Raw genomic sequence first — 115343 nt, 5'->3', positions numbered from 1 at the left:
ATATCGGATGAGCGGCTTCTGGGATACGCCTCTTGATAGTATTCTGCGTAACCTAGGCCGGACTACGCTGTTTTTTGCAGGAGTTAACGCTGACCAGTGCGTAATGGCAACTCTGCAAGATGCTAATTTTCTTGGCTACGACTGCTTGCTACTTAGCGATTGCACAGCAACAACTTCGCCAGAGTTCTGTATGCAAGCAACGCTCTATAACGTGAAGCAGTGCTTCGGTTTTGTGACTGACTCCTGCGAGATTCTGGCTGCACTTACCTCTGTGGAAGGCAAATCCTAATGGTTCCTCAATGTGTCATTCCAACTGTAAAGTCTCCTGAGTCTTATCAAGCCTTTCGAATCAGTCCACACGATACCAATCGTCTGGCGATCGTCTTTGATCCCATGACCGATAATGTGTCGTTTACCTGCTGCGTCGAGATTTACGATATTGGTGGCCGAACACCTCCTAATCGACACCAGTATGCCGTTGAAATGTTCTTCATCCTTAAAGGTGAAGGGCTAGCGATGTGTGATGGCAAAGTGATGCCGATTCGCGCTGGCGATAGTGTGCTTGTGCCCCCAACTGGCACTCACATTATTGAAAATACTGGCTCAGATCGTTTGTATGCGCTCTGCACAATGGTTCCCAACGAGGATTTTGCAGAGCTGATTCGGGGTGGCACACCGGTGGAACTGGATGAAGAAGATCTATTGGTTCTGAGACGATAAGCTCACTGGCCTAACAGGTTTAATAGTCTCCTGAGTGTTGCTTGCAATACCATGCCCCCAAGCAACCCAGCTTATCCTGCATCCAAATCTTGACTTATCAGGTGTATGGCGACGACCTCAGAACAACAGCCAGCCGAGCACTCCTTGGCTGGCGAAGATTATCCCTTGAGTGCGGTACCTCCAGAAGCTCGAAAATCAATCTGGTCTCTCGCACCCTTACTGATGGGGTTCACTCTTTACTCAGGTACGCTTTTTGCCGGTGGCCTAGTCGGACCCGAGTTTCGATTTTGGCCCGATCTCATCAGCTTAATTGTCATTGGAAATCTGATCCTGGGTGGCTACTCCTCAGCCCTGGGCTACATTGCCGCCCGGACAGGGTTGAGCACGGTGTTAATGGCTCGCTTTAGTTTTGGCAGCTATGGTTCGCGCTGGGTCGATTTCCTCTTAGGCTTTACCCAGATTGGTTGGTACGCCTGGGGTTCTGCCTTGATTGCTGATTTGCTCAACAAGCTGGCGGGAGTACCCACTTCGTTCAATTGGCTAACCATTCTGTTTTTTACTTATTTCTTTTGCTCAACGGCTTACATTGGCTATCGAGCCATGGATTGGCTCAGCCGCATTGCTGTGCCTGCAATGTTGATCCTGATGATTTGGAGCCTATCAATTGCCTCTGCAGAAGTCGGTGGCTTTGAGGGATTGCAGGCCATTATTCCCAAGGGCGAAATGGGGACCGGTGCAGCCCTGACAATCATTGTCGGCACCTTTATCTCGGGAGGAACTCAGGCGACCAACTGGAGCCGCTTCGCCAATTCGGGTCGCACGGCGGCGGTCAGCACTCTCAGCGCCTTCTTTTTTGCTAATGGCTTTTTGATCTTTACTGGTGCCTTTTGCGCTCTCGTCTACTCGGGAGTATCAGAAGTTGCAGACAGCTCAGATATTGTGCAGGTAATGGCCTACCAAGGTCTCCTCTTCTGGGGTTTGGTTCTACTGTTTTTGAACATGTGGACGACTCAGGACAACACCATCTATGCCTTCTCGGTTGCCGGTGCTCACATGTTCCGTACCAACAAGCGCACGGCTTTCGTGTTGGGCGGCGCAACTATGGCTTTAGTGCTGGCTTGGGGGGGCATTTACAAGCTTCTGGTGCCCTATCTCATCCTGCTCGGCACCTTTATTCCACCTATTGGTGGCGTGATTATGGCCGACTACTGGCTACGGCACAAAGGACAATTTCCCGCCCTTGATGAGCCGCAACCTGCCTTCAACTGGGCAGGAATCATTGCCTACATTGTCGCCTCGGCCATCGCTTATTATGCACCTGGCATCAAACCGATCAACGGTATTGTTGCTGCGGTGGTGCTCTACTTTATTCTGTCAAAGCTGATGCTCCCGGCCTCGTCTAAAGCCTCAGCTGATTAATTTGGCCCGAATAGTTCGGGCTGCTTAACCTGGCTGGGTTAACTCGGTGGCATAGCTAATGCCGACCTGAGGAATACAGGAAGCATTAAAACAGCTAGAAGTACAGCTAGAAATTGGGTTAGCCCTACGCTTGGGCTGATCCAATGGTGCTGTGAAAGTCCTCCTGGATCTTCTGGGTTAAGCGGCGGGAGATGCGCTTGACCACTTGATAGAGCACCTGATTGCCGGTGCGCTCAATCAAGTTGCCCGGCATAGCTTGGACGAAGCGCGGCAACTGGACCGTCACCCCTAGGTCAAGCTGCCACTCAATGCAGGTGAGGCAGTCTGTACTGTCGGGCTGGATTTGAAAGCAAGACTTGAAATCGACTTCGTAACCCTGATCAACGAGTTCACCGCTCTCGCAACCCGTATGGTGACAGCCAGTTAAAGGGACCGAGAGGATTCGGTAGAGACCATTAACTTCAGGCAACAGCTCCAAACCTACCTTCGGCTCTAACTCGTAGCCAAGAGCTCCGATCCGCCCAATGCTGACACAGTAGGCGTTTGCACTCATCCGCTCGGTAGCGAGCGGCTTAGCACAACGCTGGAACCAGTCACCGTGGGCACTCAGATAGGAGGCCACCGTTCTCGGGTCCGAGCGCAGCTTCATGGAGCCGGTACTGCAATTGAAAAATCGGGAGGGCGTGACAGGGCTTAGTTCAGCAGCAGGGTTAGCAACCACGTTGACTCTCGTCCAGAGTTAGTGAAGTGGACCTTGCGACAGGGATTTCAGTTAACTTCATCTTCAACTAAGTTAATCTATCTTCTACCAGATCTGGCCCGGTAGGTTCCCCCTGGCATTCTATTCTTAGAGTTCCCAACTGGCTGGGTGCAGCTGACACCCTTTGCTATCCCTTGTTTATTGGAGCCAATTCTGTCTTAATATTGCCATCGGAGCGAAGCCGAGGACCCGCTACAGCCTTGCTTTTCTTCATAGTTCTTAGTAATGAAACCGCCCCAATAAGTTGCGCAGGTAAACCTCCAATGCCTCTCGTTGGTAGAGCTCCTGAACTGTTTGGTCCGATATGCTTAGGCGCCAGCCTCGCCAGACTGAGCCCTTCCGACTTCGGGCAAATCCGTAGCGGCCCATCATGCTTCTCAGAGACTCTGGTGGCTTGTCCATCTCAGCAGAACCATCAGCGTTTGGGTGACGATTAAGCGGGTGATGGGACTCGAACCCACGACATTCAGCTTGGGAAGCTGACGTTCTACCACTGAACTACACCCGCACTGAGCCACCGCCCGACGCGTCTCCGTAAGATAGCACAGGCAACTTAAGCCTGTCAGTCGAGGACTTCCAGCCCGATGACAGTAGAACTACAAAAGTGAGGGGTGTAGGTGTGGCCCAGCCAAGTGCTATGCTGAAGAAGACCTGGACCCACGCGATTTCAACGCCCAAACCGTGTCAGGACCGGAAGGTAGCAGCACTACGGGATGCTTGGAATAGGCGTGGTCTCCGGGTCACTCTTTTTTTAGCCGCGTTGTCAGGTCTCCTGAGGGGTCCGTAGGTCTCTGCCCGGACCTTCCTAGAACCTGAGAGGCGTGCAGGTTTTCCGGCCCAAGCTTATGCTGGAGAAAGCTCTTCAACTCCAACTGCTATGGGTTTCGGTGACATTTTACAGAAGGCCCTCTATCTGGGAGTCGGTTTAGCCTCAGTCGCCAGTGAGACGGCAACAACGAAGCTAGCAGACCTGCGCGTCCAGGCGAAAAAGGTGACCGATGATCTCGTTGCTCGTGGTGAGATTACTACCGAGCAAGCACAGAAGTTGATTGACGAGTTGATCCAGCAAGCGCAGGACGCTCCCACCCGAAACTCTGACCCTAATCCTCAAACCGGCCCCCGTCGTATTGAGATTTTAGAAGATGAGCCTGAGCCCAAGGGTAGCGATGTTGGCGACTTACGGGATCAGGTTTTGAACCTACAGGCTGAACTTCAACGCTTGCGGCGTGAGAGTTAGGGTCTGTTATGGTTATGAGCTAGGGTCTAGGGGCTTGTAATTTGAGCGATGTCTGTTGGCCTGAAGATTCGACTGCCAGGCCAAATGCGCTGCCATTGGTTCATGCTCATCGTGGCTCCCCGATAACCTTGACGCGTGGAGTTGTGCACGATCGTGTTGGCATTCAGCACAATCCCTGTATGCCCTCTACCAATGACAATGTCTCCAGCTTGAGCCTCAGTTGCTTGGATTGAGCGGGCTCCCTGTTGCATCAGCAGGTGGGCTAAGTGCGGCACATAGCGAGTTGGGCTTTGCCCCTGGAAAGCCAGAGTGGGTAAGCCCATACGTCGTCTGACCTCCTGCACTAAGTCAACACAACCGAATCGGTTGAAGCGTTGGCCGACTACGCTTTGAATTGCTTCTAAGACGCGAGGGCTGAGCTCGCGGGCCGAACTATTCATCGCCAGGGTAACCGGAACAGGAGGCCTTTTGATTTGGACCGAGATTTCGGCCGAACCTGTTGAGGCGAGACCTGGTACTGTTCCCCGGTTTAGGTGAGCCGCTAAGTTGTGCCGAGTTCTGACCTGACGCTGGGCTGAGCTATCTCCGCTAACAGCTCGGTTGAGCAACCCTGTTAGCCGTTGCTGTTCGGCCACCAACCGTTCTGGAGTGGTAACTGCTAGCGATTCAGCAGGGGTATCGCTTGCCTTGGAGGGCTGCTTTTGTGCGATGAGAAGCTTTAGGGCTTGGCCTAGCCGTTGGCGCTCAACCGCGATCAATTCTGGACCTGCTAGCCCTAAAGGTATCTGCTCACTTGCCGCTGCACTTGGTTGCGGAGGGGCTGGTGTGATGGGGAGCGGTGCAACTAGATCTGATTTAGGAGCAATAAATATCGGTGCATTCGCTATCTCCACTGCTGAAGGGACTGGAGACTCTGGAACAGTACGTGTGGAAAGATCGGACGGCTCTGAATTGGAAATTAGGATGCGCGTTGGAGATTCGGGTGTATTAACCGTCTCTGCGGGGGGAGCTAAAATAATCGGATCTAGGGCAGGGGGTAGATCAGCCGGGGTCGGCTCTGTAAAACTATTAAGGGTTGCATCTGCAAAGACCGGACCCGTCTGCATCAAAACTGTACCCAAACCCGCACTTAGACACAGGTGATGTGTCCACTTGGTCATGACCTGACTTCCTTGCCTTCTCACGTGTCGCCAAACTACTCATCTCGATTGCCCAGTTTGCCTAGCTAAGACAATCACACCCCTTGTATTGATCAACACGCCACACTAAGGCGTAGCTTGCATAGACTCAATGAACTGACAGTATCTACATTCCAGAATCTACCCATCAGGATGGTTGACAATTCCGGATGCCTTTGAGTAATTCCTTTAAGCATTAACAGTCAGGATTTTCTGAACTGTTAAAACTCCAGCTTTAGGCCGCTAATGTCAGGGTTCTGGTGCTTAATTCAGGTCTGTCTGACCCGTCCAGTTCGAAATAGCTTTACAATCCTGTGGAAAACGTAAAGACAATGCTCGGCTCTTTTATGCCTGCTTGTTCCATAAGGTGAACTGCGACACAATCAAGCCAGCCTAATGTTCAGGGACCGGTTCAACCACAAACTAGCGAATTCTGCCGGGCCTGTTCGGGTTGGTGTTGACTCAGATAAACCAACCCCCAGTCCTTATTGCTTCAGGCCGTACTTCTACAAGTCGACCTTGAAGGAAGGAAGTCCTGAGCCAGGACGGTAACGACTGCCAGCTTCAGAGTGTGTTGACCCTCTCGGATGTTCCCCGTATGATGACCAAATCTTCCTCGCCGCCCCGTCAGGATCCCTACCTGGGTAGCTCTCTTGCCAACCGCTATCGTTTGAAGCACCTCATTGGTAGAGGGGCAATGGGACGGGTCTATGCGGCTGAGGATGGCTTGCTCGGCGATGTACCTGTTGCTGTCAAACTGCTAGCCCATGCAGCGCTTGATGACGTCTCACGGGCCCGCTTTGAGCGGGAGGCAATGGCCTGTGCGCAATTAAGCCAGCGCAGCTTGAATATTGTCCGCGTGATGGACTACGGCATCACAGCCCAGGATGTGCCGTTCTACGTCATGGAGCTACTGACTGGAGAGAGCCTCCGTGACCTCACCGCTGCCCAGCCGCTGCCATTAGCTCGATTCTTCAATCTGGCCCGCCAGATTTGCCTGGGGCTCAGTCATGCGCACGAAGGCATTCTAGTCGACGGTCAGTTGCAGCCGATCATCCACCGAGACTTAAAGCCCAGCAATATTCTGGTGGTTCGCAATGATGGCTTAGGAGAACTGGTTAAAATCCTAGACTTTGGAATTGCCAAGTTTCTCACTGATAAGAGCACAAACTTGCAGACCCAGTCCTATATTGGCACCCTCGCTTACTCTGCACCTGAACAGATGGAGAGCGAGGAGCTTTCAGTGCAGTCCGATCTCTACAGCCTGGGCGTGATCTTCTACACGATGCTGTCTGGGCGAATGCCCTTTCGAGTCAAGACGCACTCCTTTGCTGGCTGGTACCGTGCTCACTGCCAGCAACCTCCCCGCAGTTTCGCCAGTCTCAAGAACAAAGTAGTGGTTCCAGCAGCCCTAGAAGCCCTGGTTATGCGCTGCTTGGCTAAGGTTCCTGGAGATCGACCGCGCAGTGCTGCTGAGGTCTATGAAGCTCTCCTCGACTGTGAGCGGTTCTGTACTCCTCCGCAAGAGGTCGGGCAGTTAACTGGTTGGCAGACCCAACGCGATCGGCGACCGGACAACCTTGCTGAAGACTCAGCAGACTGGCTAGCTCAACCTTTTGCCCCAAGCACAGTAAGCCTCAATCCGTTCACAGTCCGTCAGGGTGAGGCAGACGAAGAGATAGATGACGGCTCAGACTCACTCCCTGGCAACCTGCACTCAACTCCCCTGCTCAGTCAGATGACGGGTGAGCGGTACGACGCCCAAGACAGCTCAGCTTCGCCGTCATTCTCCTCAAGGCCTCACTCCAGGGGTGATTCTGACTCCACTTTAATCAGTGAGATCAGTCATCCGAGCCTGAGCAGTTATCCTCGAAGGCCACAGGTTGATGACTCCGTAGCTCCAGCACCGTATGCTCAAACCTTGAGCGATCAAGGTCGGGACGGACTGCGTTGGGGGCTGCGTCAGGTTACTTACCTTCGACCCCGTCTCTGGCATCTCTGGCAACAATTACCGGAGCCTGTGCGCTTACGGGCCGTGCCTAGTGCGGTAGTTGTGGGAGTGAGTTTGGTCGCTTTGGCTGTCGGTCGGGCTCTGAACCCGAATACACCTCTGGTCGAACGGCTGGCCGCAGATCCTCTGATCCTCAACCCGTCCCTGCCAACGACAACCCAACCAGCTAGTCAACCCGCTCACGCTGCGTTGTTCTTGCCTTTATTGGAGCCTAGCCCTGCTGCCCTGGCTCAATCTCCAGCGACTCCTGCGGCTCCACCATTGCCAACCCAATCGCAAAATCTCTCCCCTTACATCCTGGCTCGATTGGCTCAGGATGATTTGGCTAGCGCCACGACAGCCTGCCAAATGCAGATCTCTCTGGGGGGAACGGTCAACCCATCGGTGAAGGCGGGTATTCTGGCCGCTCAAAGTTGTCAGAGCTATCTACAGTGGCGTTCTGGTGATGCTGGGCAGGCACAAACAACTGCCAGTACGCTGATCGCAACCGATCCACGCCAGCCTGTTCCTTATCTCTACCGAGGGCTGGCTCAGGCTTCTTTGGAGCAGTGGCAGCAGGCACAGGCTGATTTCAGCCAGGTAATTGCGCTCAAACCTGGCTATGGCCCGGCCTACCAAGGCCGAGCTTTGGCTCTCCTACGCCAGGGTCTAGTGGACCAGGCTCTAGCAGATTGCCAGAAGGCTGTTCAGTTTGCGCCTCAGATGACGAGTGCCTACAATACTTGCGGCAATATCAAAGTGGCAAAGGGCAACTTGGTCGGAGCCGTCGCTGACTATTCAGCAGCAATCGGACGTGACAGTCGACAAAGTGTGTTCTTAGTGAATCGGGGCTTAACCTATCTCCGCCAACAGAATTTTCCCCTAGCTATGGCCGATTTAGAACGGGCTTTGGCCCTGAGTCCTGACGGTGATGTAGCCGCTGCCGCTTACTATGGACGGGCTCAGGGGAAGCTAGCTCAGCAAGATTTTGCAGGAGCTCGTTCTGATTTGGAACAGGCCCAGACATCTCTCAGTCTGCAAGAGGGAGTGCTGGCGTCTAAGATCGCAGAAATGCTAGAGATGCTAGACCAGTTCTAGGTCGATGCTGCCCCTTCTGACTGTCTGATGTCTCCTACTCCCCCTAACCGCGCCCCTAAGCCTAGCCCAGCCCCTGCTGGTCGGGGTAACTTGGGCCAAACTTTGCTAGGCACTATCACTCAGGTTGCGCACAAGGCGAGGGTCAACTTCTCCAAGCTGCAACTGCGAGCCAATGCTCGTGTGCCGGAATTGTGGGTTGAGCAACCCGGTGATCCCTCGCCTCAGGTCTATCCTCTGCTGGGAGAGCGATACCTGTTGGGCCGTAGCTCACGGACTTGCGACATTGTGGTGCGTAGTCCGGTCGTGAGTCAGTCGCACCTGCTCCTAGAGCGTAAACCAGGTCGCAAACGAGCCCGATTCGCAGCCCGGGATCAAAATTCTACTAACGGCCTGTACCAAGGTAAGCAACGCCTGAGCCAGGTCGATCTCTATCACGGCGCGACCTTCTCGTTGGGACCGCCAGAGCTAGCGAATGCCGTCACTCTACGCTACAATGACCCGCCGCCCTGGTACATTCAGGCTTTGCGCTACGGCCTAATGGGGGGCGGCGGTGCCTTTGCGCTGCTAGTGTTGGGTGTGCTTGTAGGCTGGCAGGGGTTCTCAGTCAATCCTTTGCCCGCTAGCAAACAGGGACCCGTGATTGTGGTGGCTCGCGATGGACAGACTCCTTTGCGGCAGCGCATTCAAGAGGTTCATGCTGAGAACAAACGAGTCCAGGATTTTGGCAGAGTTCCTGATGCTGTGATCGCCTCAGAAGATAGCCGCTACTACTGGCATCTGGGCGTGGATCCCATTGGTACGACCAGAGCCCTGGTGACGAATATTCGAGGTGGCGGTATCCGTGAGGGTGGCAGTACTCTGACGCAACAGTTAGCCCGTAACGTGCTCGGTAGCTATGTTGGTAAGGAAGATTCGGCAGGGCGCAAGTTCCGCGAGGCGCTAGTAGCCTTGAAGCTAGAGGCAGTCTACAGCAAGCAGTATTTGTTACTGCTCTATCTGAACCGAGTCTATCTAGGCAATGGTGTCTATGGGTTTGAGGATGCTGCTCGCTTCTACTTCAATAAGCCTGCGTCTCAGCTAGATATCTCAGAGGCTGCAACTCTAGCAGGGATTTTACCTGCGCCCAATAGTTACAACCCAGTGGATGACTACAATAAAGCCCTTGAACTGCGCGATGGTGTCCTCTGGCGCATGCGACGGCTGGGCATGATCACTCCCGATGAGTACAACCGTGCTCGCCGTTCGCGCCTGAACATTAACCCAGCAGCGAAGCAGGCAGTTCAGGGTACGTTGGCGCCCTACTTTTACAGCTATGTCTTCGACGAGCTAGCCACTCTACTGGGGGACGAACTGGCGCAGGAAGGCAACTTTATTGTTGAAACTACTGTAGACATCCAAAAGCAGAAAGTAGCTGAAACCATAGTTCGCGATACAGTTGCCGATGAAGGATCTGCTTCTGGCTTCTCCCAAGGAGCCCTAGTCAGTTTAGAGGCGAAAACTGGTGCCATTGCAGCTCTAGTCGGTGGCGTAGACTATCAAGCCAGCCAGTTTAACCGAGCTAACCAAGCCCAACGTCAGCCTGGTTCAACCTTTAAAGTTTTTGCTTACACAGCCGCTTTGGAGCAAGGAATCTCTGCGAACACAACCTTTTCCTGTGCACCCACTGCTGGAGTTGCGGGCTGTCATCACAGCGGTGGTAGTACAGACATGTATCAGGGCCTAGCCTACTCAGAGAATGTAGTGGCGATCCGAATTGCGCAAGCTGCAGGTTTGGATAACGTCGTGAATGTTGCCAAACGGCTGGGGATTGAATCCCCTCTGGAGGCAACACCCCTACTCTCTTTAGGCGTCAAAGAAGTCAACTTACTGGAACTGGTCGGGGCTTTCGACACCTATGCCAATAATGGCGTGCACAGCCGCCCTTTTGGCATCAGCCGCATCCTTGACAGTAGTGATTGTCAAAACCCTCAAGATATCAAGACTTGTCGGGTGATCTATGACCGGGCAGCCGATGCTGGAGCCCAACAACAGGTTCTCGAACCCAGCATTGTCAACACGATGACCGAGCTAATGCGCGGGGTGGTAGCTTATGGAACAGCCAGACGAGCTGGTTTGGGAGCGGTTGGGAAGACGGGAACCACCGATGACAACCGAGATCTATGGTTTGTCGGTTTCATTCCTAGTGGCGAATTGGTGACTGGGGTGTGGCTCGGTAACGACGATAACTCGCCCACCTCAGGTAGCAGCGGTCAGGCTGCCCAGCTCTGGGGAGAATATACGGGACAGGTCAGCCGTTGAGTTGCTCTCCTGACTAGAGACAGAGACGCAAAATCGACTCCGAATGCATTTCAAAACAACTAGCACAGTAATAGTAGGGATGCCCTTTGATTAGGCAGCCTCACTATTGCTGTGCTGTTACTGGGCTAGCTCGTGAGTTTAGTGCACCAACCAACCCTTAAGCCGTTCGGCAATTTGCGGACGACGGAGCTTGCGAATTGCCTTCGCTTGAATCTGCCGCACCCGCTCTCGTGAAAGGTTGAAGATGCCGCTGACTTCCTCAAGCGTGAAGGGCTCACTGTGCGTGAGGCCGTAGCGTAGGGAGATGATGTCCTGTTCGCGCTTCGTGAGCACGTCTCCTAGAACATCCCAAACCTCCTGGCGCATCATGACCTCAGCGGTCTGCTCCTCAGGAGACTGGGACACATCATCTTCTAGGAGGTCCATCAGCTCGGTTTCTTCTTCTTTACCCACCCGGTGATTCAGAGACAAGGCTCGACGACGCACCTGCTGCAACATGCGCAGTTTACGGGGGCTAACCTCAATCGCCTTGGCCAGTTCTGCCTCTGTCGGGTTGCGGCCCAAATCTCGCCGCAGGTCACGGTTTGCCTTCTTGAGTTTGTTTAGCTTCTCAACAATATGGACCGGCAGCCGGATTGTACGCGAGTCATTAGCAATGGCTCGGGTAATTCCTTGCCGAATCCACCAGTACGCATAAGTCGAAAATTTATAACCCTTTTCGGGATCAAACTTCTCCGCGGCCCGATTAAGCCCTAGTGCTCCTTCTTGGATCAAATCCAGAAAAGGCACACCACGATTGAGGTACTTTTTAGCAATAGAAACCACCAAGCGCAGATTGGAGCGAATCATCTTGCGCTTAGCAACCCGCCCTTGATACAGGTTGTATTCGAGTTTGCGCTCAGTCATATCGAACTTCTTGGCCAATTCAGCCCGCGTGGCTGTCCGGCCAAGCTCAACGCTGAGCTGTTCCTGTTGCTCCTCAACTTCGACTAGGAAGCGAACACGCCGAGCCAACTCAACTTCTTCCTCCGCTTTTAGGAGAGGGTAGCGAGCCATCTCTTTAAAGAAGGCTCCAACAGAGTCATCAGACGGGCTCTTGCGATAACCCGTAGGCAATGCCGCTGCAATATCTTCGTGGGGATCAATTTCATCAAGATCGATATCCTCTCCGCCAGCGAAGGTGTCTGGCAAATCTGAGGCATCATCATCGAGCTTAAGTGTATCTTCGATCACACTAAGCTCTTCATCGGATACTTCCAGGTCCGAAGGCTCTACGATGGCTAGGTCGTCAAGAGCACCATCCAGAACATCAGGAAACCTAGGCTCGTCTGGAGGGGCAGGGAAAGTAGGCGTGGAGATGTGCATATTGAACAAGCCAGCCTGGTTCGAGGCTTTCAAGGGACTTTTTGAGTAAGAAGAGTTTCGTAAAAAGGCGTGTAACCAAAGTCTCACAGTCCTTCTTGAAGGCTCTCTACCGAGCGATGGAAATCGCCCTCTGTAAATAGCTGTAGTCGTTGCGCTGCCTGCTAAATCGGCCTCTGTTATGGGAACCCTAAATAGTGGGTCATTGTCGCTTTCGGTTGCGTTTCCCTCTATTCGTAGTCTCTTGAAAACTCCTCAACTTCCCCTATCCCCTGACTGTGCCTTGTTGCTCTTTAGTGGCAAAGGGGGTGTTGGTAAAACTACGCTGGCCTGTGGTTTGGCTCGCCAACTTGCAGCGACCTATTCAAATCAGCGTTATCTGTTGATTTCTACTGATCCCGCCCATTCTTTAGGAGACGTTTTAGGGCTTAGTGTCACCGATCAGCCTCAACCGTTAGCAGATTTGCCTAATCTTCAAGTGCGTTCCTTAGATGCACAAGCTTTGCTGCAAACCTTTCGAGCCACCTATGGCGAGGCACTTGAACTAATTGCAGAGCGGGGCAGTTGGTTTGACCGCGAGGACCTTTTGCCTGTGTGGGACTTAGACTGGCCTGGCTTGGATGAGCTAATGGCTGTGTTGGAGGTCAACCGGCTCTTGGCTGCAGGGGAAGCGGATACCGTCATTCTTGATACTGCCCCTACTGGTCATACACTCCGTCTTCTAGATCTGCCAGATTTCCTCGACAACTTGCTGGGTTCACTGGCTCTGTTTCAAGGCAAGCACCAAGAATTGAGCATGGCCCTTACTGGTAGCTACCACGCTGACCAGGCGGATGCTTTTCTAGAGAAGATGACGTCTCAACTAAGCTCCGGACGCGATCGCTTAAGTGATTCAGACAAGAGTGCTGTTTGGCTAGTGCTAACCCCTGAGCAACTCAGCTTGATGGAGACGCGCCGCTTTTGCAACGCTTTAGAGGGACGGCGAGTGCCGATAGGCGGCTTGATTGTCAACCAGGTGATTCAGACAGGTCGTTCAACTTTTCACTCCTCTTCCCTGCTTCAAGCCCGTCACAAGCGGCAACAGGAAATTTTGCAGATTCTAGCCACAGAGCTCAGCCGCTACCCGGTCTGGCAGGTTCCCTTACAAGCGGCTGAGCCCTTGAGAGAAGCTGCCTTGGATGCGCTAATTGCTCAAATCCAACCTCTTAAAGTACAACTACCTGCCGTCTCGACTGCACCCCTACCACCCCTAAATAAACCGGATGGGCGGGATCAAGTTCATAACCAAGCCCCGTTGCTACTGAGCTCTATCACTGCTGAAACTACAGTTGGCATTACTGCTGGACCAAGGTTGCCCAACTTTTTAAAGGAAGGGAAGCGTCTCATTGTGGTGGGCGGCAAAGGTGGAGTTGGTAAGACAACTACCGCTGCTACTATCGCTTTTCATTTAGCCCGGTCTCTGCCACAAGCACGGGTATTGGTTGCCTCGATTGACCCAGCCCACTCTTTAGGCGATGCCTTTCAAGAGGCTGGCTTACTATCTGTAGATCAGGCTTTGGGCCAAGAGCCTTATCCAGTTCTGCCCAATCTCTGGGCACAGGAAGTAGAGGCTGAGCAGATCCTAGAAGAATTTCGCCGGGACTACTTGCGCTCAATTGCGGCTATGCTCTCAGGCGAAATTGCAACTGAACAAGAGGCAGATGCCGGAGTTTCTCTTCAATATGATCCCCAAGCCTGGCAAAAGCTTCTAGACTTACCGCCACCAGGTCTAGATGAAGTAATGGCCTTGCTATCGATCCTGAAGCAGGTCAACCAGGCAACTTCTGAGCCAACATCAGCCTACTCCTACGACCTGGTTGTGCTCGATACAGCCCCTACCGGTCACCTCCTGCGCTTTCTGCAAATGCCCCACGCTCTAGAAGGTTGGATCAGAATGGCCTTGCGCCTGTGGTTGAAGTATCGCGAGGTCGTTGCTCAAGCTGACTTGGCCCAACGTCTTCGTGGTCTGCTGCAGCAAGTGCGCCAGTTGCAGCAGCAATTGCAGTCTCCTAATGACACTGAGTTCATCAGTGTCATGACACCAGAGCAAGCCGTGTTAGCTGAAACCCAGCGCCTGCTCATCGAACTCGATCACCTCAAGATTTGTCATCGCTTTCTAGTGCTCAACCGCTTGTGGGAGGACTGCACAGATCCACTGGGGCAAGCTTTAAGTGAGCGTCATCAAAAAATGGCTGAGCAGCTACGCCAGCACTCTAGCCAGCAGATCATCTCTGTCCCGTTCTTGGAGCGAACGACGCTAGCAGCGATGGCCGAGCATCTATTCTAAGAACTGTTCTAGGAACTGCGTCTCACTGTAAGCTAGGTCAGTTCAAGGACATAGTTTGATGGCTTACAGCGCAATACTCTAGTCTGAGTTGCGCAAAGGTTTTGATAGGAATGAGGGGGCAAAAGGTTTCTGCCACCATTTCTGTTTACCATTTCTATTAGAACGTTCGAATCAAGCGTTTGAGACAGGTAGTTGGCTGACTAGTGTTGACTTATGAGCGCAGAAATTGAGCAGCAAATTATCGAGCGGTTCCAGGAGATGGACCAACGAACTCAAGCATTTGCTGAGAGCACAGGCATTCGATGTCCGGCCGGCTGTGGGCGCTGTTGTACAAGCCCAACTGTGGAAGCAACGCCCTTAGAACTGCAACCAATGGCGCGAGAAATAGTGCGTCGGGGGGAGCTTTTGCAAAGGCTGGAGGCTTTGGCTCAAGCCGAAACGTCAGTCTGCGTACTTTACCAAACAGATCCCTCAGTCAGTGGTAACGGGCGCTGTGGTCTGTATGCTTGGCGACCCACAGTCTGTCGATTGTTTGGTTTTGCCGCAGTACGAACTAAGCACGGACAGGCCGAACTAGCGGCTTGCTACCATCACACTGAGATTCAATTAGAAGTCGTTACAACAGCCAAGCAATCCGTCCGCCAAGGACTGGACACGCCGATTTTGTCAGAAGAGGCTGCCAAGATTGAGAGCTTAGACCCAACCTGGGGAACTGAGCGTCTGCCTATCAATAAAGCTCTAAAAGTTGCGCTAGAGCGTGAAGCGCTACGAGTTCAGTTCTCCCAAGCATGAGGTGAATTAGCTAGTGCGGCTTGTGGGGATACCACTTTGCAACGCTTGAGGCGGCTGATTGCTTTTTTGTGGCGTGCGCCTGCCTATCAGGCAATTCTCTTTGATTAATCGGTTGTAAGTTCTATAAGGAAGATACAGAAGAGGGTCGTAGCCATGGAAACGGAGCATTAGAACGCAGGCCCAGGAATACTTGCCTGCCATGACGGCGGTAATCACTTGATCGAGTTGCTCAGAAGTCATAATCCTGTCCTTTTCTAATAGAGCCGCTACCTTGCTTTAGTCTTCCTCTGGTAGCCATTACTTGAACATTGAGCTAACTAATTGGAATTGAGAAAACCTATAGGTTATAGCTAGTAGCTTTTTCTAGCCTTATCAATGTAGAGCGTGAATCTTGAGCTGTGACGGAACTTTTAGTCTCGAACTGGTGCTTGCTCAAAGCAGTTCACGGAGGTCAAATCTTCGAGTAAAGTCATGAATTCTCAATCACTTCTAGTATTCGGAGCTAGAGATCGCTCCAGAAGCGGTTGTGAATAGTACGCAGAAGTTAAGCCATAAGGAAGTTATTAGGGTCTGAATACATGATCAGTAGCTAATGAATCGATAGTCTGAAGCTGCAATATTGCTCCATTCAAGTTTCTCCTGAGATGCAACTGCCTTAAATTCCCCCAACACAGCTCATAGAAGTTTTTTATTTTAGTTAACTGACTGTTTGCCTTCCTAAACTCTTACCTTTTTAGCTTTGAAGTGGAAACAGCAATTATTCGGAGAAAGGTTGCAGTCTTACTATTTACACCGCAGTAGGTGCTTCGCAGGAGCCTGATAGCCTGTGAGACGATTGTAAGCTATCAGATAAAGACTGTAACTCCATATTCCATTGATGCACAGAAAATTCAGCCTTTACGCTGAGAGATTAGATACCTTACATCGGTGGGTGTCGCTGAGCCTTGTCCCAACTCAGGCTGGTACAGCCTTTTTATTTTGTAAAGGCTGCGATAGAGCTGGGTGTCGGGTGGTAGGATGACCGACAAGCTAGGGGTGCCTGGGTCAAACCAGGCTGAGATTACACCCTTAGAACCTGAGACCGGGTCATACCGGCGGAGGGAAGCTGTTTATTGAGGACAACTCATATGCGAACTGAATGGATTGCCCGGCGTGCAGGTCAGAGCAATGTGACTCAGATGCACTATGCGCGTCAGGGCATAATCACTGAGGAAATAGCCTATGTTGCTCAACGGGAGCAACTGTCACCAGAACTGATCCGCTCCGAGGTGGCCAGGGGACGGCTGATTATTCCAGCCAATATCAATCACCTCAACCTAGAGCCGATGGGCATCGGCATCGCCTCTCGCTGTAAGGTCAATGCCAATATTGGCGCTTCCCCCAACGCCTCTGACTTGGAAGAAGAAGTGGCCAAACTGCGGCTAGCTGTGAAATATGGTGCCGACACGGTGATGGACTTGTCCACAGGCGGTGGCAACCTGGACGAAATTCGCACCGCGATCATCAACGCTTCGCCTGTTCCTATCGGCACCGTGCCGGTCTACCAGACCTTAGAGAGCGTTCACGGCAAGGTGGAGAATTTAACGCCTGATGATTTTCTGCATGTGATTGAGAAGCATGCGCAGCAGGGCGTAGATTATCAAACTATTCATGCCGGCATTCTGATTGAGCATCTGCCCCTTGTGAGAGGCCGGATTACAGGCATTGTCTCGCGTGGCGGTGGTATTCTGGCTCGTTGGATGCTGCATCACCACAAGCAGAATCCGCTCTACACTCACTTCAACGACATCATTGAGATTTTCAAGAAATATGATGTCTCATTCAGCCTAGGCGATTCATTACGTCCGGGCTGTACCCATGACGCTTCTGATGCAGCTCAGCTGGCTGAACTCAAGACACTTGGTCAACTCACCCGTCGGGCTTGGGAACATGACGTGCAGGTAATGGTGGAGGGCCCGGGCCACGTCCCGATGGATCAGATTGAGTTTAATGTGCGCAAGCAAATGGAAGAGTGTTCAGAAGCTCCCTTCTATGTGCTGGGTCCCCTGGTCACTGATATTGCGCCTGGTTACGACCACATCACCAGCGCAATTGGCGCAGCCATGGCAGGCTGGTACGGTACGGCTATGCTCTGCTATGTAACTCCTAAAGAGCACTTGGGCTTGCCGGGGCCAGAAGATGTGCGCAATGGCCTGATTGCCTACAAGATTGCGGCTCATGCAGCCGACATTGCTCGCAATCGGCCAGGAGCTCGCGATCGAGATGATGAACTGTCGCGTGCCCGCTACAACTTTGACTGGAACCGTCAATTTGAGCTGTCGCTGGATCCTGAGCGTGCCCGTGAATATCATGACGAAACGCTACCAGCAGATATCTACAAAACCGCCGAGTTCTGCTCGATGTGTGGTCCTAAATTCTGTCCAATGCAGACCAAGCTTGACGAAGCGGAACTGACTGAATTGGAAAAGGCGTTAAGCACTCAAAAACCAGCCACGGTTTGAACGACAGCAGTCGCCTTTCATCTCCTTTGAGCGCTAGGATGAAGGGCGACTGTTTTTATGTATAACCATGGCTCAACTTAGAATTATCGAGAATTTTGATAGCAACTTTAGCCTTGATCCGCAGCTTAAAGAAACACTGTTTAATCTTCTCAAGGGTGAGACTTTTTTGCAGCAAGTTGCAGCTCAGGCGCAGTGTGAGCGAGTTGAATTTACTGAGCTGATCTTTCAACCTGTTCCTTACAGTACGGCCACACCCAAGGGTATGCCATCTGAGTACGAACCTTATTATTTATCAAGTGATTACACAGTCATTAATGTGCCGCCCAATTTTATGTTTACAGCTAAGATTTTTAAGCCCAGCCGCTTGTGTGCTATCTATCGCAAAGTCTCTACTTGAGCTGCTTCTCTCTGTCCTTCAAGCTCTAGCCTTCAAAGCTAAAACAAAGCCCACTCTGAGCTTTGATGATCTGCTGACGGATGCCAACGCTGAGCGTGACCAATTACCCCGAGCCTTTTCCAGTAGCTCAGTTGGCCTGCGGTCGAAGGGGTTATTGGTGTAAGGCGTTCAATGAGCGTATTCGACACAGTGGGCTGGAGCCTTCGCAGTAGACCAGTTTCTTTCACCCTCTCTGAACTTTTGTCCCTGGTGTCTGGTCAGTTCGCCCATTAGGATCAGCTTAAAGACCCTTTGTATTGAATTTGTAGGAACAAGAGCCATGGAGCCTGCCCTGACCCGCTTTGGTACCCAGATGTCCCAGCTCACGGGTGTACGCGCGATCATGAAGGACATCATCGAAACGCTACGGGCTGGGGCAGGTCGCTCTTTTATCGATTTGAGCGCGGGCAACCCAGTGATTTTGCCAGAGGTCGAACAACTCTGGCGCGACTGCACCCAAGATCTGTTGGCTAGCTCGGAATATGGCGAGGTGGTCTGCCGCTACGGCTCTAGCCAGGGCTATCGCCCCTTTATTGATGCGGTGGTCAATGACTTCAACCGACGCTATAACTTGAGCCTAACCGAGCGCAATATCCTGATTACGCCAGGTAGCCAGTCCCTCTACTTCTTTGCGGCCAACGCCTTTGGTGGCTACACCCGCGAAGGTTCTCTCAAGCAGATCGTGCTGCCCCTCAGCCCGGACTACACCGGCTATGGAGGCGTCAGTCTGTATCCTGAGGCTGTTGTTTCCTATCGTCCAACCTTAGAGGTTCAGGAGAGCACTCACCGCTTCAAGTACCGCCCTGACTTCTCGCGTTTGGTCATTGATCAGTCAACCGGTTGTGTCATTTTCTCGCGCCCCTGCAATCCCACCGGTAATGTCCTCAGTGACGAAGAAGTGGACAAAATTGCTGCGCTGGCAGCCCCCCATGATGTGCCGGTCCTAGTTGACTCTGCCTATGGGCCTCCTTTCCCAGCCCTGAACTTTACCGAGCTAACGCCACGTTTTGGTGGTAACTTAGTTCACTGCCTCAGTCTTTCTAAGGCAGGGTTGCCAGGTGAACGGCTGGGAGTAGCAATTGGTCATCCAACAGTGATTGAAACGCTTGAAGCCTTTCAAACTAATGCCTGTATCCACGCCTCGCGCTATGGCCAAGCGATCGCCGCACGAGCAATTAAGTCTGGAGCCTTAGCCGAAATAGCTGAGCGAATCATTCGACCCCACTATCAGCACAAGTTTGAGGTGCTCGAAGCGGCTCTAGACAAAGCAATGCCAACAGATCTGCCCTGGTTCCTACATCGCGGCGAGGGGGCAATCTTTGCCTGGCTGTGGCTGCGGGATCTGCCGATCAGCGACTGGGAGTTTTATCAAGCCCTGAAGGCCGCTGGCGTGATTGTGGTGCCGGGTAGCTCTTTCTTCCCAGGCTTGCGGGAAGACTGGAAACACATGCGCGAATGTGTCCGCATTAGTTTGACTGCCCCAGTTGAAGAGATCGCAACTGGTATGGCGAGACTAGCGGGGATTGTAGAGCAGATTTACGCTCAGACCCAAGTCTCTGTTTAATGAGCTGGCCTGTCCGCTGGCTGGTCCTCCTGTGAAATTCCTGTAAAAAAAACAGCTGTGTATTGCTCGCTACCGGAGGCATGCTTAGCATGGCCGTATCTAGGGCTATGACTGAGCCCTGGAGTAACTTGCTCCAGGCTCCTGCCTTAGGGCTGGTCTCAGTCAGGCAGCATTTTGGGTGATTTCTACCGACAACTCTTGCCCTAGTACTGGCTAGGGCAGCCTTGGCACGGCTTGATATGGGCGTAAGGGGAATCTTCTGCTGCGCTGCTGCTCGGCGTGCCTGAAGTTGTCTGTTTCAGTTTGGGCTAGTTGATAACCCTTTCAGGCCAAATACACCCACAGAGCAAATTCAAATCATGAAGTTTAAGGTTATCTGCGGCAAAGTTACTGTTGCGGCCTTTGCCATCACCGGAACAACGCTGATCACGACATCGGCCCAGGCCGGAACTCTGGGAGCTGCGTCCGAATTTAACGCCTTTATCTTTGGTGATGCTGACCTATACAACTCAGATGTTGAAGGACGGTTAGCCACTGGTGGCAACGCCAAATTGGATAATTATTCAGTAGGACTAAAACTAGCCAACTCTCACGGAACTCGCGATGATTTGGTTGTGGGCGGTAGCCTAGAATTTAGTAATGGTCGTGTAGAGACCGGTAATGCCCGCAGTAGGGGCTCCGCCCAATTGCAGAACGTCGGTTTTTACACTGGCGGCGATACTAGCAACGTCAATGGTAGCTATCAAGCTGGTAACCCAATTGACTTTGGGAAAGCTGCACAAGAACTGCAACAATCTTCAAAATTCTGGGCTGGGCTTGAAGCAAATGGCATCACAAACATCGAGCAGTATCAGCATGACTCGCACCTTGATACCTTAGTCACCTTGGCAGGCAATAATTCCAACCTCAATGTTTTCAACCTTTCGGGCGACCTTTTAAGTAGCACTCGCAAGTTCAGCCTTAGTGCGCCTCAAGGTTCTACTGTGTTGGTCAATATCAGTGGCAAAGCCAACCAGTTGCAGAACTTTGGCTTCTTCATGAATGGTTGTTTCTTTGCTAGTGGCACTTGCACTGATAATGAAGTTGAGGCCTCTAATAATGGTAGTGATGGCAAAGTTAGCTACCGTATCCTCTACAATTTCTTTGAGGCGACAGATTTGCTGGTTCAGGGAATTGGAGTGAAGGGGAGTATTTTGGCTCCCTTCGCTAATATCAACTTCAATAATGCTCACATTGATGGAAACCTGATTGCCGCTTCGCTGACTGGCTCCGGTCAATCCAATAATGTGCTTTTCAACGGTAACTTGCCACAACCCTCCCAGCCTAGAGATACAGTTATCCCCCCGCAATCGAAGCCAGAACCTGAACCAGAACCGAAATCGGTGCCTGAACCAACTGCAGTTTTTGGCTTGTTAGCTATTGGTGCTAGTGCAGGGTTACGGCTGAAGCGTCGTGCTGAGGTTGCTGCTTGAAAGGCTAAGGTTTAACCATGAACCTAACCTAATCAGTTATCTCAATTCTCTAGGCAAAAAGAAGAGCTAGAACTGACCTCTCGCCTGTGTACTGAGAAGTAACCAGGGAGAGGTTTTTAATTTTGCTAATCTCTTGATCTACTGATTTCATTCATCTCGCTGAAGCTGAACCCCCAGTTGGGATCATTATTGAGCATAGTGCTAGAGAAAACCAATAAAAAACCAGTGCAGAAATCCTGCACTGGTTCTTGATCACAATACTCAGACTTTACTTCCTACTCGACTAGGACAAACCTGAGAGCAGAAATCAAAAAGTGAGAGGCCGTTAGTAACGGTTGGTACTTGGCTTGTGAACGATAAAGCTAGCGATTTGGCACTGCTTCACGTTGTCAAAACCCACTACACGGATGTAGCAATTGGGGTAGGAACTGCGGCAAGCCTGAACTTCGTTCAGCACTTCCTGAGTTGTCTTTGCTGCAAACAGAGGCAACTTCCACAGAGTCCAGTAGTATACAGTCGGTTCAGAAGTTTCATTGAACTCGACCGCTGGGAAATAACCCTGGTCAAGAATGTATTGAATCTGCTTGCTGATCTGCGCATCGGTTAGAGGCGGCAGATAGGACAGAGTCTCGTAACGCCTTTCCTTGGGTAGGGTCTGCATGGATTCCTCGTGTACGTCTTAAAGCGAATGAGCAAAAGCACTGAATTCACTCAGCTGCCTGATCAGTTGACTCTTCCGAGCTGGGTTCAGAAAACGAAAGCTGAGTAATGCGTTCCAGGTGTTTGCGACGGTGTTCAACATTGGCTTGGGCAATGCCCATTCGAGCCATCTCTGGTAGAAAATCAACAATTTCGCCAGCGATATATTCGCGAACAGTCATGATCCGAAGCGCTAGCTCCTGTCGTTCCTGTAGCAATTCCCCTAAATAGGCTTCGCCATCCTGAAGTTTGCCCGTTGAAGAGAAACTGGCTAGCCAGTGAGCTGTAGGTGGATCCGTTTCTCTTAGCTGGTCAACCACAGTTCGCATCGCCTGATAGGTTAAATAACTCATCAAGGTTTTGGCCGTAGCCTTCGTGATGCTCTTCAGATCCATCGATGACTTCAGAACTTGGGCTGACCGAGCTGAGGTTCAGGAAGCCAGATTGGAGGCTGGCTTCCTGATGAATGGCTGACCGATCAAACGGTATCCATTGCCTCGAATTCGAACTTGATTTCCTTCCAAACTTCGCAAGCAACAGCCAATTCCGGAGACCACTTAGCAGCCTCACGAATAATGTCATTGCCTTCGCGAGCTAGGGAGCGACCTTCGTTACGCGCCTGGATGCAAGCTTCCAGTGCCACCCGGTTAGCAGTTGCACCCGGTGCGTTGCCCCAGGGGTGACCCAGCGTACCACCACCGAATTGCAGCACAGAGTCGTCGCCGAAGATTTCTACCAACGCGGGCATATGCCATACGTGGATACCACCAGACGCTACTGCCATCACGCCAGGCAAAGAAGCCCAGTCTTGGGTGAAGTAGATACCCCGAGACTTGTCTTGCTCAACGTAGTTCTCCCGCAGCAGATCTACGAAGCCCATGGTGATGCCGCGCTCGCCTTCGAGCTTACCGACCACAGTGCCTGTGTGGATGTGGTCACCACCGGACAGACGCAGAGCCTTAGCCAGTACGCGGAAGTGAATCCCGTGGTTCTTCTGGCGGTCGATTACTGCGTGCATGGCACGGTGGATGTGCAGCAAAATTCCGTTATCACGGCACCACCGAGCCAGGGTGGTGTTGGCAGTGAAACCTGCGGTCAGGTAGTCATGCATGATGATGGGCATTTTGAGTTCTTTGGCGTACTCAGCCCGCTTCAGCATCTCCTCGCAGGTAGGAGCGGTCACATTGAGGTAGTGACCCTTGATTTCACCTGTTTCTGCTTGTGCTTTGTGAATAGCATCAGCGACGAACAGGAAGCGATCGCGCCAGCGCTGGAAAGGAGCCGAGTTGATGTTCTCGTCATCCTTAGTGAAGTCCAGACCGCCGCGGAGACACTCATACACGGCACGACCGTAGTTCTTCGCGGATAGACCCAGCTTGGGTTTGATCGTGCAACCCAGCAAGGGACGACCATATTTGTTGAGCTTGTCACGCTCGACCTGAATCCCGTGGGGAGGTCCTTGGAAGGTCTTGATCAGAGCAACTGGAATGCGCAGGTCTTCCAAACGCAGCGCACGCAATGCCTTAAAGCCGAACACGTTACCGACAATCGAGGTCAGGATGTTCGTGACTGAGCCTTCTTCAAACAGGTCCAGAGGATAGGCAACATAGCATATGAACTGGTTGTCTTCGCCTGCAACCGGCTCGATGTCGTAGCAGCGACCTTTGTAACGGTCTAGGTCAGTTAGTAGGTCTGTCCACACTGTGGTCCAGGTACCTGTGGAAGATTCAGCAGCAACCGCAGCTCCAGCCTCTTCAGGAGGAACGCCTGGCTGAGGAGTCACGCGGAAGGCGGCTAGAAGATCAGTATCTTTCGGGGTGTAGTCAGGGGTGTAATAGGTTAGCCGATAGTCTTTAACACCAGCCTGAAACCCAGCTTTTGTCTGAGTCTTGGTTTGAGAATAAGACACGTCCTTCTCCCTGTGAACTATTGTGGGGTATACACTGATGCCAGCCAGGTCCGAGCAAGTTCAGACAACCTGGTGCATGCAGATAAGCACTTCTTTTCGCTTGCAAAGTATAGATCAAGCCACCCCAACAGGGGTTGAGAGAACCCTTCACCGATTTAGGCGTTTTAGCCGTTCGAAGTGCCGTCTTGGCGAGCGGTGTTCCTAATGTACCAGGGAATGGCATGGGTTAAAATTCATATATTCTGTAGTCTGTCATAAGATTCATTTATGGCAATGGACCTTTGTGATGCTTTGTTGCATTTTGCAAAGCAAAACGGACTCTGGTTGCTATTGATGCAATGTCTGTAATCGCATCAATACAGTTGAATGAATACAAGTTGAATAAACACGATGAGTATCCGCTGCCGCCATGACTGAAGCCTCTCAGGGTTCGAGTACACCTAACTTTCAACCGCCTGCTGGGGTTGAAGATATTGATGCCGATGCACTTTTGCTCTCTTTGCGTCGGAAAGAAGGAAGTTGGGTAGAGTGGGGACAAGCTTGTCAAAGTTTGCAAAAAGCAGGCTATAATCCCCAGAAAATTTTTGAAGAAACTGGTTTTGAACCCATTCAACAAAATCAAATTATCGTTGCGGCCCAAGTGTACGCAGGCTTGATTAAGCTTCAAGCACCGGCTGCTGTTTTGGACTATTTTGAGCGCAGAGGTAGCGATATTTTGTACGAATTTCGGGTTTTGACCCAACCCGAACGCGTGACAGCAGCTGAACTTGCCTGTGACAGAAAATTAGATGTTGATGGTGCCCACGAAGTAGCGAAAGCCGTAAAAGATCTCGCACGTTTAAGTGAAGTTCCCGAGGGCTTTTCCAGACATCCTGGTGATGCTACTGCTTATCAATTTTGGAAGGCTGCTCGGCAGAAATCGGAACTTCAAGACCGAGCCCGCTTGATCGCGCGAGGTTTGATGTTTGCCCACAGCAGCAGTGCCAGAACCAAGCTTGAGCAATTGCTAACTGACCTTACCGTGGTGAAGGCCCAGCCAGCGCCGCGTTTGCCCCTTTATCGGGTGGAATCAGATGAAGACCTACCCCGTGTGTTGCCTGTGGTAGGCAAACTGCCCTTAAGTAAGGCCGATCTTAGAGCGGTACCGGTGCTTGAGACCATTGAGCCGTTTGAATTAGTAAAAACTTCAGGCACTTGTGCTTGGGTTGCAGTTCCAGGATGGCAAGTGGTTCGTAATGCCGAAGATCCAGTGGGTCTGCTCTGCGATAGTACTCAACTGCCAGCTGAGCTACCCGGTAAGCCGGAGGAGGTTTTGGTTGTTGTCGATCGATCACAGACAACCTGGGCAGTCGATGGCTATTTTGTTGTAGAGCAAGAGGAGCAGTTATCTTTGCAGTGGTTTGACTCAGCACCTGCCGCTCCACTCCTCGGTCGTATCCTCTTGGTCATGCGTCCCAAGAAAATTTTTGATGCTGAGGTTGCTAAGGACCCCTGGCAAATTGATGAGTAACACCCTTCCTGAGGTCAAGATCTAAGGAACTTCAGTAATGCCCTGGTTTGTCAAAATCGAGCGAGGTCGCGTTGACAAAGTGACCTTTGATAAAAGTGTCCCCGCTCACAAAGCCTATGTACAAGATTTGATTGCCAAAGGCCATCATGCTCAGACTGGCTATTGGGCTGAACGGGGAGGTGGCATGTTGCTGTTTGAAGCTGCTTCCCTAGATGAGGCCAAGGCAATTGTGCTGCAAGACCCATTTGTTCAAAATGGGTGTGTTGATTACGAATTGCACGAATGGAAAATCGTTGTGCAGTAACTCTAAGATCAAGTTTCACTCCTGAGTAACTTGACCTTCTAGAGCCCGTAGTAGCCGAGGCTGTAAGGCTTCCATATAGGGTCGCCAACCGACCAAAATGGTTTGATGATGAGCTAAGGTAATTGGATCAACAGCATCAGGTGTAAAACGTAAGGGTCGGCCCCACAGGTCACAGCACATAAGACCCGCAGCGCGGGCCAAGGCAATAGGACCTGTGGTGTCCCACAATTTAACGCGTCCGTTTAAATATAGGTACAGCCCTACTTTGCCCCGGATAACTTCAATCACCTTCAAGCCAAAACTGCCCAGTGAGTAGAATTGGGCTTCAGGAATAGCCTCTGTAATTGCAGCGCCATGCTGTCGCTGATCGCGGTAGCCAATCATAATTGGACAACAATCTGCTGAAAGCTGAGGTGGCAACATCGTTGGCACTGGCTTTGGGGCTGCATCTCCCTGCATAGAATACAGACCCCAACCCGGACCGCCGAAATGTAAGATGTCGGCACTTGGAGAGTAGACCCAACCACCGACTGGCAAATTCTGCCGAAGCAAGCCAACCATAACTGCGTAATCGCCAGTGCCCTGGATAAAACTATCGGTACCGTCCAGCGGATCGATAAACCAGGTGCGGTCGTAACCACTAGCGTAAGCCGCTCGTGAATCTGGATTTTCTTCAGTAACTAGCCCGTCATCTGGAAACCATTGCCGAAACCGCTGGGTTAGTTCTCGATCTAAGGCTCGATCAATATCCGTGACATAGTCCTCTGGCCCTTTCTGTATAACCTGAAACGAGGCTCTGGTCATAGATTCTGCTTGCTGTCCCATCGAGCGAATGAGAGCACGCAACTTACCGTCCTGTTCAGGTGAAAAATAGTCCATACATCACAAACAAAGCCCAAAAAAACGGGTTAACCGTGATCAGGTTAACCCGTCTAGATTGGGAACGCGCAGAGAGTGGGCTACTGGACCACCAGCTTGACGTTGGCGGTTTGCAGACCAGGGCGCTTGACTTCGGCTAGAGTCTTGTTAACAGCGTACTTCTGGTTGATCGAGTTGATCAGCTCGGTTTGGTTGTGCTTCTTAGCAACGCCCCACAGGTCAGCGATCAGGTCGAAAGAACCATCGGTGTTGCGGGACCAGCCCAGATCGTATTCGCCGTCTAGAACTGCAACGATGTCAGAGCGAACACGCTGCCCATTGTAGCCACGCACATCAGCTTCGGTCTTAACCGAGATACCCAGATCCCGCAAAGAAGCCTTCAGGATTTCGGCATCAGTGATTTTGGTGCGCAGAGTGCTAAAGTGAGACATTGTGGATTTCCTCCAATGGAATAGTTTAGAGAGACAACACCGGTTGAACGAAGACCGGCTTATGGACGAAGCAAGAACGAACGTTGAACTAACGAATGAAGGATCAGCGTACGAGAATTAGCTGCTGCGGAACCACCTCCTCAGGGTCAATCTAGGAAAGCTGTTAGAACTCCATGCGCTGATATTCAGCGACGGAAGTAGCTGCCGGACGCGCTCTCTGTCTGGCCCAATCGCGCAGAGCCGTTACTTGTTCTGTCATCGTCTTAGACAGAGGCGTAGTCGACTTAATGGCAGCGATAATATCTAGGTGCGTAAACTCTCTACCTTCCTGTGAGAAGGCTTGGTACATCGCTGCAACGATAGCTTGCTCAATTTCCGCACCAGAATATTCATTGCAAGCCTTGGATAAATCATCCAAATCGAAGCGGCTGATGTCTTTGCGGCGCTTAGAAAGATGAATCTTGAAGATTTCTTTGCGTTCTTCCAAAGTTGGTAGGTCTACAAAGAACAATTCATCAAAGCGGCCCTTGCGTAAGAACTCCCCAGGGAGTCGCTCAACCCGGTTAGCGGTTGCCATGACGAATACAGGTGACTTTTTCTCCTGCATCCAAGTCAGGAAGGTACCAAAAATTCGACTAGAGGTACCACCGTCAGAATCAGCGCTACCTGTGCCGCCTGCAAATGCTTTGTCTAACTCATCAATAAACAGGATAGCGGGTGAGATAGATTCAGCAGTGCGCAGAGCGTTCCGCAAGTTGGACTCTGAGCGTCCAACCATAGAGCCGTCGTAAACGCGACCCATATCTAACTTGATCAGGGGAAGACCCCACAACCGGGAAGTTGTTTTGGCAATTAACGATTTGCCGCAGCCAGGAACTCCCAGGATTAGCATGCCCTTAGGTTGGGGCAGACCATATTCACGAGCTCGCTCAGTGAAGGCGTTAGAACGCTGCTTGAGCCACCGCTTCAATTCGTCTAGACCACCAACGGCTTCAATGGTTTCGTCTTCTTCAACGTACTCTAAGATACCGTTGCGACGAATGAGTTGTTTCTTCTCCGAGAGGACGATATTAACTTCATCCTCTGTTAGTTTGCCAGCCGTGACATGTGCTTTTCGGTAGACTTTTTGAGCTTCATCTAAAGTCAAACCAAGAGCAGCTTTTAAAAGCTTTTCACGGGTTTCCGTACTGATGCGACGGTTCCGTGTCTGAGACAGTTGCTGGTTGAGAACCTCATCCAACTCTCCCATGATTGGCAAAGGAAAGTCGAGAACGACTACCTCTTTTTCCAATTCAATTGGCACATTCTGAACGGGCGACATCAGAACAATTGTCTTCTGAGTGCCTTTGAAACTAGCGATGGCATCTCGCAGCCAACGAGTTACTTCCGGATTCTCAATGAAAGGATGGATATCCTTAAATATGAAGATGCCAGACTCTCGTTGACGGACAACCCATTCCACAGCTGCCTGAGGTGACACTGTGTTGTGTTGAGTCAAGGTTCGAGGTTGACCGTACTCCACGATGCCGTGGGTAACCGTCCAGATAAAGACTCGTCGCTGCGGTTTTACTTGCGCAATGGTTGCGATTGCCTGCTCAGCTCTCTCTTCTTCCGGTGTTTGGAGGTAGATCAGAGGGTACTGAGCTTGAACCAGAATGCTGAGCTCTTCTTGCATGGCAACGATACATCGACGAGACAACAGCTACAAATACGGTCGAATGGAATCTAAAGCCCTACTTAGCAGGGAACTAGCTCCTCATCCTGGCTCTTGCTGGCATCGGAGAGTTCAGCACCCTCTTCTACCATCACACCTGGCTGTTCACCTAGGGGAGCCAACTCACCTTCTTTGAAAACCACAGAGTGCTTGCAATCGGGACAAGAGTAAACTCGATGGGTTTGTCCAACTCGAGATGCTTCCGTCTCGTAAACCACATCTGCATGACTGAGGAAAAACGAAATGGCTCGCTTAGCCATCTCGGACATTGATTTACCCTCAACCGCCGCCTGAATTTTCAGGTGCTGGTGCAGCTCCGACGTGAGGTACAACGTTACCTTATGCCTTTCCTGGTCTTGCATATACTCTTGACTACTGCTTACCCGGGCGTACAACTCACGATAGTAGGACCTCTTCTTGCTGTCAAGCTGTCAAGCCAGCATGACAGCAATTTTGTTACATTGCTTAATAAAGCGGCAATGTAGGGGTTAGTTAGGCTTCTCCGTCTCTATCTCAGGGCGGATGGCTTCTAGTAGGCAAGAGAAATAAAAGCGGGTGCTAATCATTGTCCGTCGTCGGACTTTAAATCCCAGCTGTTCTAAAACAGCTACGATTTCGCGCTCGCGATGCTGATAGGCACGGGTCGTTTTGCTGGGGCCCGGAAAAAATTCGCCAATCCGCTTTAACAAAGTTAGGAGCAGGGTCTTAGGAGCGAAGCTCAAAACCAGGCGAGACTGGGCTAGACTCGCGAGGTGCTGAATCATCTCCGCTGCTTTGGCCTCTGGATAGTGAATCAGAACATCTAGACAGATTACGGTGGGGTATTGACCACTCAGGGTTTCTAGATCCTGAACCGCAAAACTGGGGTTGTTTTGAAGACCTAAAGCGGCAGCTCTCTGCTGAGCCTCACTGACCATGCTCTGTGAAATATCACTGGCAAAAACCTTGGCCCCAGCTTGGGCCAAAGGGATACTTAGGCTGCCTACACCGCAGCCAGCATCACAAATTTTGAGGGAGTCGAGACTACCACCAGACTGGCTTGCATCCGAGCGTAACCATTCGAGTAGGGTATCGACTGTCCGTTGGTGGCCAACCCGAATGTCCCGCTGGACCGAGCTGACCTCACCATCGCCGTAAATGCGTCGCCAGCGTTCAAAACCGGTGGCGTTGAAATAATCCCGAACAATTACCTTGTCATCCATGGGGTCATTGTAAAACGGGAACAGGCACCGCTAGGCCTAACCAAGCTCATTCACCGACTACAGGACAATCCAATACCCTATGTCTGCCAAGCTCTACTCCGCCCGTTCCTGGTTTTGCCTCTGGGGAGCCATGAGTGCTGCGCTGCTGGCAACCCCCGCGCTGGCGCTCAGGCCTGATTCCTCCGCAGGCCCTAATGGCATTGACGCGTTACGGTTGCAGTTACCGCCCTACAATCTCACAGGTCGTAAAATCGCGATCGGTCAGGTTGAGCCTGGTCGGCCAGGGCAACGCAATACTGACAAAGTTTCTGGCCAGAATTTGGATATTGTGCCAGCCCGGTTGTTTTATCGAGATCGTCCGACTGGACGCAATGAAAACATTGAGGAACACGCTGAGAGCGTGGCGGGTGTGATGATCAGCATTGACAAGCTATTTCGAGGGGTAGCCCCTCAAGCTCGACTTTATTCTTCAGCTTTTGGGTTGGGTTCAGGGCGTCGTGAGAGTATCCAACCTCAAGCTTGTCTATCAGCGCAGCAGGTTGCCCTTCAGAACGGCAATGATGTGAGGGCAATTAATTTCAGCTTTGGTGAAACCTTAGAGCGCGACCCGAGACCCAACGCTAGCCTGGATGGCAATTCACTGTTAACCCAATGTGTTGACTGGTCCGCCCGAGTTCACAATGTGCTCTATGCGATCGCTGGCAATCAGGGTGATGGCGGTATCCCCCTGCCTACAGATAACTACAACGGCGTTGATATTGCTTTCACAGAAGCGGTTGGTGGCTTGTTTAAGCGTTTGCACCGGGCCAATTTGGTGGGCCGTGAGGATGCTGTTGGCCCACGGCGTAGCGTTGATTTAGTGGCCCCCGGTGCAGGCATTACCCTGACGACTCTCAATGGTTCGCGCACAGTCAGCAGTGGCACCAGTTTTGCGGCTCCCCACGTCACTAGCACCGTAGCCCTGCTGCAACAGTATGGCGATGCTCAAATTTCTGCGGGTGCCAACCACTGGAGCTTGGCAGCTCGGCGCCATGAGCTGATGAAAGTGGTGCTCATGAACTCGGCGGAAAAGGAAAAGGATCCGGGAGATGGGTCTTTATTAGGTATGAGCCGCACGATTCTCGATAAAGGGGGACAGGACTGGCTCAGCTCTGATGCTTACCGCGATCCAGCCATTCCTTTAGATATGGAGTTAGGTACCGGTCAACTCAATGCCTATCGGGCATTTGAACAGTTTAAACCGGGTCAGTATGGGCCAAGTGCAGCTGTGCCAGCAATCGGTTGGGATTACAACTTGGTAGACAACAACACGAAATCTCAAGACTACGTAATCGAGCAGCCCTTGAAAGCTGGGACTTTTGTCTCCGCCAGCCTAGCCTGGGACCGTTTGGTTACCCTAAATGACAAAAATGGCAATGGCGAGTACGATGTCGGCGAAAACTTCCAAAATGAGGGTCTTAATAACCTGGATCTCTACTTGATGCCTGCCGATGCTACCGATTCCGCCGGTAGCGTTGCTGCCTCGATCAGTCCAGAAGACAGTGTTGAACACATCTTTTTCAAGGTGCCTCAAAACGGTCGGTACAAGCTGAGGGTGGTGCTGCGCCAAACTGTGAACCAGCCGAAGCAATCCTACGCGTTGGCTTGGTGGGGGCTACCCGCAACCTCACCCTAAACTTGGCTTGGCAACTGATCCCAAGCCTTGAGCGAGACCCGGTAGTAAACGAGCAATTTGTGATAGTCTCCATAATTGGAGTCTGTAGCAATACTTTACTTTTCTTAGGAGCTGGTTGATATGACACCGTCTCTAGCCAATTTCTTGCTTAGCCTGCTTGCAGGGGCTGTTGTTGTTTTGATCCCCGCAACTGTTGGTTTGATTTTTATTAGCCAAAAGGACAAAGTTAAAAGAAGCAGCCGCATCTAAGCCGTTAGGCGATGCAGCTTTAAACTCAGGAGCCTCGGCCTTGGTCGGGGTTCCTGTTTTGAATGGCCCAGGGGCCCTTCCGAATTTGGTTAGAATGGGCCTTACGTAGGAGGCGGGAAATGGTTAACGTTCAGTTCAACTACCAGTTCATTTTGGGACTGGCTGTACTGCTGGCTAGCATTGGCTTTTATTTCGTGCGGACTTTTAAGCCAGACGTCTCGCGCGATTACGACATTGTGTTTTCGGCGGCTAGTGGCCTCTCAGGTCTAATTCTGATGTGGCAAGGTTGGCGATTGGATCCAATCCTCTGGTTCGGTCAAGTTTTGATGGCTGGCACAGCCGGCTTTTTTATTTTTGAGACTCTACGGCTACGTCAGATTGCAACCGTTCAGGCGCGACGCAGTGAACCGATCATTGAGGATGATCCGCCAATCCGCCGCAGTTACAAGGTGGATTTAGACGATACCCGTCGCTTTGATGAACCGACCCGCCGTCGTTCTCCTCGTCCGATCCGCAGTGCGGACGAAGATGATGTTGACCGCTACAGCCGTCCTGCTCAGTTAGCCGGTGACACGCCTCCCCGTCGCCGTCGTCCTCGTCCGGTAGAAGGGGAAGTAACCGATGCACCACCCCGCCGCCGTCCTCGCCCCGTTGATGGGGAGGTGTCTGATGTGCCGACCTCTCGTCGCCCCGCTGGTAGTGGCAGAAGGCCACCGACTGGCGATGGTGGCTCCCCCGGCCCCACTCGACCCCGCCGTCCGCGTCCTGTCGAGCCAGAACTAACTGATATTGATGTCGAGATTAACGAGCCTCCTACGCCACCTATCTCAGAAGACCGAGATGACAGACGAGATGAGTGGGACCAACGAGATGACCTACCGCCTCAACGTCCTCGCAATAGTCGCCCTCGTCCCAATCGCGAAGTAGAACCAACCCGTCCGATCGATATTGACGTGGATGAAGACTTTGGCGGTGAACAAGACTTTGAGGAAGATAGGCCGCGCCGCCCCCACTACGATGAGGACGACGAATAGACCTTACTGGCAACTGGGTTACTCAGCCGTCGTAGCTCTCCTCCTGCTAACTAGCTGCGGCGGCAACCCAGTAACTGGCCCACGCTCTTCTCTTAACAGTCGCTATGCCGACACACAGCCAACTCTCAGTGCAGACGGCCGTTTCCTGGCTCTGATTTCAGAACGAAACCAGCGTCAGGAAATTTTGCTGTATGACCTGCAAGCTCAGCAGTTCGTCAATTTGCCCCATCTGCGCGAACTGAGCTTGATGCCCGAGAGTCCAAGTCTGAGTGCAAGTGCCCGCTATTTGGTGTACACCAGCATTATTCGAGGTCGGCCCGAGGTTTATCTCTACGATCGGCAAATCCAGAGAGCTGTTAGCCTGACCGCAACTTATGACGGCTGGGTTCGCCATCCCTCAATCAGCCCTGAAGGTCGTTACATTACCTTTGAAACTAGCCGTCGTGGTCAGTGGGATATTGAGGTGATCGACCGGGGCCCTGATATTGAACTGGATACCCCTGCTCGCTCCCCCAGCTAACGCCGTGATCCGCGCTTCTCAATTTTGGTTACTGTTGCCACTCCTACTAGCAGGTTGCTCGGGTTACCCCCGCTTTTTGGGTCCTAACGTTGACCCTTCAGGCAGTGGTCTCAACAGCACCTATGCTGACGAAAATCCTCAGATAGGTCCTGAAGGGCGTTTTGTTCTATTCACATCCGATCGCAAGGGCAGCCGTGATGTGTTTCTCTACGACAACCAGAATCAACGCTTGTTGGAAATGCCAGGATTGAATGGTTTAGATAGCCTAACCTCGCATCCAGTCGCCTCTGCTGATGCTAAGTGGTTAGTTTTTGCTGCCAACCGGCAGGGACGGGCTGGCATTTATCTCTACAATCGTGAGACTCAGCAACTCCAGAATTTGACTCAAGGCCTTAACAGCGATGTGCGCAACCCGACGATCAGTGCTGATGGCAGTACCATCGCCTTTGAGTCTAGTGTTGGTGGGCAGTGGGATATTCTGGTCTACAACCGCGCCACAGGGCAACCTCTTGAGAACCTGCCATTGGCTCCCCGCTAAATTGCTGTTGTTAGCCTCACTGCTGAGTAGCTGTGAGCCCTTTCGCGTGTTCACGCCGCCGCCTGAAATCGGGGGTGCTGGCATTAATAGCCAAGCTCCAGATGAGTCCCCGTCTTACAGTGCCAATGGCCAATATTTAGCTTTTGCCTCTGACCGTAATGCCAGCCGCGATGTGTTTCTCTACGACGTAAGCAATCGCCGGATGCTGCCTCTGGCTGACCTCAATCGTTTGGATTCCTCGCAGGACCAACCAAGCATTAGTGCTACTGCTCGCTATATTGCTTACGTCACTGATGAGCGAGGCCGTTCTGATATTTGGGTCTACGACCGACAGCAGCGCACACTGGACAACTTAACTCTTTACTTAACTGGTTCAGTTCGCCATCCCACTATCAGTGCTGATGGGCGCTATGTCGCTTTCGAATCCAACCGATTGGGGCAATGGCACATCGAACTCGTGGACCGGGGCCCTGATATTGAACTGGATCAGCTACCAGCTCCAAGCACTTCACCATAACGCTATTTAAATTTGCCTTAAGGGAACTGCGTTACGGAGACGTGACAACGTATCAAGCTACTCCATTAAGACACCGTGAGGATGCTGAGTTGGTAGGCCTTGGCCTAACGACCGGTGCTATGAATAGATGACTGTACGAATGTAGCTGCACCTTTGATTACAATCGTCTTTACTGTGGGTCTGGCATGAGATTTAGCCGTCAACTGCTCGCCGAAATTGTTCGTCAAGGTTTTGATTCTGTTGATCGTGGTATTTTCCTTGTCTTTCATCGCGAAAGTGAACTCACTTACATTGCGATATCACCCGATCGGATTTTGTATCCCTACGAGTGGAACCACGATACAGCCTTGGTGGTGAAATACCAGGCAGACGTCATCCGGGCTTTAGCAGAACGCAATTACCCAGTCCCTCGTTCTTTTCTGCTGTCGCGCTTGCGCGTGCTCTGTCAGATTTTCGAAACTCATATGTGGGCGATGCACAGTGATGGTATGCTGCCCCACATTGTATTTTTTCAGGATTTGCCTGATGAGTGGGTCACCTACTTTCCAGGGCCTGACTACTGGCACCCTGCTCAGTCCCGCATTGGCATCCGCACTAGTTCCATCAATCAGCCGCCCCATCACGGTGAAACTTTGTGTGCATTGGATCGCGCTCACCGGGCTCTACATGATGGTGAACGCACTCTGGCCTTTAGCCAATGGCTCAACCAACGCCTGCTAGAAGTTGTGCAGGCCTTGGGTTATTTCCACCGCGCTCCAGGCAAACGCTACAACGGCCTATTTGTGCAGACCCATCCTTGGGCTAATGGTTGGGACAACTCGCCACCGGTTCTGCGTCTACTGGAAGAGCGAATCACCCCCGATCTTTGGGATGAGACAGCAGAGGAGCAGCGTAAAGATGTAACAGTTCTGCGCACTGAAGAGGGCGGCTATAACGTCTTGGCTGGACGAGCTAATCCTCGTGTCCGGCCTGAGCCGCCTTTCTACAACCAGGCCATGGGCATCGTACGCCAAATGCAACGGGTGGATACGCTCTACAACCGAGCCCGTTTAGGGGAAGTGAGCCGTGAAGAGGTGATGAGCCAGCTTAAGGCTTGGCCAACCTTCAGCCTCAACAGCGAGAGTATCACTGATAATGTTTGGTCCTACTTGTCGCAACGGGACCATGAGGGCTATCTCCCCGAGACATCTTGGCAGTTACTTCAGGCCAACCTGCGAGAGTTCGGTTATCCCATTTGGGTTGTGGATCCTCAGGCGACGGGGATTCTGCAGCGTAGCCAACGGCAGGCTTTAGAAATTGCCAAGGCGCTTCACAACCTGGAGATGGTTGATCGGCTCAACCAGTACGTCACTGAAACCCAGAAAAATGCAATGCATATCTGGACCCGCGGCGATGGTCATCAGCCTTGGCTTGCATTCGACTGGCATCAGCAGAATTTCTTAGAAGGCTTAACGCCTCAGGTACTTGGCCCCCTGTACGGACAATTCATTACTGGCTTAGAGGCAGTTGATCGCCTGATCGACATCCTAGACGGACCTCTGTTCCAGCATGGAGAGCAAATTTGCTTTGAATCGCTAATTTTGAGTGCCGATCCAGCTGATCCCCTCTACGACCCTTTACGCTACTGGCGGGGCCCTAAAGGTTGGGTGTTTCAGCAGCAGCAGCTCTACCAGATCGTGCGAGACTTTATTGCTCAGCCTCCACGCGGGTTAGAAGCTTGGAAACTGCAACGGCTGAAAGAAGCCTTTGAGAGCATGCGGGTTGACTTGCTGCGAGTAGCTCAGTGCTACGGTGCTCCAGAAAATATCTTCTCGCTGCCCGGCCTAGAGATTCCCAACACGTTCTACAGTGCTCGTGAATATATTCCTGAAGATGCGCCTGGCCTCACTCGCCAAGGAGGCTGCCCAGCAATGGATATAGACCGCCGTCCGTCTTTCCTACCCCAAGCTGTTTTCAATCAGTTAGTAGCCGTGGAGTGTTACTAGCTGTTTAGTTGCATAGGGGGTTGCTTGGACGGCGTGTTTGCGTAAGCTCTGCCTCTGTGGAGAACTAGGGCGCTTTGGTCACCCTTTCTGGGAGAGGCACTCCCAGGGGTAAACCTGATACCGCTTCTATGCCGTTGACCACTGGGTTCTGCAGGCTGCTTACCAGTTCCAAACGGGGGACATGCAGCAAATAAATTAGCCGGTCGCTCGGTTCCCAAGCTAAGTCTGCAGGCACGATTTGTAGGTTTCCAGACCGTAGCAGGAGTAGGGGCAAAAGTTCACCTGCTGCTGTCATAGCTTGTAAATCTGCCTGCTGGTTTTCAAATTCAGCTTCACGCAGAATGGTCTCCCCCAAGCGAGCTTCGCCTGTGCTGAGGTATTGGTTCCAGGCTTTGACATGTACCTGAGGCAAAAAGGCCTGAGCAATCTCAGAAGTGGTTGAAGCACCTTTCGAGATTGTCTCCTCACGGGGGTAAGCAGCCAGTACCCGAGGCGGTCGGAACTCTTCTGCGGCTCGCTCAGCAACCATCAGATTGACTTCCGCGTTGCTTGTGATCGCTACAAAGGTTCCCACTGAAGCTAAGCCTGCCTTCTCCAGAGCTGCAACATCTAAACCACTGCTGAGAATCACGCGCAGGTTCTCAGCTTGAGCCTGACGGCAGTACTCGGGATTGGTGTCTAGTAGCACGACTGACTCGCCTCGGTCCTGAAATAGATGGGCTACCAGCCGCCCCAAGGCATGACTGCCAACAATGACTGCTCCCCGCGCTTCACTGACATCAAGACGTAGCCACCTCGCCACCCACTTCGCTGTCAAGCCTTGGAGAACTACGGTCATGGCAATGGTGAGAAAGACCAGAGCTTTGATAGCATCTCCACCATTGATGCCACGCTCAGTTAACAAAATCGAGAACACTGAGGAGACAGAAGCTGACACAATCCCTCGCGGTGCCACCCAAGCCATAAAAGCCTTCTGCCGCCAGTTCAAGCCACTGTCCCAAGTACAAATCCAAATGTTTAGGGGTCGGACTAGCAGCATTAAGCTCAACACCGTCAGAACCCCACCCCAGCCCAAAGCGAAAACGCTATCAATTGATAGATCAGCAGCTAGCAGGATAAATAGAATCGAAATTGCCAGAGTCGTTAACTGACCCTTGAAGCGCCGCAGTAGGCGCTCCTCCGGTACTGCTGCTGCCTGTACGGCCATACCCGCAGCCACCGCTGTCATCAGACCAGACTCGCTCTGTAGCGTCTGGGCCAGCCCAAACAATCCCCACAATCCAGCTAGAACTACCAAGTTCTTCAGTTCGTCGGAGAGAAATTTGGCGTACTTGAGAATTTGCGCTAGCAGCCACCCTCCGATCGCACCAATTCCCGCACCAATCCCTAGACGCAGCCCCAGTCCGGTAATGATAGACCGTGGCTCAGCATCGCCATTGAGGACAATGTCTAAGACGACAACCGCTAGGATTGCACCGACCGGATCAATCAGGACGCCCTCACCTTCCAGCAGCGTTTTTACCCGTCGGCCTACCCCAATCTGCTTAAGGATTGGATTGATGACGGTTGGTCCTGTGACAACTACCAAAGATGCATAGAGAAACGCCACAGGCCAGGGAAATTCACCGAGCCAATGGGCAGCCGCACCCCCACCGAGCAAGGTGATTAAGGTGCCAATCGTGACCAAATTTTGCAGGCTACCTGACACCCAGCCCAGCTCGCGTAGTTGCAGGTTAAGCCCACCCTCAAACAGAATCAGAGCTACGGATAGAGAGACTACGACCTCTAAACCCAGACCCAGCAACTGTGGATGCACCACATCGAAGCCGTCGGGACCCAGCAGAACTCCGAACAGCAACAAAAAGACAATGCTAGGCACCCGACAAAAATCTGCCAGAACCTGCGCACTGATGCCAGCCACAACTGTGATGACAATCAGTAGGGTGAGCACAAAGGAGCCATCCATAGGCAAGAGCACAGGGCTGGTTCGTTAGTGAGTCTAGCTCATGGTCGCATTAGGCTTTGCGTTGGTGTAAGAAGGCGCTGATGTTGGGCGGGCCATGACAACCACTCCAACCGTTGGTATGCCTCGTTGCGCAAAGGCCTCGACCGCAGCCCATACTGTTGCACCAGTGGTGTAGATGTCGTCCAGTAGCAGTACGGCTGTTCCAGGGCTAACGTTGCCGACTGCAAAGGCACGGGATAGGTTAGCCGCCCGTTCAGCCGCAGAAAGACGAAATTGGGCCTCTGTATTCCGGACCCGTTGCAGCGCTTGAGGGTGCAAACGTAAACCTGTCCAGCGGCAGAAGCCTTGAGCCAGTCGCTCAGCTTGGTTAAAACCGCGTAGTTTGAGCTTCTCTTGGCTTAGAGGAATGGGAACAACAATCGGTGCGCGTGACCGCAACGGCTGTTCTAATAGCAACTGACTGTGCCAGCTTTGACCTAACCAGAAGCCCAAGGCTAGGGCTAGATGGGGCTTCTGTTGGTACTTCAAAGTAGTGAGGCTACGTTTAAGGGCTCCACCATAATGTCCCCAGGCGAAAACCGACAATGAGTCGAGTACCATGCCTTCTGCTAGACCTGCTGGAGGTGGCTCTACAACCTGCATCTGGTCCACGGTTGAGAAGCGACAATGCTGTAGGGCAGTCAGACAGTTACTACACCAGCCTGTTGCTGTTGCTGGGCGTTGACAGAGCGAGCACTCAGGTTGCAGAACTGTTCCCAGGCAACCCTGCCAGAGTTGGTGTAAGTATTTTTTCATACTGGCAAGGTTCCCCATGCCGCTTGAATTGACGCAGGATTAGGAATCATCGTGCCGGAAGACTAGGCTGGCGAGACGCCTAAAATCAGAAAGTCCCTAGCCGTCCCAGCCGTGGGTTATTTGTCCTGGCTCAACCAACTTCAGCCTGACGACTTGCCAGAAGTTGGTAGCAAGGCGTTTAATCTGAGTCAGCTTCAACAAGCGGGATATCCAGTTCCTAACGGTTTCATCATTGGGGCTTCAGCTTATCGGGAAGCAATTCAGACTATTGGCTGGCCAGAGCCCTTACAAGCAAGTCAAGCAATTGAATTAGGGCGTCCTCTACAGGAGGCTGCCCACCAAATACGCCGCTCCATCCAAATAAACTTAAGCCTTCCACAGCCGCTAATTACTACCCTCCAAGAGAGCATTGCCCAACTCCAAACTTCAGATCTAATCCTGCGTCCAGGTCTAGGCAACAATGTCTGCTTGCCCTTAGGTTTATTGCCTGCTCAATATGCTTTAGTTCCATTCAGGGCGACGATAGAACAATCCCAAGACAGCCAATTCGAGACCAAATTACGGCAACTCTGGGCTTCGTTGTTCAGTGCTCGCAGTTTGTTCTACTGGCAACAACGCGGAATCAAAGTTGCTGACCTGGCGATGACGGTGTTAGTGCAGCCTGTCCTTCCAGCTTTAGCAACCGGTTGGTGTCACTGGAAAGTTAAATCCGAAGCTGAAACTTCTCAACTCTTGAAGGTATGGGCAATCCGTGGCCAAGGTATTGCGGCTAGCCGAGGTGAGGCAATCCCGGTCTACCACCAGTTTGATCCTAGACGTAGAACTGTAGATTGGCGGCCAGGGTTACAGTTCCGCTACTACGAATTCTCTCCAGAGCAACGACCTGGTGTAGCGGCCATACGACCTGTAGAGGCAATCTTGAAACCCCTGACTCTAGAGGTTCTTGAAGACCTACAGTTCTGGAGCCAAAAAGTGTCCGCCCAGCTCAAGCTTGCTTTAGACAACACCTTGCACTTGGAATGGGTATTAACTCTAGACAACACTATCGTTCTGCTTCAGGCCAATGGCGAGATGTTCGAAAATGACGAGAACGAGCAGATCAAGCTCCAGGTTGGCTTTCCTTTATCCTCTAACATTCTCGGTTCTAGCTTGACTGGTGTGGGTGTAGTTAAGGGCCAAGTGCAGGGACAAGCCAGAGTTCTAAAACAGGAACTCCTACAACCGCAACCGGGTGAAATTCTGGTAACTACTGCTGTTACTCCAGACTGGTTGCCAGTGATTAGCCAGTGTGCGGGTCTAGTGGTTGAGGACGCAGGTCTTGCTAGTCACGCTGCAATCCTGGCTCGGGAGCTGGGCATTCCAACCGTCGTCGGTGTTCACTCAGCCACAGACCTAATTCAGGATGGAGAATTACTCATGCTGGATGGTAATGCTGGCACAGTAAGCCGCTTAAACAATGCTGGTTTGGCTCATAACCTTCATAGCAGCAGTCATAACGGACAGGGGATCTTGCCCCCCGATACAACAACAGCTGTGACAACGGCTCTAACAACGGTTACGGCAATGCCGGTAACAGGTACTCGCTTGCTGCTTAGCTTAAGTCAAAGCCATTTAGCCGCTCAGATGGCCGCTTTACCCTCGGAGGGGGTGGGCCTGCTGCGCTCAGAATTGCTGATATTGCAGGCATTAGAGCATAAGCATCCGTACGCATGGTTGCAATCAGCCCGGCAGCCAGAACTAGTAGCGCGGCTAGTGGCTGGCATACAACCTTTTCTGGCAGCTTTTGCACCCCGGCCCGTGTTCTACCGTTCACTCGATCTGCGCTCCTGCGAATTGCGACAGTTGGTAGGAGGTGCTGACTACGAAATGCTAGAACTCAACCCAGCATTAGGCTGGCGAGGAGTCGTCCGATACCAGGACGACCCAGCTCTATTCAAGCTGGAATTGCAAGCCCTGCGACAGCTGCAACAGTCAGGCTACCACCACCTACGGCTGCTCTTACCGTTTGTGCGCACCGTCAAAGAATTTAAGTTTGCCCGGGATTTGGTGCGAGAGCTGGGACTGTTCGAAACCCCAGGGTTCGAGCTGTGGATCATGGCTGAGGTTCCTGCTGTGATCTTTGCCTTGCCAGACTTTGTACAAGCTGGCGTTCAAGGAATCACCGTTGGCACAAATGATCTGACCCAATTGCTATTGGGCATTGATCGAGATCAGCCCCGTCTAGCTCAACGCTTCGATAGTACTAATCCAGCGGTAGTGGCTGCGGTGCAACAACTGATAAAACAAGCCCGGCAATTGAAGCTCCCCTGTCATATTTGTGGGGATCCGTTTCTCCACTCACCTGAATTGTTGGATGATTTGGTCCGCTGGGGTATCACTGCAATTTGCGTGGAGCCTGCGAATTTAGAGCAGGGACGCTGGTCTCTAGCTCAAGCAGAACAACGGCTCCTGATAGAGGCGGCCCGGCGGCAATAACACTGGTATCGACAATGGCATCGACAATGGCATCAGAAATTCTGCTGAGGTGAAAGAAACCCCTGGCTCAACCGCATTAATCCTTTGGTTCGCGCTCCAGTTTAGCTCCTCAGTTTTTGCCAATCAGTTTTCGCAAAATCTGGTCAACTCGGGTCCGAATAGGGATTCCTATATTTGAACAACCACCTCTGTGAGTCTAAGCAGGAGTGCTGAGGTGCCCAAGTTAACGGTGCCGCACAATGGATCTCGAAGGCATGCTAGCCGAGTTTTATCAGTCCCAGGAACTGCAGGGACCTACCCAGTCCCGCGTCTATCATGTTTCCCAGATGTATCCAGCCCACAGTCCCAGTGATCTCACCCGGACCATTTGCTGCATTGCTGACCAAATCGTGGAGAGCTATCCAGGTTCGGAACTGATCGCTGAAGAGAAGACGCAACAGGCTACTCTCAAAGCGGCCTTAGCTCAAGCCCTACTTGATTTGGCTCGCGCCGATAAAATGCCAGACCAATTGGCAGCTGCAGATGCTTTGTTAGCGGTCCTGCCTCAACCTGTCACATCAGTTCCTAACGAGCAGGCGCGAAAAATTGCCGCTCGCGAGACACTGTTGGGCCATCTGATTGCCCAGATTCGTCGCAGTCTGGACCTAGGCACTATCTGGGAGCAGAGTGCTCGTGCAATTGCTGAGGCTTTCAATGCAGATTTTTGTGGCATTTTACTCCGCCAGGAAGACGGTAGTCTGCGGATGGTGCATCGCTACGCTGCTGAGGGAGTGTGCAGTCCTACTGAGTTAGATATCAGTGTGCATCCCTTTCATCAACTCTTTCCAGAGGTTGCTCAACAAGCTGCGCCTACCCACGTTTTGCGTAGCTGTGATCTCACCCGTACCAGTAGCCCTGCCCTAACTCGCCAAGTCCTCCTAGATATGGGAATTCGGGCTGAGATGACCGCTCCGATCCAGGTTGAGGGCAAAACTTGGGGGCGATTAATCGTAGGGCAGCTTGCTGTCCGTTTGTGGAGCGATGACGAAGCAGAATTAATTCAAGCCGTTGCTGATCATCTAGCCATGGCTATTGCTCAAGCTGAGCTTTATCAGCAGCTCAGGGTACGCAATGCAGATCTAGATCAGCGAGTGCATGAACGCACCCACGCTCTAGAGCAAGCTCTGCGTTACGAGCAATTGCAAGCGCGGCTGGGCAACGCGATTCGCAGCAGCTTGGATGAAGCCAAAATTTTGCAGATTGCAGTTCAAGAACTGGGTGCAACTCTAGGTGCTGATGCCTGTCATGCTGGATTGCTGACCTCCGCTCAGGCAAGGGGCTCAGAGAACCACAATACAGAGAACCGCAGTAAGTTGGACCAAATTACAGTCCAATATGAATATCTAAACCCGACTTTACGCAAGAAAGCCGACCGGAAGCGAGTTTCTTATTTAGGCCAAGTGCTTAAGCCGGGAGACTGGCCCCAAAATGCTTGGAAACATATTGTGCAGGGGCTACCGTATGTGAGTGTTGGTACCGCTTGGGGAGCGTTGTCACCGTCTGTCGCAAACAAGGGCCGAATCGTTAAGGCAATTCATAATTCCACAGCCACAATCGTTTACCCCATTCAAGATGATCAGGGGCTAATAGGGATTCTGAGCGTACTTGAGGAGAGTCGAGAACGACCCTTCCAGGAATCGGAAGTGCAACTGGTTGGCCGTATCGCTGCCCAATGTGCGATTGCTATTCGTCAAGCCCGTTTGTATCAGCAGTCCTGTGCTCAGGTAGAGGCTCTCACCCATCTGAACTATCTCAAAGATGACTTCTTAGGAAATGTCAGTCACGAACTCAGGACCCCGCTGTCAAGTATGCGTTTGGCAATTCAGATGCTGAGCCATCAAGTATCGCCTGATCGCTTCAATACCTACCTGAAGATTCTGGAGACTGAGTGTCAACGGGAGATTGAACTTGTTGAAGATTTACTAGATCTGCAACGTTTGGAAACAGGGAGACAGGCACTCTGCCCCTATGCCCTAGATCTCAACGAGCAACTACCTCGCTGGCTATCGCTATTTCATGCAAGCAGTGAACGTCGCCACCAAACTTTCACACTGAACTTGCAGCCTAACCCCTTACCTTTGCTAACTACTGAGGTTAGTAGCCTAAAGCGCATTGTGGTGGAGCTGTTAGACAATGCTTGCAAGTACACACCCGATGGTAATCACATCTGGCTAGATGTGCAGGGCAACCAGCAGGAGTTTGTTCTCAAAATCGGCAATCTTGGCGTACAAATTCCCTCGGAAGAATTACCTCACATCTTTGAAAAATTTCGCCGTGCTGCAGGTCAAAACCGTTGGGCGACTTCTGGTACTGGGTTAGGGCTAGCCTTGGTACAGCAGTTGGTAAAACGAATTCAAGGCTCGATCGAAGTCAGTAGCGATGAGAATCAAACTCTGTTTACCCTCCGTCTACCTCAGTTGAAATCTGATCCGGCCAAGTTCGACCCTGAAATGCTCTAAAGAGCGGCCCTCAAATTGGGCCTGCCCCTGTAGGCCTTGAGGTCTGATGTCACAGGAGGTCACAGATGTGGCTATAGCTACGGCAGACATAGAGGCTAAGGAGCCTGTACTGGTTTTAAATCAAGAATTTGATTTGGTTGAACTAGGTTGATATAGGGTGCAGCGAGGTAGGTTGAGCTGGCTCCAGTAGCCCCAGTTCCTGACGCTCCCGCATTGTTGTTGTGTTGAGGATTTTGCACTCGTGCCAGAAGCTCAGATTGAGCAACGAGTTGTACATTTTTCCCATTAATCGTGTAGCTCTGAGAAACGAAGCGAATGCCATCTTGATCAGGCCGGAACTCCCCGTTGAGAACTGTGCCCTGAGGTGCAAGGACAGCCCCGTTTTGATCCAGCAAGGGTTCGGCCAGCTGTACGGATCCAGGGCGGGTGTCCCCTGAGGCAATTGAAAGTGTTTCTGCTCCGGCGTAGCGAACTCTTAAGGTCCTTCGTGATGTTGATGCCAAATGAGGATTGGCAGCTGCAGACGTGTTCAGTCCTGTGGCAAGGGGAGACGGAGACGCAGGCTGGGAGGCCATTTGGGATGGCCGTTCAGATTGGAGAGGACGATTGGTTGGCCCACCCTGTTGATTAGGGGTTGCCACTGGAGGCGAGGAAGGAGAAGGCGAACTGTTCGGGATTGAACTGAGCGGCGGCACGCTAACCATTTCTCTGGCCATTGCTCTGGGAGAACCTGATGCCGGAGCAGTTGTAGCTGAGGGAGGAGAAACTACCGGAGCTGCCGGGACAGGTGAGGGATTTATAGATGAGGAATTGAGCGATGGAGATGCGTTGAGACGTTCTAGAGGAAACATGGAAACTGACCCTCCAAGCAAACTGCTGCCACGAGAGGGCGAACTGGCCGGTGGGGTGGCGGATGGAGAGGAGGAAGGAGTAGCAATCGGACGGGGTGAAACAGCTGCTGCAGATTCAGCTGCGCTCCCACCATTCGCAGTGAGTAAAGGTTTCAGGAGCCACCGGTTCTCGGCTGATTGCTGTAACTGAACCTGCCTTGGCTGTAAAACTGCATCTGAACTCAGCTCTAGAACGATCCGAGCAACCCCAGGTTGAAATTGAGCTACCCGAACTTGACGCACAGCCCCTTGTTCATAGGACTGTTGCTGAGTAGAAACTGCCCCTAACTGTGTGTCTGGTAGGTCTAGCACGATCCGCAAGGGGCTACTCAAAACAAAGTATTGAGGCGTTGTGCTGCCCGCAGTCGTGATTTCAAGCTGTGCGGTAGCTGGGTCAAACCGCCAGCCCTCCAACTCAGCTGCTAGAGCTTGATGAGCATTTATACTTGTGCCCAGCAGTAGGACAAGCCAACTTAAATGAGACTGCCACTTTTCCAGCATCTTGACCGGCCTCAGCAATGTTTTCACACTTACGCGCGCTCAAAAGGCTGCTCCCCTCGTGCCATATTGGCTTTGAGCTTGTTTGCTAATGAGTTGTATCACAATCTTTGAATAGCGGCGTCAAGTAAGCTAGTAGCAGAAGTGCAGCTCCAGGGTGGTCGCTGTGCAGGATGAGCAAAATTGGTTCTCGCCTGTGCGCCCGTGATTCTAAGGTCGTTCCGCCTGAACAATCCATATTTTTTTAGGATTGTCGAAGCTAGTAGCGCTTTTTAGTAGCAGCACGGGTACTTTCTCAGCTAGGGCAGTGAAGAGCGACCGCCCGACCCTTCTCCTGTTGCCTGAGTTTCCTTGTGATCACACCCATGTCTAGATCCAGGTCCAACCTCAAAGATGGTTTCTCCGGTCCGCCCCAAGAGCGAGCCAGTGAGCGGCCGCAGGAGCAGCGATTTACAGTGCATTTCTGGGGAGTCAGAGGAAGCATTGCCTGCCCAGGCGTTGATACGGTTGAGTATGGTGGCAACACGCCCTGCGTAGAAATGCGGGTCGGAGGTGAGCGCCTAATCTTTGATGGTGGCACTGGTCTACGGGTCTTGGGGCAGGAGTTGCTGAAGCACATGCCCCTAGAGGCGAAGTTGTTTTTTACCCACAGCCACTGGGACCATATTCAGGGCTTTCCCTTTTTCACGCCTGCTTTCACGCCTGGTAACTGCTTTCATATTTACAGTGCTGTTGCTCCCAACGGAGCCACGATTGAACAGCGGCTGAACGACCAAATGCTGCACCCCAATTTCCCGGTTCCTCTCCAGGTCATGGGTTCAGAACTCAAGTTCTACAACATTGAGGTCGGCGTGCCTCTGACTCTAGGCGAGATCCGAGTGGATACAACCCGTCTCAATCATCCAGGGGAGGCAGTAGGCTATCGGGTCAATTGGCGGGGCCATAGTATTGCCTACGTTACTGATACTGAGCACTACTTGGACCGTCTAGATGAGAATGTAGTGCGTCTGGCTCATCAGGCCGATATTCTGATTTACGACGCTACTTATACCGACGAGGAGTACCACGACCCCAAATCCAGCAAGGTGGGCTGGGGACACTCGACCTGGCAGGAGGCCGTCAAGGTCGCTAAAGCAGCTGAGGTGCGTACCCTAGTGATTTTTCATCATGATCCAGTTCATGATGACCGGTTCATGGACCGAGTCGGCGAAGAGGCCCGAGTGCAATTTCCCAGTTCAGTTGTCGCCCGTGAGGGCATGGTTCTGGATGCCGTATCCTGTGCAAATTTGTCTTTGAGCGCAGACCTCAACGTTCCTGCCTGAACTGGCTAGGTAGGGCAGGTTTGACTCCTGGACTGTGGCAAAATGTAAAGCGTGTTAGTAACCTCTTCGACTGCAAGTACGCGTACACCGACTGCTGTCGCCCTCGGTAATTTTGATGGCTTGCATCGGGGGCATTATCAGGTGATTCAGCCTGTATTGCAGCCTCAAGCTACGGCTGGCGAATCTCTTGTTCCTACGGTTCTCTCCTTTGCGCCCCACCCCCAAGAGTTTTTCAGCGGAACTGTACGTCCGTTGCTGACGCCGTTACCTGAGAAAGCAGCTTGCCTGAAAAGCTGGGGAATTGAGCAATTGATGCTCCTGCCATTTGATGTAGAGTTGGCAGCTCTGAGCCCACAAGAATTTTTAGAACGAATTTTGCGTGAGCAACTCAGGGCACAACGGGTTAGTGTCGGCTTTAACTTCCGGTTTGGTCACCGTCGAGCAGGAACAGTTGAAGATTTGCGACGCTGGTCTAGTTCCTTAGGGATTGAGGTGGTCGTAGTGCCGGAGCTGGCTTGCGAAGGAGAGCGAGTTAGTAGTTCTCGAGTGCGGGCCTGTCTGCTGGCAGGGGAGGTTGATGAGGCACGACGCTTGCTAGGACGTCCCTACTGCTTGACTGGACGGGTGGTTCAAGGCCAACAACTGGGCCGGACCTTGGGATTTCCAACTGCTAACCTGCAAGTGCCAGAGCGCAAATTTCTGCCTCGGGACGGCGTTTATTGCGTCCGTGCCACTTGGCTAAGTAAGGCTCTCTCGGCAGAGGATTCACTGGCTGCAGATTTGGCTCTGGGTCGAGCTGGCAACCCGTCTGCTGTTGCCGTAATGAATATTGGAACTCGCCCCACCGTCAACGGTATGACTCGTACAGTTGAAGTGCATCTGCTGAATTGGTCTGGGGACCTATACGGCTCCTTGCTGAGCGTGGACTTAGAGAGGTTTTTGCGACCTGAACAGAAATTCGACTCCCTAGAAGCTCTGAAGCAGCAGATTGCGCTAGACCGGGAAGCAGCTCTGAGTTATTTTCAAGAACCGGCTTACTAGCTGAGAACTAAAGCTGTACACAGACCGGTAAAGCCGTTTGAACCCCCTTGGCAGGGGAACCCTTGAGAACGTCCTTACGCAAGAGGCCCTCCACATGCTGGCAACTTCCATGCACGATCAGATAGATGACCGGGTTGCTCGGCTCACGGCTAACCTGAGTCAGGCCATCGTTGGTAAAGCAGAGGCCGTTCGGCTGGTGATGGTTGCCCTATTCTCCGGTGGTCATGCCCTGATCGAGGATGTACCAGGTGTGGGCAAAACCTTGTTGGCTAAGTCTTTGGCTCGGTCGATTAATGGCAGATTCCAACGGATTCAATGCACACCTGACCTGCTGCCAACCGATATTACTGGTACCAATGTCTGGAACCCCCGCAGCGGCGAGTTTGAGTTCTTGCCGGGTCCCGTATTTACCAACGTTTTGCTGGCTGACGAAGTGAATCGAGCGACGCCTCGCACCCAGTCGGCTCTGTTAGAGGTTATGGAAGAGGGGCAGGTCACAGTTGATGGCACGACTCGCCCTGTTGCCGACCCCTTTTTCGTGGTTGCGACTCAGAACCCTGTGGAGTATCAGGGCACCTTTCCTTTGCCAGAAGCTCAGTTAGATCGCTTTGCTCTCTCCTTCAGTCTGGGTTACCCCACTGAATTAGAGGAACTGAATATGCTCCAGCGCTTTCAGGGTGAGGTTGCACCCAAACCTCTACAACCCTGCCTGTCACTCGAAGAGATTCTGTCATTGCGTCAGAGTTGCGCAACGATCAAGGTGACGCAAGCATTGCAGCAGTACATTCTGGCTTTGGTCCGGGCTACCCGCGAGGATGAAGAAATCACCCTGGGTGTCAGCCCACGAGGCGCTGTTGCTCTGCAAAGAAGCGCACAGGCAATGGCTTTTCTGGAAGGACGCGACCATGTCCTGCCTGATGATGTCAAGTTTCTAACGCCATTCGTGCTTTGCCATCGGCTCATTCCTGCTGGTGGGCGTTCCGCTCGAGGAATTGTCGAACGGCTACTGCACACAATTGCTGTGCCTTAAGCTCGACCGTAGCAAGCGATGGCAGTTATCTGAGCAGTAGTCTGCAGACGCCAAGCCCAGAACTGATCGCCAAAGGAAAAGTGCCACCATTCTAAGGTGTGACGCTGGAAGCCACTTGATGTCATGACCCTGTGTAACAGTTGCCGGTGGGCATGGAACTGTTGGGCTTTGGATTCACTGGCATCTTGAAAGTGATCAGGATAAGAGCGAGGTGACATTTCATCAATGGGAGAACCCATGTCGACCTCTTGTCCCCCAGCATCTACTAAAGTGACATCTACAGCAGCTCCAGTACTGTGTGGCGGGGGCGTGGCTGGATTCTCGTTTGGGACAGCCCAGAAGGTATAGACCTGAGCGTAAAGCTCCTGCTGTTGCGCTGCAATAAGGCTTGCCGGATTGAGTCCCTGGGCCTTCGCTTGTTGGATGAACGTGTAATCCACCATGTACTGCTGAACAGCAACTGGACGGTAAGCATCAAAGATCTTGAGTCGCCAGCCGGGTACAAGTTCATGCAGCTGGGCTTGAGCCTCTTGCAGCTTAACTAGTACACCAGAGCGCACCCAGAAGGGCGATTTGTGCTTATAGGGTGCGCCAGCCCTAACGTAGGGGTGAGGGTCCTGAAAGGCAAAGCTTTCAGAGATAGGGACTAGGGCCTCTCCACACTCTTGAATTGGAATGGTTTGGTAGGGCTTCAAGGCCAACTTCTTCCTAATCTCCTAGCTAATTTCCCAGATAAATACCCATTCCCCGTGCTGTTTTCACCAAGGTGTCATCTGGATTGACGGCACTATACTGACCGATTGCTTCTTGAATGGCAACGCTGACTACTTGCCGATTTTGCCAAGCCACCATGCGGTCGTATTGCTCTCCAGCGATCAGGTCAACGGCATGGACCCCAAAGGCTGTTGCATACAAGCGGTCTAAAGGTGAAGGAGTTCCCCCGCGTTGCACATGGCCCAAGATGGTGACTCGTGTCTCTGCACCACTGCAAGCGCTGATCTGCTCAGCCAGATACTGACCTATGCCGCCATAGCGACAATCCCCTTTAGAGTCAGCCTGAGTAATGCTCTGACCGTCCTCAGTTTTCACCGCCTCGGCAACGACGACAACCGAGAAATTAAGCCCCATGGACTCCCGCTCAGCGATTTTCTGACAGATTTGGCTGAGCTTGTAGGGAATCTCGGGAATCAGAATGACATCGGCACCACCTGCTATCCCTGCACTGAGGGCAATGTGTCCAGCATCCCGTCCCATCACCTCTAAAATCATCACCCGTTCATGGCTGGCGGCTGTAAATTTCAATCGGTCCAGCGCCTCAGTGGCAATATTCACCGCTGTATCGAAGCCAATTGAACGCTCGGTGCTCCCCAAGTCGTTATCGATGGTTTTGGGTATCGCAACCAGGTTCAGGCGACCCTTCTGGGCAATCTGCCGCAAAATAGCCAGACTGCCATCGCCGCCAACCCCGATCAGGGCATCCAAGCCTAGCTCGTGGTAGCCTGCGATGATCTCTTCCGAGCGGTCTAGCAGTTTGCCATCAGCCATGGGAAAGCGAAAGGGATTGCCCTTATTGGTCGTGCCGAGGATGGTTCCGCCCATGGTGAGCAATTGGGAGACGCTATGCAGGTCCAAAGTTCGGCAGCGTACTGGGCGGCTCATCAGGCCTTGGGTGGCATAGAGAATGCCTACCACATCCCAGTCATAGGTACCAATCGCCCGGTGGACAACGGCACGGATGACAGGATTGAGGCCTGCACAGTCGCCACCGCTAGTGAGGATGCCAATGCGTTTTTTTCCCATGCTTGCTCCGATTATTCATGCAGCCCGGCTTGGGCCGCAAACCATCCGAATTTTGTCAGAACCTGGTGCTCCTGTGCTGAATATTTTGAGCCATCACTAAAGCAGGCTATTGGCCAGTCAAACTTGCTTTTGGCCAATAGCCAACTCAACACAAATGATTAACTTGCAGCAGTAATCTGTCGCTTAATTGTGACTAAAATCACAAGCTTCCAGAAAAGTTTCTGCCAATTATGGACAGACAGGGGTTCTCAAGCTTAAAAAAGCTAAAGCTTAGGATAGGATGCCACCATTCATCTATTGGCTATCCTGTGATTGGAACGCACAAAGCTGGGGTGTCAAAGCTACACTCAAGATGGTTGGCATACAGCCCATTCTTAGAGCGCAAGCTAGCCTAGAGAAGCCAGCCCTGAACCTTAGCAAACATCTGTGAGTGAACTTTCTGCACTGGTTGCAAGTCTTAGCTTTAAGCCATTCTCTAACGACTAATTCAACCGTGCAGAATTTTAGAATATCCCCAGGGATTCAAAGAGAAGAAGTTCATAAAGCTCACAGTTATTTGTTGTTGTAGTAGGGCGCTGTCAATCGATCTCCGGGGAGATTTCAGAGCAAACTGAATCGTGTTAGCTCAATAGGGAATAAGGTTTCAATGCTGGCGCGCCCTACAGTGCAGGAAAGAACTCAGACACCATTGCTAAGTGGAATGACCCAGACACCATTGCAGCAGAGCGGAATGAACGGCCAGACTTTGATTCCAGAAGCTCCACCTGGCTTCAAGTCAGGGTTCATCGGGTTAATTGGGCGGCCGAATGTGGGCAAATCAACGCTCATGAATGTCATGATCGGTCAAAAGATCGCGATCACCTCGCCGGTTGCCCAGACAACTCGCAATCGGCTACGAGGCATCCTGACCCTACCTGAAGCCCAGATTATCTTTGTAGATACACCTGGGATTCACAAGCCGCACCACCAATTGGGAGAGGTGTTGGTGCAAAACGCCTGGAGTGCCATCCAATCTGTTGATGTGGTCCTGTTTGTGGTCGATGCTTCTGGAGAGGCAGGCGGCGGCGACCGTTACATCGCCGAGATGCTCGCTCAGAGCAATGTACCAGTACTAGTTGGGGTTAATAAGGCAGACCAGCAGCCTGAGGATCCTAACCAAGCTGAAGCCATAGAACGCAGCTATCAAGCTTTGGCCCAAGCGCGGGGATGGCCTATTGCTAAGTTCTCAGCCCTGACGGGCGAGGGTATGGACGTGCTGCAGCAGACGCTAGTGAGTACCTTAGCGCCTGGTCCCTACTACTACCCACCGGACTTGGTCACGGACCAGCCAGAACGCTTCATCATGGGTGAGCTGATTCGGGAGCAAATCCTGTACTTGACTCGTGAAGAAGTGCCCCACTCTGTCGCCGTCACAGTGGACCGGGTAGAAGAAGAACCTACGATCACCCGCGTATTAGCGACCGTGAACGTGGAGCGTAACTCCCAAAAAGGCATTTTGATTGGCAAACGAGGCAGCATGCTGAAGGCCATTGGCACCGCCGCCCGTGAGCAAATGCAAAAATTGATTGCTGGCAAGGTGTATCTAGAACTCTTTGTTAAAGTTCAGCCTCGTTGGCGTCAGTCGCGCACGCGCCTGGAAGAATTGGGCTATCAGGTTGAAGAGTAGGGACACTGGGCCCAGTGCCCCTACTGCTCTTTCATATCAACTGGTTTGGCGCCGTCGCAGTTGACCACAGGCGGCGTCGGCCTCTAAACCTCGTGTCCGTCGAACGCTCACGGCGATATGTCGGTCCTCAAGGGCTTGCACAAATTGTTGAATGCGCCTTGGGGATGGGCGCTGATAATCAACTTCGCTGATTGGGTTGTAAGGGATGAGGTTAACGTGGCTTTGGAAGCCGCGCAGATGGTTTGCTAGCTCAACAGCATGCTCCGGCTCATCATTAAGCTCTGCTAGCAAGATGTACTCGAAGGTCACACGTCGGCCTGTGAGTGTGACATATTCTTGGCACTCAGCCAGCAGCGCTTCTAGAGGGTATTTGCGAGCACTAGGAATGAGACGCTCTCGGATCGGTTGATTGGAGGCATGCAGGCTCACGGCTAAGGTAGCTTGGAGGTGATGCTCTGCTAAGCGACGAATCTGACCCGGAACGCCAACTGTCGAGATCGTCATGCCTCGCTGACTAATGCCAACGTCGTGATTTAGGCACTGTACCGTTCGCACCACCTGTTCAGCGTTGAGCAGAGGTTCGCCCATGCCCATGAACACAATATTGTTAACTCGACGATTCATATCCTCCTGAACCGTCAATACCTGATCCACAATCTCGTGAGCATATAGATTGCGCTGGAAGCCGCCCTTCCCTGTCGCACAGAAGTCACAGGCCATAGGGCAGCCCACTTGAGAAGACACACAAACCGTCAAGCGCCCTGCTGTTGGAATGCCTACGGCTTCCACGGTTTCGCCATCGCTCAGACGCAGCAGGAACTTGACCGTATCATCAGCGGCTACTGAGCGATAGTGGATTTGCGAACGGCCCACGGGAAACTCAGCCATCTGTGCCCGCCACTGCTTGGGCAGCACAGTAATTTCATCGAGCGAACGGGCACCCTTGGCATAAATCCAATCGTGGATTTGACGGCCTCGATAAGCGGGTTGGCCTTGGCTTTCAGCCCAAATGCTTAGCTCGGTCTGAGATAACCCCAGCAACGACCGAGGTGCCTCTGGATGCTGAGTTGGCACTTCTACAAGCATTGACATAGCTCAGGCACACAACAAATCTCTATCTCTATGCTAAGTGGCCTGCCCTTCGCTGAGCACTGCCAGCTGATGAACTGGCACAGGGCTCTCAACGGCTTGAGGAAAAACAGGCGCACTATGGACTTCATAGCAAGCTAACGGGTTATCCGTAGGTAAACATGCACATCTAGAAGGCACTTGATCATAAGATCGTCAAGTGTCCTGGATCGCCCTTGAAGCCCGTTCATTGGGTTGAGGAGGAGAGCGCTTATGTCCCTGTTCGATTGGTTCGCCGACCGGCGGCGCAGTGCCCCGATTAGCAAGGAGCAACAGCAACGCGAGATCGCTGACGGTCTATGGACCAAGTGCGCTAAGTGTCTGGTTTTGGCCTACGCCAAAGATCTCAGCCTCAACCAGATGGTCTGCCCTGAGTGCGGCCATCACATGCCTGTAACGGTTGAGCAACGCATTAATCAATTAGCTGACACTGGAACCTGGGTACCGCTCGACGAAAGTTTAGTGGCGGGTGATCCTTTGGAGTTTAGAGACCGCAAGTCCTACAGAGACCGGTTGCGGGAGACGCGTGAGAAGACTGGGCTTAAGGATGGTGTCCAAACTGGCTTAGGCAAGTTGGAGGGCTATCCCTTCGCTCTGGGAGTAATGGACTTCCGCTTCATGGGCGGCAGTATGGGCTCCGTAGTCGGTGAGAAACTAACGAGGCTTGCTGAACGGGCTACTGCCGAGCACATTCCTCTGATTTTCATCTGCGCATCAGGGGGGGCTCGCATGCAAGAGGGCATGCTCAGCCTAATGCAGATGGCAAAGGTTTCAGCAGCGCTGGAGCGACACCGGGAAGCTCAACTGTTGTATATTCCGATCCTCACCCATCCCACGACGGGGGGGGTAACCGCCAGCTTTGCCATGCTAGGAGATATTTGTCTGGCAGAGCCCAAGGCACTGATCGGCTTTACTGGCCGACGAGTCATTGAGCAAACGCTGCGCCAAAAGGTGCCGGAAGACTTTCAAACTGCTGAGTATCAGCTGGCCCACGGCTTAGTCGATGCGATTGTGCCTCGTCCGCAATTACGCAAGGTTCTGGCACAGTTACTGGCCTTGCATCAGCCTGTGGTTCGCCCGACTCAAGCGTCACCGGTTCTGTTACGCGAACCGGTGACTCAGCCAGATTGGACTAACCAGATAGAAGCCAGATAGAATCAGAGTCAACAGCAAAAATCTTTAGCAAGTAGTCCTCCTATGGGGTAGACTAAAGAGTCTGACCAAACGCAAAGAGGACTCAAGAGGAAGCAAGCATGTCGCGATATCGAGGCCCTCGCCTGAGGGTAGTACGCCGCCTGGGGGATCTTCCCGGCCTGACCCGCAAATCCGCCCGACGGTCCTACCCCCCCGGGCAGCACGGCCAAGAGCGCAAGAAGAAGTCTGAGTATGCCGTGCGTCTGGAAGAGAAGCAGAAGCTCCGTTTCAACTACGGCGTGACCGAAAAGCAGTTGCTGCGCTATGTGCGTAAAGCTCGCCGTGTCAGTGGCTCCACTGGCTTGGTGTTGCTGCAACTGTTGGAAATGCGGCTAGACAACGTCATTTTCCGTCTGGGCATGGCGCCCACCATTCCGGCGGCACGTCAGTTAGTAAACCATGGCCACATCACGGTCAACGACCGCGTTGTTAGCATTGCTAGCTACCAGTGCCGTGCAGGGGAAGTGATTGGGGTCAAGAACCAGGACAAGTCTCGGGCAATCGTTCAAACCAATCTAGAATTCCCTGGTCTGGCCAACGTTCCGACTCACCTGGATTTTGATAAAGCTAAGCTTACTGCCCGTGTCACGGGAGTGGTTGAACGCGAATGGGTTGCTCTTCAGATCAACGAATTGTTGGTTGTTGAGTACTACTCGCGAATCGCTTAAAGCACTCACTGCAAAGAATTTACAATGCTCCCTACTCAGCATGAGTAGGGAGCATTGTTATTGGTGTTGCTCATTAGGTATTACTCAGTGAGTCAGGCTTAAATGTATTCATGCTCCACTGCAAGCTGAAGCAGCCAAATTAGCTCGAAATTCTAGAGTTGGCAGTGTGGGTTTGATACCGCAACAGTGCTTCAACCAGCGTTCTAGTCTGGACAGGCTTGCTAATGTAATCATCCATGCCTGCCTCCAGGCAGGTTTCCCGATCCCCTGGCATGGCATTAGCGGTGGTCGCAATAATCCAAGGGCGTGAGTTAGGCCATTCTTGGCAGATTTGACGAGTTGCACTCAACCCATCCATTTCTGGCATCTGCACATCCATCAGGACAACGTCATAGGGTTGACGTCGCAAGGCGTCAAGTGCTTCCAAGCCATTACCTACAATATCGGCCCGGTACCCTAAGCGTTCCAGGTTTAACAGGGCAACCTTTTGGTTCACCCGATTGTCCTCGGCCAGTAGAATTCGTAGAGGAAATTGTTCAGCAAGCTTGGGTTGGCTCTGGACTGCTGGGGAGCCTCTGCGCTCCCCACACGCGGGCTGTCTACTAAAGGCCTGAGTTAGGGCATTGTGAAGCTGGGCTTGTTTAATCGGTTTACTTAAACAAGCGGCAAGCTCGACCTGACCGACTTGGCTTTTGAACTCTTTTCTGTCTACAGAGGTCAACATAACCAGGGGCAGTTCCTGGCAGTGAGGTAGCTTGCGGATCTCTGCTGCCAGAGCTAACCCATCCATGTCTGGCATTTGCAGGTCTAGGATTGCTAGGTCAAAAGCTTCTTCCTGTTCCAAGCAAGCTAGGGCTTCTGACCCGGATAAAGCTGTATGGATGCGCATGCCCCAAGATTGCCCTTGCAGCGTCAGAATTTGCCGGTTAGTTGCATTATCATCCACGATCAACAGCCGTTTCCCAGCTAATTGAGGTTGACAGACTGGCTGATCAAGCGGTGTTGAGCGGTTAGGTGCTGACCGAGCAGTTAGGGTGAAGGAAAACGTGGAGCCTTTGCCTACCTGACTTTCTACCCACATTCTGCCCCCCATCAGCTCACTGAGCTGCTTGCTAATGGCTAACCCTAGCCCGGTGCCTCCGTACTGCCGAGTGACTGAGGTGTCTACCTGGCTGAAGGATTGAAAGAGGCGATCCATACGGTCGGGCGGAATGCCAAGGCCGGTATCTTTGACTGCAACTTGAATCTCATAAGTTGGACGGGGGTTTGCCTCAGGTTCGTTGCTCTCAATCACAGGTCGGGCGCTCACCGAAACTAGAACTTCCCCCTTTTCTGTAAATTTGACAGCATTGCTGAGCAAGTTTACTAAGATCTGGCGCACACGGGTAATATCTCCGACTAACCAAGTGGGCGTGGTTGGCTCAATAAAGTAAGCCATCTCCAGGCGTTTCTCGGCCGCTTGAGGGGCCAGCAGATCTAAAGATTCTTCTATGCAGATTCGCAGATTGAAGGGTTGCTCCTCTAATTCGAGCTTGCCTGAGTCAATTTTTGAGAAGTCAAGAATATCGTTAATGATCGTGAGGAGCGCATCACCACTACTGCGGATGGTCTCAACAAAATCTTGCTGCTGAGCTGTTAATGGTGTGTCGAGCAGGAGCCCCGTCATGCCAATGACACCGTTCATAGGTGTGCGAATCTCGTGGCTCATATTGGCCAGAAATTCACTTTTTGCTCGGGTTGCTGCTAATGCTTGATCGCGAGCTTGAGCTAAAGCAACTACAGCTTGTTGGCGTTGGGTGATATCACGATAGCTAATAACGGTGCCTACTATCTTGCCGTCAACCTGGTGGGGCTTGGAAAAACGTTCAAAGCTTCTTCCGTCTTTAAGCTCTAGAGTGTTGCAATTTTCCGCCTCCGCCTGTTCGTAGTCTTCTCTCACTTTATCTAGAAAGACTAACGGATCCTTAAGCTGCTCCCGAATGAAAGCTACGAATTGTAGGTCATTGCGAGTTGCCATAACAGTCTCGGGAACGCCCCACATATCTACGAGCTTTTGATTCCAAATCACGATCTGCCTGGCACGATTAATGACAAGCACACCATCAGCCGTTGACTCTAACGTGGCTTGAAGCAGAGATAGGGAGCGTGCTAATTCCTGCTCCGCCTGTTTGCGCTCAGTAATGTCTATGGCAATGCCCAGAACTGCAGGAATTTGTGAGCCAGCCACACGAAAAGGAATTTTGGTTGTTTGAAAAATATGTGTGTTGCCTTGAGCATCAACGAACACATGTTCAGGAATGAATCTAGGTAAGCCGGTCGTGATAACTTGCCAGTCATCCTCCTGAAAGCGCTGCATTCTCTCTTGGAACCGACCAAAATCCAAGTGGTTTTGATTGAGAAGTTCCTCGACAGAAATGCCAAGGACTTCTGCAACTGCCTGATTGGCCAGGAGAAATTTGCCGTTCTTATCTTTTGCGAAGATGGAGTGAGGTACCAGATCGATGACTTGGCGTAATTGTCCTTCCTTAGCTTGCAAAGCCTCTTCTGCTTGCTTGCGCTCGGTAATATCTCGAGCTACAACGCAGAAAACATCTTTGTCATCCTGAGAGATAACGTTGCAGTTGACTTCAACCTCAACCAGGGAACCATCTTTGCGGCGATATTGCCGCTCAATCGAAGAGAGGCTGCCTACCGCTAGAAGATGCTCAATATTTTGGTTAATGCTCTCATGAGCATCGGAAATGACGTCGTAGAGTATTAGACCGCGAATTTCCTCAGAAGTGTAGCCGAGCAACCGCTCAAAGGCAGCATTGGCTTCTAGAAAATGCTTGGTTTGGCTATCAACTAGAAAGATACTCTCTGAGGCTTGGGCAATCACAGCCCGATAACGTTCTTTGCTTGCACGCTGCTCATCTTGGGATAGAACTAAGCGTTCCAGTAACAGTAAGGTTACTCCGCCAAATGCAAGCCCTATCACTATCAGAGACACTTTGAGAAAGCGCAGACTGTTCTGGCCTTGCTGGTAAATCTCGCGGGGCATATCCGCTCGTAGAAGCAGGGCTGGTTTGCCATCTACGTCTCTCAGTAGGGTATAGCCTGCAATTCGCTTCTCGTTAAGAGGTTGGACGTAGATAGCTGTTGTCTTCGACAGTGAATCCCGGGCAGCCTGAAAGTCAAGCGGTAACTCTGGATCCTTGAACCGCTGAACTGCAAGCGACAGACGAGTAGTCTCAGATAAGGACTTAATTTTTGTAGAGTCTAAGGCTTGACCCACAATTAGAGAGCCGCGAACCGGGCCTTTGCCTTCGCTCGTTAGGATTGGCTGAGAAGAAACCATCCAAATAGCTTCAGGTAGCAGAATGAAGCCTTGATGAGTACTGCTCAACTTAGGGTGTTGCAGAACGATGGGCTTGCTTGAGAGATAGGCGCCTAAACCAATGGGTAGAGGAACTGCTTTGCCTTGCTGTGGATCTAACGCTTTGCCAAAAACGAGCCGTCCAGAGGAATGAACAAACAGGAAGAGGCTAATATCAGCCTTTTGGAGCGCTTGATTATAGAGATTCGCCTCGATGTAGTCATCTGTGGGGTTCTCAATGAAGGCGTATGTATCGTCCCATGAGGCCCAGGTGAAACCAGTGGCGCTCAAACTGTCAAACTCGTTTGCTAAGGCACCTGTTACTCGCTCAAGGTTTAGTCGAGTATTTTGCACCTCCTGTTCGGCCACGTTGCGCAGCAGAATCGTTGAGGAGACTGCGTACACAGACCCCAGTAAGCCGACGAGCGCTAAACCCAAGATGGGCAATGCCTTTCTGCGTAAGGCTCTGGGCTTTTCCTTCATGGCGCAACCCACCTATCTACTGCCACCAGTCCGTGCTCCGCTTGAACCTATCATCTAAGCCAGTATTTCCCCCTAAGTTGCCCTTCCCAGGTCTTACCCGAACGGTTTGAGGGTTACAATCCGCTGGGAATCATCGAAACCCTTTAATATTTCCCAGATACGTCACAATATGTGAAGAGTCTGAACTGCGAGAGAGCAAGATGCGCGTTGCGATTGTTGGGGCTGGGCTGGCGGGTATGGCAACCGCTGTCGAGTTAGTAGATGCGGGACACGAAGTCGCTCTGTACGAGGCTCGGCCCTTTGTCGGGGGCAAGGTGGGGAGCTGGGTAGATAACGAAGGCAACCATGTTGAAATGGGTCTGCACGTCTTCTTCGGCTGCTACTACAACCTGTTCTCTCTGATGGAAAAGGTTGGTGCAGTTCAGAATCTTCGCCTCAAAGAGCACACCCACACCTTCATCAACCGCGGGGGCAGAATCGGGGAGCTGGACTTTCGCTTTATCACTGGAGCGCCTTTCAACGGTCTCAAGGCGTTTTTTACCACCTCTCAGCTCTCAACCGCTGACAAGATTGCAAACTCTATTGCTCTAGGCACCAGTCCAATCGTGCGGGCACTGGTTGATCCAGAAGGGGCAATGCGCACCATTCGTAACCTCGACAAAATCAGCTTTGCTGACTGGTTCCGCTCCCATGGAGGCAACAACGGTAGCCTCAAACGCCTGTGGAACCCAATTGCCTATGCCCTCGGCTTCATCGACACCGAGAATATCTCAGCTCGCTGCATGCTGACGATCTTCCAGTTCTTCGCGACTCGAACTGAAGCCTCGGTGTTGCGCATGTTGGAAGGCTCTCCAGATGAGTACTTGCATAAACCCATCGTGCATTATCTCAAGGACCGAGGCGTTACGATTACGACTCGTGCCAGGGTCAAAGAAGTGCAGTTTGAAGATGACCGAGTCACGGGCTTAACGATCAACGTTCAGGGACAAGAAGAACAGATCACTGCCGATGCTTATGTCTGTGCGGCAGATGTGCCGGGAGTTCAGCGCTTAATCCCCGAGGACTGGCGCAAGTGGCCTTTGTTCGACAACTTGTTCAAGCTCGACACGGTACCCGTCGCCACGGTCCAACTGCGCTTTGATGGCTGGGTCACCGAACTTCAGAACCCAGAAGCAATGCAGGATGCCAAGGCTAGAGGGCTCGACAACTTACTCTATACGGCTGACGCAGACTTTTCTTGCTTTGCTGACCTGGCGTTAACCAGCCCCAGTGATTATTTCCGCGAAGGTCAGGGTTCGCTGATGCAACTGGTGCTGACACCAGGCGATCCCTTCATTAAGCAGTCTAATGAAGAGATTGTGGCTCATGTACTCAAGCAAGTGCAGGATCTCTTTCCCTCCTCCCGTCAGCTCAACGTGACCTGGTCAAGCGTTGTAAAGCTGGCCCAGTCGCTATACCGCGAAGCACCTGGTACGGACCCCTATCGTCCTACGCAGCGCACTCCTGTTGCTAACTTCTTCCTGGCAGGCAGCTACACGATGCAGGACTATATCGACAGCATGGAGGGTGCCACGATTTCCGGTAAACAAGCAGCGGCAGCAATTCTGGAGTCTGGGCAATGAGCGATTGGCTAGAGCACTCAGTTCAAGTTGAAGTAGACGTCCCAATCGAGTTGGCCTGGGGTCTCTGGTCCGACCTAGAGCAAATGCCCCGTTGGATGAAGTGGATCGAATCAGTCAAGGTCCTGCCAGACAAGCCGGATCTTTCGCGCTGGAAGCTGGCAACCGGAGGGCTGGAGTTTAGCTGGCTCTCGCGCATTGTCAATATCCAGACTCACCAACTCATTCAGTGGGAGTCAGTGGACGGACTGCCTAACCGAGGAGCTATCCGCTTTTATGACCGAGGCCCGTCTGGATCAATTGTCAAACTCTCAGTTGCCTATCGCGTCCCAGGCATTCTGAAGTTGATGGATGACCTGTTTCTGGGGCGTGTGGTGGAATCCACCATCGAGGCTGACTTAGAGCGCTTTCGCACCTATGCCCTAGCTGACAAAGCCAATCGGACAGCAACCTCAGCGGGGACCACTGACAATTGATGAGTTGGCCAGCGCGATCAAATCATCGCGGTTGCTATCCTCACGCATCGTGATTGTGTAGCGAACACCATCCTGAATCCATTGCAGGTCGGGACCCGAACAGGACGCCCCACAGCGCATTGGAAAAAAGCGTCCAGAGATGCCATTCGCTAACTGCACATCCTGGGACTCACCAAAGTTGTCCAGGGTTAAAGCCGACTCACCCACGAAGTAGCCTGTCGTACAGGCTCCAGCCCCACCGCAGTCGGGGACAGTAGACAGGCTGATCGAGTAACCCCCCTCTGGCGTCACTAGGGCACTGGCGTAGAGCAGACCTTGCTTGGTTTCGGAGGTCAGATTGCTGGGCAGTCTGACTGGCACCTTGGCCTGTTTAACCTGACCTAGAACTGATTGGAGTACCGGTGCAAGATTGGCATCCGCCCTGGCAGAACTGCTGTTGCCATTACTGTTACTGCTATTACTGCTAGCGATGTCAGCGATGTCGCGGCTACTGGCTCTAACTGGGCTGTTAGTGTAGAGGCTCAGAACTTGCTCTTCAAGCAACTGGCGTTTGCCCTTGAACACCTGAAGGTAGGAGTTCTTGGCATTTTTGCCATCGCTATAGAGAGCGTAGGTGTAGTCGCCATTGCGAAACACTGGACTGGCATCTCCTGCGCTGCGCACGGTAACCGGTTCGCCACCCTTCTTATCGGCGCCAATGTAATAGCGGGGTTGGCCGTTGCTATAGCAGATTACAAAGCGATAGTTAGCTGTTTCGCCAGCACTGCTGAGCCGAGTGTCATCGGGACAAGTGGTAAAGACGCTATCTCCCTTAGCAGCAGATAGAGGTTGATAAGCCGTAGTTTCAGTAGTGTTAGTAGAAGCTGGAGCGCTCGCCTCTGGCGAGGGGGATGCTTCGGGGGTGGCCGCTTCAGCAGATGGCGTCGTATCTGGCGTGGTGCCAGTGGTAGGAGGCGTGGGTTGGGAAGCGCAACCCACTTCCAGGAAGGTCAGCAGAGCACCACAGATCAACAGGGTCAGAGGTCGTCTCACAACAACTCAGGGAGGGTGACAATCGCTCATTATGAACGGAGAGCACCTCGGGCGCACTGGCGCTTGGGTAGGATTTTAAACTGGCTCAAGCCATTGCAATTCTTCAGATAAAACTTAATGCAGAACCAACGTCAAAAGGCCCTGCAAACGGTATCAAAGCATCTTTTATTGCACCCCGAGGAAAAGCTGTTTAGGGTTCTAGCACAAGCCAACGAGACAAAATGGGTCTTAAAAGCCAGCGCAGAAATTGGCTCAAGCTCTGCGGTTGCAACCAGGCGAAACTGGCGACTAAGAGCGCGAAACTTGCCAACAGCAGCAGGATGAATGTGGGAGGCATGATCACCCCTACAGAGAACCAGGCCCAGACATGAACTAGCAGCAGTGCTGCGCCTAGGCTTTGCAGAGCCACACTCCAGTGAATAGGGCGCTGAAATAGGACCAATGCCAGGGTTGCCGCTGTGCCCAGAAAGGTTAAGGGAACTGCTCCCGCACAGAAGCTGACGCAATGGTCACGGGAGGCAGCGGCTAGCAATTCGACAGCAGACAGAAGAGTCATGAGTATCCTTTCTTGGACAAGGCACTGAAAGCAACAATGCCCCAGAATTGTGCTCAAGAAAAGGTTGAGTCCTAAAAATAACTTTAAGATCGAGAATTATGAAGAAACTTGTACTGATCACGGGTTTTGAGTCGTTCAACACTGGGCTATATGTCCAAGCGGCTCAACTAGCTCGTAGTGGCTGTCCAGAGCTAGAGATCCAGGTCTTCAACGACCGGGATCTCAGCAGTCGCCCGACAGAAGTTGAAGCAGCGTTGCAGGAGGCGGATGTCTTCTTTGGCAGTTTGCTATTCGACTATGACCAAGTGCAGTGGCTACGAGAGCGGCTGCAAACTGTCCCAATTCGTCTGGTGTTTGAGTCGGCCCTGGAGCTGATGAGCCTGACCCGCTTGGGCCAGTTCGTAATCGGAGACAAGCCCAAGGGCATGCCCAAGCCCGTCAAGTTTCTACTGGATAAGTTTGGCAGTGGGCGTGAAGAGGACAAGCTAGCAGGCTACCTCAGCTTTCTGAAAGTGGGTCCCAAGTTGCTCAAATTCGTGCCGGTGCAAAAGGTTCAAGACCTGCGTAATTGGCTGATTATTTACGGTTACTGGAATGCAGGCGGAACTGAGAATGTCGCTGCAATGTGTTGGGTGCTAGCGGAGAAGTACCTAGACCTGAAGGTACAGGAAATTCCACCTGTCCAAGAAACGCCCAATATGGGTCTGCTGCACCCAGATTATACGGGCTATTTTGCTACGCCTCAGGCTTATTTGGACTGGTACTACCACCAATCACAATCTCGCAACGCGCCAGTCATTGGCATATTGCTCTATCGGAAGCATGTTATTACCCATCAGCCTTACATTCCCCAATTGATCCGACGCTTTGAACAGGCTGGTTTAGTGCCACTTCCAATTTTTATCAATGGTGTGGAAGGGCATGTGGCGGTGCGTGACTGGCTAACCACTGAGTACGAGCAGCAGCAATGGGCATTAGGCAATGCTGAAATTAAATCGCTGATTCCTGAAGCGGCTCGGGTTGATGCAATTATTTCAACGATTGGTTTTCCACTAGTGGGCGGACCTGCAGGTTCGATGGAAGCAGGGCGGCAAGTTGAAGTTGCTAAACGCATTCTTAGTGCTAAAAATGTGCCCTATTTTGTGTCTGCGCCTCTATTGATTCAAGACATTCACTCCTGGACGCGGCAAGGCGTGGGTGGCTTGCAAAGTGTGGTGCTCTACGCGTTGCCAGAGCTGGATGGAGCGATTGATCCAGTACCCCTAGGTGGCTTAGTTGGCGATCAAATTTATCTAGTGCCAGAGCGGGTTTCTCGCTTGATTGGTCGCGTCAAAAGCTGGGTATTGCTGCGACAAAAACCGGTTGAGGAACGCAAGATTGCCATCGTTCTCTATAACTTTCCGCCGGGTTATGGAGCTACCGGCACGGCTGCGCTCCTCAACGTGCCGCGTTCGCTAGTGAAGTTTCTGCAAGCGCTGAAAGCTGCAGGTTATGCGGTGGGCGAGATCCCAGAAGATGGTGAAGAACTGATTGCTCGGGTCAAAGCAGCAGACGAAGCCTTAGAAAATACCACGACCGTGAGCAGTCGCACTTTAGAGCATTGGCTAGGCTATTTACTCGCCCGTCGCGTTGAAAAACAGTGGGGTTCTCTAGACAGTTCGCAACAGCTTAAAAGTCAGTCTGGAGAGTTTTTACTGGGCGGGGTGCAACTGGGCAATGTATGGCTCGGCGTTCAACCCCCGCTTGGTATTTCTGGCGACCCAATGCGCCTGATGTTTGAGCGCGATTTGACGCCTCACCCACAATATGCGGCGTTTTATAAGTGGCTTCAGCAGGGTTGGGAGGCTGATGCCGTCGTGCACTTCGGTATGCATGGTACCGCTGAATGGCTACCAGGTTCACCCTTGGGTAACACGGGCTATTCCTGGTCGGATATTCTAATTGGCAACCTACCGAATTTATACATCTACGCTGCTAATAACCCTTCTGAATCTATCCTGGCTAAGCGGCGTGGCTATGGTGTTTTAATTTCACACAATGTGCCACCCTACGGACGAGCAGGTCTTTATAAGGAACTTGTTGCTCTGCGGGATCTGATTGCCGAATATCGCGAAGATCCGGATAAGAACTATGCTCTCAAAGAGGTGATTCTCAAAAAGCTTATAGACACCGGCTTAGCAGCTGATTGTCCATTCGAGGAAGCGAAAAAGTTAGGCATTGCTCTCACTCCCGAAAATGTCAGATTATTCAGTCAAGGAGCCTTTAACCGCTATCTCATTGAGCTGTATCAGTACTTACAAGTGCTTGAGAATCGCCTCTTTTCCTCAGGACTGCACACACTGGGCGAGGCGCCAAACGAGCAGGCAATTCAAAGCTATTTAGATGCCTACCAGGAGACTGATTCAGATCCCGATGTTGCCAACCAGATTCGCACCCTACTGGGCCAAACAACTGATGAGATCACCAATCTAATCAGGGGCTTGAATGGAGAGTATGTACCCCCTGCCCCTGGCGGTGATCTCCTGCGGGATGGTCCAGGCGTACTGCCGACCGGACGCAATATTCATGCCCTTGATCCCTACCGCATGCCCTCACCGGGGGCGTTTGAAAGAGGTCGGGAAATTGCTCGCAAGCTTCTGGCACAGCACCTCGCAGAAAATAGTACCTATCCTGAAACGGTTGCCGTGATGCTTTGGGGCTTAGATGCGATCAAAACTCGGGGTGAATCACTAGGCATCATTTTGGAGTTGGTAGGTGCTGAACCCCTCAAAGAGCAAACAGGACGCATCGTGCGTTATGAGCTGATGCCCCTAGCGCAATTAGGCCGTCCCCGTATTGATGTTTTGACTAATCTGTCTGGTATTTTTCGGGATAGCTTTGCCAATATCTTGGAGTTATTGGACGATCTGTTTCGTCGTGCGGGCGAGGCAGATGAACCGCCCGAGCAAAATTTTGTGCGTAAGCATGTTTTAGACCTTCAAGCTAAAGGCATTAAGGGGGCAACAGCGCGGCTGTTCTCGAACCCTGCAGGGGACTTTGGTTCCCTTGTGAATGATCAAGTCGTTGCAGGCAACTGGGAAAATGGCAAAGAACTTGCAGACACATGGCGCAGTCGCAATGTGTTTAGCTACGGTCGTCAGGACAAGGGGCAAGCCCGACCAGAAGTCTTAGATACACTCTTACAAACCACGGGTCGCATTGTCCAAGAGATTGACTCGGTGGAGTATGGCTTGACCGATATTCAGGAATACTATGCCAATACCGGTGGGCTTAAAAAAGCAGCCGAACTCCAGCAAAATCGAAAAGTCACCGCCAGCTTTGTCGAAAGTTTCTCCAAGGACACTACCCCCCGCAATCTCGAAAGTTTATTGCGCATCGAATACCGCACTCGCCTGCTCAATCCCAAATGGGCAGAACAAATGGCGGCCCAAGGTTCCGGTGGTGCTTATGAAATATCTCAACGCATGACTGCTTTGATTGGCTGGGGTGGCACGGCTGATTTTCAAGAGCATTGGGTCTACGATCAGGCCGCAGAAACCTATGCTTTCGATGCAGCAATGGCTGAGAAGCTACGCGAAGCTAACCCTGAAGCCTTCCGCAATATCGTAGGACGTTTGATTGAGGCGAACGGTCGTGGCTTCTGGCAGCCGAACGAAGCCACAATTAATCAGCTGCGCAATCTCTATGACCAAACCGAGCAAGAGTTAGAGGGCGTGACCTCTTAAGAGCCATTCAATACCCAGCTGAATAGGGTCATGCCAAAATGAAGCTGCTCGGTTCTCTCAGCGGGTAGCCATAACGTCTCTGGCTAGAGCTTGGGCCATAGCAAACATCGTTGACAAACATCACTAGGTACCTGGCCCTAGTGACTGGCCCTCATCTTGGCAGTTCTTTTGAGGATTTCAATACTGCTTTCTATCTGGTCGGCCAAGAAGCTAAACTGGCGACAAAACTGACAAGTTACAGCATCTTTTGCAAGAACTGTTTAGCTCGCTCGCATTGAGGGTGAGTAAAAAATTCGCTGGGCGGTGCGTCCTCTGCCAAACGGCCAGCGTCTAAGAACAAAATTCGATCGGCCACTTTACGGGCAAAGCCCATTTCGTGGGTCACAATTGCCATTGTGATGCCCGTGTCGGCGAGGGATTGAATCACCTCTAAAACCTCTTTCACCATCTCAGGGTCAAGGGCGGAAGTCGGTTCATCAAACAGCATGACTTCTGGTTCCATCGCCAATGCCCGAGCAATTGCTACCCGTTGTTTCTGTCCGCCCGACAACTTAGAGGGGTAAACATCAGCTTTGTCTGCAAGACCAACTCGGGTCAGCAGTTTCATCCCTTGCTCACGCGCCGTTTCACTCGACACATGCTTAACTCTCTTGGGGGCATAAGTGACATTCTTGAGCGTGGTCATATGGGGAAACAGATGGAAGTGCTGGAACACCATCCCCACCCGTTGCCGCACTTTTAGGATGTCCGTTTTCGCTGAAGTAATGTCCTTACCGTCGATGTAAACCCGGCCTTGGGTTGGCACCTCAAGCAGATTCATGCACCGTAGGAAGGTAGATTTACCAGACCCAGAAGGCCCAATAATAGCTACCACCTCACCTTTTCTGATCTCAGTAGAAATATCTTGTAGAACCTTAAGACGACCGAAAGATTTGTATAGGCTTTCTACTCTAATCACTGCGCCGAAGCCTCCTTTCTAATCGATTTGCGCCTAGAGTCAACGTGATCACCATGAGGTAGTAGATAACACCTACTAACAACAGGGGTTCAAAGTAGATAAATTTCTCGGCTGCGACGATGTTGGCGCGGCGTAGAAGATCCGCCACACCAATCACTGAAACCAGGGCTGAATCTTTGAGAAGCGCGATACTCTCATTGACCAGAGCAGGCAGAATGTTTTTGAAAGCTTGAGGCAGGATGATATCCTTCATCGTCAGACGGTAAGGCACACCCAAAGACATCGCTGCTTCTTTCTGGCCCTTGTCTACTGCCAAAATACCTGCCCGAATCGTCTCTGAGATATAGGCGCCTGAGTTGAGTGAGAAGGCAATCACCCCTGCCTGTAGGGGGGTGATATTGTAGCCAACTAGCTGTGGAGTTGCGAAGTAGACCAGAGTTAATTGCAGAATTAGCGGCGTCCCTCTAAAAACAGAGGTGTAGGCCATACCAAACCAATAGAGCGGTTTGATGCTAGAGATTTTGAATAGGGAGAGGACAGTCCCCCAGATAAAGCCCAAAAACGCCGATATGAAGGTGAACTGCAACGTAACCCATATTCCCGCCAAGATGTAGGGAATATTAGGCAGAATTCGAGAGAAATCTAGATTCATCGCAACCCGCCGTTGACCTACTGCTTTTCAAACCACTTCTTTGCCAGTCGGTCAATCTCGCCACTGGACTTCATCTCCTCAAGAACTCGATTAAAGTCGCTTACCAGCGGTGAGCCCTTAGGAAAGGCAATCGCAGAACCTGAAGGACCTTCTGTCTCGACAGTATTGAATTCTAGATCTGGGTTAGATTCTATGTAGCCTTTGGCAACTGTGTCCTCAATAATGGCTCCGTCAATACGGTTTGCTTTGATTTCTTGGATAATTTCGCCAATCCGGTTGAGCGGTACAACAGTCAGCCCTTGAACTTTTTCAGCCGCTTTCTTCGCCTCGTTCTCCTGGATTGAACCTAACTGAACGGCTACCCTCTTACCAGCAAGAGCATCATAATTGATGTAGTTGCTGCCTTTTTTAGCAACAATAGTGTTCTTAGCCTGGTAGTAGATCGTTGAGAAGTCAGCACTCTTCAAACGCTCTTCAGTTGGAGTCATACCAGCCATCACAAAGTCAGCCCGTCCAGCTTGTAGAGCAGGGATCAGACCATTGAAGTCTTGGTTGACAACCTTGATTTCATACCCCAGCTTTTCGCCAACGTAATTAGCAATGTCAACATCAAAACCAACAATCTGACCGCCACTGGCTGTGTCGATTGACTCAAAAGGGGGGTAATCAGCTGAGGTAACCATAGTGAGCGTCCCCTTCGGTGTAGCAGCTGCCCCCGACTGTGGCGACGCTCCTGAGGTTGCCCCTGGTGAAGTTCCTGGTGCTGTGTTGCTAGAGGAATTGCTACAACCAGCAACGATTGTCATCGCAGACATCGAAGCTAGCGCAATGTTGAACAGGAGTTTACGGCGTCTCATCTGCATCCGGAAGTGTCTGTACCTTTGAGGTCATCAAGCTCAATTACAACTGTCCGCAACTACTGACAGCGGCACCTCACCATGTCGGTTAGGGCACTCTCCATTGAGCAAGGCATTTAGGTTGCAAAGGGAGAATAGTAGTTGGATTCTCTCAAACAAATACCACACACTCATCTGCACTAAGTCAGAATGCGATGGGTTTTGCTTCCTAGACCCAACCTGTGGCTATAAAAGTTCAAACACTCTCTACAAAGCTTAAGAAATTATAGCTAGACAGTTAAGAAGCGTTGCTTGGGTGTAAGACCTTACGGCAGAGGGCTCTAGTAAAACTCCACTCCTGGCTTTGCCAAGACCACCTCAGCCTAGCGATCTTTGCAGACTTTGCTTAGGGAATTGTCCTAGCCCCTACGCCGCTACCCACTAAAGGGACCAGTCAAAAAGAAAAGTGCAAAATGTGCCTTGAACCACAGTTTTTGAGGCGATTAACTGCATCTGTGCGTTCTCCTCTGCAACTATCCGAGCAACCTGCGTTTAGAACCATGAAAAAAGCAGAAGCGCTAAGCACTTCTGCAGAGTCAAAATCTGTTGAGATTAGAAAGAATTTAGAAGAAGGTCTATGCCAAAAACCCTGAAATTAAATAAGCTAGCCTGAGTTCGCCTCTACTTATAGGTGAAGCAATAGGTAGAATGACTAGCTCAAGACCATACCATCTCAGTAGAATTGTTTAGAACCTTAAAGGCATGAATCAGAATCGTTTTCTCCTCTGAAGTAAACTCAGAGGCCGCACCAAGCCAGAACTCGAATAGTTGCTCTGAGCTAATGCTATCAGGGATACCCATCATATCAAAACCTCATCCAATCATCTGGAAAAACTGCAACATCGACTGATATCCAGTCTTAAAGTACCAGCCACAAAACTGCGCTGACACTGGTCCAAAAACTGACAGACAATAGAGCCGCAACTAGGGTTCCACGCACAGCATAGGGATAGCAGTCGATGGTGTAGTCCCCTGCCTCGGTCGCGAAAATCAGATGGTCAGCACCGGCCTCTGACACAGAATCGATAGGGCTGATCTTCCCTTCCAGCATGACGTAGCTCCTTGGCCTGTACAAGATTGACTTGATTGGGTATTTAATGCGCCCAGGGAACCAGCCCGGCGGTAGCTGACCGAGCACAGAACAGTATAGTGTCAAAGGATTCGCTGAGCTCAAGCCCTGAACTGACTCAGCTAGGAATTAAGACTTCGTATCGAGAGCCTTAACCTTCTAAGAACATACTATGCCAGTTTTGGACTAACCCAATCCGAGAACATACAGTTTTGTAATCTTTTCGATTCACCGATTTCAGTTCTACCTAGCGGTATATACGGGTATCAATTAATACTTGGTACTGAGTAGATAGACCACCACTTAGTCACAGATGAACAGCAGTCAGCGTTAAATAGCTTTCAATGCCTATCTGAGTCAAAACCCCATAGTTGAGGAAACCCTGCGAAGGGTCGATTGCTAGGCTGGAGGGAACTTGGATGGCTTGGGATTTTCCTCCGGGACAACTCGGACCTGCGCCGTAAAATGCGTACTGTCTAGTGTAAGGCTTCTAGCCTCAATCGTGAGAGCTCATTTAGCCCATCTGACCCGTCTCTCGCATCGCCCGACAGGGTAATCTTGCAATATCCCGATTGTGGTTGAGTCCATGCCCCCTGAGACCAAGTCTCCTGCTAACACAACTTCGGAACTGCCACCACTGCGGGTCTTGATTGTCGAAGACGACCCCATGATGCAACTGGGCCTAGAGCAATCTCTAGAGGACATTCCTCATTTGACGATTGTCGGTCAGGCTGAGGATGGCTACTTAGGCGTGGAAGCAGCGCTCAAGCTGAAGCCGGATTTAGTCGTGATGGATATCGGCCTGCCACGGCTTGATGGCATTGCTGCTACGGCTCAGATTAAAGCGGCGTTGCCAGAAGTGCGCGTTGTGATGTTGACATCCCATACTGCCGATACTGAAATTATCGCTGCCCTCTCCAGCGGTGCTGATGCCTACTGCATCAAGGGCGCTAGTGTGGACCGCTTGATTGCCGCGATCACAGCAGCTCAAGAAGGGGCAACCTATTTAGATCCTCAGATTGCGCGTCGAGTGATTGAGCACCTCAAGCCGCCGACGCCAAGCAGCAACGTGGGGCTGCTCTCTCAAAGGGAATTGGAGGTGCTGAAACTGATGGTTGAAGGCTACAGTAACCCCCAGATTGCTGAAGCACTTTACCTCAGCCCCAATACTGTGAAAACTCACGTTCGTGGAATTATGAATAAACTAGCTGTCGACGATCGCGTCCAGGCAGCTGTTGTAGCCCTGCGTTCTGGAATTGTGTAACATCGTAACAAAGAACTTTTCACTAAGCATTTATCTCTACACAGATTGACTCCGACTCGTGGCCTCTACTGATACTGATAGGGTAACTATGGCGACTGGTAGGGCCCTGAAGGGTCAACTACAAGCTTTTGTGCTCATTAAATCCCATCGACGGCTAGCAAGGTAGGCCGCCTGGCATTGTCGCGAGCTAAAGCCGTAGGAGCACCACCAGTCCTAGCCCGCTTCTGAAACCTGCGGGAATAGCCCCATCTAGGAGAGCTTTGCTGCCCGCCTCGCTGCTCGTAGTAGCGACGGAGCATTCAGCAAGGTTAGTTATAGTTGCTCACAGGGTGTGGCGCCTATTGCCCCTGCTGGGTTAGATATGTTGGCCATTGAACCCCTAAAACCGGCAATCACCCTGTCAGGTGAGTCGCCCGGATGAGGTTTGATTCCTGCTGAACACCTTACCTTAAGAGATGTCAAGCAGCAGTTTCATGCCAAAGTGCTGTTGGTTGTCCAGGCAAAACATGTTCTCTGATCCCGCTTACCTCAACGCTTTACGAGATTGCTGTCAGGACGAGACTGCTTTTCAACGGTTGATGCAACTCTTAAATGCTGTTGAGCCAATGACTCGAGTTGCCGAAGCAGCAGTGAATCAGATCTGGCAACAGGATAAAGACCGGGCATCAAATCGTTTGTTGCAGGGGATTGTTCAGGCAACTCATCAATTGCTGAATGGTGAAGGTTCTACAATTGCTGTTCAGCAAATTCTTGAGACCTTAGGACAAGCAACTGAAAGCGACAGTGCTTATTTCTTCACAGTACGTTCTCAGTCAGAGCCTGGTGAGCCAGCACTAATCCCACAATTTGTGTGGCAACGTCAGCACACAATTCAATCCAATAAATTCAACCAGATACAGACTGAGCTTGATAACCAGTTTTGGGTTCTATCACGGTCGAGTTTGGGCGATTCGTACGATCAACTTTTAACTGGCAATTGCGTAGTGGGAGAAATCGATGAATTACCTGAATCTGCCCAAAGACAATTCGTACTGAATGAAATTACCTCAATCTTACTGATTCCTGTTTTTGTGGAAGAGCGATTTTGGGGCTGCTTGGGGTTTGGCTCTGGTTTGGCACGCCGTTGGTTCGAATCTGAAATCGAAGTTTTAAAAACCGTAGCGACAAATTTGGGAAAAACTACTGCTTATCGTCAGACTGAGCAGGCTTTACGTCAAAGCGGGGCGCAGCTTCAGTGCATCGCAGCCAATGTTCCTGGTGTTATCTATCAAGTTCTACGCCGCTCTGATGGCCTTCGGTCCGTGTTGTTTGTTAGCTCTGGTTGTCGACAACTGTTAGAGCTAGAGCCTGAAACATTGCAAGCTGATTTTACCCAGATTGTTAACTTAATCCATCCAGGTGATCGTGAAGCTTATGAGCAAGCAGTAAATCTTTCTGCTCAAAGCTTAGAACCGCTTAACTGGGAGGGACGGTTGAAAACTCCCTCTGGTCGGTTGAAATGGGTACAGTTTGCATCGCGTCCGGAGAGACAAACTAATGGCAATATTCTCTGGAATGGATTGCTGCTAGACATCACTAAACGTAAGCAAGCGGAAGAAGAGCTACGGCAAAGCCAATCTCAAAATCGAGCTTTGCTGGATGCCATTCCTGACCTTATGTTTCGTATTCGCAGAGACGGTACCTATATTGATTTTAGAGCAGCTAGTGAAAACGAGTTTGCTGTGCCATCAGATCTGATGCTTAACCGAAGTGTATACGATGTTCTGCCACTGGCGGTTGCTGAACAACGGATGCAAGCGATTGAGCAGGCTCTACAAACTAAGAGGCTCCAGACCTTTGAATATCAGCTATTGAAGCAGGGCAATTTGCGTGACTATGAAGCCCGTATTGTGGCTCACGGCGAGGATGAAGCACTAGCGATCATGCGCGATATTACTGAGCGCAAACAGGCAGATACTCAACTCCGTACTGCTGTTGAGCGCGATCGGCTGCTGGCCGAGATGGCCCTTCGAATCCGGCAATCTCTGGACCTCGATCAGATTCTCCAGACAACCGTGGCAGAGGTTCGACAATTTCTTCAAGCGGATCGAGTATTTATCTGCCGAATTGATGCAGATTTGCAAGGTGAGGTAGTCGTTGAATCAGTTGGATCCGAGTGGTTACCCGTGTTAGGTGCACAGGCTCTTCGCCTCAAGGAATTAAATACAACTTTCAAACAAGGGTGCATTCAGTCCATAGATGACGTTACACAAGTAACTGTTTCCCCTATCCGTGCTCAGTATTTTGCGCGTTACCAAGTTAAGGCTAGTGTAGGTGTATCTATTATTTTAGATGATCAGTTATACGGTATGCTGGTCGCCCATCAATGCTCTCAGACCCGCCATTGGCAACCCTTTGAGATTGATTTACTGGAACAATTAGCGACCCAAGTTGCAATTGCGATGCAGCAGGCAAACTTATTCCAACAGGTTCAAACCCTCAATACAAATCTAGAGCGCCAGGTAGAGGAGCGTACTGCGCAACTCCAGCAGAAAATGCAGGAACTCCAGGAACTAAACCGGCTCAAAGATGTTTTTCTCCATGCTGTTTCCCATGACCTACGGACGCCTGTTATGGGCTCCCTGATGGTCCTGCGTAGTTTGCTAAATAAACCAGGAGACTCTGTATCAATTCCCCGTTCGGTTCTAGAGCGAATGATTCAAGGTAGTGACTGCCAGCTCAACTTAATCAACTCGCTTCTGGAGACGCACTCAGGCCAAGGCCAGGGTGCTGCCGCCTCTACCGAGCCTTTACAACTGTGGGCTTTGGTCCAGGAAACACTTGATGAGGCCCGGCCTTTACTGCTCAAAAATCAAGTGACTTCGATTAACCGAATTGACCTCCATTTACCCCCTGTCAAGGCCGATCCCAATCGCTTGCGACAGGTTTTTGAGAACTTAATTATCAACGCGATTAAACACAATCCACCGGGATTAGAGTTGACCTTGGCTGCAACCGTTGAAGGTTCAATGGTTCGCTGCACTATACATGACAACGGCGTGGGTATGACCGAAGCAGAATGCAAGGATCTATTTGAGCTTTATATTCGAGATTCTAATCGTCGCCGCTCGACTGGCCTCGGTTTAGGGCTTTACCTTTGCCGCCAAATTATTACTGCTCATGGTGGGCAGATTGGAGTAACTAGCGCGCCACAGTCTGGCACGACTTTCTGGTTAACCTTGCCACTAGCGGCTTTCTCAAACTCTGAGATACCAATTTGTGTTGACTGTTAATAGTCCTCAAGCTTTTGCTTTAGTCCGGCTCTAAAAAGTTAGCTCCAGGATGTCAGAACGTTGAGATTTATTTGTTGCTGGAGTACAAGCTGCGGGGTAGCTAACTACCCCACGAATTTCTACTTATCCACTTAAGAACAGAGGTGGAACTAGCGCAGAACGAGAATTAAAGATTCAGAGTTTGCATAGCTGCTTCCGGATAGCGTGTGCCAGCAGCAGCCCCATGAGGAGCAACTGCCTCAATCCGAGCCAGATCTTCAGTGGTTAAATCCACTGTTAAAGCCGCTACGTTCTCTTCCAGATAGTTCTGCCGTTTGGTACCGGGAATTGGAACAATATCTTCTCCTTGAGCCAAGACCCAAGCAAGGGCTAGTTGAGATGGTTTACAGCCTTTCTCAGACGCAATCTCACTAATGCGTTGCACCAGTTCTAAGTTTTGCTTAAAGTTATCGCCTTGAAAACGGGGTGAATGACGCCGCCAATCATCCTCAGCTAAGTCTTCAGGTTTTTGAATCTGTCCTGTGAGAAAGCCTCGTCCTAGTGGGCTATAAGCCACAAAGCCAATGCCTAACTCACGAATAGTGGGTAGAATTTCGTCTTCTGGATCGCGGCTCCACAACGAGTATTCACTCTGCAAAGCTGCAATGGGATGTACAGCCTGAGCACGCTGGATTGTTTGGGGTGAGGCTTCCGAGAGACCCAAAAAACGCACTTTGCCTTCGCGGACGAGTTCCGCCATTGCTCCCACTGTCTCTTCAATCGGGGTGTTAGGATCAACCCGGTGTTGATAGTACAAATCGATCACCTCTATCCCTAGACGCTGTAGGCTAGCCTCACAGGCTGAGCGGACGTATCCGGGCCGTCCGTTAATGCCCTGGAAGCTACCATCAGTGCCGCGTACATTACCGAATTTGGTGGCTAAAACAACCCGGTCACGGCGGTCTCGAATGGCCTTGCCAATCAGTTCTTCATTCTGGCCGACCCCGTACATGTCGGCAGTATCGAGAAAATTGATACCCAGTTCTAGCGCTCGGTGCACAGTTGAAATTGATGCCTGTTCATCAGCACTGCCATAGAACTCAGACATCCCCATGCAGCCTAGCCCAAGGCCTGAAACAGTAGGACCATTCTTACCCAGTTGGCGCATCTTGACCATGGTAATTTTGACTCCGGAATTGTGTTGATAGCAAGTTGATCAACAGCTCATTAGCTGAGAGCTTTAGTGTCAACAAGGCCAACGCTAATCTTCGAAGCTTGAAAGGTTTGTAGGAATTTTCAGGAATTTGGGGAGAGCGGCTGTTAGAGCTTAGAAGACTGCGTAAGTTCCTGTTGTACTTTGGTGATTTTGCTCTGAAGCTCTAAGCACAATTGCTGAAGCGACTCGATTTGCTCTTCTGTTTCTTCCAAGTGAACCTGGAGAACTGCCAGCATTTTCTGCTGGCCTTGAAGCTCGAACGGACGTTCTTGGAGCCGAGCTGGCGGGTAGGCTGAGTTCATAGCTTAACCTTAGGAAAGAGCTTGAGTGAAGGCTAGTTGTATAGTCTCGGGTTATCTGATCTTGCAGCAGCTAAAAAGTAATACTAATTCTGAGCTTTAGCGATTTGCTCGAGATGCTGTTGGACATTGGCAATATTGATTTGCAGTTCTGATCGGAATTGCTCCAACGCTTTGAGCTTCTCCTCAGTTTCGGCGAGATGTTGCTGAAGAATAGTCAGCAGCTTTTGCTTGCCCTGAAAGCCAGTTGGATCGGAAAAGTATAAGTGGATGACTTCGTTGATTTCTTCCAGGCTAAGGCCTAGCTTCTTCAGATTGTCGATCTTTTGTAATCGAACCAAATGTTCTGCTGAGTAGTAACGGAAGCCTTTTCCCTCCCGCTCACAACCCATCAACCCTAAGTTTTCGTAGTAGCGAATGGTGCGTGGAGTGACCCCCGCCTTCTCCGCTAACTCCCCGATCCGCATACGATCACTCATACCGTTCAGGTCATCTCTTGGTAAACCTTGACGTAAACGTTAGATTTAGTATGTCTAGCTTCTGGTTGGCTGTCAAGCCCCCCTTGCCCCTCGCCATGCAATAAGTTCTTGCGGATCACCCGGTCAGGTGAGTCAGCTGGATGAGGTAGGAGCAGCAGTGCTGGTCGTACTTTAGGTGAAGTCTCTAGATGGGGGGACATTGCTGCTACCTGACGTCCACGTTAGCGCCATTAGCTTTAACAGACCTCCGAGCTGTAAACGGAGTGCTTGTGCTCTTGGTGATGCGTGACTAGCCGTAAGTTCTGCTCGAATGGTGTCGGAGCTGTTAGCTATGGAATTGAGTCAAAGCCACACGCAATTAATCGACTTTCTACAGACGGAACTAGCAGTGTCCGCCTCCTCTATTGCTATGGCGCTGCGCCGCTGTGAGCAGGATCTAGGACCCTTACCTATTATTCTCTGGCAGTACGGTCTGGTCTCCCTGGAGCAACTCGATAAAATTTTTGAGTGGCTGGAGGGCTAGAAGCCTTGATTTTGAGCCAGTTCTTTCGCTCTTGTGTAGCTCGTTTGAGAAAAATGTAGACAGTCCTGTATTACAGGTGTAATATGTTAGACGTGAGCCGAGTTCTCCTCATTAGGAGCCTACCTGTGAAATCCAAGCGACCTATTCTCTCCCCACTGGAATTAGCCAACCGCAGAAGCGGTCTTGGCACAGTGGCGATTGTAGAAGGGGACGTACAGGTATTGATGCAGCTCGGTCGAATAGGCTTTAAGGGCTCTAAGGGCTTTAAGTTTATATGCACCGCCCTTGCACAAGGAACTCGTGTCCCTAATCTGCTGCCTGCAGGCGCTAAACCATATCGACGAAGCGGAAAGTACGGTCGTAAAGCTGCCGTACTGATATAGCCCAGAAGATCCCACCGATTTTCGTGAGCCCCCGCTTCTAACAGTTAGAAGCGGGGGCTCTGATTTGGAATTAGCTGTTGATGATCTGCCTTTGAGTGTTCGAGAAGTCCTTTAATTTGCACCTACACCAGTCCGTTTGACTCTCTTGAGAGAGTTTGGATGAGCCGAAAGAAACCCTGGAATAGCAGGAGACCCCAGGCCATGTTGAAATTCATTTATACCGAAGCTGGCATCTACCTTGAGCCTCTCACTCAGGGCGTGGATGAGTGGCTGAGCTTGCGTCAGAAGCTAGCTTGGTGTGTCGGCGAAACCATCATTACGGAAACCAGCACCGCTGCATTTTTGCTGCCAATTCATCTGTTTGAACAAACTTCATTGGAGGCTGTTCTACAACAAGAAGTCAATGGAGCAGCACTATACGTTTGTGATGAGGAATATGTTGAAGTGAGCCTGCCAGGAATTTGGATTTCAACTGACTTTGAAAGTAGTGAAGGAGTCTTTGTGACCCGGTTAAGCGCTAGAGCAGAAGCTTTGATTATTCAGCTTTGGCAGTCGTGCCATGCTTACGCCTTTCTAGAAGCGCAATAGTTCTAATGGCTCTTGCCGCTCTCAAGAATTTTGTAGTATTCTTGTAGTATAAAAAGAAATGTGAGAGGGTTGCACGATGTCATTGCTTTATATTCTTCAGCCTTTGGGGCGATTCGGTCCTGAGCCTGAGACGCCAGCTCCTCAACACCAACCTGAGGCCGAAACAGACCATTTAACCAGTTCTAACCAAGTGAATGAGGCGACCCGCGCTGCTCAACGTATCCGGGATTTGTACTACTTACGTCGGATAGTTTGGTAGTTTGACCCCGAGACCTTGGCCAAAGTCTTGGCTCAATAGCTTTGACCAATTTTGTAAACCAGGCTGATGATTATGCCCTACGAGAAACTAAATCTAACTGCTCCTAAACCAGTCCTCTCTTGGGCTAATCACGGCCTTGGTTCTCAAGAGACCCAAATGGCGAAAAACGTCGCCTCCCTGCCGTTTGTATTCAAGCATTTGGCCCTGATGCCAGATGTGCATCTAGGCAAAGGGGCATTGGTCGGATCGGTAATTGCGACCCAAGAAGCAATTATTCCTGCTGCTGTGGGTGTTGATATCGGCTGTGGCATGAATGCGCTTAAAACTCCTTTTGTTGCCGAACAACTGGAAGGAAAACTTAAAAAGATCCGTTTGGATCTTGAAGCTGCAGTTCCGGTTGGTTTTGCTGAAAATAAAGAGATTGACAAAGCCGTTTCTAATTGGCAAGGCTGGCAACAGTTCAAGGATCTACACGACGACGTACAGCACTTAGCTGGTAAAGCGAGCAAGCAGTTGGCCTCTCTTGGTGGCGGCAATCATTTTCTAGAAGTTTGTGTAGATACGGAAAACCAGGTTTGGCTGATGTTGCATTCTGGCTCACGCCACATTGGCAACAGTTTGGCTCAGAGCCATATGCGCACAGCTAAAAACTTGGCAAAGTTAACTGAAACCCGCTTACCTGATGCCGATCTTGCTTACTTTGTTGCAGGAACTCCAGAGTTTGCGGCCTACTGGCGCGACCTGCAATGGGCCCAGGACTATGCACGTGCCAACCGTGAGATTATGATGACTCGCTTCAAGCGAATTGTTGAGAAACATCTTGCTGGTGGCAAGCTTACTAAGCCTCTATTGTCGGTGAATTGTCATCACAATTATGCAGAGCAGGAGGTGCATTTTGGCGAATCGGTTTATGTCACCCGTAAAGGGGCAGTACGAGCCCGCTGCGAAGATTACGGTATCATTCCTGGGTCAATGGGAGCCAAATCTTACATCGTGAAGGGTAAAGGTAATCCGGAGAGTTATTGCTCTTGTAGTCATGGCGCAGGTCGCTTGATGTCACGCAATAAGGCGAAGGACAGTTTTACGCTAGATGATCTCCTGGCTCAAACAGCTGGCGTAGAGTGTCGCAAAGATGCGGGTGTTCTAGATGAAATTCCTGCTGCCTACAAGCCGATTGAAGCAGTGATGGCCAATCAGGCCGATCTGGTTGAGGTTGTGGCGACGCTCAAGCAAGTAGTTTGTGTGAAAGGCTAATCGAAGAGGGGCAAAGTTTTGCCCCTCTTTTTTCAATGCTCAACTTCTAAATCTCGATCAGAAGGCACATAGATGGTATCTGAACCATTAAGCAGAACCACTAAGCACTTCTTAGGGCAACAATAGGGTCGAGCTTAGCCGCCCGTCGAGCTGGCAGTACGCCGAAAAACAGACCAATACCGCCGGAGACCCCTACTGCTAGGACGATAGCTGATATTGGCACACTGGGCTTCAGGGGAGTGAAAGTAGCAACCAGGAAAGAGCCACCAAGACCAAGACCTGTGCCAATTAACCCTCCAGTCACTGACAAAATTACTGCCTCAACCAAAAACTGAGTCAGAATTGCTTTCTGGGTGGCACCGATGGCTTTGCGTAAACCAATCTCTTGAGTCCGTTCAGTGACCGAAACTAACATGATGTTCATAATGCCAATGCCACCCACGAGCAATGAGATGCTGGCGATGGCAGCCAAGGTCAGGCTGAGTACACCAGTGACTTGGCCAACCAGGGTTTGAAATGATTTGTTTGAGACGACGCTAAAGTCTTTTTTGCCATGCCGTTGGGTCAAAATATTGGTGATTTGAAAGGCAGCTGCTCTAACGCTGGGTAAATCCCGAGCAGAAACTTGAACCAGATCAATGGGCACGCCATAAGCTGAGCGGCGACCTGCGATCTGATCGGCCATGGTGGTGATTGGAATATAAGCCTGTTCGTCTTCGTTCTGGCCTAAGAAAGAACCCTTGCCTTCGAGAACACCCACCACTTGAAAACTGAGGTTATTAATTTGAACTTCACGGCCCAGTGGATTTTCGCGCTCAAATAATTTAGTCGCTAGGTCTGGGCCAAGAACAACGACTTGAGCGTTTTGTTGTTGCTCTGATTTATTCAAAAAACGCCCTTGCGTCACGACTAAATTGCGTACATACAAATACTCTGAGGTTGTGCCTACAATATTCGTATTTGTCTTCCGACTTTTGTAAATCATCACTGAGTTAGAGCTGATCTCCGGTGCCACTGCCTGTACTGCTGGTGCTTGCTCCGCAATTGCTTCAGCATCAGCTAAAACTAGGGTTTGTTCTTGAACCCTGAAGCCGTCAATATCTCCACCACCCGTGAAGATGAACAGGCGATTGGGACCGAAGGAATTGATCTTGTCTAATGTGTAATTTTGCGCTCCCTGGCCGATACCCACCAGCGCAATGACTGAAGCATTGCCAATAATCACGCCTAGCATTGTGAGGCTGCTGCGCAATTTATTGGAGGCCAAGGTTGCGACCGCCATTCTGACATTTTCAAGAATATCCATGCCTATGGCCCCATGGTGTCGATGCCAGGAACTAATTGACCTGGTGGTGGACTGAGTAAAATTCGTTGGCCCTTCGCTAAACCTTCAAGCACCTGTGCCTGGCTCCCGCTGGTTGAACCCAGGGTAATCGGCTTAAACGTGGCTTCATTCTCGCCATCCGACACCCAAACACCCGTCTGACTATTCTTCTGGGTCACGACGGCAGCCAGGGGAATCAGCAGCGCATTGCGGATGGGCTCACCAAGAAAGGTCAACCGCACATTCATGCCAGATTTGAGTTGCTTCTGGCCGGTCCGCAGCGCTACCCGCACCCGGAACGAGGTCACGTTATTCTCCTGAACCGCCCGGGGTGCGATCAAGCGTACCTGCCCCTTGAAGCTGGCGTCTGGATGGGCATCGGCCCGAATTTCAACGGTTTGGCCGGGGTTGATACGAGCAACGCTGGCTTCTGGAACTTTGGCTTCCACTTCCAAACCACTGGACAACTCAGCGATTGAGGCTGACGTCGCACCGTCTGTAGACGAGGCGGAAGTAGTTGGGGTCACAAAGTCGCCTTCCTGGGCGAACCGTCGGGTAATTAAACCTGAGAAGGGAGCGCGAACGAAAGTATTGTCAAGCTGAGTTTGATAAAACTGCAACTGCGCTTTGGCCTGAGCAACTTCGGCTTTGGCTTGGGCAATTTCTTCGGAACGGGTGCCATTGCGCAACTTACCTAGCGTTTGCTGTTGTTCTCGCAAGCGAGCAAGTTCCGCGTTGAGACTGGCACTAGCCTCCTGTTGCTGGCTGAAAAACTCCTCTATTGAATTTTGAGAAATTGCTCCAGCTTGAGCGAGCATTTGATTGCGTTGCAGTTCTTCGACGGCGCGTTTTAGTTTGGCTTGGGCCATTGCTACACTGGCTTCTGCTGCTGCCACTCTAGCTCTTGCTTCGGCAATTTCTTCGGGTCGGGTTCCCGTTTGTTTTTGCTCTAAATCCGCTTGAGATCTGGCCAGTAAAGCTGTGTACTGTTTGACCTGCGCTTGAGCCTGCTCACTATCCATACGAGCGATCAATTCGCCTTGCCTGACCCAAGCACCTTCATCAACATAGAGCTGATCAATCCGGCCTGCTTCCTTGGGGCTGAGATTAACTTTGCGAATGGCCTGAACCAAACCATTGGCTTTGATTTCAATGGCGAGATTACCAGTAGCCACTACCGCACTTTGGGTGTCCAAATCCGGTTTAGGCGCTGCCTTGCGCAAACTTAAATAGGCAAAAATTCCAGATCCCAACAGTCCTACAATCAACAGTCCAACAAGCCAAGGAACTCGTTTTTGTCCTGTTTTCCCTTTGAGGAACATTGGCGGCTGCATAAAATTTTGCCTGACCCACAAGGTGATGTTTCAGAATTCAGAGTCAGTGTCGATCAAAAATCGCAACGCTGCCCTCACCTGACTAGGTGATTCAATGGGCTGAGTGATGCCTGAATTTGATTGTTTTCTGGCTTAATTGAACTAGTTTGTTGCTTCTATTGTCTTAGTCCTTGGACCTTTCTTGGACAAAAGTTGAATAGGGGCTCTGGTATAAATCTGCTAGTACATATAGGGATTAGCAGGCTCAGGAATGGGAGTAAAAGCACTCGCTTGAATGACTAATTGCCGTTGTTGATTGAGTGACTCAGTAACCATGTTGCCTGTCACCTCAAACCAAGAATCCTTCGGGTATTGGCTGCGATCACCTGCTAGCTTGACTGGTAAACCAACGGGGTAAGCATCGGCAGCGCAACAGGTGATCACAAATCGAGAAATGGTCAAGTAATTGTTGGGCTGATTCGGTTCGTAGACAACGAAGCCTTGAACCTTAACGGCTTGTCCAGTGTAGGCGTCAGGTTCCGGGTAGACATTCAAAGTGCGAATCCAATCGAGCAGGGTGCGCTGGCTGGGCTCCACGCTGATACGGAACGCCTGTGGCTGAGGTCTGGTCAAGCTCAGTGTATCGCTGACCCCCCGTTGCAGGGCTGTATCGCTAGTGAATGGACGCGGTGTCATGACTAGCGCGATCAAGGCGACGCTCAGTAATAAGCCGCTGCCTACCTGGGGCGGAAGTAGCGTTGTGTGCCGCATCTCCCGGGCTTGGAGGCGCACTAAAGCCAAAGTTCGCAAGCCCTGGATCCCGCTCAACACCAAAAGCAGCAATCCTGCCGCGACCACCAAAGGGATGTAATTCGGGTGGATAAACAGGGGTAACCGACCCATGAGCCAGAAACGCAGCAATGCCAAACCCCAGGCCAGCAGCACTAGAACATCCAGCCAAATTAGCAAGCGCACCGATCGCCTCCCTGGAGCAGCCAACTGCCCAGACATGTCCCAATTGCGTAGCAACCATATCATGTCTGGTTGGTTCTGCTAAAAATTCAAGGACTCTTGAACTCTTAAAGGCAGTGCCTAAACAGGCGTTTCACTTAGCAATTGGCCTTTAAACCAACCTCTAAATTGTGCTGCACGGTCTGCTGGAGTTGCTGCACGATTGCATTGACCGTGCTGGATTTATTTTTTTGATACTGCTGAAAGTGATCTTTGAGATTGATCGGTTCGCCAATGTGAATGATCACCTTGCGATGACCTTTCGGCACTGGCTGACCAATGGCAAACACCTCCCGTTCTAGCCGGACGAGCGTGTCTAAGAAACGTTCTGGTGTCGGTGCCGCCGCAACATAGCCATCATAAATGGCATCGAAATTGAGCAGGCGAGCCGCTGCTTTATGGATGGATTCATAGGTCCAGGCATCCTGTGCACCCAGAGTTTCGGCCTCTGCTTCTAAGACATGTTGCAGTTTATAAACGCGCTCGCGCATGGGTTCGTTAGCGGCGGTAACTAGGCCTAGTTTTTGTTCACAGGCTTCCAGTACATGCTGTTTGATCCGGGGGATCCGCTGGTTCCAAGAAAGATGCTCAATACCGACAGAATGCAGGTCATAATCGCACTCAAAGCTCACCATAACCCGCTCCGCAACCGCCCGTAAGCGCAGGTAAAACTCTGAGCCAGTAGGGGTAATTTGAAGGGCCTGCTCCAATCGACTTAGTGTGTTATGAATTGCTTGACCCATATCACTGGTGTAGCGATATTTGAGGCTGATCGGCACTGTATAGAGATCAGGCAGAGGTTCGCCCCGTTTCACCAGTTTGCTCATAGCTTGCAGGGCGATCTGTACCGCTCCAGCTCGAAATGGCATCACCGTGTCGTTCTGAAATGAGCAGCCCCCTTCTGGAAAAATCACTAAACGACAGGCAGGCTGCATCAGCAGTTCCATCGTGTAGGCAACACTAGTGCGATCTGCTAGCCCTCGTTTGATCGAGTAGGCTCCCATGCGTTGTAGAAAACGGCCTTCGGAGCCCTTAAAACGCTCGTGAGCAGCCATATAGTGAAAGACTTCTCCCACTCGTGCTGAGAGCAGAAAGACTGCAATCCAATCGTGATAAGTAGGGTGATTGGGCAGGAGCAGCAGCCGGTGATCGCGCACATGATTCAGCCGATCCAGACAAGCCTGATCCACTTGCAAATCCATGCGGTACTGCCAGTGCCCCAACCAGGGTGCGACACTCTGGCAGAGACGCACGAAGAGAGGATCGAGCCGAGGAGGATAAAAGTCGGTCATAGTCCGCTAGCCTGCCATCCAGCACAACAGATAGAAGAACAGTGGAGCGCTCAAGATCAGGGAATCAAGTCGATCCAACAGCCCTCCATGTCCAGGAATCACAGATCCGGTATCTTTCACAGCCAGGTCGCGCTTAAGAAGTGACAAACTTAGGTCTCCCAACGGTGCTGCTAATCCAACGAGCAAACCGAACAGCAGTCGCTGCCAGAGGATTTGTGGTAGCAGGTAACCTAGAGCTGCAAACACGGTGACCGATGCTGCTATCCCACAGAGAAAGCCTTCCCATGTTTTGTTGGGGCTGATCCTGGGGGCCAGAGGGTACTGCCCCAGCAGTCGCCCACCAGTGTAGGCAAGCACATCATTGAGAACGACTGCCAGCAGAAGGACTAAGACGCCCTCCCAGCCTTCCGCCCTCAATGGAATCAAATGGGCCAAGGTCCAACCGATTAGAACCAGTCCTAACCCTGTGACTGAGGCATCGCGTAGGGCGTTGTCACTTTCTTGGTTCAGCAGACGCTCAATCAGAGGCAGGACGATCAGCACCAGAGGAAGCAGCGTGAAGGCATCTGGCCATAATGATGCTGTCGTTAGGCTCAAGCCACAGGCCGTCAAGCTGACTGGCCAGACATTCCAATCCGGCCGAGCCAGCTTGAAGAACTCCCGTTGCGCTGCCAAGATCAGGAGCCCAACCGCCAACACCCACAGCCAGCCGCCTACGCCCACCGGCACCAGCGCCAGAGGTATCATCCACAGCCAGCTCACAAAGCGAGCACGCAAGCCAGAGTCAATTTCCTGACTCAGGTGTTCCTTTAAGGCAATGCTGCCGCCAGCCAAGAGAATCAAACCGGCAATTAGCGCCAGCGTTAGCCCCGCAGGACTCCCAGCAAAACCTCCAGTAAAATCAGCCCAACTCCCAGACAGCTCGTTCATCGCAGCACGCTCCAGAGACGGAAGGCCCCTGTAAAAACACCCAGAGGCAAAAAGCTCAGTAGCAGCCAGTGAAAGACAACGGTTTGCGGCCAGTACAGGCTCAACAATGCGCCGATCGAGATCAGAAGTAGCCGATCCGCCTTGCCCAGGGGACCAGAATACTGCCGTCCCTTACCTAAGGCTTTGCCCAAAATGCCGATGTAGCTTACCAACAGTACGGTGACTGTCACGCTAGCCCACAACCAGGGGTCAACCCAGCGCCACAAGCCACTCAGAACCAGTAAATCTGAAACTCGATCGCCCAGCTCGTTTATCACTTCTCCAGCAGGTCGGGCTTTGCCAGTTTCCACTGCTAGCAAACCGTCGAGAGCATTAAGCACGGTGCGCAGTAGAGCCAACAGGGGCACGGCTAGCAGCCAGCTCTGCCCCCAGTGCAGAGCCAATCCCAGAAGGCCAGACAGGCCAATCGCTGACCAAGTCAAAACATCGGGATGAACCGGCCAGAGCAGCTTCAGGAGTGGGCGTAGGGCATTGCGGAAGGCTGGTTTGAGCGCATAGATACCGTTCATGGCTTGCGAGCAATCGTCAGAGTGAACAGGCCCGCTTGGTCCGCAGGACGGCTGCTGACAATTTCAAATCCGGCAGTTCTGGCCCAGCCTTCCATTTGGGCTGTAGGGCGCAGCTTCATTTGCCAGGGCTGACCGAAGCGATTGGGGAGTGCAGCAATATCGTCGAGTTGAGGATGGTGGGGTTGATTAGTAAAGATGAACAGGTCGCCCGCTGTCAGAAGCTCGAAAATCTGGTTCATCGAGGTTTGGATCAGCAGGTCATCCAGAAAGATCTCGTACAGGCCAGAGGCGATCACAACTTGAGGGCGCGGCTCGATACTGAGCAGATTTTTGAGGCTGAACGCGTCCCCCGTCTGAAACCGTACTCGCCCTGTGACACCCAATTGGGTAGCGCGTGCTTGACCGCGCTCTAGACCCGCAGGTGCGAGATCTTGAGCGATGACCTGTACTGGCGCTGCGGGACACTCAGCTAAAAACTCCAACAGGTAGCGTCCACCACCAGCAGCAATATCCAGAATCACCAATGGCTCTGAGCGCAAAGCAACCAGCGCCCGCAATGTGTCTTTTAAGGTTGCTTTGCGCTCGCGGATCGAACGCCAGCCTGTTTGATTGAGATAGGCCCGATCGAGCACTTTGCCAATGCCCAGCCGACCTTGCGCCTGGTTGTCGTACACGTAGTCAAGGGAACTTCCTGACTCAAAGCCATGTCTCAGACCAATACGCATCCCCTGACTTAAGGGACCCAAGGCGCGAATCCCTAGACCCAGCAGTCGCTGGCGCACCCCAAGACGGGCGTGACGTGGCGGAGCCGTGACATCATTGCTCGTGCTACTAGCAGTAGCAGGCGTGGTGAGCGGCAGGTGGGGATAGGTGGTCATCCGTGAATTCCTGGTTTGCAAATAGGCCGTTCCAGGAATATGTCTTCCAATAATGAGGATTTAGCGGGGCAGTGAGCCACTTCCAAAACTGATTCAGCCTAAACGCTTGGCGCGGGAGGAAATCTGCTCAATTGCGTTGGGTCTCGGAGATCAGTCTTGGGCAATCTAAGCCCAGCTAACGTGCTATGCCAGTGAGCCAATCGCGAGACTGGCACATAGATGCAGGCAAATCGGCTATGAATAAGATAGTTCAGGCTTCGATTTGAGCCTGCTGCGACCACCAGGTTAGTAGCAGAGCTTTGAGGATAGGCAATGGTTCAATTTCATATCCAGGCTGACAGCGAGATACCTGCCTCGACCCAGCTGTTCAATCAAATTTCTTTTGCCATTGCATCACGGCAGTTTCCACCCGGACATCGACTGCCCAGCACTCGTGATCTCGCAATGCGCACGGGCTTGCATCGCAACACCATCAGCAAGGTCTATCATCAGCTCGAAGAGCAAGGCTTGGTCGAAGCGCGCGCTGGCTCAGGCATCTATGTGCGCAGCCAGGACAATACCCCTAGCCCTGGCTCTACTGACCAGCGCTACCTGCTGGATAACCCTAACGCTTACAAGACAGTGCAAGCTAGCCTCGATCAACTGCTGGCGCAAGGGTGCACGCTCAACCAAGCGCGTGAGCTCTTCCTGGCTGAGATTGACTGGCGCCTGCGCTGTAGTGCTCAAGTCTTAGTTTGTGCGCCGACTAGCGATATTGGTACTGGCGATCTCATGGCCCAGGAGCTTCAGAAGTCCCTGGATCTGCCAATCCAGTTGGTGCCCCTCGAAGAGTTAGTCCAAGTCTTGCAGCAGAAAACTCGCGCTGGCACTGTGGTTACCAGCCGTTATTTTCTAGGTTCCGTGCAGAAACTGGCTTCACCCTATGCCGTTCGCGTGTTTGCGGTCGATATCCATGATTACGCCCCCGAGCTCAAACGCGCTCGCGCCCTGCCACCCAACAGCTACCTGGGCATGGTCTGCCTGAGCAGTGGTATCTTGCGCGCTGCTGAAGTGATTCTGCATAGCGTTCGCGGCGATGACCTGCTGGTGGTAACTGCCAACCTGGACGATAGCCAAAAAATCCGGGCTATTGCCCGCAGTGCTGACTTGATTATTTGTGACCCCGCCAGCTATGAAACGGTGAAAACAGCTGTGGCAGATGCGCGCCATGATCGCATCCGTCCACCTGAGATCCTACCTGCCAAGAACTATATCGACGAGCGCTCAATCGAATTACTAAAGCGGGAGCTAGGCTTCTAGTCTCTAGAATGATCGAGGTCTGGGGCAGATCAAGGCGCAACTGGTATGGACTCGGCGATTACCACCCGATCTCGTCCAAGGGCTTTAGCTCGATAGAGCGCGGCGTCTGCGGCCTGAAGCACTGCCTCACTGCTCAAGCCGTGGTCCGGCACCACAGCCACGCCCAACGAGAGCGTAACGACCCCCAACACTTGGCGACGGTGTTGCACATGTAGGTGCTTGATGCCCTCACGCAACTGCTCGGCTCGTTCCCGTGTTGTCTCCAGGCAAGCTTCGGGCAAAATCAGGGTTAACTCCTCACCGCCGTAGCGGCAGGCAATGTCGGAACCACGCGTGTATTTGCGCAGGAATAGACCGAGTTCCCGCAGCACTTCATCGCCCGCTTCATGACCGTAGGTGTCGTTAAAGCGCTTAAAGTTATCCACGTCCAGCATAATGATGCCGACGGGTTGCTGCTTGCGTTGGGAGCGGTGCAACTCGCGCTCTAGGGACTCTTCCATGTAGCGCCGATTGAATAGGCCGGTGAGCGGGTCTCGAATACTTTGATGCTGTAAGGTTTCGTGTAGTTTCAGATTGGCTAGGGCTAGGGCAATTTGTTCAGCAACCGTCACGGCTAGCCGTTGCTGACCTATTGTGAGCTGTCCACCTGTCGCTGAATTCAAGTACAGGAGCCCCAGTGCCTCGCCACGGGCCATCATCGGTACGCAAATACTCTCAGCATTATCCGAGGGCGGGTTATCTGAGGAATGGAGGTGCTGGCAACACGGACTACCCTGAGGAGCAGCGACCACGTGGCTGCGGCCTCGTCTCAGCGCCCAACATTCATTAGGGGCAAATAGCTTTTGGCTTAGTAATGCTGATCCCCAGGTTGAAGCTGCTTCAACCAGCCTTTTAGAAGCACTAATCGTAAATACTGCACCCGACGACCCTGGAAACAAGGGCTGAACCAGTCGGGAGATCGCTCCGTAAGCTTCCTCTGTACTGAGGCAAGCCTGAAGCAGCTCATTCATTTGACCCAACAAGCTGATCTCACGATTATGTAGTTCTAGTTCACTGACCCAACCTGTGAGTTTTTCATTGGCCTGTTGGAGCGCCTGTTCCATCTGCTTGCGTTCGGTAATATCGGCGGAGATACCACACACGGCATAGGGAGCCCCCGTCGCATCACAGAGTGGAAATTTGCTGGAGAGGTAGGTGTGTAAACCATCATCATGGGGAGCTACTTCTTCCCACTGCAGAGGGGCTTTAGCAGACAGAACTTGTTGATCGTTACTACGAAATACATCAGCAATTTCTGAAGGAAAAATATCGTAATCAGTTTTGCCTTTGACTGTTTCTCGATCGATGTGAAACAGCGTTTCGAAGCAGCGATTCACTAGGGTAAAGCGACCCTGAATATCCTTGACATACATCACAGCTGTTGAATTGTCTAGAATAGCCTGAAGTCGCGCTTCGCTCTGGCGTAAAGCCTCTTCCGCTCGCTTACGCTGAATCACCGAGCCGAGTTGCGTAGCAACGGTCGAAACTAGCTCAACTAGTCGTTTGTCCTCAGGTTGAGAATCAAACATAAAAAACACCAAAATAGCCAGTACTTCAGAACCGGCTAAGATTGGTACGCCTAAGCCAGCTTTGAGACCTGATTCTTTCGCACTTTGGGACCGTATAAACAGGGCCTCAGGCAGGATTGAAACATCCTGGATCCACTCAGGTTGCTTGGAACTCCAGACTCGTCCGGGCAGGCCTTGGTCGGGAACAAAACTGTACCCCTGGCTCATTTGTCTAAATTGCTCTAGCGCGTCTCCAGAAGCCTTGCTCTGGCCGTAGACATTGTTACACCAGGTTTGACCACAGGTTAGGGTCGTGCCATCCGAATGCGGCAGCCAGGTTTCGCCGTAATTCCAGCCCGTTGCTTCACAGACTTGTGAGAGCGCCACCAAAAGTGCCGAAGGAAAATTTTCCGATTCAGTGATGGCCTGGGTAATCACTTGTAGCAGTCGAATTTCTGCCTCTATCCAATCCCGCTCTGTAATATCGATACCTGTATAAATAACATAGTCTACAGACCCTTTTGGATTCAGTAGTGCAGTGTTAGACCAGGTGATCAAGCGGCGTTTGCCACCCTTCGGCACCAAATAGTTCTCATGTTGCGCCAAATGCTCTCCCTGCAAAAGCTGCTCGAAGTTGGTTCGTACCAGCTCAACTTCCTCAGGAATTGAGAACAAATGCCAGAAATGCTTCCCCTGCATCTCAGAAGCTGAATACTGAATGATTTGCCCAAAAGTTTGGTTGAAGCGGACGATTTGTCCCTGAGGGTTGAGGATCACAACTAAAGCGCCAACCGTATCTAGGATAGTGGCAATGAAATCACGCTCTTGCGCTAGCATCTCTTCGGTTCGCTTACGCTCGATGATCTCACGATAGATCAGGTAGTAGGCAACAACGATAATGATAGAACTCAAAAATATCGCCGTTGAAAATATAAAAATTGTCCTCCTGGCATTGGCTTTTGCTTGCCGGTCTCGCTGTTGAAGTTGTCTCAGCTTCTCATTCTGCTCAGCCTTAGCTTCGCCGACTAAAACACGGATGTTATCCATGATTAGCTTGCCTCTGTTTGTTCTAATGACCTGCAAAGCAGACTCGAAATTTTCATCCCTACGTAGCTTAATCGTCTCTTGAACAATGTCAAGCTTTTGTGAAATCAGCGTCTCAATTTGATCGAGCTGCTGCTTCTGTCTGGGCTCAGATCCGAGAGCTTGTTGAAGCTTACTAACTTGCTTTTTAACGTTTTGAGTTGCAGTGTTGTAGGGCTCTAGATAGCTCTCTGTGCCGGTGAGAACATATCCCCGCTGTCCCGTCTCTGCATCCTTCATCTCTGAGAGGAGGCTTTCAAGACCCTCAATCGTCTGGAGAGTTTGTTCTATTTGGGCAGAGCTCTCAACAAGTTGAATCGTGCTCTGATACGAGATGGCCCCAATGGCAACTAGCAGAGCTGAGGCCAAACTAAACATGCCTGCTATCTTGCCGAAGAGCTGTCTATTCGCCCTCTGTGCAGCTTGATATCTTGCAGCCTTAGCGGGCAGTAGAGCTTTCATAACGGTAGTTGTCCCTAGCGTACTTGCATCCCACTCCTGCTTTAGGCCCTTGGCGTTCGGCAGCTCTCGTGCGTCAATCCTCTGATCAAAGCTTTCTCCTAGGAAAACTTCACAGAAGCCTGAGGAACTCTTTAATCGAGAGTGCCCTCAGTGATTGCCGAAGTATCGGCGCTCATGCTACAGGTCAACCCCTGGTCAAGCCGTCATCTCACAGCTGCCTGCGGTAGGCTAGATCGGCAACAGACTAGGAGCCGCGCATGGTTAGTAGTGCTTTTAGAACCGTTCGATCAGAAGAAATTTTTGGGGCCGCTCGCGATCTAATGCCGGGTGGCGTGAGTTCGCCGGTCCGCGCCTTCAAATCAGTGGGTGGACAACCCATTGTTTTTGATCATGTTAAGGGTGCCTACGCCTACGACGTTGACGGGAATCAATACATCGACTACGTCGGCACTTGGGGACCAGCCATTGTCGGGCATGCTCATCCGGAAGTGCTGGGAGCCTTGCACCAAGCCTTAGATAAGGGCACCAGTTTTGGCGCTCCCTGCCTGCAAGAGAATATCTTGGCGCGGATGGTGATCGAGGCAGTGCCCAGTATCGAAATGGTGCGCTTCGTTAACTCAGGAACTGAAGCTTGCATGTCAGTGTTGCGGCTGATGCGAGCTTTTACAGGCCGAGACAAAATCATCAAGTTCTCGGGCTGCTATCACGGTCATGCCGACATGTTCCTGGTACAGGCTGGTTCAGGGGTGGCGACGCTGGGACTGCCTGACTCCCCGGGCGTACCCAAAACCACAACAGCCAACACACTCACCGCGACCTACAACGATTTGGAAGCAGTGAAAGCGCTGTTTGAGCAAAACCCGAACGAGATCGCGGGTGTCATTCTAGAACCTGTGGTCGGCAACGCAGGCTTTATTGTGCCTGAGGCTGGCTTCTTGGCCGGTCTGCGTGAACTCACCCGTGAGCACAACGCGCTGCTGGTTTTTGATGAAGTGATGACGGGCTTCCGTCTAGCCTATGGCGGTGCCCAACAACGCTTTGGCATCACGCCCGATCTGACTACTTTGGGCAAGATCATCGGGGGTGGTTTACCCGTGGGTGCCTATGGTGGACGTCGCGACATCATGGAAATGGTGGCGCCTGCTGGTCCCATGTACCAAGCAGGCACGCTATCGGGTAATCCTCTTGCCATGACTGCGGGCATCAAAACCCTAGAGATTCTCAATCGCCCTGGCACCTACGAGCAGCTAGAGAAGATCACCAAGAAGCTGGCCGATGGCCTCGTGCAAGTAGCCCATGAAACTGGACATGCTGCCTGCGGCGGTCAACTCGGCGCGATGTTTGGCCTATTCTTCACTGAGGGGCCAGTCCACAGCTACGAGGATGCCAAACGCTGCGATCTAGCTAAGTTCAGCCGCTTTCATCGGGGCATGTTGGAGCAGGGGATCTACCTCGCTCCCTCCCAGTTTGAGGCGGGATTCACCTCGCTGGCTCACACTGATGAGGATGTCGAGCGTACTTTGGAGGCCGCTCGTGCAGTGCTTGCCAAACTGTAGGCTCCAGATCCAAGCGCTCAAGCCTCAAAACCTCAAGTCCAAAGTCCCGAAGATTACCTGAACGAGTCGAGGTAGGGATTTAGGTTTGGCGGACAGGCTCCAAGTTGGGGCTTCTGGCTGAATTTGTCCCTACCAAGCTCTAGCTCTGGTTCATGGGTCTAGCTAACATTGACAACTTCACTTAAACAGCGATGAGTCCTGAAGACTTCATGAGGGTCGCCTTGGCCGAGGCCAAGCAAGGGGACTACCCCTACGGTGCAGTTTTAGTGAAAAACCATGAAATCGTCGCCAAAGCCCACAACACGGGCCGACGAGACCATGATCCCTCAGCCCACGCTGAAGTGAATGTCATTCGTAAACTCAGCCGACAACTGCAAAGCGCTTCGCTAGCGGGATACACCCTCTACACCACGGGTGAGCCCTGTCCGATGTGCGCCAGTGCTTGTGTTTGGGCGGGCATTACTGAGATTGTCTTCAGTGTCTCGATTCACGAGCTGGTTGAATGTGGTCAAAATCAGATTGATATTCCCTGTGCTGAAGTGATTGCCCGGGGATTTGCCCCAATCAAAATCACTCAAGGGCTGCTAAGAGATGAAGGCTTAGCCCTGTTTGGTCCCTAGCCGCTCGGCTAAACTAGCCTTAAATCAACCCCTGAGAGAGGCTGGAACAGTTGCCGATGCGGTATGGTGCAAGGTAGAGGTTGCAGGCTCTGCGCCGATCGCAATCTATGTTGAACTCCTTAAGGTTTTATGACCACACACTTCATCACTGCTGAGATCGATCTGCAAAGCTGTCCTGCTGAAATGTATCGTGCGATTGAAGCTGAACTGCAACAACAGGGTACCCCCCTGCGCTGGGCAGTAACTGATGTTGATGTGCCTCGGCAAAAAGCTGTGGTTGAGGCAATTGTGACTCAGGTTGAAGTACAAACCTCCCAGCGTTAACTGCCTCTAGGCTTCAGTCAGCGTTGAGTTTCAGTTCTAGCTTTCGTTTCAGTCATTGAGCCCTTGATTCAACGGCCTTACACCGTTCTGCTGCTGGTTCCCACCGGTATTGGTGCCGCCGTGGGAGGCTATGCAGGAGATGCTTTACCCGTAGCGCGGGCGATCGCTCAGGTGGCCGATCGCCTGATTACGCATCCTAATGTGCTGAATGGCGCTCAGCTCTACTGGCCAATGCCCAATGCCCTCTACGTAGAAGGCTATGGTTTGGACCAGTTTGCGGCGGGACGTTGGACTTTGCGTCCGGTACATCAGAACCGCATTGGCGTCATCTTTGACCAAGCGATTGAGCCTGAGTTACAGCTGCGTCATTTGCAAGTCATGAATGCGGCTCGTGCAACTTTGGGCCTGAATATTGCTGATTATGTGATTACTGACCAGCCCCTAGGGGTGAGCCTGCGAACCAGTGAGCAGGGAGCAAGTTGGGGCACAATCGAGCAACCCGACAGTTTGCTGCGAGCGGCAGAGCAGTTGATCCGGCTGGCTGGGGCGCAGGCCATCGCGGTGGTAGCGCGCTTTCCTGATGATGCGGACAGTGTAGCCCTGCAACAGTACCGCTACGGTCAGGGAACAGATGGTTTAGCTGGGGCAGAAGCAGTCATTTCGCACTTGGTGGTGCGCGAATTTCAAGTTCCTTGTGCCCATGCTCCCGCTCTCACACCTTTGCCTCTGGATCCGGCTGTATCGCCCCGTGCCGCCGCTGAGGAGTTAGGCTACACCTTTCTGCCCTGTGTTCTCGTGGGCCTGAGCCGAGCCCCCCAGTTCGGGTCTGGGCTGCCAGAACCTGGCGATGTACAAGCCAGTGAGGTTGATGCAATTTTGACCCCCTGGAGTGCCTGTGGGGGTGGGGCGCTACTGGCTCTAGCTAACCGGCCAAATCTACGAGTGATCGCAGTATCCGATAATAAAACTGCTTTGCAGGTGCCACCCGAAGCGCTGGGTATTCGCGCCATCAAGGTCCAATCCTACTTGGAAGCTTTGGGGGTGCTGGTTGCTCACCGGGCTGGTGTAGAGCCTACAAGCCTGTGCCCTGAATTAACTCATCTTCAGCCCTTAGTCTCATCCATCGCACAAGTTGGCGCATAGGTTTGGAGGCACAGCTTGGGACGCTTTGAGCTAGCGCTTGAGGCAAGTTGCGGCAAACTGAACTATTGCAATTCCAATTCCAACTCCAGATATCAAGTCCGAATATTCCCGCCTTAAAGAGTGAGACCAGATAACTAAGCCAGATAGTAAGGCCAAAGAGTGAGCCTACAGGCAGTATCCGGTAAAGGACTTGCTTGCTACCCGTTGATTTTTTGGTATCTTTGATCTCTGTTTGCTGTTCCTGCTCTGGTAAGCGCTGTATAAGGGTCTAGTTGCGAGTCTGTATATCAGCTCGATATATCAGCTCGATAGGTCCTTGAGGTGAACAAGACGAACTCTCAAGAGTCTCCGGCCTCAGCCCCTCAGGCCTGAAGAGTGCTCAGTCAATCCTAAAGGGTGTGTAAGCTGCCCAGTTCAAAAGCAGCTTATGGAATATCATTCATTGCATAGTCGCCGACCAACGCGGTTGTAAAACCTTGACTCAGAACCTTCCAGATGACTCCCCAGAATTGCCCCTGACTCGGCAGCAAGTTTTAATTGCCATGGGCGTGACCGCTCTGGTATTGCTGCTAGTCGCAAAGCTGTGGGCCTTTTTTGTGCCGGTTCAGATGCTGCCGGTCCGCTGGGAGTGGAGCGCCCTGCTTAATGGCGTGTTGTTGGGACTATTGATTACGGCTGCCAGTGCTGGTGTCTATAGGATCTGGCCTGGCTATCGGGACTCAGCCGATTACTACCTACACCTGGTGCTATCGCCATTGCTACTGCCAGACATGCTCTGGTTAGGGCTATTGCCCGGCATGAGTGAAGAGCTACTCTTCCGCGGGGTGATGCTCGCAGAACTGGGCCTGACGCCAGCAGGACTGGTGGTAACCAGTGTTTGCTTTGGCATCTTGCACCTGAGTGACCCTAAGCAGTGGCCCTACGTGGTTTGGGCAACCATAGTGGGTTTGGGCCTAGGCTGGAGCGCCATCCTGACGCACAACCTGTTGGTGCCCATTGTGGCGCATGTTTTGACCAACTGGGTCTCCAGCCTGAGCTGGAAGCTAGGTCGTCCAGCGCAAGCGTGACGCAGGATGATTGGCTATCTAAAAGGCAGTCTGAGCAGTGCGGTTGCCAATGGTAACCGTGCCACTGTCACCCTGGATGTTCATCAAGTCGGCTACGACCTCCAGGTTGCCCCTCGGTTGCTGCGCCAGTTACCAGGGGTGGGCGAGGTTGTGCAAGTGTTTACCCACCTCCAGGTCCGTGAAGACCAAATGGTGCTCTATGGCTTTGGGACTGCTGCTGAGCGGGATGTCTTTCGTCAACTAATCAGCGTCAGTGGGGTTGGGGCGCAACTGGCTCTGGCCTTGCTCGACACTCTGGGGCTTCAGGATCTCATTCAAGCGATCGTCAGTGAGAATATTCGTTTGCTCACCCGCACCCCGGGGGTGGGAACCAAAACTGCTCAGCGTTTGGCTCTAGAACTGAAGGCCAAGCTAGCCGAGTGGCGTAATGCGGCAGGCTTGACCACTGCCCCCAGTGGTGCCCCTGCTGACAATATCCAGGCTGATGTCGAAATGACCCTGTTAGCCCTAGGCTACACCAGCACTGAGGTCGTGCAAGCTCTGCAAGCAGTAGGCCGCAAAACAACGTTGTCTAAAAATGCCAACGTGGAGGATTGGATCCGCGAAGCGATTGCCTGGCTAGCGCAGTAGCGGTGATGGTAGAAGCGAGGCTAGGGCGTCCCTACTGGGGTTCAGGCTTCTGATACCGCGGAAAGCTGGGCAGGTCAACAGCCGCCAGGGATTTCAGACCCCGTTGCCGACGCTCAGGGTAAATCAAGGGCGATGGAGCGTTTGCGGTGTCTTCCAGGTTGGCTGGTGGGTTGGCTGGTGAGGCATTGCCTGGATCAGATCTCGCATCGGATCGCACATTTGGACTAGGCGTGTTTGGACTAGAGGCTACTGGCTCTGGTTTTCTACCTGTGTCAAGGGGTTGCCTTAATTCAGGTTGCGTTGTCTTAGGTTGCCATGAGTCAAGTTTCCGTGATTCGGGTTGCCTTGACTTAGAAAATCCGGGTTCAGGGGTTGGCTCTACTGGCCGAACTACTGGTTGAACTACTGGCCGAGCCTGACCTGCTGTCTCTTTAAACGGCTGAGGCAGGGCCTGAGGAAATGGTAGTAGTGGCTCAGGCTCACTTGAGAGGGAACTGACAGTACTAACAGCCTCTTTCATCTCTAGGAGACGAGGATCCAAATTAGGGCTATCGACTGTAGACCAGGGCTGAATTGGCTGAGCGCCTGGTGTCAATGACGCCTGGGCGACAGGACTACCCGGCACTTCTAAACAGCGCTCCAGCGCAGCTTTGAACTGTAAGGTATGACGCTGCTGACGTTGTAAGCGACTCTGCAAGTCCTGGCAGGTCAGTTCATACTGGTGCAGCGAGTGGGTTTGCTCGCTGAGATACTGCTGTGCCTGCGCGTATTGATTCTCTAGCTCTGAGATTCGTTCTTGGGCAGTTCGGAGTTGGTCACTCAGCGACTGGTTTAGAATCTTGATTCGATGGAACGCCTGTTGATTTTGCTCCAGGTCGTGGTTGAGTTGAGACACCTGCTGCAACAACTGTCGCTCTGAGCCGACCATCGCTTCATGGTGCTGTTGTTGCTGCTGCAGGCGGGCTTGCGCCTCGGCCAGGGCTGCGGCTAACTCCTGGTTACGCTGTTGCAATTCGAAAGTGTGCGCCTCAAGCTCGGCAGCATCGGCGTTGAGCGGACGAATGCTAACCAGTGACTTTTCCCCAGCAGGTTGAACCAGCTCTGGCGCTACCGCTCCTGAGCTTGCCTCTAAGGGGACCAGCTCAAAGGAGGACCATTGGTTCGCTTCTGGGTCAGCCTGACTCATAATTGCTCTGGACTCTTAGGCTTCTGGTCTTTATTCAATGATGCTGGAATTATGCAAATCCCTGATCATGAAAAGCTTAGAGCCATGATGAACCACAGCTTGCCAGTTTGCAATGTTTGAGTTTTCGAGTTGGCTAAATACGCTGACTTCTTAAGATTTAGGTACAGCAATTTCGGCACCTCCCATGCAGCTATCTTTTGCGCTTGTGGTCTACAAAGCGGGCGATGCCACTAGTCGCCGCTGGGCGGACCAGTGCGCCCGCCAGCTCCAAGACCGGGGTTGTCGCATCTTGATGGGACCGAGTGGTCCCCGCGACAATCCTTATCCAGTGTTTCTAGAATCCGCGGGTCAACCCATTGACCTGGCGGTGGTGTTGGGTGGGGATGGCTCAAGTTTGGCAGCAGCCCGTCATTTGGCTCCTCACAATGTGCCGATTTTGGCGATTAATGCTGGCGGACACCTGGGTTTTTTGACCGAGTCCTCAGAAGAATGCAGCGATACTGAGGCGGTTTGGGATCGGTTACTCGCAGATCGCTACGCTATCCAGCGGCGCATGATGTTGGAGGCTGAGGTCTTCGACTCGGACAACCGCTTGGCCAAGCCGACCAGTGACACCTTCTTGTGTTTGAACGAAATGGTGGTCAAGCCTGCTTCGGTAGATCGGCTGCCCAGTTCAATTTTGGAAATGGAGATCGACGGCGAGGTGGTGGATCAGTATCAAGGAGATGGCTTGATTGTCTCGACCCCCACTGGCTCAACCTCCTACACTGTGGCTGCCAATGGTCCGATTGTCTCGCCTGGTCTCAATGCGATTACAGTGACACCAATCTGTCCCTTGAGCCTGTCCAGCCGCTCGATTGTGCTGCCGCCTGGCGTCGTAGTCACGGTCTGGCCTCTAGCGGATCAGGAGTTAATGACTAAGTTGTGGGCAGATGGTGTGTTAGCAACCTCAGTCTGGCCTGGTCAACGGGTTGATATCCGTATGTCTAAGCATGAGGCGCAGTTCGTGGTGCTACGCCAGAACTATTCCTACTACCAAACTCTGCGTGAGAAGTTGCAGTGGATGGGAGCAAGGATCCACCTCAGCAATTCCCATCGCAACGGCCATCACCCATCCGAAAGCTAGCTGCAAGGCACGAAGGGTCTGACTAAGTGCCTAATGTCATGCCTACTCCACCCACCGAGCTTTTTTCTTGGGAACGCGAGGTGAGGAGGTGACGGGGCTGAGAATGTTGTTGAGAGCACGCAATTGTTCGGCAGTCCCCATGCAAATTAGGAGATCGCCATTGGCAAGCTGAGCATCAGCAGTTGGGCCGGTGAGCAGGGTTCCATCGGCTCGCCGAATCGCTAGAACTAGAGCGCCGGTGCGGGAGCGCAACTCGGTTTGCTGGAGTGTCTGACCCACCACAGGACAGGTCGCTGTATCGACCAGAAACTCCTCAATATAGAAGGCGCGATTGCTACTGGAGATCACCCCGTCGATGAAGTCCATGACTTGAGGCCGTAGGGCAGCAGCAGCCATGCGCCGTCCCCCAGTGATGTAGGGTGAAATGACCGCATCAGCACCGCCCTGCTTGAGCTTTTTTAGCGCTTCTGGTGAGTTAGCCCGAGCGATTCTGCGAACCTCTGGATTGAGGTTTTTGGCTGATAGAGTGACGTAGAGGTTGTCAGCATCAGACGGCAGGGTGCAAACAATGCAAGTGGCCTGATGGATACGGGCTTCTTCTAAAGTTTGATCGAGAGTCGCGTCGCCTTCCAAAGCGGTGTAGCCCAATTGCCGCGCGCCACGCACCAGATCAGGAATTGATTCGATGACTAGAAATGGCACCCCCTCCGCCTCGAATTCTAGGCAAACCTGACGGCCAGTGCGACCAAAGCCACAGACGATATAGTGACTGCTGAGTGATTCCATAAGACGTCGCTGCTCCCTCAGCCGGATCCCTTCTTGAAAGTAGCCTTGAATCACTGCTTCTGTGAACCGATTGACGATGTAGCCAATGCTAATTACGCCCATCAAAATCAGGCCGATTGTGAAAAGTCGGCCAGCACTTGTTAGGGGATGGACCTCCATAAAGCCAACGCTAGCTAGTGTGATCACCGTCATATACAGGGCATCGAGCAGAGACCAACCCTCGATCAAGCAATAGCCAGCAGTACCTAGGAACACCACGCCGCCTAGCGCCAAAACGCCCAAGATCAACTGCTGCTGAATTTGACGATATTTGAATTCGAGAGGCGTGTAGTTTGGCAAGAGACGAAGGTAGGATTGCAAATTCACAGCCTCACAATTTTCGCACGCAGAATTTAAGCGTCTGGTTCGCAGGCTGGTGTTTGATGTGTAGTTGCGATGAGATGTAGTTGCGGCGAGATGTAGTTGGGCTGAGTTCGATTAGTTCTGGTCTAAGCCTCTGCATAGGTTTAGTGTGGCGAGCAGTGACAGTTGCTGGTGCCTATTGGATGATGGGAGGGTGAACTCGTAAGCAAGGGGAATAGCCATGTATGTTCTAGTTGGCGGAGCCGGAATGGTCGGGCTGAATCTAGCACAACAATTGGTGGACTTAGGTCACACTGTTGCCGTGATTGATGTTGATCCCACGGCCTGTCGCTATGCACGAGAGCAAGTTGGAGCGATGGCCTTTGAAGGCAGTGCCGTTAGTACGGATGTGCTTTTTGAAGCTGGCATTCGCAAAGCCGATGCTGTGGCGGCAGTGCTGCGTAGTGATGCGTTGAATCTAGCGATGGTGACGCTGGCAAAACATTATGGTGTCTTGCATATTGTGACCCGCATGCGCCATCGTGATTTTGAAGAACCTTACCGCATTGCTGGGGCCCATCACGTGGTCAGCACGATCGATTTGGCGGTGACCACGATGGTGAATGCGATTGAATATCCCCAGGTGCAATCGATGATGCACTTTGAGCAGGGTCAGGTCGAAGTTCTCAAGTTGCCTGTGCCTGGAGAGTGTTATGTTGCCGGACGCACAGTCGCGCAAGTGGCTCAAGATCCACGTTTTCCAACGGGCTCTCTAATTATTGGCTATCAAGATCATCCCCATGCTGACTTAGTCATTCCTAATGGTCAAACTGTATTGGAGGCTGGCTCAACGATCCTGGTCGTAACCAAGCCTTCATTGCTGCACCGTATGATCGATTTTTTGGGTTTAGAACCTAATCATCTTCCAGCTTCAGAAGTTGTTGGTTGAGAATGTTGACGCGCTCTTGCACCACTTCCTCAGACAAAATACCTTTGCGCAAAGCGTCATTAAGAATTCCCTTTTCTGCTAGCAGTAGGCGACGACGAATGGCATCTAGCCCAGTGCGATCGCCTTGAAAGGTGGGTGATTGTTCCGGTCGCTGGTTGTAGATATCGCGCAAGTGTTTCTCAGAAGCAGCGACTCGCACCTGATACGTAGCTCGCATCTCTTCATAGATCGCTTTGGGCAAAACGCCTGACTTCAAGAGGCTATCTAACTCATCCTGAGCGGCTTTAGCCGTCATCAGCTGAGCCTGTAGCTCTTCGATTTGTTGACGCGCTCCAGAGCGATGGGAGATGTTTAGACGTCGTAAGAACCAGGCTAAGCTTGAGCCCTGTCCGACTAGAGATATCAAAACAACACCAAATACGATGGCGATCAATTGCTCCCGTTCGGGTAGATTCGCTGGCAAACTCAAGGCCAAGGCTGTTGCTAGAGAACCTTTGATGTTGCTGAAAAAAAGAACATGTCGCCAACTCATTGGAATAGGACGATCGAGCCAGCGAGCCAGTGTTAAGAGTGGATAGACCGAGATTGCTCGTCCAATCTGATAGGCGATGAGGGCTAGCAGCACCCCGGGTAAAGTTTGCCAGAGACTAATCAGGTTAATCTCTAAGCCAATTAGCAAAAAAATAAAGGTATTGACCCCGAACCGGGCGTATTCCCAAAAACTATATAAGGTCACTAAAGACGAAGCCGAAGTGCTACGCGAGAGCCCAAAGTTGCCTACGATTAGACCCGCAACTACCACCGCCACAACCCCAGATACTTCCAAAAATTGCCCGATTTGGAAGGCACCCAGCGCAACCGCAACAGTCAGCAGAATGCCACTGAGTGGATCATCCGCTTGAGTAAACAATCCAGCACTCAAATAGCCCCAGGCGAGTCCCACCAGGGTGCCGCCCACAATGACAACTAAAAACTCCTGAATCGCATCTAGAGGTGTTAACGAACCCGTAGTATAGGCAATCAAAATCAGACCAAATAAAACCAGGGCTACATCGTCATTGACGAGGCTTTCACCCTCCACCAGCGTGGTTAAGCGTGGTGAGGCTGAAACCTCTTTGAATACAGCAATAACCAGCGCTGTGTCTGTAGTTGATAAAATCACCCCTAGCAGCAAAGTAGGCACCCAGGCTAGATCTAAGCCTAGTTTGAGCAGTAGTGAAGTGACGCCAGCACAGAGCAAAAAGCCTGGCCCAGACAAGAGCGCAATCGGTTTGATTGTGCTGCGCAAGCGACTGATGTCGGTATTAATCGCCGCTTCGAATAGCAGAATCGGTAAAAAAAGATTGAAAATGAGTGAAGAATCCAGGTCAATACGATGGGGCAAAAGCTCAGTAATGGCCAAGCCGGCTAAGACTAGACCCGTAATATAAGGAATCCGAAATTGCTTTGAGAGCAGCGCAACCCCTGTTGCTACCAGCAGCAAAATAATCAGAACAATAACTAATTCAGAAACCGTTCCTTTCTCACCGCTACTGGGAAGGGCTGCCAAAAATGATTGTCCCCAAGACCAACCCCAAGACCAACCCATTGATCACACCTGCTGAGATAATTTCTAAGCGTAGAGTAACCCCGAACTCTATATAGAGCTGCGAAAGATCTGCCAAGACCAACTTGCAATCCTAGCTTGAACAGGTCGTAGGTTGGCAGCTGAGGGCGAAGCTCTGGCATACGATATTTTGACGAAGGAAGGGCGCGAAAAGGCAGCAATGGCGAAATTAGTTCGAGATCAAGCAACCCCACCAGCATCGCGGTCCCCAAAAGGGCTTCTTCAGTGGACAGGTAGCAACTGGGGCCGGAATTGGGGCTGGAATAGCTGGACAGTGATTGTGATTGCAATTGCTGCCTTGATCGCAACCCCCGTTCTGTTTGTATTAGGCAGTATTTTGGTGCCTGCCACTGAGGTCTGGCAGCATTTAGCCGCAACAGTTTTGCCGCGATACCTGCTCAACTCCCTATGGTTAATGCTGGGCGTTGGCTCGGGGGTCCTGCTAATCGGTGTAGGTACTGCTTGGCTGGTGACCCTGTGTCGGTTTCCAGGCAGTCGGTTGTTTGAGTGGGCCTTGCTGTTGCCCCTAGCGGCACCGGCCTACGTGCTTGCCTACACCTACACTGATTGGCTAGAGATTGCAGGCCCCGTGCAAACAGGGCTACGGCAGCTGTTTGGTTGGAGCGTAAGGGATTATTGGTTCCCTAATATTCGCTCACTGGGTGGGGCCATTATCATGCTGACTCTGGTGCTCTATCCCTATGTCTATCTGCTGGCTCGGGTGGCCTTTCTAGAGCAGTCCGTGCGGACGCTAGAAGCCAGCCGTAGTTTGGGTTGCGGCCCCTGGCGCAGTTTTACCACGGTTGCCTTGCCCTTGGCCCGACCGGCGATCGTTGCAGGCCTAGCTCTGGTGCTCATGGAGGTGCTCAACGATTTCGGGACGGTGCAATACTTTGGGGTCGATACCTTCACCACGGGCATCTACCGCACTTGGTTTGGCATGGGAGAACGGGCCGCAGCCGCCCAATTAGCCGCAGTGCTGTTGCTGTTTGTCCTCTGGCTGATTTTGCTAGAGCGTTGGTCTCGCCGCCAAGCTCGCTACTACCAAACCAACCTGCCTCAACGCCGACCCGTCGGCTATTTGTTAGCAGGGGGCAGAGCGGCGCTGGCCTGGGTCGCCTGTTTCCTGCCCTTGCTGTTGGGATTTTTGCTGCCTGCTGTCTTGCTGCTGAGTATGACCTTAGAGAACCTTAGTCAGACCCTAGACGAGCGGTTTTGGGCGCTAGCACGCAATAGCTTTGTCTTGGCCGCAGTTACTGCTATTTTGGCGGTGATCATTGCCGTCCTCATGGCCTATGGTCTGCGCTTACAAGCCAACTGGGGCATGCGCTTGGCAACTCGGATCGCTGCTATGGGCTATGCGGTTCCCGGCTCGGTGATTGCAGTCGGTGTGCTTATTCCTGTGGGACGGCTGGATAATGCACTGGATGCCTGGATGCGTGCCACTTTAGGGATCTCGACGGGACTATTACTTAGCGGCACGATCACTGCCCTGGTGTTTGCTTATTTGGTGCGTTTTCTAGCAGTTTCCTTCAACACAGTGGAGGCGAGTCTGGGCAAGATTAAGCCCAATCTGGATGATGCAGCTCGTAGTTTGGGGCATAGCCCTAGCAGCACTTTGGTGAAGATTCACGCGCCGCTGATGTGGGGCAGTTTGCTCACCGCTGCCATGCTAGTTTTTGTGGATGTCCTGAAGGAATTGCCAGCTACTTTGGTGGTTCGACCGTTCAATTTCGATACGCTAGCCGTACGGGTTTATCAACTGGCAGCGGATGAGCGCCTAGCTGAAGCCTCAGGTCCAGCTTTGGCAATTGTTGCCGTGGGAATTATTCCAGTAATTTTCCTGAGCTGGAAAATTACCCAGTCTCGCCAAGCTGCTCGCTAGTCTTGGTCATAAGTTCTATCTTCTAGCTCGATTCTGGCCCCATTTGTGATCCAATTAATCTAGGTAGATGCCTCCTAGCTAATTGCTGAACTTCTTCGATGAAACTCAAAACGCTAATTCTGACGCTTTGCTGTTTTGCGGCTCTGGGTTGTGCCAAACCCGACCCCAGCCAGCAACTCTTAAAAACGAAAACTTGCAAGCAATGTGACTTGAACGGTGCTAGCTTGAAAGCAGCTCAGCTTAGCGGCGCAGACCTCAGTGAAACTCGACTGAATGGGGCTGACTTGAGCAGCGCTGACCTGACAAATGCCAACCTCAGCGGTGCTTTCTTTGATAGCGCCAACCTCAGCAACGCCAATCTCAGTAACGCTAACTTAAGCCAGGCTGGTTTAGCGGCGGCCAACTTAAGTGGAGCCAACTTGAGTGGGGCCAATCTAAGCAGTGCCTTCTTGAGAGGGGCGGAACTAAAGGGCACGAATTTGAACAATATCAATCTTCAGGATGCTGATCTGAGTGGAGCCAAGGTGGATCCGGCAGTTCTGAAAGCAGCCAAAGCCAATCTCAAAGGCGCAATTCTACCAGACGGCAGCGTTCAGCAGTAAACGCATAGCACTAGTCAGTGCAATCAAAGGGCAATCAGTGCAATAGGGGTGAGCTAGTCTCACCCCTATTGCACTGATTTAAACCTTCAAGAGACTTGTAATAAACAAGACATACTAGCGCCAGCCAGCACGATCCATCAGGCGCAGAGCTTCAGCATTGTTGCGGCCATACACAGCAGCATTCATTTCGTCCGCTTTGAAGTTGCCATAGCTAACCAAAACTGGATCAAGAGGAACACCAGAAATGACTGGATATTCGTTGTTGCCACGTGCGAAAACGGCCTGAGCTTCTGGGCTGACCAAATGCTCTAAAAACTTGACTGCACCTTCTTTGTTAGGAGCGGTTTTGACTACACCGCCGCCGCTGATATTGATGTGGGTGCCCCGATCGCGTTGGTTTGGAAAAAACACGCCGATCTTCTGCGCCACTGCCCGGTCTTCCGGCTTGTCTGACTTAGCTAGACGTGCCAAATAGTAGGTGTTCGAAATTGCCAAGTCTCCTGCACCTGCGGCAACCGCTCGAATTTGATCGCTATCGCCACCCTGGGGCGCACGAGCAAAATTAGCAACCAGGCCGCGAGCCCAGGCCTCTGTGCGTTGAGGTCCCAGCGCAGCCAACACGGAGCCAGTCAAAGACTGGTTGTAAACGTTGGTGGAACTGCGGACCAAAATGCGCCCACGCCACTTGGGATCAGCTAGCGCTTCGTAAGTTGAGAGCTCCGCTGGATTGACGCGGTCCTTGTGGTACATGATCACCCGCGCCCGCCTGGAGAGCCCTAACCATAAGCCACTAGGCTCTTGAAGGCTCCGGGGCACGCTGGACTTCAGTCTAGGCGAAGTGAAGGGCTGCAAAATCCCGGCTTCTTGAGCGCGCCATAGGCGGCCGGCATCGACAGTGATCAGCACATCAGCTGGGCTATTGGCCCCCTCGCTTTTGATTCGTTCGATTAGTTGATCAGCCTCGGCCTCAACCAGATTGACCCGAATTCCCGTCTTGCGAGTAAAGCTCTCGTACAGAGCATCATCGGTGTCGTAGTGACGGGCAGAGTAGAGATTGACCACCCCCGTCTGGGCACTGGCTCTGCTGAACTGACCTAGAGCGACTGCTGCCATCGCTGAGCCAGAGGCCATGAAAACGCGCCGAGTAATTTTCATTGTTCTTGCTGATTTTGCTCCTGTCTCTCAACTGATCAGGGGCTGCTTGAGCAGCCGCCTCGCTTTGCGGTATCGTACGCTTAATGAAAGTAGTTCCTAATTGCCTATTTCAAGCCTTGACAATAAATGGCAGCTGACATCCCTGTCAACCTCCTGCTTTAGATTTTGTGCAACCTTCTCTAAGGCACAGTACGGACCTGTTTGGGGCTTTGGATTGTTGCTTGAGAAAGCTTGGTGAGGGTCATCAATTCAAGATTTCGTTTAAATACTCAGTATTCTGTTGACAAGGTTTTTCATTCGTTTAGTCTTGCCTACAAGTCTCCTCGGTCTATGCTTCAACTTCAGTCCTGGTCCCGGTTCTTGAGAGTGCCCGCCCCAGCCCGGCTCCTGCTGCTCTCTCTAGGGTTTCACGGCATATTGCTAAGCTTGCCGATCCCCTCACCTGAACCCAAGCTGCCAGACCCCGGACCAGAAACAGTTGGGGTGCGCGAACTACCTCGCGAACAGCCTCCCGAACAACCTAAAGTTGTGCAGCCAAGGAACACTGCCTCAATTTCCTCTAAGCCTCAAGCTTCTCCCCCTCGGCTGCTAGCCTCGCCGCCTCAATCGGTCCTGCCCATTCCAGCTCCCAGCCCCCAACCTCCAACCCCTACTGTCAAAGCCTCACCTAAAGCCACCATTTCGCCAGCCCCATCTGTGACTCCATCGCCTTCTACATCAGTTCCTGTCTCCGCCTTTGCTGATTTTCCCCATGTCTCTGGGGTTCAGTCAGGCTGTGAGGGTCTAGGCAACTGCTGGCAGGCTGAAGGAATGCGACTGACCTCGGTATCTCGCAACCTTCAAGAGTCATTAGAGGCTCAGCGGTACGAGGTGCAACTGGTTAACGACGATGCTGGTATTCGGGTGTATGAGCTTTCCAAGCGGGGTGAGAAGCGATATCTCAGCCTGTTTTCCACTCCAGAGCGAGGCACGCTTTACGTATTAGCAGCGCAGCCACTCACATCTGAGAACTTGCAGCAGGCGATGCAAGCTAAAACAAAGCTCAGCACTATTTTGAACGATTTAACGAGTGTTGAGCAGCCTCAGGTTATTCGTGAAAACTTATCACGGCCAGAGCTATTTTGGGCTACTAACTCAACTCAAACCCTGAACTTAAATCCTGGGATTACAGGTGATTTGCTACTGGTTTCGGCCAGTACACCTAAGCGTTTGTTTGACGAAACTTTGGCCCCTTCTCTCCAGGCTCAAGGCTTCTCTGTTTCAGAAATCAAAAACTATGCAAATGGACCCGTGTATGAGGTAAAACAGGGTGTGTTCACCCGCTATCTCAACCTGGTGCCGACTCGTAATGGGCAGGGGACAGTGGTTGTGTTGTGGTCGAACCTACCGAATGGCTAGTGCCAGGGGCAAACAAATACAAGCCCTCACAATTGAGCTGCAACTGGACACGGGTTCCCACTGCTAAAACTTGACGGGCAGGGGTGCGGGCATATAGCTCCAATCCTGAGGCAGTGAGTAAGCCGTAACGATTTTCGCGGCCCAGAAACTGTCGCTCGCGTATAACCACATTAGCCTCAGCACAGGCTTCCAGGCAGAGATCTTCTTGGCGTACCATCAACACAGCTTGATCGCCAGCAATGTGAGCTGAAGCTAGGGTAGGCAGGACAAAACAGCCAACTTCAGTAAGCCAGCCCTCCGCGCAAGATTGGGCGGGTAAAAAATTGGCTTGAGTTACAAATTCAGCCACGAATTGAGAGGCTGGTCGGCTGTAAACTACCTCGGGCCGGTCGAATTGCTCCAGTACCCCATCCCGCATAACTGCAACCCAATCCGCCAGGGATAATGCTTCTTCCTGGTCGTGGGTGACAAACACTGCAGAAGTTTGAGTCCGTTTAAGAATATCGCGAACATTGGAGCGGAGTTGTAGCCGAACCCCAACATCCAAATTGCTGAAGGGTTCATCCAGCAAAATCAATGCTGGATGGGGAGCCAAGGCCCGTGCTAATGCCACTCGTTGCTGTTGCCCTCCCGATAGCTCGTGAGGATAGCGATTATTTAAGCCGGTCAAATCGACTAGGGCAATAGCCTCTGCCACTTTTTGCTCTAAGCCTTTAGGATCCCCTTTGCAAATTTTGTGCAGCCCAAAAGCAACGTTTTGGGCCAAAGTCAGGTGGGGAAATAGGGCAAAATCCTGAAACACCATGCCCACTGAGCGTAGCTCCGGCTCTACCCAACAGCCCAGTGCTACCACAGGCCGGGCCGCGATCTGAATCTGTCCTATCTCTGGACGCTCAAAACCTGCGATCAGCCGCAGTAAAGTTGTTTTACCGCAACCTGAAGGCCCCAGAATCGCTAGGATATCTCCCTGGGGCAGGCTAAGCGATAAGTTGGCCACCGCAGGTCTGAGGTTGTGAGCAAACTGCCGGGTAACGTGCTGAAGCTCCAGGATGGCTGGTTGCGGCATGATGGCTGGGGGTAGCTAACTAAACTGGTTTGCAATTAGTAGAGGCGATTGTCCTCAGGATCATCCTAAAAGACAGACTCCCTTAAAGCGTCAGATCCGGTCTGCAAATGTTGACCAGAGCCACTATGCTGCTAGTTTGAGTCCTACTCCAAGATTGAAGTAAAAGACTTGTATAATACCGAGGCTGAGAGTCTTTCTCAATAGCTTTTCTAAGCTGTCTTCTCGAAAGTGTCCTCAATCGGGCAGACTCTGCGAGGCATCTAAGTTTGGATTTGTGGAGTTCAGAGTTGTGGGCGCCTAGCGCTATGGGCTTGAAGTGATGGCGAGACTATTCGACCTATTTGTTCTGGGTGGTCCAGTCATGTGGCCACTTCTGGGGTTATCAGTGGCTACTCTGGCTTGTGCCCTAGAGCGTGCCTGGTTTTGGCTGCAGTTGTTGCGCCAGGAGGACCGAGTCGCCCACGAGGTGCTGGCGGCAGCCCGCTCTGATCTCAGCAAGGCAGCAATCTTGGCTGAGCAAGCCCAGAGCCAACCGATTGGACGCTTTCTCTTGGCCCCCCTGACCCTAAAGCAGCCCACCCCGGAAACCTTCCGATTGGCGCTAGAAGCCGCTGGCGATCGAGAATTTGTCAAAATGCGTCAGGGCGATAAGCTGCTGGAAACAGTGGTTGCGCTAGCGCCTTTGCTGGGGCTATTGGGAACCGTGACTGGCCTGATTCAAACCTTCATGAACCTGGAGCTAGGCGACGTCGCAAGCACCAATGCTCAAAGCGCCACCCAGGGGATCGGCGAAGCCTTAATTACGACGGCAATGGGCACGATTGTGGCAATTGTGGCCCTGGTCTTTTTTCGGGTGTTTGTGACTTTACAGGCCCGCCAGGTCGAGTATTTCTCAGGCATTGGCAGTGACTTGGAGCTGATTTATCGTCAGGTGTGGCCTGAGATATCTGGCACCAACGATGCTGCTTCTGTGACTTCTCTCCCAGAACCCCAACTCCCCTAACTTCCCGCCCCCAACCTCTAACTTGTCCTCTTCTCTCTGCACGCTGGAAAAAGATGCGCTTCAAGCACGGCAGACAGGGCTCTGAAATGCCTGTCATTAACTTGGTGCCCTTGTTAGATGTGACGCTAACCGTGCTGACTTTCTTCGTCCTGGCCTCCCTCAGCCTGACGCGGCAGCCAGTGCTGAATGTGAATTTGCCTAGTACCCAGGCTGGGGTTAGCCAGCAGGAAATGGCAGATCCACTAGTAATTGGGCTCAACCCAGGCAACCAGATTTTATTGAAGAACCGCCCCGTAGATTCGGCGCAAATGGCTCAGGCAATCCAGTCCTATCTAGGCCAAAACCCCAAAGGAACAGTGGTACTCCAGGCGGATCGGACTTTGGCCTATCAAGAGGTCGTGCAACTGTTGGGTGAGATGCGGGCTGTGGGAGGGGACCGGGTGTCTTTAGCGCTTGAGCAGAATTAGCACAGGCACTTGTACATAACTTGCTTGTACCTAAACTCTGGGCTGATGTCTGAGCTGATAAACTATGGCTTCACAAACCGGGGCCTCACAAAACGTAGGCTTTCTAACAGCCTTGCAGGGCTTCAGTTGGCTCCAGCTCGTAGCGACGCATGGCGAAGAAGCATGACACCGGACAACTGGCTTTTGACCAGTAATGATAACGTTGACCCAGGACCAGTCATCCTCAGCTTAATTTCTAGATTGCAAGGGCAGCGTCTATGGATGCCAAGCAGATTTACTACATTCCCATCTACCCAGACGATGATTGCTGCGAAACCCTGATGCACCTATTTGAGGGTGATCCAGGGCTGGACGACGCAATTCTGGCTCTGCTGCGCAAACTCGATGAGCGAGAAAGCGGAGGCGAGGGCGTAGACTACATCGCTGAGTTCGAGCGCGAATTGGGCCTGCGGCGAATCTCAGTCCGGTTTATTGCTCGCAAACGGACCCCGCTCACACCAACCGTGATCTAGTTTGGGTAGCTGACGCGACGCTAATGGGTCTACTTGGGCTTCACTGCCCGACCTATGGAGCCGGCACGAAATAAATCATGCTGTTGAGCTACAGCAGTTAAGCCACGATAGGTAGCTGTAGATTCCTTAACCCAAGATGGGTTAGCCGCAGCATGTTAAAGCTTTATGGTGGCGCACGCAGCCGGGCCTCGATCGTCCAGTGGTACCTAGAAGAGCTGGCTATTCCCTATGAGTTTGTCTTGCTAGACGTGCAAGCTGGAGAGCACCGACAGCCGGAGTTCTGGCAATCAATCCTTTTAGCAAGGTGCCTGCTCTCAGCGACGGGGACTTCAGACTCTGGGAGTCAGGCGCAATTCTGCTCTATCTGACTGAGAAATATGGGACGGAGAAACATGGGGCTGAGCAATATGGTCAGGCAGCCCTCTCGCCCGAACAACGTGCCTTACTAAACCAGTGGACTCTATTCGCCAACGCCACTTTGGGACCGGGCATCTTTGTTGAGGCTAACCGGGAGCGCGAGATGCCCCGCCTATTGACACCACTCAATCAATTGCTAGAGAAACAGCCCTTCTTGTTAGGGGAGCAGTTTAGCGTTGCTGATGTCGCAGTGGGTTCTATCCTCAACTACATCCCGGTCCTGCTTAGGCTGGACTTGAGTGCTTACCCTGCTGTCGTCAGCTACATGCAGCGACTAAGCCAACGGCCAGCTTTTCAAAGAAGCATCGGAGTCCGGACTGCGACTACGTCTCAGCCTCAGGCTGCAGGTTAGGCCAGGTTTATAGCAAGTCTCCTATAAGCATCTCTGTAGCGTTTTACAGCATTGCTTACAGCGCTGTAGAGATCGCCTCTACGGGGCAGGTAGGGATGCATTGCTCGCAGACGACGCAACGAGAGCGATTGAACACCAAGCGGAAGCTCTGGGAATCGAGAGTCAGAGCTTCGGTTGGACAAACTCCGGTACAGAGGCCGCACTCTACACAAATGGACTCATCAATCAAGATTTCCGGATTGGCCAAGGAGATTTCGATGCTTTGAGCGCGCATCCAGTCCAGCGCTGCATCTAACTGGTCTATATCACCCGAGAGTTCCACTACCAGCTTGCCTACTTGGTTCGGTGCCACCTGAGCTCGGATGATATTAGCTGCAACATTAAAATCTCTCGCCAAGCGATAGGTGACCGGCATTTGCACCGTTTGTTTGGGAAAGGTAAGGGTAACTCGCTTACGCATGGCAAAGGTGCAGGGGGACCACCGGACAACTGTCTTCCCATTATGGTCAACAAAGTTCAGCGAGACTTCAGATAGCACAGCCGTACTTTCACAGAGGATTTACAGAGGCCCTGCCTTTAGCTCAGTACAATTCGGCAGGGCACTCTCTTAAAAATCTGTGACCACCGTCGCTCATCCACCCGTGAGGCCATGTCAGACTGCCTGATCTCAGCCATCATCTGTACCCATAACCGGGACAGTTACCTGGGTGCAGCCATCGATAGCCTGCTGACCCAGGACTACGACAACTTTGAGGTTGTGGTGGTGGACAATGCTTCAACCGATCTCACCCGTGAAGTTGTTGAAGCCCGCCTGCCCCACCCTCGGTTGAAATACGTGTATGAACCTACGGCGGGTCTGTCAGTGGCTCGCAACACGGGGGCTAATACCTCAACCGGCGAGATTTTGGCTTACCTTGACGATGATGCAGTTGCTAGCCGCCCGTGGTTGCAGGTGTTGAGTTCAGCCTATCAGCAGCATGAGAAGCTAGCTGTGGCTGGTGGCAAGGTCACCTTGCTCTGGCCTGAGGGTGTAGCCGCGCCGAGCTGGTTGTCACCGAATCTGGCCAGCAACTTGGGGGCTTACGACTTGGGGAATGAAATGGTCTACATCGATCGTCCTGGTCTGACCCCCCGCGGCTTGAACTACTCGATCAGGCGTCAGTTTCTAGAACAGATCGGTGGTTTTGATGTCAATCTAGGGCGCGTTGGCAAGAACTTACTATCCAATGAGGAATTGCACGTTACCGAACTCGCGCTGAACCTAGGCTGGCAGGTTGCCTACCTACCCGAAGCGCTGGTCGCCCACAATGTCTCGCCTGAACGCCTGGCGCAGAGCTGGTTTCTGCGTCGCGGCTGGTGGCAAGGCATTAGTGAGTGTTATCGAGAGCGCCTGGCTGGCAAAGCTGGGCCTAAACAGTTGTTGCGGGGGACAGAACGAGCTGCCCGAGGCTTATACAAATCCATTAAATCTATACACAGCCCATCAGAGCGCTTTGATGCGCTGGTGTATGCCTACGGCCAATTAGGGTATCTAAGTGCGGTGGTTCAAGGTATGGTTTCTGAGCCAAAGTGGGCAAAACGCTCAGGGTAGAGTTTTCTGTGTGAGCAATGCTGCTGGCATTTACTCCAGATCATCCGGTGCGAATAATCAATCATTAATGCAGCCTCTATGACCTCCCAACTCTCCAAACTGCCCGTCTCTGTCTTGATCCCAGCTAAGAACGAAGAGGAGAATCTACCGGCCTGTTTGGCCAGTTTGCAACGAGCTGATGAGATCTTCATTGTGGACTCCCAAAGCGACGACCGCACCGAGGAAATCTCGCGAGCGCACGGAGCTCAGGTGGTACAGTTCCATTTCAATGGACGCTGGCCCAAGAAGAAAAATTGGTCTCTGGAGAATCTACCTTTTCGTAATGAGTGGGTTCTCATTGTCGATTGTGATGAGCGCATTACGCCAGAGTCTTGGGAGGAAATTGGCCGCGTTATCCAAAACGCTGAATTTGATGGCTATTACATTAACCGCCGCGTCTTTTTCTTAGGCTCCTGGATTCGCCACGGCGGCAAATATCCAGACTGGAACCTGCGCCTGTTTAAGCACAAGCTGGGCCGTTACGAAAACCTCAACACAGAAGAGATTCGTAACACCGGTGATAACGAAGTTCATGAGCATGTCATTCTGCAAGGCAAAGCAGGCTACCTCAAAGAAGACATGCTTCATGAAGACTTCCGCGATCTCTTCCACTGGTTAGCCCGTCACAATCGCTATTCCAATTGGGAAGCACGGGTTTATTACAACTTGCTTACCGGTCAAGGTGAAGATGGCACGATCGGTGCATCTTTGTTCGGTGATTCAGTGCAGCGCAAACGCTTTCTAAAGAGAATTTGGGTGCGCTTGCCCTTCAAACCCTTCCTGCGTTTTATTCTGTTTTATTTCATCCGTCTGGGCTTTCTGGATGGACATGCTGGCTATACCTACGGTCGGTTACTGAGCCAGTACGAGTACCAAATTGGTGTGAAGCTTTATGAGCTGAAGAAATTTGGGGGAAAACTCAATGTCCAAAGCAAAGCTACCAGTGTTCCTGAAGTGCCAATGGAGGCTGAAACAGTAACCAGTCAATCTTAGAGGGGGAACATGACCATACCTATGTCAACTGGTGCATCTGAGACACCGGGTGTAGCACCCACTGAATTACCCGTCAAATTACCAGAGATTGAGCCTCAATCGAACCCTTGGGTTGACCTACGCCAATATGATCAGGCGGGTTTCGAACGGGGTCGATCGAATTGGGTCATTCTGCTGTGGTGGTTAGTACAGGCGGTGGTGTTCCCCCTAACCTTGCATAACCTACACGGGCCCCGATGCTGGTTGCTACGTCTGTTTGGAGCACGCATTGGGCAGGGAGTTGCGATCCGACCGACTGCCCGCATCACTTATCCCTGGAAGTTAACCGTTGGGGATCATGCCTGGATTGGTGATGATGTTGTACTCTACAGCCTGGAGCAGATTCAGATCGGTGCCCACAGTGTTGTGTCGCAAAAGTGTTATCTCTGCACCGGCAGTCATGACATCCAAGACCCTACCTTCAGGCTTCTAACTCAACCAATTGTGATTGAACCGGGGGCCTGGGTTGCAGCAGACTGCTTTATTGGTCCAGGCGTTACGGTTGGCGCGAATGCTGTAGTAGGCGCTCGTAGCAGTGTGTTCACCAGCTTGCCACCCGCTCAGGTCTGTTGGGGTAGCCCCTGCAAACCACGTTATCCCCGCAAAATGCGCTCCTCAACAGATACTGAAACTTGATGCTGAAAATCAAGGTTAAAACCAGATCCAAAAACAGATCTTGCATCAATTAAGACCAGTAGTTGCGTGGTTGTACTCCCCTAATAAATTCGCTTCAACCTCATCACTGAGTGCGTTAATTTGAGTAACTTTACTTAATCTTCATTCGCCTCACGTAGACAGGCCTAGACAGCTGAGATAGCCTTGGACTGAGTGAAGAATCGCTAACTGTGACCCTCAGATTAACGCTGCCCAAACCGTTAGAGCCTCTTCAGACTTAGCTTTCATACTTTTGCATGAATTAGCTTTGACCTAATTTTCCTCTGTGTCCTTCTTCGCTGCCCTTGAAGGGTTCTCTGCGCATATTGACTTGATGCTGTCCGTTAGTTAGGTATGAAGATTCGCGAGTGCGGTAGCGCTCTCCAAAGGTCAGAAAATGCGTATTTTGATTTACTCCTACAACTATCATCCTGAGCCCATTGGCATCGCTCCATTGATGACTGAGTTGGCTGAAGGACTTGTCAAGCGGGGGCATGAGG

At 51.8% G+C, this 115343-nt stretch carries 102 protein-coding genes, 1 tRNA gene, 1 other RNA gene, 1 pseudogene and 1 riboswitch (2 of these 106 cut by a window edge); of the genes and pseudogenes, 61 read left to right on the top strand and 44 right to left on the bottom strand.

Going from position 1 to position 115343, the window contains the following annotated elements; translation table 11 throughout:
* The 3 genes from H6F94_RS21980 to codB form a co-directional block, all read left to right on the top strand.
* Positions 1-289 carry the 3' end of a cysteine hydrolase family protein gene (locus H6F94_RS21980; protein ID WP_190804373.1) on the top strand. Its footprint begins 497 nt before the window's first position, so only the last 289 of its 786 coding nucleotides appear in the window; its start codon lies beyond the left edge, outside the window; it ends in the stop codon at positions 287-289.
* Entirely contained in the window at positions 289-720 is a 432-nt protein-coding gene (locus tag H6F94_RS21975) for a cupin domain-containing protein (RefSeq protein WP_190804372.1), read from the top strand. Before H6F94_RS21980 ends, H6F94_RS21975 begins: the two co-directional genes overlap by 1 nt.
* Before the next feature lie 105 nt (positions 721-825).
* On the top strand, positions 826-2139 hold the full coding sequence (gene codB, locus H6F94_RS21970) for a cytosine permease (protein ID WP_190804371.1): 1314 nt from the start codon (positions 826-828) through the stop codon (positions 2137-2139).
* A gap of 124 nt (positions 2140-2263) precedes the next feature.
* Here the strand turns inward: codB and H6F94_RS21965 are convergent, their stop codons facing one another.
* Positions 2264-2788: a DUF1997 domain-containing protein gene (locus H6F94_RS21965; RefSeq protein WP_190804370.1), complete on the bottom strand. Its 525-nt coding sequence runs from the start codon at positions 2786-2788 to the stop codon at positions 2264-2266.
* 547 nt (positions 2789-3335) lie between these two features.
* Positions 3336-3407: transfer RNA gene (locus tag H6F94_RS21960), tRNA-Gly, on the bottom strand.
* Between the two features lie 140 nt (positions 3408-3547).
* Between H6F94_RS21960 and ffs the strand changes: the two genes are divergently transcribed.
* Both ffs and H6F94_RS21950 read left to right on the top strand, forming a co-directional pair.
* Positions 3548-3644, top strand: an RNA gene (gene ffs / locus H6F94_RS21955) — signal recognition particle sRNA small type.
* A gap of 132 nt (positions 3645-3776) precedes the next feature.
* Complete coding sequence (locus H6F94_RS21950; protein ID WP_190804369.1) at positions 3777-4136, top strand: phasin family protein; 360 nt, start codon at positions 3777-3779, stop codon at positions 4134-4136.
* Between the two features lie 26 nt (positions 4137-4162).
* On the opposite strand, the gene H6F94_RS21945 is transcribed toward H6F94_RS21950, so the two are convergent.
* Positions 4163-5296: an NlpC/P60 family protein gene (locus H6F94_RS21945; protein ID WP_190804368.1), complete on the bottom strand. Its 1134-nt coding sequence runs from the start codon at positions 5294-5296 to the stop codon at positions 4163-4165.
* Positions 5297-5912: 616 nt separating this feature from the next.
* On the opposite strand from H6F94_RS21945, the gene H6F94_RS21940 reads away from it, so the two are divergent.
* A complete protein-coding gene (locus tag H6F94_RS21940; protein ID WP_190804367.1) occupies positions 5913-8402 on the top strand; it encodes a serine/threonine-protein kinase in 2490 nt (829 codons plus the stop codon).
* A 27-nt stretch (positions 8403-8429) separates the two neighbouring features.
* Positions 8430-10700 (top strand): transglycosylase domain-containing protein, encoded by a 2271-nt coding sequence (locus H6F94_RS21935; RefSeq protein WP_190804366.1) that lies wholly within the window; start codon positions 8430-8432, stop codon positions 10698-10700.
* Positions 10701-10838: 138 nt separating this feature from the next.
* On the opposite strand, the gene H6F94_RS21930 is transcribed toward H6F94_RS21935, so the two are convergent.
* A complete protein-coding gene (locus H6F94_RS21930) occupies positions 10839-12098 on the bottom strand; it encodes an RpoD/SigA family RNA polymerase sigma factor (RefSeq protein WP_242041327.1) in 1260 nt (419 codons plus the stop codon).
* A gap of 208 nt (positions 12099-12306) precedes the next feature.
* Here H6F94_RS21930 and H6F94_RS21925 point away from each other — a divergent pair, with 208 nt between their 5' ends.
* Positions 12307-14388, top strand: coding sequence for an ArsA family ATPase (locus tag H6F94_RS21925; protein ID WP_242041326.1), 2082 nt, complete (start codon positions 12307-12309; stop codon positions 14386-14388).
* A gap of 213 nt (positions 14389-14601) precedes the next feature.
* Positions 14602-15180 (top strand): YkgJ family cysteine cluster protein, encoded by a 579-nt coding sequence (locus H6F94_RS21920; RefSeq protein WP_199320576.1) that lies wholly within the window; start codon positions 14602-14604, stop codon positions 15178-15180.
* A 6-nt stretch (positions 15181-15186) separates the two neighbouring features.
* On the opposite strand, the gene H6F94_RS21915 is transcribed toward H6F94_RS21920, so the two are convergent.
* A complete protein-coding gene (locus H6F94_RS21915; RefSeq protein WP_190804364.1) occupies positions 15187-15420 on the bottom strand; it encodes a HetP family heterocyst commitment protein in 234 nt (77 codons plus the stop codon).
* A gap of 781 nt (positions 15421-16201) precedes the next feature.
* Positions 16202-16300: riboswitch (TPP riboswitch) on the top strand.
* A gap of 7 nt (positions 16301-16307) precedes the next feature.
* Here H6F94_RS21915 and thiC point away from each other — a divergent pair.
* The 4 genes from thiC (at position 16308) to H6F94_RS21895 (ending at position 21153) form a co-directional block, all read left to right on the top strand.
* Positions 16308-17681, top strand: a complete 1374-nt coding sequence (gene thiC / locus H6F94_RS21910) for a phosphomethylpyrimidine synthase (RefSeq protein WP_190804363.1) — start codon at positions 16308-16310, stop codon at positions 17679-17681.
* A 67-nt stretch (positions 17682-17748) separates the two neighbouring features.
* Entirely contained in the window at positions 17749-18078 is a 330-nt protein-coding gene (locus H6F94_RS21905; RefSeq protein ID WP_190804362.1) for a hypothetical protein, read from the top strand.
* Positions 18079-18397: 319 nt separating this feature from the next.
* Positions 18398-19681: a valine--pyruvate transaminase gene (locus H6F94_RS21900; RefSeq protein WP_190804361.1), complete on the top strand. Its 1284-nt coding sequence runs from the start codon at positions 18398-18400 to the stop codon at positions 19679-19681.
* A 359-nt stretch (positions 19682-20040) separates the two neighbouring features.
* Positions 20041-21153 carry a choice-of-anchor A family protein gene (locus tag H6F94_RS21895; protein ID WP_190804360.1) on the top strand — a complete coding sequence of 371 codons (1113 nt, stop codon included), beginning with the start codon at positions 20041-20043 and terminating at the stop codon, positions 21151-21153.
* 325 nt (positions 21154-21478) lie between these two features.
* On the opposite strand, the gene H6F94_RS21890 is transcribed toward H6F94_RS21895, so the two are convergent.
* The 3 genes from H6F94_RS21890 to H6F94_RS21880 form a co-directional block, all read right to left on the bottom strand.
* Complete coding sequence (locus tag H6F94_RS21890) at positions 21479-21814, bottom strand: ribulose bisphosphate carboxylase small subunit (RefSeq protein WP_190804359.1); 336 nt, start codon at positions 21812-21814, stop codon at positions 21479-21481.
* 46 nt (positions 21815-21860) lie between these two features.
* Positions 21861-22247, bottom strand: coding sequence for a RuBisCO chaperone RbcX (rcbX, locus tag H6F94_RS21885; protein ID WP_190804358.1), 387 nt, complete (start codon positions 22245-22247; stop codon positions 21861-21863).
* A gap of 83 nt (positions 22248-22330) precedes the next feature.
* On the bottom strand, positions 22331-23761 hold the full coding sequence (locus H6F94_RS21880; protein WP_190804357.1) for a form I ribulose bisphosphate carboxylase large subunit: 1431 nt from the start codon (positions 23759-23761) through the stop codon (positions 22331-22333).
* A gap of 409 nt (positions 23762-24170) precedes the next feature.
* On the opposite strand from H6F94_RS21880, the gene H6F94_RS21875 reads away from it, so the two are divergent.
* A complete protein-coding gene (locus tag H6F94_RS21875) occupies positions 24171-25271 on the top strand; it encodes a RuBisCO accumulation factor 1 (RefSeq protein WP_190804356.1) in 1101 nt (366 codons plus the stop codon).
* Between the two features lie 37 nt (positions 25272-25308).
* Positions 25309-25575, top strand: coding sequence for a YciI family protein (locus H6F94_RS21870; protein WP_190804355.1), 267 nt, complete (start codon positions 25309-25311; stop codon positions 25573-25575).
* Positions 25576-25590: 15 nt separating this feature from the next.
* On the opposite strand, the gene H6F94_RS21865 is transcribed toward H6F94_RS21870, so the two are convergent.
* From H6F94_RS21865 to bchM, 5 genes are all read right to left on the bottom strand, one after another.
* The gene (locus tag H6F94_RS21865; protein WP_190804354.1) at positions 25591-26454 is read right to left on the bottom strand and encodes a 3'(2'),5'-bisphosphate nucleotidase CysQ family protein; all 864 of its coding nucleotides are present in this window, start codon (positions 26452-26454) and stop codon (positions 25591-25593) included.
* 80 nt (positions 26455-26534) lie between these two features.
* Entirely contained in the window at positions 26535-26885 is a 351-nt protein-coding gene (locus H6F94_RS21860) for a DUF1257 domain-containing protein (RefSeq protein ID WP_190804353.1), read from the bottom strand.
* Positions 26886-27048: 163 nt separating this feature from the next.
* Complete coding sequence (gene ycf46 / locus H6F94_RS21855) at positions 27049-28560, bottom strand: stress-responsive protein Ycf46 (protein ID WP_190804352.1); 1512 nt, start codon at positions 28558-28560, stop codon at positions 27049-27051.
* Positions 28561-28622: 62 nt separating this feature from the next.
* Positions 28623-28961 (bottom strand): slr0373 family blue light stress response protein, encoded by a 339-nt coding sequence (locus H6F94_RS21850; protein WP_190804351.1) that lies wholly within the window; start codon positions 28959-28961, stop codon positions 28623-28625.
* 126 nt (positions 28962-29087) lie between these two features.
* Positions 29088-29801 carry a magnesium protoporphyrin IX methyltransferase gene (bchM, locus tag H6F94_RS21845; protein ID WP_190804350.1) on the bottom strand — a complete coding sequence of 238 codons (714 nt, stop codon included), beginning with the start codon at positions 29799-29801 and terminating at the stop codon, positions 29088-29090.
* Positions 29802-29880: 79 nt separating this feature from the next.
* On the opposite strand from bchM, the gene H6F94_RS21840 reads away from it, so the two are divergent.
* The 7 genes from H6F94_RS21840 to H6F94_RS21810 all read left to right on the top strand — a co-directional run bounded on the left by H6F94_RS21840 (position 29881) and on the right by H6F94_RS21810 (position 36319).
* Positions 29881-31476: a S8 family serine peptidase gene (locus H6F94_RS21840; protein ID WP_190804349.1), complete on the top strand. Its 1596-nt coding sequence runs from the start codon at positions 29881-29883 to the stop codon at positions 31474-31476.
* Positions 31477-31596: 120 nt separating this feature from the next.
* A complete protein-coding gene (psbX, locus tag H6F94_RS21835; protein ID WP_190804348.1) occupies positions 31597-31725 on the top strand; it encodes a photosystem II reaction center X protein in 129 nt (42 codons plus the stop codon).
* Positions 31726-31844: 119 nt separating this feature from the next.
* Positions 31845-32759 carry a Ycf66 family protein gene (locus H6F94_RS21830; RefSeq protein ID WP_190804347.1) on the top strand — a complete coding sequence of 305 codons (915 nt, stop codon included), beginning with the start codon at positions 31845-31847 and terminating at the stop codon, positions 32757-32759.
* The gene (locus H6F94_RS21825; protein ID WP_190804346.1) at positions 32743-33279 is read left to right on the top strand and encodes a TolB family protein; all 537 of its coding nucleotides are present in this window, start codon (positions 32743-32745) and stop codon (positions 33277-33279) included. The genes H6F94_RS21830 and H6F94_RS21825 overlap by 17 nt, the downstream gene beginning before the upstream one ends.
* A gap of 4 nt (positions 33280-33283) precedes the next feature.
* Entirely contained in the window at positions 33284-33817 is a 534-nt protein-coding gene (locus H6F94_RS21820) for a TolB family protein (protein ID WP_313949349.1), read from the top strand.
* A 46-nt stretch (positions 33818-33863) separates the two neighbouring features.
* Complete coding sequence (locus H6F94_RS21815) at positions 33864-34334, top strand: TolB family protein (protein ID WP_242041324.1); 471 nt, start codon at positions 33864-33866, stop codon at positions 34332-34334.
* 185 nt (positions 34335-34519) lie between these two features.
* Positions 34520-36319, top strand: coding sequence for an MGH1-like glycoside hydrolase domain-containing protein (locus H6F94_RS21810; RefSeq protein ID WP_190804344.1), 1800 nt, complete (start codon positions 34520-34522; stop codon positions 36317-36319).
* Positions 36320-36383: 64 nt separating this feature from the next.
* On the opposite strand, the gene H6F94_RS21805 is transcribed toward H6F94_RS21810, so the two are convergent.
* Both H6F94_RS21805 and H6F94_RS21800 read right to left on the bottom strand, forming a co-directional pair.
* Positions 36384-38285, bottom strand: a complete 1902-nt coding sequence (locus H6F94_RS21805) for a cation:proton antiporter (protein ID WP_190804343.1) — start codon at positions 38283-38285, stop codon at positions 36384-36386.
* A gap of 33 nt (positions 38286-38318) precedes the next feature.
* Positions 38319-39080, bottom strand: coding sequence for a ComF family protein (locus tag H6F94_RS21800; protein WP_190804342.1), 762 nt, complete (start codon positions 39078-39080; stop codon positions 38319-38321).
* 111 nt (positions 39081-39191) lie between these two features.
* Here H6F94_RS21800 and H6F94_RS21795 point away from each other — a divergent pair, with 111 nt between their 5' ends.
* Together H6F94_RS21795 and H6F94_RS21790 are read left to right on the top strand one after the other, a co-directional pair.
* Positions 39192-41555 (top strand): putative PEP-binding protein, encoded by a 2364-nt coding sequence (locus H6F94_RS21795; protein ID WP_190804341.1) that lies wholly within the window; start codon positions 39192-39194, stop codon positions 41553-41555.
* Between the two features lie 239 nt (positions 41556-41794).
* Positions 41795-44053: a GAF domain-containing sensor histidine kinase gene (locus H6F94_RS21790; protein WP_190804340.1), complete on the top strand. Its 2259-nt coding sequence runs from the start codon at positions 41795-41797 to the stop codon at positions 44051-44053.
* A 95-nt stretch (positions 44054-44148) separates the two neighbouring features.
* Here H6F94_RS21790 and H6F94_RS21785 read toward each other — a convergent pair whose 3' ends face one another.
* The gene (locus tag H6F94_RS21785; RefSeq protein ID WP_190804339.1) at positions 44149-45444 is read right to left on the bottom strand and encodes an AMIN domain-containing protein; all 1296 of its coding nucleotides are present in this window, start codon (positions 45442-45444) and stop codon (positions 44149-44151) included.
* A gap of 362 nt (positions 45445-45806) precedes the next feature.
* Between H6F94_RS21785 and H6F94_RS21780 the strand changes: the two genes are divergently transcribed.
* From H6F94_RS21780 to H6F94_RS21770, 3 genes are all read left to right on the top strand, one after another.
* Positions 45807-46763, top strand: a complete 957-nt coding sequence (locus H6F94_RS21780) for an MBL fold metallo-hydrolase (RefSeq protein WP_190804338.1) — start codon at positions 45807-45809, stop codon at positions 46761-46763.
* 51 nt (positions 46764-46814) lie between these two features.
* Positions 46815-47804: a bifunctional riboflavin kinase/FAD synthetase gene (locus H6F94_RS21775; protein WP_190804337.1), complete on the top strand. Its 990-nt coding sequence runs from the start codon at positions 46815-46817 to the stop codon at positions 47802-47804.
* 94 nt (positions 47805-47898) lie between these two features.
* Positions 47899-48834: an AAA family ATPase gene (locus H6F94_RS21770; protein ID WP_242041323.1), complete on the top strand. Its 936-nt coding sequence runs from the start codon at positions 47899-47901 to the stop codon at positions 48832-48834.
* Here the strand turns inward: H6F94_RS21770 and H6F94_RS21765 are convergent.
* Both H6F94_RS21765 and H6F94_RS21760 read right to left on the bottom strand, forming a co-directional pair.
* Complete coding sequence (locus tag H6F94_RS21765; protein WP_190804336.1) at positions 48831-49529, bottom strand: M15 family metallopeptidase; 699 nt, start codon at positions 49527-49529, stop codon at positions 48831-48833. The genes H6F94_RS21770 and H6F94_RS21765 overlap by 4 nt on opposite strands.
* Positions 49530-49554: 25 nt before the next feature.
* Positions 49555-50634 carry an ATP-dependent 6-phosphofructokinase gene (locus tag H6F94_RS21760; protein ID WP_190804335.1) on the bottom strand — a complete coding sequence of 360 codons (1080 nt, stop codon included), beginning with the start codon at positions 50632-50634 and terminating at the stop codon, positions 49555-49557.
* Positions 50635-51280: 646 nt separating this feature from the next.
* On the opposite strand from H6F94_RS21760, the gene era reads away from it, so the two are divergent.
* Positions 51281-52300: a GTPase Era gene (gene era / locus H6F94_RS21755; RefSeq protein ID WP_396426452.1), complete on the top strand. Its 1020-nt coding sequence runs from the start codon at positions 51281-51283 to the stop codon at positions 52298-52300.
* Between the two features lie 36 nt (positions 52301-52336).
* Here era and rlmN read toward each other — a convergent pair whose 3' ends face one another.
* The gene (gene rlmN / locus H6F94_RS21750) at positions 52337-53386 is read right to left on the bottom strand and encodes a dual-specificity RNA methyltransferase RlmN (protein ID WP_190804334.1); all 1050 of its coding nucleotides are present in this window, start codon (positions 53384-53386) and stop codon (positions 52337-52339) included.
* Positions 53387-53641: 255 nt separating this feature from the next.
* Here rlmN and accD point away from each other — a divergent pair, with 255 nt between their 5' ends.
* Entirely contained in the window at positions 53642-54583 is a 942-nt protein-coding gene (gene accD / locus H6F94_RS21745) for an acetyl-CoA carboxylase, carboxyltransferase subunit beta (RefSeq protein WP_190804333.1), read from the top strand.
* A 98-nt stretch (positions 54584-54681) separates the two neighbouring features.
* Entirely contained in the window at positions 54682-55290 is a 609-nt protein-coding gene (gene rpsD / locus H6F94_RS21740) for a 30S ribosomal protein S4 (protein WP_190804332.1), read from the top strand.
* A gap of 139 nt (positions 55291-55429) precedes the next feature.
* On the opposite strand, the gene H6F94_RS21735 is transcribed toward rpsD, so the two are convergent.
* Positions 55430-59128 (bottom strand): PAS domain S-box protein, encoded by a 3699-nt coding sequence (locus tag H6F94_RS21735; RefSeq protein WP_190804331.1) that lies wholly within the window; start codon positions 59126-59128, stop codon positions 55430-55432.
* A gap of 200 nt (positions 59129-59328) precedes the next feature.
* Between H6F94_RS21735 and zds the strand changes: the two genes are divergently transcribed.
* A complete protein-coding gene (zds, locus tag H6F94_RS21730) occupies positions 59329-60750 on the top strand; it encodes a 9,9'-di-cis-zeta-carotene desaturase (protein WP_190804330.1) in 1422 nt (473 codons plus the stop codon).
* Entirely contained in the window at positions 60747-61223 is a 477-nt protein-coding gene (locus H6F94_RS21725; RefSeq protein ID WP_190804329.1) for an SRPBCC family protein, read from the top strand. The genes zds and H6F94_RS21725 overlap by 4 nt, the downstream gene beginning before the upstream one ends.
* Here H6F94_RS21725 and H6F94_RS21720 read toward each other — a convergent pair.
* Both H6F94_RS21720 and H6F94_RS21715 read right to left on the bottom strand, forming a co-directional pair.
* Positions 61200-62255 (bottom strand): hypothetical protein, encoded by a 1056-nt coding sequence (locus H6F94_RS21720; protein WP_190804328.1) that lies wholly within the window; start codon positions 62253-62255, stop codon positions 61200-61202. The two genes, H6F94_RS21725 and H6F94_RS21720, sit on opposite strands and share 24 nt — an antisense overlap.
* 190 nt (positions 62256-62445) lie before the next feature.
* Positions 62446-62811 (bottom strand): hypothetical protein, encoded by a 366-nt coding sequence (locus H6F94_RS21715; RefSeq protein WP_190804327.1) that lies wholly within the window; start codon positions 62809-62811, stop codon positions 62446-62448.
* 98 nt (positions 62812-62909) lie between these two features.
* Here H6F94_RS21715 and bchH point away from each other — a divergent pair, with 98 nt between their 5' ends.
* A complete protein-coding gene (gene bchH / locus H6F94_RS21710) occupies positions 62910-66536 on the top strand; it encodes a magnesium chelatase subunit H (protein ID WP_190804326.1) in 3627 nt (1208 codons plus the stop codon).
* Positions 66537-66771: 235 nt separating this feature from the next.
* Here the strand turns inward: bchH and H6F94_RS21705 are convergent, their stop codons facing one another.
* From H6F94_RS21705 to H6F94_RS21695, 3 genes are read right to left on the bottom strand one after another with little or no spacing between them, the layout of a single operon-like run.
* On the bottom strand, positions 66772-67494 hold the full coding sequence (locus H6F94_RS21705) for an amino acid ABC transporter ATP-binding protein (protein ID WP_190804325.1): 723 nt from the start codon (positions 67492-67494) through the stop codon (positions 66772-66774).
* Positions 67487-68146: an amino acid ABC transporter permease gene (locus H6F94_RS21700; RefSeq protein WP_190804324.1), complete on the bottom strand. Its 660-nt coding sequence runs from the start codon at positions 68144-68146 to the stop codon at positions 67487-67489. Before H6F94_RS21700 ends, H6F94_RS21705 begins: the two co-directional genes overlap by 8 nt.
* 17 nt (positions 68147-68163) lie before the next feature.
* Positions 68164-68829, bottom strand: a complete 666-nt coding sequence (locus tag H6F94_RS21695) for a transporter substrate-binding domain-containing protein (protein WP_242041322.1) — start codon at positions 68827-68829, stop codon at positions 68164-68166.
* 1 nt (position 68830) lies between these two features.
* Here H6F94_RS21695 and H6F94_RS32520 point away from each other — a divergent pair, with 1 nt between their 5' ends.
* Positions 68831-69031 carry a hypothetical protein gene (locus tag H6F94_RS32520; RefSeq protein ID WP_242041321.1) on the top strand — a complete coding sequence of 67 codons (201 nt, stop codon included), beginning with the start codon at positions 68831-68833 and terminating at the stop codon, positions 69029-69031.
* An 870-nt stretch (positions 69032-69901) separates the two neighbouring features.
* Here the strand turns inward: H6F94_RS32520 and H6F94_RS21690 are convergent.
* Positions 69902-70093 carry a hypothetical protein gene (locus H6F94_RS21690; RefSeq protein WP_190804323.1) on the bottom strand — a complete coding sequence of 64 codons (192 nt, stop codon included), beginning with the start codon at positions 70091-70093 and terminating at the stop codon, positions 69902-69904.
* A gap of 604 nt (positions 70094-70697) precedes the next feature.
* Between H6F94_RS21690 and H6F94_RS21685 the strand changes: the two genes are divergently transcribed.
* Both H6F94_RS21685 and H6F94_RS21680 read left to right on the top strand, forming a co-directional pair.
* Positions 70698-71375, top strand: coding sequence for a response regulator (locus tag H6F94_RS21685; RefSeq protein ID WP_190804322.1), 678 nt, complete (start codon positions 70698-70700; stop codon positions 71373-71375).
* Between the two features lie 506 nt (positions 71376-71881).
* Positions 71882-74647 carry a PAS domain-containing sensor histidine kinase gene (locus H6F94_RS21680; protein ID WP_199320575.1) on the top strand — a complete coding sequence of 922 codons (2766 nt, stop codon included), beginning with the start codon at positions 71882-71884 and terminating at the stop codon, positions 74645-74647.
* Positions 74648-74813: 166 nt separating this feature from the next.
* Here the strand turns inward: H6F94_RS21680 and H6F94_RS21675 are convergent, their stop codons facing one another.
* From H6F94_RS21675 to H6F94_RS21660, 4 genes are all read right to left on the bottom strand, one after another.
* Entirely contained in the window at positions 74814-75803 is a 990-nt protein-coding gene (locus tag H6F94_RS21675) for an aldo/keto reductase (protein WP_190804321.1), read from the bottom strand.
* Between the two features lie 143 nt (positions 75804-75946).
* Positions 75947-76144: a hypothetical protein gene (locus H6F94_RS21670; RefSeq protein WP_190804320.1), complete on the bottom strand. Its 198-nt coding sequence runs from the start codon at positions 76142-76144 to the stop codon at positions 75947-75949.
* A gap of 83 nt (positions 76145-76227) precedes the next feature.
* Positions 76228-76620, bottom strand: coding sequence for a MerR family transcriptional regulator (locus tag H6F94_RS21665; protein WP_242041320.1), 393 nt, complete (start codon positions 76618-76620; stop codon positions 76228-76230).
* 5 nt (positions 76621-76625) lie between these two features.
* Positions 76626-76820: a hypothetical protein gene (locus tag H6F94_RS21660; RefSeq protein WP_190804319.1), complete on the bottom strand. Its 195-nt coding sequence runs from the start codon at positions 76818-76820 to the stop codon at positions 76626-76628.
* Positions 76821-76951: 131 nt separating this feature from the next.
* Here H6F94_RS21660 and H6F94_RS21655 point away from each other — a divergent pair, with 131 nt between their 5' ends.
* From H6F94_RS21655 to H6F94_RS21640, 4 genes are all read left to right on the top strand, one after another.
* Complete coding sequence (locus H6F94_RS21655) at positions 76952-77143, top strand: DUF2949 domain-containing protein (RefSeq protein ID WP_190804318.1); 192 nt, start codon at positions 76952-76954, stop codon at positions 77141-77143.
* 584 nt (positions 77144-77727) lie between these two features.
* Complete coding sequence (locus tag H6F94_RS21650) at positions 77728-78114, top strand: alr0857 family protein (RefSeq protein ID WP_190804317.1); 387 nt, start codon at positions 77728-77730, stop codon at positions 78112-78114.
* A 76-nt stretch (positions 78115-78190) separates the two neighbouring features.
* Positions 78191-78373 (top strand): hypothetical protein, encoded by a 183-nt coding sequence (locus tag H6F94_RS21645; protein WP_190804316.1) that lies wholly within the window; start codon positions 78191-78193, stop codon positions 78371-78373.
* A gap of 156 nt (positions 78374-78529) precedes the next feature.
* Positions 78530-79627, top strand: a complete 1098-nt coding sequence (locus H6F94_RS21640; RefSeq protein WP_524537856.1) for an RtcB family protein — start codon at positions 78530-78532, stop codon at positions 79625-79627.
* A gap of 100 nt (positions 79628-79727) precedes the next feature.
* Here the strand turns inward: H6F94_RS21640 and H6F94_RS21635 are convergent, their stop codons facing one another.
* The 7 genes from H6F94_RS21635 to H6F94_RS21605 all read right to left on the bottom strand — a co-directional run bounded on the left by H6F94_RS21635 (position 79728) and on the right by H6F94_RS21605 (position 86944).
* Positions 79728-80933, bottom strand: coding sequence for an ABC transporter permease (locus H6F94_RS21635; RefSeq protein WP_190804314.1), 1206 nt, complete (start codon positions 80931-80933; stop codon positions 79728-79730).
* 2 nt (positions 80934-80935) lie between these two features.
* Complete coding sequence (locus H6F94_RS21630) at positions 80936-82273, bottom strand: efflux RND transporter periplasmic adaptor subunit (protein WP_242041319.1); 1338 nt, start codon at positions 82271-82273, stop codon at positions 80936-80938.
* A 231-nt stretch (positions 82274-82504) separates the two neighbouring features.
* Positions 82505-83302, bottom strand: a complete 798-nt coding sequence (locus H6F94_RS21625; protein ID WP_242041318.1) for a TIGR03943 family putative permease subunit — start codon at positions 83300-83302, stop codon at positions 82505-82507.
* A gap of 71 nt (positions 83303-83373) precedes the next feature.
* Positions 83374-84567: a 1-acyl-sn-glycerol-3-phosphate acyltransferase gene (locus H6F94_RS21620; protein WP_190804312.1), complete on the bottom strand. Its 1194-nt coding sequence runs from the start codon at positions 84565-84567 to the stop codon at positions 83374-83376.
* Between the two features lie 6 nt (positions 84568-84573).
* Positions 84574-85497, bottom strand: a complete 924-nt coding sequence (locus H6F94_RS21615) for a phosphatidate cytidylyltransferase (RefSeq protein WP_190804311.1) — start codon at positions 85495-85497, stop codon at positions 84574-84576.
* Positions 85494-86066 (bottom strand): CDP-alcohol phosphatidyltransferase family protein, encoded by a 573-nt coding sequence (locus H6F94_RS21610; RefSeq protein WP_190804310.1) that lies wholly within the window; start codon positions 86064-86066, stop codon positions 85494-85496. Before H6F94_RS21610 ends, H6F94_RS21615 begins: the two co-directional genes overlap by 4 nt.
* Positions 86063-86944 carry a class I SAM-dependent methyltransferase family protein gene (locus H6F94_RS21605; RefSeq protein WP_190804309.1) on the bottom strand — a complete coding sequence of 294 codons (882 nt, stop codon included), beginning with the start codon at positions 86942-86944 and terminating at the stop codon, positions 86063-86065. The genes H6F94_RS21610 and H6F94_RS21605 overlap by 4 nt, the downstream gene beginning before the upstream one ends.
* A 312-nt stretch (positions 86945-87256) precedes the next feature.
* Between H6F94_RS21605 and plmA the strand changes: the two genes are divergently transcribed.
* Positions 87257-88243: a transcriptional regulator PlmA gene (plmA, locus tag H6F94_RS21600; protein WP_190804308.1), complete on the top strand. Its 987-nt coding sequence runs from the start codon at positions 87257-87259 to the stop codon at positions 88241-88243.
* Positions 88244-88272: 29 nt separating this feature from the next.
* Here the strand turns inward: plmA and H6F94_RS21595 are convergent, their stop codons facing one another.
* On the bottom strand, positions 88273-91335 hold the full coding sequence (locus H6F94_RS21595; protein WP_190804307.1) for a diguanylate cyclase: 3063 nt from the start codon (positions 91333-91335) through the stop codon (positions 88273-88275).
* Positions 91336-91592: 257 nt separating this feature from the next.
* Between H6F94_RS21595 and hemL the strand changes: the two genes are divergently transcribed.
* The 6 genes from hemL (at position 91593) to ruvA (ending at position 96675) form a co-directional block, all read left to right on the top strand.
* On the top strand, positions 91593-92891 hold the full coding sequence (gene hemL / locus H6F94_RS21590; RefSeq protein ID WP_190804306.1) for a glutamate-1-semialdehyde 2,1-aminomutase: 1299 nt from the start codon (positions 91593-91595) through the stop codon (positions 92889-92891).
* A 191-nt stretch (positions 92892-93082) separates the two neighbouring features.
* The gene (locus H6F94_RS21585) at positions 93083-93511 is read left to right on the top strand and encodes a nucleoside deaminase (protein ID WP_190804305.1); all 429 of its coding nucleotides are present in this window, start codon (positions 93083-93085) and stop codon (positions 93509-93511) included.
* A gap of 129 nt (positions 93512-93640) precedes the next feature.
* The gene (locus H6F94_RS21580) at positions 93641-93835 is read left to right on the top strand and encodes a DUF8621 family protein (protein WP_190804304.1); all 195 of its coding nucleotides are present in this window, start codon (positions 93641-93643) and stop codon (positions 93833-93835) included.
* Positions 93836-93898: 63 nt separating this feature from the next.
* Entirely contained in the window at positions 93899-94978 is a 1080-nt protein-coding gene (locus H6F94_RS21575) for a DUF3326 domain-containing protein (RefSeq protein WP_190804303.1), read from the top strand.
* Between the two features lie 476 nt (positions 94979-95454).
* Positions 95455-96045 carry a CPBP family intramembrane glutamic endopeptidase gene (locus H6F94_RS21570; protein WP_242041317.1) on the top strand — a complete coding sequence of 197 codons (591 nt, stop codon included), beginning with the start codon at positions 95455-95457 and terminating at the stop codon, positions 96043-96045.
* Between the two features lie 6 nt (positions 96046-96051).
* A complete protein-coding gene (ruvA, locus tag H6F94_RS21565) occupies positions 96052-96675 on the top strand; it encodes a Holliday junction branch migration protein RuvA (protein WP_190804302.1) in 624 nt (207 codons plus the stop codon).
* A 31-nt stretch (positions 96676-96706) separates the two neighbouring features.
* Here ruvA and H6F94_RS21560 read toward each other — a convergent pair whose 3' ends face one another.
* Positions 96707-97861 carry a hypothetical protein gene (locus H6F94_RS21560; RefSeq protein ID WP_190804301.1) on the bottom strand — a complete coding sequence of 385 codons (1155 nt, stop codon included), beginning with the start codon at positions 97859-97861 and terminating at the stop codon, positions 96707-96709.
* Between the two features lie 184 nt (positions 97862-98045).
* On the opposite strand from H6F94_RS21560, the gene H6F94_RS21555 reads away from it, so the two are divergent.
* Positions 98046-98987, top strand: a complete 942-nt coding sequence (locus H6F94_RS21555; RefSeq protein WP_190804300.1) for an NAD(+) kinase — start codon at positions 98046-98048, stop codon at positions 98985-98987.
* A 42-nt stretch (positions 98988-99029) separates the two neighbouring features.
* Here the strand turns inward: H6F94_RS21555 and H6F94_RS21550 are convergent, their stop codons facing one another.
* Positions 99030-100133 (bottom strand): potassium channel family protein, encoded by a 1104-nt coding sequence (locus H6F94_RS21550; RefSeq protein ID WP_242041316.1) that lies wholly within the window; start codon positions 100131-100133, stop codon positions 99030-99032.
* 223 nt (positions 100134-100356) lie between these two features.
* On the opposite strand from H6F94_RS21550, the gene H6F94_RS21545 reads away from it, so the two are divergent.
* A complete protein-coding gene (locus H6F94_RS21545; protein ID WP_190804299.1) occupies positions 100357-101064 on the top strand; it encodes a potassium channel family protein in 708 nt (235 codons plus the stop codon).
* Here the strand turns inward: H6F94_RS21545 and H6F94_RS21540 are convergent.
* The gene (locus H6F94_RS21540; protein ID WP_190804298.1) at positions 101030-102652 is read right to left on the bottom strand and encodes a cation:proton antiporter; all 1623 of its coding nucleotides are present in this window, start codon (positions 102650-102652) and stop codon (positions 101030-101032) included. The genes H6F94_RS21545 and H6F94_RS21540 overlap by 35 nt on opposite strands.
* 112 nt (positions 102653-102764) lie before the next feature.
* Here H6F94_RS21540 and H6F94_RS21535 point away from each other — a divergent pair, with 112 nt between their 5' ends.
* Both H6F94_RS21535 and H6F94_RS21530 read left to right on the top strand, forming a co-directional pair.
* Positions 102765-104555 carry an ABC transporter permease gene (locus tag H6F94_RS21535; protein ID WP_242041315.1) on the top strand — a complete coding sequence of 597 codons (1791 nt, stop codon included), beginning with the start codon at positions 102765-102767 and terminating at the stop codon, positions 104553-104555.
* Between the two features lie 98 nt (positions 104556-104653).
* Positions 104654-105157 (top strand): pentapeptide repeat-containing protein, encoded by a 504-nt coding sequence (locus H6F94_RS21530; RefSeq protein WP_190804297.1) that lies wholly within the window; start codon positions 104654-104656, stop codon positions 105155-105157.
* Positions 105158-105271: 114 nt separating this feature from the next.
* Here H6F94_RS21530 and H6F94_RS21525 read toward each other — a convergent pair whose 3' ends face one another.
* The gene (locus tag H6F94_RS21525) at positions 105272-106312 is read right to left on the bottom strand and encodes a Fe(3+) ABC transporter substrate-binding protein (protein ID WP_190804296.1); all 1041 of its coding nucleotides are present in this window, start codon (positions 106310-106312) and stop codon (positions 105272-105274) included.
* Positions 106313-106642: 330 nt separating this feature from the next.
* Between H6F94_RS21525 and H6F94_RS21520 the strand changes: the two genes are divergently transcribed.
* Positions 106643-107710 (top strand): hypothetical protein, encoded by a 1068-nt coding sequence (locus H6F94_RS21520; protein ID WP_190804295.1) that lies wholly within the window; start codon positions 106643-106645, stop codon positions 107708-107710.
* On the opposite strand, the gene H6F94_RS21515 is transcribed toward H6F94_RS21520, so the two are convergent.
* Positions 107640-108776, bottom strand: coding sequence for an ABC transporter ATP-binding protein (locus H6F94_RS21515; RefSeq protein ID WP_190804294.1), 1137 nt, complete (start codon positions 108774-108776; stop codon positions 107640-107642). The two genes, H6F94_RS21520 and H6F94_RS21515, sit on opposite strands and share 71 nt — an antisense overlap.
* Positions 108777-109095: 319 nt before the next feature.
* Between H6F94_RS21515 and H6F94_RS21510 the strand changes: the two genes are divergently transcribed.
* From H6F94_RS21510 to H6F94_RS33625, 5 genes and pseudogenes are all read left to right on the top strand, one after another.
* Entirely contained in the window at positions 109096-109779 is a 684-nt protein-coding gene (locus H6F94_RS21510) for a MotA/TolQ/ExbB proton channel family protein (protein WP_190804293.1), read from the top strand.
* A 53-nt stretch (positions 109780-109832) separates the two neighbouring features.
* Positions 109833-110246: an ExbD/TolR family protein gene (locus tag H6F94_RS21505; protein ID WP_242041314.1), complete on the top strand. Its 414-nt coding sequence runs from the start codon at positions 109833-109835 to the stop codon at positions 110244-110246.
* Positions 110247-110503: 257 nt separating this feature from the next.
* The gene (locus H6F94_RS21500) at positions 110504-110758 is read left to right on the top strand and encodes a hypothetical protein (protein ID WP_190804292.1); all 255 of its coding nucleotides are present in this window, start codon (positions 110504-110506) and stop codon (positions 110756-110758) included.
* Between the two features lie 152 nt (positions 110759-110910).
* Positions 110911-111095: pseudogene (locus H6F94_RS32515) on the top strand (glutathione S-transferase N-terminal domain-containing protein); the annotation flags it as partial.
* Positions 111096-111278: 183 nt separating this feature from the next.
* Positions 111279-111527 carry a glutathione S-transferase family protein gene (locus tag H6F94_RS33625; protein ID WP_396426456.1) on the top strand — a complete coding sequence of 83 codons (249 nt, stop codon included), beginning with the start codon at positions 111279-111281 and terminating at the stop codon, positions 111525-111527.
* 55 nt (positions 111528-111582) lie between these two features.
* Here the strand turns inward: H6F94_RS33625 and H6F94_RS21490 are convergent, their stop codons facing one another.
* On the bottom strand, positions 111583-111987 hold the full coding sequence (locus H6F94_RS21490) for an NIL domain-containing protein (RefSeq protein ID WP_190804291.1): 405 nt from the start codon (positions 111985-111987) through the stop codon (positions 111583-111585).
* A 189-nt stretch (positions 111988-112176) separates the two neighbouring features.
* On the opposite strand from H6F94_RS21490, the gene H6F94_RS21485 reads away from it, so the two are divergent.
* From H6F94_RS21485 to H6F94_RS21470, 4 genes are all read left to right on the top strand, one after another.
* Positions 112177-113118 carry a glycosyltransferase family 2 protein gene (locus H6F94_RS21485; RefSeq protein WP_190804290.1) on the top strand — a complete coding sequence of 314 codons (942 nt, stop codon included), beginning with the start codon at positions 112177-112179 and terminating at the stop codon, positions 113116-113118.
* A gap of 78 nt (positions 113119-113196) precedes the next feature.
* Entirely contained in the window at positions 113197-114150 is a 954-nt protein-coding gene (locus H6F94_RS21480; RefSeq protein ID WP_190804289.1) for a glycosyltransferase family 2 protein, read from the top strand.
* A gap of 21 nt (positions 114151-114171) precedes the next feature.
* The gene (hpsU, locus tag H6F94_RS21475) at positions 114172-114825 is read left to right on the top strand and encodes a hormogonium polysaccharide biosynthesis acetyltransferase HpsU (protein ID WP_190804288.1); all 654 of its coding nucleotides are present in this window, start codon (positions 114172-114174) and stop codon (positions 114823-114825) included.
* Between the two features lie 415 nt (positions 114826-115240).
* Positions 115241-115343: the 5' end (the start) of a glycosyltransferase family 4 protein gene (locus tag H6F94_RS21470; RefSeq protein WP_190804287.1), read on the top strand. It continues 1280 nt past the right edge of the window; the window shows 103 of its 1383 coding nt (coding positions 1-103); its start codon is at positions 115241-115243; its stop codon lies beyond the right edge, outside the window.

Source organism: Leptolyngbya sp. FACHB-261, from assembly GCF_014696065.1.
Lineage (GTDB): Bacteria > Cyanobacteriota > Cyanobacteriia > FACHB-261 > FACHB-261 > FACHB-261.
Note: the sequence above shows the minus strand (reverse complement) of the source record. Positions and strands in the feature narration are given on the sequence as shown.

What these genes read in the sequence shown, in the direction of transcription:
- H6F94_RS21640 (WP_524537856.1), top strand. Translation starts at nt 78,530, where the DNA reads ATGGCGAAAAACGTCGCCTCCCTGCCGTTTGTATTCAAGCATTTGGCC.
- H6F94_RS21505 (WP_242041314.1), top strand. Translation starts at nt 109,833, where the DNA reads ATGCGCTTCAAGCACGGCAGACAGGGCTCTGAAATGCCTGTCATTAAC.
- H6F94_RS21945 (WP_190804368.1), bottom strand. Translation starts at nt 5,296, where the DNA reads ATGACCAAGTGGACACATCACCTGTGTCTAAGTGCGGGTTTGGGTACA.
- H6F94_RS21545 (WP_190804299.1), top strand. Translation starts at nt 100,357, where the DNA reads ATGTATGTTCTAGTTGGCGGAGCCGGAATGGTCGGGCTGAATCTAGCA.
- H6F94_RS21920 (WP_199320576.1), top strand. Translation starts at nt 14,602, where the DNA reads ATGAGCGCAGAAATTGAGCAGCAAATTATCGAGCGGTTCCAGGAGATG.
- psbX (WP_190804348.1), top strand. Translation starts at nt 31,597, where the DNA reads ATGACACCGTCTCTAGCCAATTTCTTGCTTAGCCTGCTTGCAGGGGCT.
- H6F94_RS21695 (WP_242041322.1), bottom strand. Translation starts at nt 68,829, where the DNA reads ATGGTTACCTCAGCTGATTACCCCCCTTTTGAGTCAATCGACACAGCC.
- H6F94_RS21840 (WP_190804349.1), top strand. Translation starts at nt 29,881, where the DNA reads ATGTCTGCCAAGCTCTACTCCGCCCGTTCCTGGTTTTGCCTCTGGGGA.
- H6F94_RS21585 (WP_190804305.1), top strand. Translation starts at nt 93,083, where the DNA reads ATGAGTCCTGAAGACTTCATGAGGGTCGCCTTGGCCGAGGCCAAGCAA.
- H6F94_RS21500 (WP_190804292.1), top strand. Translation starts at nt 110,504, where the DNA reads ATGGATGCCAAGCAGATTTACTACATTCCCATCTACCCAGACGATGAT.
- H6F94_RS21915 (WP_190804364.1), bottom strand. Translation starts at nt 15,420, where the DNA reads ATGACTTCTGAGCAACTCGATCAAGTGATTACCGCCGTCATGGCAGGC.
- H6F94_RS21615 (WP_190804311.1), bottom strand. Translation starts at nt 85,497, where the DNA reads ATGAACGAGCTGTCTGGGAGTTGGGCTGATTTTACTGGAGGTTTTGCT.
- H6F94_RS21655 (WP_190804318.1), top strand. Translation starts at nt 76,952, where the DNA reads ATGGAATTGAGTCAAAGCCACACGCAATTAATCGACTTTCTACAGACG.
- rcbX (WP_190804358.1), bottom strand. Translation starts at nt 22,247, where the DNA reads ATGGATCTGAAGAGCATCACGAAGGCTACGGCCAAAACCTTGATGAGT.
- rpsD (WP_190804332.1), top strand. Translation starts at nt 54,682, where the DNA reads ATGTCGCGATATCGAGGCCCTCGCCTGAGGGTAGTACGCCGCCTGGGG.
- H6F94_RS21515 (WP_190804294.1), bottom strand. Translation starts at nt 108,776, where the DNA reads ATGCCGCAACCAGCCATCCTGGAGCTTCAGCACGTTACCCGGCAGTTT.
- codB (WP_190804371.1), top strand. Translation starts at nt 826, where the DNA reads ATGGCGACGACCTCAGAACAACAGCCAGCCGAGCACTCCTTGGCTGGC.
- plmA (WP_190804308.1), top strand. Translation starts at nt 87,257, where the DNA reads ATGGTTCAATTTCATATCCAGGCTGACAGCGAGATACCTGCCTCGACC.
- H6F94_RS21810 (WP_190804344.1), top strand. Translation starts at nt 34,520, where the DNA reads ATGAGATTTAGCCGTCAACTGCTCGCCGAAATTGTTCGTCAAGGTTTT.
- H6F94_RS21510 (WP_190804293.1), top strand. Translation starts at nt 109,096, where the DNA reads ATGGCGAGACTATTCGACCTATTTGTTCTGGGTGGTCCAGTCATGTGG.
- bchH (WP_190804326.1), top strand. Translation starts at nt 62,910, where the DNA reads ATGAAGAAACTTGTACTGATCACGGGTTTTGAGTCGTTCAACACTGGG.
- H6F94_RS21950 (WP_190804369.1), top strand. Translation starts at nt 3,777, where the DNA reads ATGGGTTTCGGTGACATTTTACAGAAGGCCCTCTATCTGGGAGTCGGT.
- H6F94_RS21645 (WP_190804316.1), top strand. Translation starts at nt 78,191, where the DNA reads ATGTCATTGCTTTATATTCTTCAGCCTTTGGGGCGATTCGGTCCTGAG.
- H6F94_RS21530 (WP_190804297.1), top strand. Translation starts at nt 104,654, where the DNA reads ATGAAACTCAAAACGCTAATTCTGACGCTTTGCTGTTTTGCGGCTCTG.
- H6F94_RS21900 (WP_190804361.1), top strand. Translation starts at nt 18,398, where the DNA reads ATGGAGCCTGCCCTGACCCGCTTTGGTACCCAGATGTCCCAGCTCACG.
- H6F94_RS21580 (WP_190804304.1), top strand. Translation starts at nt 93,641, where the DNA reads ATGACCACACACTTCATCACTGCTGAGATCGATCTGCAAAGCTGTCCT.
- H6F94_RS21830 (WP_190804347.1), top strand. Translation starts at nt 31,845, where the DNA reads ATGGTTAACGTTCAGTTCAACTACCAGTTCATTTTGGGACTGGCTGTA.
- H6F94_RS21675 (WP_190804321.1), bottom strand. Translation starts at nt 75,803, where the DNA reads ATGGTCAAGATGCGCCAACTGGGTAAGAATGGTCCTACTGTTTCAGGC.
- H6F94_RS21555 (WP_190804300.1), top strand. Translation starts at nt 98,046, where the DNA reads ATGCAGCTATCTTTTGCGCTTGTGGTCTACAAAGCGGGCGATGCCACT.
- H6F94_RS21860 (WP_190804353.1), bottom strand. Translation starts at nt 26,885, where the DNA reads ATGTCTCACTTTAGCACTCTGCGCACCAAAATCACTGATGCCGAAATC.
- H6F94_RS21595 (WP_190804307.1), bottom strand. Translation starts at nt 91,335, where the DNA reads ATGAAAGCTCTACTGCCCGCTAAGGCTGCAAGATATCAAGCTGCACAG.
- H6F94_RS21560 (WP_190804301.1), bottom strand. Translation starts at nt 97,861, where the DNA reads ATGAGTCAGGCTGACCCAGAAGCGAACCAATGGTCCTCCTTTGAGCTG.
- H6F94_RS21610 (WP_190804310.1), bottom strand. Translation starts at nt 86,066, where the DNA reads ATGAACGGTATCTATGCGCTCAAACCAGCCTTCCGCAATGCCCTACGC.
- H6F94_RS21805 (WP_190804343.1), bottom strand. Translation starts at nt 38,285, where the DNA reads ATGGATGGCTCCTTTGTGCTCACCCTACTGATTGTCATCACAGTTGTG.
- H6F94_RS21890 (WP_190804359.1), bottom strand. Translation starts at nt 21,814, where the DNA reads ATGCAGACCCTACCCAAGGAAAGGCGTTACGAGACTCTGTCCTATCTG.
- H6F94_RS33625 (WP_396426456.1), top strand. Translation starts at nt 111,279, where the DNA reads ATGCCCCGCCTATTGACACCACTCAATCAATTGCTAGAGAAACAGCCC.
- H6F94_RS21905 (WP_190804362.1), top strand. Translation starts at nt 17,749, where the DNA reads ATGGCTCAACTTAGAATTATCGAGAATTTTGATAGCAACTTTAGCCTT.
- H6F94_RS21630 (WP_242041319.1), bottom strand. Translation starts at nt 82,273, where the DNA reads ATGTTCCTCAAAGGGAAAACAGGACAAAAACGAGTTCCTTGGCTTGTT.
- H6F94_RS21605 (WP_190804309.1), bottom strand. Translation starts at nt 86,944, where the DNA reads ATGACCACCTATCCCCACCTGCCGCTCACCACGCCTGCTACTGCTAGT.
- H6F94_RS21760 (WP_190804335.1), bottom strand. Translation starts at nt 50,634, where the DNA reads ATGGGAAAAAAACGCATTGGCATCCTCACTAGCGGTGGCGACTGTGCA.
- H6F94_RS21975 (WP_190804372.1), top strand. Translation starts at nt 289, where the DNA reads ATGGTTCCTCAATGTGTCATTCCAACTGTAAAGTCTCCTGAGTCTTAT.
- H6F94_RS21700 (WP_190804324.1), bottom strand. Translation starts at nt 68,146, where the DNA reads ATGAATCTAGATTTCTCTCGAATTCTGCCTAATATTCCCTACATCTTG.
- era (WP_396426452.1), top strand. Translation starts at nt 51,281, where the DNA reads ATGCTGGCGCGCCCTACAGTGCAGGAAAGAACTCAGACACCATTGCTA.
- H6F94_RS21800 (WP_190804342.1), bottom strand. Translation starts at nt 39,080, where the DNA reads ATGAAAAAATACTTACACCAACTCTGGCAGGGTTGCCTGGGAACAGTT.
- H6F94_RS21825 (WP_190804346.1), top strand. Translation starts at nt 32,743, where the DNA reads ATGAGGACGACGAATAGACCTTACTGGCAACTGGGTTACTCAGCCGTC.
- H6F94_RS21935 (WP_190804366.1), top strand. Translation starts at nt 8,430, where the DNA reads ATGTCTCCTACTCCCCCTAACCGCGCCCCTAAGCCTAGCCCAGCCCCT.
- thiC (WP_190804363.1), top strand. Translation starts at nt 16,308, where the DNA reads ATGCGAACTGAATGGATTGCCCGGCGTGCAGGTCAGAGCAATGTGACT.
- bchM (WP_190804350.1), bottom strand. Translation starts at nt 29,801, where the DNA reads ATGGATGACAAGGTAATTGTTCGGGATTATTTCAACGCCACCGGTTTT.
- H6F94_RS21520 (WP_190804295.1), top strand. Translation starts at nt 106,643, where the DNA reads ATGCTTCAACTTCAGTCCTGGTCCCGGTTCTTGAGAGTGCCCGCCCCA.
- H6F94_RS21735 (WP_190804331.1), bottom strand. Translation starts at nt 59,128, where the DNA reads ATGAAGGAAAAGCCCAGAGCCTTACGCAGAAAGGCATTGCCCATCTTG.
- H6F94_RS21780 (WP_190804338.1), top strand. Translation starts at nt 45,807, where the DNA reads ATGTCTAGATCCAGGTCCAACCTCAAAGATGGTTTCTCCGGTCCGCCC.
- H6F94_RS21625 (WP_242041318.1), bottom strand. Translation starts at nt 83,302, where the DNA reads ATGATATGGTTGCTACGCAATTGGGACATGTCTGGGCAGTTGGCTGCT.
- H6F94_RS21490 (WP_190804291.1), bottom strand. Translation starts at nt 111,987, where the DNA reads ATGCGTAAGCGAGTTACCCTTACCTTTCCCAAACAAACGGTGCAAATG.
- H6F94_RS21790 (WP_190804340.1), top strand. Translation starts at nt 41,795, where the DNA reads ATGGATCTCGAAGGCATGCTAGCCGAGTTTTATCAGTCCCAGGAACTG.
- H6F94_RS21715 (WP_190804327.1), bottom strand. Translation starts at nt 62,811, where the DNA reads ATGACTCTTCTGTCTGCTGTCGAATTGCTAGCCGCTGCCTCCCGTGAC.
- ycf46 (WP_190804352.1), bottom strand. Translation starts at nt 28,560, where the DNA reads ATGCAAGAAGAGCTCAGCATTCTGGTTCAAGCTCAGTACCCTCTGATC.
- H6F94_RS21865 (WP_190804354.1), bottom strand. Translation starts at nt 26,454, where the DNA reads ATGGACTATTTTTCACCTGAACAGGACGGTAAGTTGCGTGCTCTCATT.
- H6F94_RS21480 (WP_190804289.1), top strand. Translation starts at nt 113,197, where the DNA reads ATGACCTCCCAACTCTCCAAACTGCCCGTCTCTGTCTTGATCCCAGCT.
- H6F94_RS21525 (WP_190804296.1), bottom strand. Translation starts at nt 106,312, where the DNA reads ATGAAAATTACTCGGCGCGTTTTCATGGCCTCTGGCTCAGCGATGGCA.
- accD (WP_190804333.1), top strand. Translation starts at nt 53,642, where the DNA reads ATGTCCCTGTTCGATTGGTTCGCCGACCGGCGGCGCAGTGCCCCGATT.
- H6F94_RS21895 (WP_190804360.1), top strand. Translation starts at nt 20,041, where the DNA reads ATGAAGTTTAAGGTTATCTGCGGCAAAGTTACTGTTGCGGCCTTTGCC.
- H6F94_RS21660 (WP_190804319.1), bottom strand. Translation starts at nt 76,820, where the DNA reads ATGTCCCCCCATCTAGAGACTTCACCTAAAGTACGACCAGCACTGCTG.
- H6F94_RS21965 (WP_190804370.1), bottom strand. Translation starts at nt 2,788, where the DNA reads ATGAAGCTGCGCTCGGACCCGAGAACGGTGGCCTCCTATCTGAGTGCC.
- H6F94_RS21685 (WP_190804322.1), top strand. Translation starts at nt 70,698, where the DNA reads ATGCCCCCTGAGACCAAGTCTCCTGCTAACACAACTTCGGAACTGCCA.
- H6F94_RS21540 (WP_190804298.1), bottom strand. Translation starts at nt 102,652, where the DNA reads ATGGGTTGGTCTTGGGGTTGGTCTTGGGGACAATCATTTTTGGCAGCC.
- H6F94_RS21620 (WP_190804312.1), bottom strand. Translation starts at nt 84,567, where the DNA reads ATGACCGACTTTTATCCTCCTCGGCTCGATCCTCTCTTCGTGCGTCTC.
- zds (WP_190804330.1), top strand. Translation starts at nt 59,329, where the DNA reads ATGCGCGTTGCGATTGTTGGGGCTGGGCTGGCGGGTATGGCAACCGCT.
- H6F94_RS21785 (WP_190804339.1), bottom strand. Translation starts at nt 45,444, where the DNA reads ATGCTGGAAAAGTGGCAGTCTCATTTAAGTTGGCTTGTCCTACTGCTG.
- H6F94_RS21875 (WP_190804356.1), top strand. Translation starts at nt 24,171, where the DNA reads ATGACTGAAGCCTCTCAGGGTTCGAGTACACCTAACTTTCAACCGCCT.
- H6F94_RS21870 (WP_190804355.1), top strand. Translation starts at nt 25,309, where the DNA reads ATGCCCTGGTTTGTCAAAATCGAGCGAGGTCGCGTTGACAAAGTGACC.
- hpsU (WP_190804288.1), top strand. Translation starts at nt 114,172, where the DNA reads ATGTCAACTGGTGCATCTGAGACACCGGGTGTAGCACCCACTGAATTA.
- H6F94_RS21485 (WP_190804290.1), top strand. Translation starts at nt 112,177, where the DNA reads ATGTCAGACTGCCTGATCTCAGCCATCATCTGTACCCATAACCGGGAC.
- hemL (WP_190804306.1), top strand. Translation starts at nt 91,593, where the DNA reads ATGGTTAGTAGTGCTTTTAGAACCGTTCGATCAGAAGAAATTTTTGGG.
- H6F94_RS21670 (WP_190804320.1), bottom strand. Translation starts at nt 76,144, where the DNA reads ATGAACTCAGCCTACCCGCCAGCTCGGCTCCAAGAACGTCCGTTCGAG.
- H6F94_RS21850 (WP_190804351.1), bottom strand. Translation starts at nt 28,961, where the DNA reads ATGCAAGACCAGGAAAGGCATAAGGTAACGTTGTACCTCACGTCGGAG.
- ruvA (WP_190804302.1), top strand. Translation starts at nt 96,052, where the DNA reads ATGATTGGCTATCTAAAAGGCAGTCTGAGCAGTGCGGTTGCCAATGGT.
- H6F94_RS21940 (WP_190804367.1), top strand. Translation starts at nt 5,913, where the DNA reads ATGATGACCAAATCTTCCTCGCCGCCCCGTCAGGATCCCTACCTGGGT.
- H6F94_RS21680 (WP_199320575.1), top strand. Translation starts at nt 71,882, where the DNA reads ATGTTCTCTGATCCCGCTTACCTCAACGCTTTACGAGATTGCTGTCAG.
- H6F94_RS21650 (WP_190804317.1), top strand. Translation starts at nt 77,728, where the DNA reads ATGTTGAAATTCATTTATACCGAAGCTGGCATCTACCTTGAGCCTCTC.
- H6F94_RS21635 (WP_190804314.1), bottom strand. Translation starts at nt 80,933, where the DNA reads ATGGATATTCTTGAAAATGTCAGAATGGCGGTCGCAACCTTGGCCTCC.
- H6F94_RS21690 (WP_190804323.1), bottom strand. Translation starts at nt 70,093, where the DNA reads ATGCTGGAAGGGAAGATCAGCCCTATCGATTCTGTGTCAGAGGCCGGT.
- H6F94_RS21665 (WP_242041320.1), bottom strand. Translation starts at nt 76,620, where the DNA reads ATGAGTGATCGTATGCGGATCGGGGAGTTAGCGGAGAAGGCGGGGGTC.
- H6F94_RS21770 (WP_242041323.1), top strand. Translation starts at nt 47,899, where the DNA reads ATGCTGGCAACTTCCATGCACGATCAGATAGATGACCGGGTTGCTCGG.
- H6F94_RS21725 (WP_190804329.1), top strand. Translation starts at nt 60,747, where the DNA reads ATGAGCGATTGGCTAGAGCACTCAGTTCAAGTTGAAGTAGACGTCCCA.
- rlmN (WP_190804334.1), bottom strand. Translation starts at nt 53,386, where the DNA reads ATGCTTGTAGAAGTGCCAACTCAGCATCCAGAGGCACCTCGGTCGTTG.